Below are 114609 nucleotides of genomic sequence, written 5' to 3'. Positions count from 1 at the left end.
CCTGAAGAATTTATGAAATGGTTTATTTTATATTACTTAATTTACAGTCATACTCATTTTGACGAGCCCTACGACGGCATTGTATATGCGACAAGTGTATCGCTCGGTTTTGCAACGGCGGAAAATGTACTCTATTTGGCAGCACATGGTATAGAGCACGCCTTTATGAGGGCGCTTTTGCCTGTATCGAGCCATGCACTGTTCGGCGTGATTATGGGCTATTATTTCGGCCGGGCCAAGTTCGGCAAACCGCATTTACAAAAGAAAATGCTCAGCCTGGCGTTTTTTATTTCTTTTTTGCTTCATGGATTATTTGACTACATTTTATTTATCGAGCACTCGTGGGTTTATTACATTATTCCATTCATGCTTTTTTTATGGTGGTTTGCTCTCAGAAAAGCAAAGAAAGCTCACCTGTCAACAGAAGTATATCATCGGACAAAAACGTAAAAAGACGCTGTAAGATGCATTCAATCTTACAGCGTCTTTTTATATGAATAAAAGGCTGCTGGGCGTGTCACACTAATCTCATAACAAAACAGGATGGTGAACGATATGCGCAAATGGAAACAAGCGGCCTTTGTCTGTATAGTGTCGATTCTTTTATTTACAGCCCATCACGCCGGTGCGTTTTCCAATCAGGTTATTCAGCGGGGCGCGGAAGGGGATGATGTCATTGAGCTTCAGGCACGGCTTCAGTATACAGGGTATTACCGCGATCAGATCGATGGTGTATTCGGATGGTCCACATACTGGGCACTTCGAAACTTTCAAGAGTCGTTCGGCTTGCCGGTTGATGGACTTGCCGGCACAGCTACAAAAAGAAAGCTTGAGCAAGCCTCTAAGTATGATGAATCATATGTGAAAAGCCAGATACGAAAAGGACGCTCATTTACGTACTATGGAGGAGCGGACACAACCGCGCAGTCCGTCAATTCACCAGCGGGATTCTCGCAAAATGATATTCAATTAATGGCTAATGCGGTTTACGGAGAAGCCCGTGGTGAACCATATGAAGGGCAGGTAGCCGTTGCGGCGGTTATTTTAAACCGAATTTCCAGTGAAAGTTTTCCGAACACTGCGGCCGGCGTCATTTTTGAACCTGGTGCATTCACAGCCGTCGCGGACGGACAAATATGGCTGACACCAAATGAAACGGCAAAACAAGCGGTACTTGATGCAATTAACGGATGGGATCCGACCGGTGAAGCACTCTATTACTTTAACCCGGACACCGCGACAAGCGAATGGATCTGGTCCAGACCGCAAATTAAAAAAATCGGCCAGCATATTTTTTGTGAATAGGAGGGAATCACATGCGTTCATTTATCATTGCGGCTCTTAGTATACTGCTTGTTGTTACGGCCATATGGGGATTTTCTCAGTACCGCCAAAAACAGGAGCTGTTCATTGAAGCTGAAAATGGCTACCAGCAGGCATTTCATGAGCTCGTTTACCAAGTTGATGTCATTCATGACCGGACCGGTGAAGCATTGGCAATGAATTCAAAAGAAAATTTAACCCCGGCATTGACCGATGTATGGAGACTTACATCGGAAGCCCATAATGCGATCAGCCGGCTGCCGCTTGGTTTCATGCCATTTTCTAAAACGGAAGAGTTTTTGGGATCAAGCGGGGATTTTACCTATAAAACAGCCGTCCGGGATTTGGATAATGAGCCGCTTTCCGATAAGGAATATGAACAGCTGAAAACGTTGTACAGCCAGGCAGCTGATATTCAAAAAGAATTGCGAACCGTTCAGATGTCAGTTCTAGACAAAAATTTACGCTGGACGGACATTGCCCACGCAACAGCAGATGGCGATGAGCCGACAGATAATACGGTTATAGATGGATTTAATACGCTTGAAAACAAAGCGACCGAGTTTTCAGAAGCAAATGTGTTTGAAGCGGGACAGACGCAAAAAACAGTATCGGACGATGCATTAAAACGATTAACAGGTGAAAAGATAACAAAAAAAGAAGCGGAGTTGATTGCAAAAGAATATTTCGGCGTTGATCCGGAAGTGACGACCGTGGAAAAAAGCTTAAAAGGGGCGGCAATCCCCTTTTATAATGTATCGGTAATCGGTCGAAAAGGAGAAGAAGCTAGCATGGACGTAACAGAAAAAGGCGGCTATCCACTTACGTTTACCGTGAACAGAACGATCGAAAAGAAGAAAATCAGTCTGCACGATGCCTCCCAAAAAGCGGCTGCTTTTTTGAAAAAGCAGGGGTTTGACAATATGGTCATGACGAATAGTACCCAATATGATCACACCGGCGTCTTTACCTTTACTACGAAGCAGGGGGATACCATCGTTTATCCGGAATCAGTCACGATTAAAACGGCGCTTGACAATGGCGGTATAACAGGTCTTGAGGCGCAAAATTACTGGAAAAATAAGCAGACACGCCAGATCGAAAAACCGGCATTGACACCGGATGAGGCAAAAAAGAAGCTGCATCCAAAGTTAACGGTGATGGAAGAGCAGCTGGCTGTTGTGACAAATGAAATGGGAGATGATGTACTCTGTTATGAATTTTTAGCGGAAAACGGTACTGCGTCCTATCGGATTTTTATTAATGCAAAAGATGGGAAAGAAGAGCGGATTGAAAAGCTTGCTGAAGCAGAAGCCGGTTATTAAAAAAAGAAGGTGATTGCATTCCTTCCGGCTTTCTATTATAATTTTTTCCAGTACACGCCTTAGGATAGAAGGCGTACTTCCCGAAAAAAGTGAGTGATGGGTATGCTTGAAGTCGGCGTGACAATGCTACTGGAAACGTTTGATGCGGCAAGTAAAAAAGAGGAATACCGCTGTAAGGTGACGGACTTGGAAGATGGGAAAATATACATTGATTATCCCATAAATGTGGAAACAAACAAAACTGTTTTTATGCTTGATGGTATGCAGCTGGCGGCTAATTTTATTGATCCGGCCTCATCGGCGGCAGTCTGCATGTTTCGCACGGAAGTATTGGGAAGAGTCAAGAAAAAAATTCCGATGCTTATGCTGCGTGATCCGGGTCAAAATGAATACATTCGCGTGCAGCGCCGAAAGTTTGTACGTGTACAGACCGCTGTTGACGTAGCCGTTCAATTTGATGGAAAACCTTCTTTTGCTACCGTGACAGATGACATCAGTGCCGGCGGGGCAGCGGTCCTCCTGCCGCACAATACTATGGTGGAAGAAGGCGCGGAAGCTTGTTTATATGTCGTCATTCCATCATCTAATGGTGAAAACCAATATCTTGAATTGAAGGCTTCTCTTGTACGCGTCCATTCAAATGATAAAAGTGATCGGCGGACAGCTTCGCTTCAATTTCAGGATATCAGCCATCATGATCAGCAGCTATTGATGCGTTTTTGTTTCGAAAAACAGCTTCAATTGCGAAAAAAAGGTTTAGAATAAGAGCCCAATGCGGGTTCTTTTTTTGTATCCGTACGTATGTGTGATAAAATAAAAAAGACTTTTTTGAAGAGGTGACCCAATGGAAAAACAGATTCAAATTGCGATTGACGGGCCGGCCGCTGCCGGAAAAAGCACAGCGGCGAAACTGGTGGCAGCACGGCTTTCATATATTTATATTGATACAGGTGCGATGTATAGATCCATTACGTATAAAGCCATTCAATCGGGCATAAATCTTGAAGACGGGGAAGCGCTTGGCCGGCTGCTTGCCAAAACAGACATTACATTGAAACAGGGGGAGGACGGGCAGAGTGTCTTCCTGGACGGCGTCGATGTGACGGACGAAATTCGCAAAGATGAAGTCACGAACAATGTTTCTGCTGTTGCGCTCCACGGCGAAGTGCGCCGCGATATGACCATTCGTCAGCAGCAGCTCGCTTCAAAAGGCGGTGTTGTTATGGATGGGCGGGATATTGGAACGAGCGTACTTCCAAATGCAGAATTGAAAATATTTTTGCTGGCCGGTGTTGAAGAGCGGGCAAAAAGACGTCATCAGGAAAATATGAAAAAAGGATTTTCATCAGATTTGGAGAATTTAAAAAGAGAGATTGCTGCGCGCGACCGCATGGATATGGAACGATTGGAATCTCCGCTGAAAAAAGCGAAAGATGCCATTGAAATCGATACAACATTCATGACAATTGAGCAAGTGGTGGAAGAAATTATGAAGAATGTGCAAGAAAGGATCGGATGACGGTGGTTACATTTTATACAGTCGCAAAAACAGTAGTGAAAATCGTATTAACACCTGTCTACCGTATTCAAGTAACCGGTCTGGAACATTTTCCGGAAGAAGGCGGCGTGCTTCTGTGCGCCAACCATATTGACAATCTTGATCCGCCTGTTGTCGGCATCACGTCAAAGCGTCCGGTCCGTTTTATGGCAAAGGAAGAACTTTTTCGGTTGAAATGGTCGGGAAAATTGATGCGTGGATTAAACGCATTTCCGGTAAAGAGGGGTATGAGTGACCGTGAAGCATTGCGGAGCGGACTGAAATTGTTAAAAGAAGGACAAGTGCTCGGACTTTTTCCGGAAGGCACCCGCTCGAAAGACGGCCGCCTTGGAAAAGGACTGGCCGGCGCCGGCTTTTTTGCCCTGCGTACCGAGGCAGCGGTCGTGCCATGTGCGGTCCTTGGGCCTTATAAAATAGGGCGCAAGTTAAAGGTCGTATACGGCCCTCCGATTGATATGCAGCCTCTCAGGGACCGGAAAGCATCCGCTGAAGAAGCGACGGAAACCATTATGAACGCCATCGGCCGATTAATTCAGGAACATTCCGCATGAGCTTCCAACTTGACAAATTCGCGCGTTTGTAAGAAGTTAGAAGAAAGAATTTTTTAAAAATTGACAGCAGTTTTGTATTGAGGAGGATTACATATGACAGAGGATATGAACCAGGTAGAAGTGAACAACTACTCCGTTGGTGATAAAGTGCGCGCCACGGTCGTGAAAGTCGAAGAAAAGCAAGTCCAGGTGGAAATCGCGGACAGCAAGAAAGACGGCATTATTCCGATCAGTGAACTGTCAAGCCTTCACGTAGAAAAAGCATCGGACGTCGTCAAAGAAGGCGACGAGCTTGAACTGCTTGTAACAAAAGAAGAAGATGATCTTTTCGTTTTATCAAAACGCAAAGCGGACGCGGAAACAGCGTGGGAGGATATGCAGCGCCGTTTTGAAGAAGGAGAAATTTTTGAAGCGGAAATTAAAGAAGTCGTCAAAGGCGGCCTTGTTGTCGATCTTGGCATACGCGGCTTTATTCCGGCTTCGCTTGTTGAAGATCACTTCGTTGAAGACTTTGAAGATTATAAAGGAAGAGTCATGAAGCTTAAGATTGTTGAGCTTGAACAAGATAAAAACCGATTGATTTTATCACACCGTGCGGTTCTCGACATTGAAAAAGCAGAAAATAAACAAAAAGTGCTTGAGGATATTCAAGCAGGAGATGTATTAGAAGGAAAAGTACAGCGCTTAACAGATTTCGGCGCATTTGTTGATATTGGCGGTGTGGATGGTCTTGTTCATATCTCACAGCTGTCTCATGAGCACGTTGAAAAGCCGTCCGATGTGTTAACGGAAGGCGAAGAAGTAAAAGTAAAAGTACTTTCGATTGACCGCGACAGTGAGCGGATTTCGTTATCGATTAAAGAAACTCTTCCTGGACCGTGGGAGAATATTGCCGATCGTGCGCCGATTGGATCAGTGCTTGAAGGGACGGTAAAACGCCTCGTGTCATATGGTGCATTTGTTGAAGTGTTCCCGGGCGTAGAAGGACTTGTGCATATTTCTCAAATTTCAAACCGCCACATCGGAACCCCTCATGAAGTTCTGGAAGAAGGACAGAGTGTAAAAGTGAAAGTCCTTGATGCGAATGAAAATGAACATCGCCTTTCACTCACAATGAAGCCATTTGCAGAACAGGAAGAAGAAGAAACGGTGGATTCATATGAACTGCCGGAAGAAAGTTCAGGTTTTCAGATCGGTGATATTCTAGGTGATCAATTAAAAGACTTAAAATAAGATGGTGATGGATAATTGAGCAGAGCGGAACGAAAGATTGACCATATTCATTATGCGCTTTCTACGGGACAAAGCCGCGGAACCGGACTGAACGAGATTCAGTTCGTTCACCGCAGTCTTCCCGGTTCCTCTGTCAATCAAATATCGCTTTCAACCGAAATCGGCGGACTTCAGTGGAGTTCGCCGATTTTTGTGAATGCGATGACTGGCGGAGGCGGCGAGGCAACGGAAAATATAAATCGCCAACTGGCTGAATTAGCGGCTGTATGCGATATTCCGATGGCGGTTGGTTCGCAGATGTCGGCGATTCGTCACCCTGAAGAACGAAGCACCTTTAGCGCAGCTCGAAAAGCGAATCCGAATGGACTGTTGTTTGCCAATATTGGGTCAGAAGCAACGGTGGGGGAAGCGCTTGCCGTCTGCGACATGATAGAGGCAGATGCGCTGCAAATTCATTTAAATGTGATTCAAGAGCTGGCGATGCCGGAAGGAGACCGTGATTTTCAAGGGGCTGTCGAGCGGATCGATGCAATTTGCAGCCGAGTGCCAGTGCCTGTTATTGTGAAAGAAACGGGGTTCGGCATCGGGCGTGAAGCTGCCGAGCTACTAAATGACTTGCCTGTAGCTGCCATTGATACGGGCGGTTTTGGCGGGACGAATTTTGCCGCTATTGAAAATGAGCGGGCTGAAAAGCCGATGGCCTTTTTTAATGGATGGGGAATTCGCACAGCTGCCTCCATCGTCGAAACCGCGGCAGGAGCACCCGGGAAACGGGTTGTGGCATCAGGCGGTCTCCAGCATGCGGAAGATGTCGTGAAATCAATTGCGCTCGGTGCTTCCGCCGCGGGCATGTCAGGCTTTTTGCTGAACATTTTACTGATGGATGGCCTGGAGGCATTAATCGAATTTGTGGAGCAAATAAAAAAAGATATAAGAATGATGATGTGCGCCCTCGGTGCCAAAACGATAGGAGATTTGCATCAGGTGCCGCTTATCATTCATGGTGAAACACATCATTGGCTGCGGGCCCGCGGCTGTGAACCGGATCGTTTTGCGATGCGGCGCCCGCCTTCATTTGATTCATGACGAAAATATTGATAAAATAAATTGTTGATTGAACCCCTTCTCACGGCAGAAGGGTTTTCTTTTGAACAAAATAAAATAAAGAAATAAATGGATGAACCATTGAAGGGAAAGATGAAATGATGAAACGGACTGTGGCTATTGTCGGCAGACCAAACGTCGGCAAGTCGACGATCTTTAACCGCATTGCCGGCGAGCGCATTTCGATTGTCGAAGATGTGCCCGGTGTAACACGTGACCGTATTTACAGCTCGGGTGAATGGCTGACGCATGAATTTAACATCATTGATACAGGAGGGATTGATATCGGTGATGAACCGTTCCTTGAACAAATTCGCCAGCAGGCGGAAATTGCGATTGAAGAAGCAGATGTCATTCTTTTTATTGTAAATGGACGTGAAGGTGTGACATCAGCGGATGAAGAAGTGGCCAAAATTTTGTATCGTTCTAAAAAGCCGGTCGTCCTCGGGGTCAACAAAATTGATAATCCGGATATGCGCAGTGACATTTACGACTTTTATTCCCTCGGTTTTGGCGAACTTTTTCCGATTTCCGGCTCACATGGAATTGGCCTGGGTGATCTTCTTGATGAAGTCGTCTCTCACTTTCCGGCGGGCGAAGATAAACCGTACGAAGATGACGTCATTAAATTTTCATTGATCGGCCGTCCAAATGTCGGCAAGTCGTCACTTGTGAATGCGCTGCTTGGCGAAGAACGTGTCATTGTCAGTGATATTGCCGGAACAACGCGCGATGCAGTTGACTCCCCGTATACGTATAACGGACAAAAATACGTGATTATTGATACAGCCGGCATGCGCAAAAAAGGGAAAGTGTATGAAACAACTGAAAAATACAGCATTTTGCGTGCAATGCGTGCCATTGAACGTTCTGACGTTGTTCTCGTTGTCTTAAATGGAGAAGAAGGCATCCGGGAGCAGGATAAACATATTGCCGGCTATGCGCATGAAGCAGGCCGTGCGATTGTCATTGTTGTGAATAAATGGGATGCGGTTGAAAAAGATGAAAAAACGATGAGTGAATTTGAAGAAAACATCCGCAGCCAGTTTCAGTTTTTGGATTATGCGCCGATCGTGTATTTATCTGCGAAAACAAAAAAACGCATTCACACGCTGATGCCGTATATTGACCGAGCGAGCGAAAGTCATTCTATGCGTGTTCAGTCGAGTGTGCTGAACGATGTCATTGCAGATGCCGTCGCAATGAATCCTGCGCCATCTGATAAAGGAAAACGTCTCCGCGTCTACTATGCCACTCAGGTTGCTGTCAAGCCGCCGACGTTTGTTGTGTTTGTGAACGAGCCGGAACTGATGCACTTTTCGTACATTCGCTTCTTAGAAAATCGCATTCGGGATGCGTTTGAATTCGAAGGAACGCCGATTCGTATTATCGCGCGTGCGAGAAAATAATCAGAAAGGCTGTGTTTGATTTGACTGAGAAAATTGCAGTGCTTGGAGCGGGGAGCTGGGGAACAGCTCTCGCGCTCGTTCTCGCCGACAACGGGCATGATGTCTTTCTATGGGCTAAAAATGAAGAAAGAATGAATGAAATCAACCGTTCTCACACGAACAGCCGCTATTTGCCGGATATTTTGCTGCCGCAAAACATTACGGGTACGACATCACTTCACGAGGCACTGGCCGGCGTCGATGTTGTGGTGCTGGCAGTCCCGACAAAAGCGATCCGGGAAGTCGCGGCGCAAATTGTGTCTACTGTCCAAAAACCCGTTACGGTTGTTCATGTTTCAAAAGGGATTGAACCGGATTCATTGCTGCGCATTTCAGAAATGATCGAGCAGGAAATGCCGGCTGAGGTGCTGCGTCATGTCGTTGTGTTATCGGGTCCTTCTCATGCGGAAGAGGTGAGCCTCCGTCATCCGACGACGGTCACTGTATCATCTAAGTCTCAGGAAGCCGCGCAAAAAACGCAGGATTTATTTATGAATCAGCACTTCCGTGTTTACACGAATCCAGATATTATCGGCGTTGAAATTGGCGGTGCGTTAAAAAATATTATTGCACTGGCAGCGGGGATTTCAGACGGCCTCGGCTACGGGGACAATGCGAAAGCGGCACTTATTACGCGCGGCCTTGCGGAAATTGCCCGTTTAGGGACCAAAATGGGCGCCAATCCGCTGACGTTTTCCGGTCTGGCCGGTATCGGCGATCTCATTGTAACCTGTACGAGCGTGCATTCACGAAACTGGCGAGCGGGAAATATGCTCGGCAAGGGACAGAAGCTCGATGAAGTGCTTGAGAACATGGGCATGGTCGTTGAAGGAGTCCGCACGACGAAAGCCGCGCATCAGCTATCGGCGGAATATGATGTGCAAATGCCGATCACAGACGCGTTGTACCATGTTTTATTTGAACAGCAAGACCCGAAAAAAGCTGTTGATGAATTGATGGCCCGTGTGAAAAAGCATGAGCTGGAAGATTTGATTAACGTACTCGGGATGAAACAGGACGAGTCTATTTAAACGAAAGGAAGAACGGGAATGTCACCATCAATGCTCAAAATGTGGATTTCATTTGCGGGAATGGGGCTGATGATTATCTCCATTTTTTCGATTTATTTAAGCCGCTATAAATTCACCAATGGAATAATCAAAGGGGTGACCGCTCTTTTTGCTTATTTATGCATGATCGTTGGCGGTCTTATTGTGGCGTATGTGGTGTTAAGCGGACCAACCCGCTAGTAAAGGAGATCGTAGAGTGATGAAAAAAAAGAAACGGGCAGCCGCTGTTGCGATCATGATCGCTGCACTGTTTTTAAGCGGCTGTTTATATCCAGATGAAAATCTTAGTCAAAACCAGGTACCATATGAAGACCAGCTGCAGGCTGTACAATCAGCGGTAGACCAGTTTCAGTCGGAGCAGGGCGGCATTTTGCCGATTAAAACAAAAGAAGGAAACCCGCCGATTTACGAAAAATATCCAGTTGACTTCAGAAAGATTTCACCGCAGTATATGGCGGAGCCTCCCGGCAATGCCTTTGAAAGCGGCGGGATTTATCAATATGTACTCGTGGATGTTGAAACAGATCCAACGGTAAAGCTCATCGATCTGCGAATCGCTGAACATATTCAAAGTATCAATATACGTTTGATTGCACATGAGTATCCGCCATTTAAAGATACCGTGGCTGACAATGTGTACTCACTTGACTTTACCGAACTCGGCTACAAAGAGGAACCGTATGTCACAAGCCCGTACTCGCAAAAACAGCTGCCGCTGGTCATGAGCGGTGATGGAACCATTTATATTGATTATGCCGCCGATCTGTATGCAGCTTTACAGGAAACAGAAAACAAACCGGCGCCGGGTGAAGATATCCGCTATTTACTTGTGGAATCGTCGCCGTTCGTCCCTGCTTACTCCCTCCCTTATACAGTAGATGAGCAGGGGGAGCCTATTTTTATGAACGGGAAGTCTGACTGATGGAGTCAGGCTTCTTTTTTTCATAAACCCGCCGTGCTCTTCATACAATGTATTGTCGGCGGCGGACGGGCCGTCAAGTACGGAAGGGGGCCTCTTATGGAAAAGGCAGAGCTCATTAAAGATATAGCGGAAAGAACGGAAGGAGATATTTATTTAGGCGTTGTCGGAGCAGTCCGCACGGGAAAATCTACATTTATAAAACGGTTTATGGAATTGCTCGTGCTGCCTAATATGGACAGTGAATCTGAACGCCGCCGTGCCCAGGACGAATTGCCCCAAAGTGCGTCAGGTAAAACGATTATGACAACGGAGCCGAAATTTGTCCCAAGCCGTGCCGCCGCTGTTCAGGCTGGCGGCGTTCTTGTTAATATTCGGCTCGTCGACTGCGTCGGGTATGTCATTCCGGAAGCGAAAGGGTATGAAGATGAGCACGGTCCACGCATGATTCAGACACCGTGGCATGAAGAACCGATCCCGTTCCATGAAGCGGCGGACATCGGTACGCGCAAAGTGATTGAAGAGCACTCCACAATTGGTGTCGTCATTACAACGGATGGTTCATTTGGCGAAATTAGACGCGAAACATACGTGGAAGCGGAAGAAAAAGCGATTGAAGGACTGAAAGAAGTCGGAAAACCCTTTATCTTGATTATCAATACCGCGCGCCCGGATCATATTGGAACCGCACAGCTGCAGCAGGAATTAAGTGAAAAATATGACATACCGGTCCTGGCAATGTCAGTAGAAGCGATGACGGAAGCGAACGTTCTTCATGTGCTGCAGGAAGCCCTTTTTGAGTTCCCGGTGCATGAAGTCAATGTTCATCTCCCGTCATGGATTATGGCGCTTGAGGAATCACATTGGCTGCGTGACCGCTATAATGAAATGGTGAAAGAAACAGTGAAAGATATCAAACGGCTTCGTGATGTGAACCGTGTTGTCGATCAATTTGGCGGCGGTGAGTACATTGAATCGGCTGTTTTAACCGGTATGGATATGGGCCAGGGGATCGCTGAAATTAATTTGAACGCACCGGACGGATTATATGAAACTATCGTCAATGAAATTATTGGTGAGCCGCTCCGCGGAAAAGAGCATTTACTGGAAATTATGCAGCATTATGCCCGTATCAAAGAAGAGTATGGCCAAGTAGAAGAAGCGGTAAAAATGGTGAAGCAGACCGGTTACGGAGTCGCGGTTCCGTCTTTAGCTGATATGCGTCTGGAAGAACCGGAAATTATTCGCCACGGATCCAGATACGGCGTCCGAATGAAAGCCGTCGCGCCGTCCATCCACATGATTAAAGTGGATGTCGAATCCGAATTTTCCCCGATTATCGGTACAGAAAAACAAAGTGAAGAGCTTGTCCAATATGTGATGAAAGACTTTGAAGATGATCCTTTATCCATTTGGGAAAGCGATATATTCGGGCGGAATTTAAGCTCCATTGTCCGGGACGGCATCCAGTCAAAAGTATCCCTTATGCCGGATCACGCCCGTTACAAATTAAAAGATACGCTTGAAAAAATCATTAATGAAGGTTCGGGCGGAATGATTGCCATTTTACTATAGTATGCGGCCGGGCTCTCGTCATCGGGAGTCTTTTTTGCGTGAAAATGGTGAAAATGAACGATTGAGGAGGATTCTGCTTGATATGCCCGAACACATGTGATACTCTTTTAACAGAATTACGGTAAAACATTGATACAACAATGTTTATCGGGTCCTATCCGGGAGGAGGTGAATGGCATGAATAAAACTGATTTGATCAATGAAGTTGCAGAAGCAGCTGAACTTTCAAAGAAAGACGCGACTAAAGCGGTTGACGCTCTTTTCGATGCCATCCAGAACACATTGGCAAAAGGTGACAAAGTACAATTGATCGGTTTCGGCAACTTCGAAGTACGCGAACGTTCCGCTCGTAAAGGACGCAACCCGCAAACAGGGGAAGAAATCGAAATTGCTGCTAGCAAAGTACCTGCTTTCAAACCGGGTAAAGCGCTTAAAGATGCAGTTAAATAAGTACATAGCCATTCATGGCTGGAAACGGGACTGCTCCACTGGGGGCGGTCCTGTTTTTTGTGAATACTTCTTTTTGCCGGAAAATGAATCGGTATGCTAATATGAATAGCAGTACATGAATAAACGCCTTGAGCATATACAGGAGTGATTGGAATGGCTGGAGTGGATCATGCCAAAATTGAAGAGGCTGTGCGCCTTATTTTAGAAGCGGTGGGAGAAAATCCGGATCGCGAAGGGCTTCGGGAAACACCGAAGCGGGTCGCCAAAATGTATGAAGAAGCTTTTTCCGGCCTTCATACAGATCCGAAAGACTATTTTAAAACGGTTTTTGAAGAACAGTATGAGGAGCTTGTACTGGTAAAAGATATTCCGTTTTATTCTATGTGTGAACATCATCTTGTTCCTTTTTTCGGCCGCGCTCATGTTGCGTACATGCCAAAAAGCGGGAAAGTCACCGGACTAAGCAAACTCGCCCGTGCCGTTGAAACGGTTGCGCGACGTCCGCAGCTGCAGGAACGAATTACGAATGAAGTAGCCGATGCCATTATGGATATGCTTGAGCCGCATGGGGCGATGGTGATTGTCGAAGCGGAACATATGTGCATGGCGATGCGCGGTGTGAAAAAGCCGGGAGCGAAGACGGTCACGACAGCGGCACGCGGGCGCTATGAAAATGATGCGCAGCTTCGGACAGAATTGCTCTCGCTCATTCGTTCGTCATAATGGCCGTTTTATGATATACTGTACTTGTTTTGAGTGAACGGGAAACAAAAAATCAATGAATTGATTCGAGATTGAGGGGTTTTAGTAATGGATGAGTGGCAAAAAGAACAGACAGCACTGGTGGAGGAAATCAGCCGGACATGCGCACAGCCATTTTTGGCGAAAGTGATAGGTGCTCCTCATATTAACCCTTTGCGGGTGTCTGCTTTAATGCTGGCATTTTCCGATCAGGAACGAACAAAACCGCACGTGCAAAAACAAATGACAGCTGCTATACTCATTCAACTGGCCCTTGATACGCACGACCGGATTGCGCCTGACACAGCGGAGATTTCGCAAAAACACCAGTTGATTGTCCTGGCGGGTGATTATTTCAGCGGGATGTATTACCGGACGCTGGCGGAAGCGGGATGTATTCATTATGTACGGCTGCTGGCTGAAGCAGTCAAAAACGTCAACGAAATGAAAACAGCCCTTCACCGGAAAGAGTGCGTGACAGCATCCAATGTATTTCACACAGTGCGAGTGGTGGAATCAGATATTATTCGTGCTGTTTATCACGAAAATGAGGCGGATATTTACCTGATTGAAGCGGTATCGTCATTATTGACAGCAGAACGTTTGCGCAATGAACAAGACAAGCCTTTCTTTGTGTACGATGCCCTGTTTCATGTACTCGGTGATTCATCGCAAGTAGTCCATGAAATAGATCGTCATTTACACGAACTGGAAATGGATATTTTGAAACATATAAAGAAGCTTGACCAACAGGCCGCGGCAGTTGTACAGACAGAATTTGATCGCATATTTGACCGTGAACTTCGATATGCGGAAGAAGGGTGACATTATGGAGCAGTCAAAAGAAGAAAAAGTCCATCATGTGTTTGAAAAAATTTATGGCAACTACGATAAAATGAATTCTATCATAAGCTTTCAGCAGCATAAACGCTGGCGGAAAGAAACGATGAAGATCATGAACGTTCAAAAAGGAGCCGCCGCGCTTGACGTATGCTGCGGCACGGCTGATTGGACGATTGCTCTGGCTGAAGCGGTCGGTAGAGAAGGAACGGTAAAAGGGCTCGATTTCAGTAAAAACATGCTTCAGGCCGGAGAACAAAAAGTAAAGGCTGCACAGCTTGATCAAGTGGAACTCATTCACGGTAACGCAATGGAACTGCCGTTTGAAGACAATACATTTGATTATGTCACCATTGGATTTGGCCTTCGTAATGTACCGGATTATATAAAGGTGCTGAAAGAAATGAACCGTGTCTTAAAACCGGGCGGGATGGCAGTTTGCCTCGAAACAAGCCAGCCGGTGATGCCTGTGTTTAAAGAAGGTTATCTGTTGTATTTTCGATATGTGATGCCGGCAATCGGCCGTTTATTTGCCAAGAGCTATGCCGAGTATTCCTGGCTGCAGGAATCAGCCCGCCATTTTCCGGATATGAAAGAACTGGCCCGGATGTTTCAGCAGGCCGGATTTACGAATGTACGTTTCAAGGCGCATACAGGCGGTGTGGCAGCCACACACTACGGAAATAAACAATAGATTAAGAGCCGGGTGAAGATAAGAATGAATATTAAACTGATCTACTCGCTGATGAAGGCGGATATAGATTTAATTGAAAAAGAACTGGAACGCGCTGTGAAATCTCATTCACCTGTTTTAGAAGACGCATCTGTCCATCTGCTGCAGGCCGGCGGGAAACGAATTCGGCCGGTTTTGCTGCTTCTAGGTGCAAAATTTGGCGAATACGATATTCATCGGGTCAAGTTTGCTGCTGCTGCACTGGAACTTATACATATGGCTTCACTTGTCCACGATGATGTCATTGATGATGCCCTCATCCGCCGCGGGAAAAACACAGTTAAAGCCGAATGGGATAACCGGATTGCCATGTATACAGGCGATTATATTTTTGCTGCAGCACTTGAATGTATGACAAAAATTGAAGACCGTGAAGCACATCGGATTTTGTCGTATACGATGACGGAGCTCTGCATAGGAGAAATTGTGCAAATACAGGATAAATATCGATTTGATCAGCAGTTGCGCGATTATTTACGCCGGATCAAGCGAAAAACGGCGATTTTAATTGCCGCCAGCAGTCAGCTTGGAGCCATTGCGGCGGGAGCACCGGCCCACGTTCACCGAAAATTATACCATTTTGGTTATAATGTTGGCATGTCGTTTCAAATTACGGATGATATCCTCGATTTTACCGCCAGCGAAAAAGAACTGGGCAAACCAGCAGGCGGCGATCTTTTGCAGGGAAATATTACGCTGCCCGTTTTATATGCCATGGAGAATGAAGAATTAAAGACCCGTATTAAAGCTGTTCATGCCCATACGGACAGACAGGAAATCAACGAAATTATCCATCTGTTAAAACAAAGTGATGTCATTGAGCGTTCCCACTTTTTGAGCCGCCGCTATTTAGACCGTGCACTCGCTATACTGGAGGAGCTGCCACCAGGGCGCCACCGAAATTCTCTGCGGGATATTGCCCATTTTATCGGCCGCCGAAAATATTAATTTTTTCCATGAAAGCGTTGTAAATTTACAATGAAAATGATACGATTCATCATGTCCGCATGTAAGCGGTATACATAAAACAGGAGTGGTGAAAAATGGAAAAAACATACTTGATGATTAAACCGGATGGCGTACAGCGCGGGTTAATCGGTGAAATCACTGCACGCTTTGAGAAAAAAGGATTTCGTCTTGTCGGCGCAAAATTAATGCAGGTATCACGTGAGACAGCGGAACAGCATTATGGCGAGCATAAAGAACGCCCTTTCTTCGGCGAACTTGTTGATTTCATTACATCAGGCCCGGTATTTGCAATGGTATGGGAAGGTGAAAATGTCATTGCGACAGCGCGTCAAATGATGGGATCAACAAATCCGAAAGATGCGGCACCGGCAACAATCCGCGGTGATTACGCAGTTAATGTCGGCAAAAATGTCATTCACGGTTCAGATTCTCCCGAAAGTGCTGTTCGTGAAATCGGTATTTTCTTTAAAGAAGAAGAATTGACAGATTACAATAAGTCCGGTTCTGAATGGGTTTATTAATGTATAGCAGCTTTTGGCCTTTTATAAGGTCAAAAGCTTTTTTTATGAAAATAGTACCGCTTCTATTCCGTTAATCAGCTATAATAAAAATAAGACTGGCTGAGCTGTGGAAAGGATGAGGGAAATGGATGATTACGGACATTTTATCCTGTCTGTAAAAAAGAAAACCGGTATTGACCTTTCTTTATACAAAGAAGCGCAAATGAAACGGCGATTAACGTCATTATATGAAAAAAAAGGCTATCAATCGTTTTCGACTTTTTTCGACGCGCTGAACGGCAATCAGGATATGATGAATGAATTTTTAGACCGGATGACCATCAACGTGTCTGAATTTTACCGCAATGCAAAGCGGTGGGACGTGCTGGAGAAAAAAATATTGCCGCGGCTTATGAAAGAAAGCAGCCGATTAAAAGTGTGGAGTGCAGCGTGTTCGACAGGAGAAGAACCGTATACGATTGCGATGGTGCTTTCCAATCTCCTGCCGCTGTCGAAAATTGCGGTGCAGGCGACGGATCTTGATCAAAATGTCATACAAAAAGCAAAAATCGGTTTTTATGCTGAGCGGTCGCTTGCTGAAGTTCCGGCTGAGATGAAAAAAAAATATTTTCATAAAGAGGGTCAGTATTTTCAAGTAGCCGATGACATTAAACGGACCGTTACATTTAAAAAGCAAAATCTGCTGTCGGACCGGTTTGATTCAGGTTATGATTTAATCGTCTGCCGGAATGTGATGATTTATTTTACGGAAGAAGCGAAGGACGAATTGTACCGTAAATTTAATGCGGCACTGCGCCCGGGCGGTGTGTTATTTGTCGGCAGCACCGAGCAGATTTTTAATCCAGAACGGTATGGTTTTGAAGCAGAGGATACTTTTTTTTATAAAAAAGTCTAAAGCCGGCAGTACCGGCTTTTTAAATTTGTCACAAATAAACACGGAATTGTGATAAAATTCTCAAAAACAGCTGTTTCGGCTGTTCCATAAAAAATAAAATATGATATAGTAGTACATAACCGCTTTAACGTACTGAAGGGAGCAGGGAAATGAGATATTTAACAGCAGGGGAATCACACGGGCCGCAGTTGACGGCGATTATTGAAGGGCTTCCGGCCGGAATGGAGCTTCTGGCAGAGGACATTAACACAGATCTGCTGCGACGTCAAAAAGGGCATGGCCGCGGCCGCCGTATGCAAATTGAAAAAGATTTGGTTGCCATAAAATCGGGTGTGCGCCATGGCCAGACGCTTGGTTCTCCGGTTACGCTTGTCGTTGAAAATGACGACTGGAAGCATTGGACGAAGATTATGGGGATCGAGCCGCTGGATGGGGAAGAAGCGGCGGAAGAAATAAAACGCAAAATAACACGACCGCGTCCGGGTCACGCTGATTTAAACGGCGGGATTAAATACGGACACCGCGACATGCGTAATGTGCTTGAACGTTCATCTGCACGTGAAACAACGGTGCGCGTAGCAGCGGGTGCCGCGGCGAAGAAATTGTTAAAACTGCTTGGTATTGAAATAGCTTCGCACGTCATCGAAATCGGCGGCATCCGTGCGGAAAACATCACGTTCGACTCCATTCAGGAACTGCAGAAGCGCAGCGAAGAATCATCTGTCCGCTGCTTAGATGAAGATGCGGCACAGAAAATGATCGAAGCGATTGACAACGCGAAGAAAAACGGTGATTCGATCGGCGGCGTCGTGGAAGTGATCGCGGAAGGCATGCCGATTGGTGTCGGCAGCTACGTTCATTACGACCGAAAGCTCGACGCGAAAGTCGCAGCTGCCATCGTCAGTATTAATGCCTTTAAGGGAGTAGAAATCGGAATCGGTTTTGAAGCAGCCCGTAAATTTGGCAGTGAAGTGCATGATGAAATTGCCTGGAATGAAGAGAAGGGCTTTTACCGGAAAACGAATCGTCTCGGCGGATTTGAAGGCGGTATGACAAATGGCATGCCAATTGTTGTCCGCGGCGTAATGAAGCCGATTCCGACGCTTTACAAGCCGCTTGAGAGCGTCGATATTGATACGAAAGAAACATTTACCGCCAGTATTGAGCGTTCGGACAGCTGTGCGGTGCCGGCGGCGGCAGTCGTTGCTGAAGCTGCTGTTGCGTGGGAGCTGGCGCAGGCCATTTTAGAGCAGTTTAATGGTGACCGGATGGATGCACTTATTCGTCAGGTTGAGGAACATAAACAGTACGCAAAGGGGTTTTGATGAATGAACCGGGTGATGATTGAAACAGCTGCAAAAACATATCCTGTTGTCATCGGTGAAAGAGCAGTCGAAACGATCACTTCATTTTTAGATGAAATGGATAAAAAGCCGACACGCCTGTTTATTATTGCCGATGAATCGGTGCGTGCGCTGCATGGCGTGCGTCTGGAAGCTGCCTTGCCAAGTGATATTCCGGCAGATTGGCATAACGTGCCGGCGGGTGAATCCGCAAAGTCATTTGGCGTGTTTGAACAATGTTTAACGCGGATGCTGGAGTGCTCACTTGACCGCCGCTCGCTCGTCGTTGCCTTTGGCGGCGGCGCATGCGGTGATCTGGCCGGTTTTTGTGCGGCAGCCTATATGCGCGGTATTCCGTTTATTCAAGTACCGACGACGATTCTTGCCCATGACAGTGCAGTCGGCGGCAAAACGGCTGTCAATCATCCGCTCGGCAAAAACATGATCGGCGCTTTTCATCAGCCGGAAGCTGTCATCTTTGACACATTATTTTTACAATCTTTGTCGGAAAAAGAAACGAGAAGCGGTTTTGCGGAAGTCATTAAACATGCGCTCATTGCGGACCCTTCACTTTATGAAGACATTCGTTCAAGTGTGAACAATGCGTCCGATATGTCCGGTTCCTTTCTGGAATATTGTCTGAAACGCGGTATTGAAATAAAGGGATCTATCGTGAAAGAGGATGAGCTTGAAACGGGTGTGAGAGCGTATTTGAACTTCGGGCATACATATGGTCATGCAGTAGAAGCGTTGTCAGGCTATGGCAATGTGGCACACGGAGAAGCGGTCGCATGCGGTATGATTTTTGCTCTTTATGCATCTGCTGCCAAAAATGGACTGTCATTCGATATTCCGGCGTTTGCAAAATGGCTGAAAACAGCCGGTTACCCGGTGGAATCAGGCACAATGTTTTCATTTAATGACATATACGAGGTCATGACACGTGATAAAAAAGCATACGGAGGCACAGTTCGTTTCGTTTTGCTTTCCAAAATTGGCGAACCTTATGTGACGGATATGACGAAAGAAGAATTACAAAAAATCGATGAACAATTTCGGAAGGAGGCTGTCAAGTGGTAAGAGGAATTCGAGGTGCGGTCACGGTTAAACAAAATGACGGTGTGGAAATGGTTCAGGCCACCGAGCGCCTGATTGCTGAAATGATTGAAAAAAACAACATTGAGCCTGAAAATGTGTGCTCGGCCTTTATTTCAGCGACCAACGACCTGGACGCCATGTTTCCGGCACGCGCCCTGCGCGAACTGAAAGGATGGGAAAATGTTCCGGTGATGTGTATGCAGGAACTGGCTGTCCAAGGCGGCTTGGAGAAATGCATTCGCATCATGATGCATGTGAACACTGACGCATCGCAAAAAGAGATTCAGCACGTATATTTAGAAGGCGCAGTCGTTTTGCGCCCTGACTTGCAGCAGTCGACAAACTGAAAGGGGACTTTAATCGTATGAAGTGGAAAGAGCAAATGTTGAATTTAAAAGCATATCAGCCGGGCCGGACAACAGATGAAGTGAAAAAAGCGTATGGCCTGAAGGAAGTCGTCAAGCTTGCATCGAACGAAAATCCGTTTGGTTCATCTGAAAAAGTGAGAGAATGCATTCGATCATATGCTGATTCATTCGCGATTTATCCGGATGGATATACAGGAAGTCTTCGTACCGTACTTGCTGAATTTTTAAACCTTGATGAAAAACAGCTCATTTTCGGCAATGGCTCTGATGAAATCATTTTAATGATTTCCCGTGCGATGCTTGAACCTGGTAAAAATACGGTAATGGCAACACCAACGTTTCCTCAGTACCGTCACAATGCGGTTGTCGAAGGAGCAGAAGTAAGAGAAGTGGAGCTAGTGGACGGCGCACATGACTTGGACAAAATGGCGGATGTGATCGATGAAAACACAGCGATCGTCTGGCTGTGCAGTCCGAACAACCCGACCGGCATTCACATAACAGACAGTCAACTGCGCTCATTTTTAGACCGCGTGCCGGAGGATGTCTTTGTTGTGCTGGATGAAGCGTATTATGAATACGTGACGGCGGATGACTATTATGATGCGCTTGAGATCGTGAAACAATATAAAAACGTGATTGTTCTTCGTACATTTTCAAAAATATATGGCCTTGCGGCATTCCGCGTTGGTTACGGATTTGCGGATGAGTCATTGATTGCACAGCTTGACCCGGTCCGTGAACCGTTTAATGTAAACTCCCTTGGTCAAAAAGCAGCAGCGGCGGCTATCAATGATCAGTCTTTCATTGAAATGTGCCGGACGGAAAACAAAGCGGGGCTCGAACAGTTTTACGCGTTTTGCCGAGAAGAAAACTTGAATTATTATCCATCTGAAGCGAACTTTATTTTGATCGATTTTAAATGCGACAGCAACGAACTGTTTGAATATTTAATGTCGAAAGGATATATCGTCCGCTCAGGTGCTGCCCTGGGCTTCCCGGGGACTGTGCGCGTGACAGTCGGCTCAAAAGAACAAAACGAAGGCGTCATGAAAGCGATGAAAAGCTTTTTAACAGAAACTGTGAAAAGATAGAAGGTGTCACGCCGAAATGAGAGGAAATGTGTTTATCGCCGGCCTCGGCTTGATTGGCGGCTCACTCGCCAAGGCGGTAAAAAAAGCGCACCCGCAAGCACATATTACCGGGTTTGATTTGCGTGAATCAGAGCTCGGACTTGCGGAAGCGCTCAATATTATTGATGAAAAAGCTGCCTCATTTGAAGCAGGTGCAGCGGCGGCGGATTTAATAATGATTGCCGTTCCCGTCCTGCAGACAGAGCGCATGATTGAGCATCTTGCATCACTTCCATTAAAAGAAGGGGTGTTAATTACCGACACCGGCAGTACGAAAAGCCGCATTATGAAGCGGGCACGCGTTTTAGAAGACCGCGGTATCGCGTTTATCGGCGGTCACCCGATGGCAGGATCACATAAGAGCGGTGTTGCTGCCTCCAAAGAACTGTTGTTTGAAAATGCGTTTTATTTGCTGACACCTGGAGGCGCTGCGGAAGAAAAACACGTTGCGATTCTGAAAAAATGGCTCGAGGGCACGCGCGCCAAAATACTGGAAGTAACGGCGGAACAGCACGATGAAATAACCGGTGTAATCAGTCATTTCCCGCATATTATTGCGGCATCACTTGTTCATCAGGCGCGGAAATTTAATCGCGACAACCCGCTGATTGAACGGCTCGCTGCCGGCGGGTTTCGCGATATTACGCGCATTGCCTCCTCTAATCCTGAAATGTGGAAAGACATTTCGCTTCACAATAAAGATATTTTGCTTTCTTTGCTTTCAGACTGGCGTGATGAAATGAATGACGTCCTGTCGATTTTAGAGAGGGAAGACGAGGAAGGATTATACCGCTACTTTGACGATGCAAAAACATTCCGCGACTCACTGCCGGCCCGATCCCAGGGAGCGATTCCGGCTTTTTATGAGTTGTACGTGGATGTGCCTGATTATCCCGGGGTCATCTCTGAATTAACCGGCTATTTGGCTGAAGAACGGATCAGCATTACCAACATCCGCATTATGGAAACACGTGATGATGTATACGGGATTCTCGTCATCAGCTTTCAAAATGAAAAGGACCGCCTGCGGGCGAAAAACTGCATTGAACAAAAAACGACTTACGACTTATTTTTAGCATAAGAGGGGGTAAGAATAGATGAAACTGAATTTCAAACAGCCGTCTCTTGGCGGAAAAATTGAAGTGCCGGGCGATAAATCGATCTCCCACCGTTCGATTATGTTCGGTGCGCTGGCAGAAGGGAAAACAGTCATCCGCCATTTTTTAAAAGGGGAAGACTGTTTAAGCACGATAGACTGCTTCCGTAAACTCGGTGTAAAAATCGAGGAAACAGACGAAGAAATTATCGTGCACGGCGCAGGCTGGGATGGATTAAAAGAGCCGTCATCGATCCTGGACACTGGCAACTCCGGGACAACGACGCGCCTTATGCTCGGTATTCTCGCCGGCCGTCCGTTCCATTCGGTCATGATTGGGGATGAATCGATTGCAAGACGGCCAATGGATCGGGTCACTGTGCCGCTTGCATCAATGGGTGCTGATATTGCCGGCCGGGACAATGGACGTTTTACGCCGCTTTCCATTCGCGGACGAAAGTTACAGACAACCGAGTATAAGCTGCCGGTGGCGAGTGCACAGGTGAAATCCGCTGTCATTTTTGCTGCCCTGCAGGCAGAAGGCGAATCCGTCATTATTGAACCGGAAGCAACACGGGATCATACCGAAAAAATGATTGAACAGTTTGGCGGCACCGTTCGTCGTGAAGAAGACCGTATTATTATTCAAGGCGGTCAATCTTTTAAAGGAACGGATGTATATGTGCCTGGTGACATTTCTTCTGCCGCTTTTTTTATGGTTGCAGCTGCAATTGCACCAAACAGTGAAATCGTTCTTGAAAACACCGGCCTAAACGAAACACGTACAGGAATTATTGATGTATTCAAACAGATGGGTGCCGATATGACAGTTGAAAAAACGTCTTCTGAAGGTGAAGAGATTGGCACGATTACCATTCGTACATCGAATTTAAAAGGAACGGAAATCAGCGGTGCGCTGATTCCGCGTTTGATTGATGAAATTCCGGTCATTGCGCTGCTTGCTACGCAGGCAGAAGGGGATACGATCATTCGCGATGCGGAAGAATTGAAAGTGAAAGAAACGAACCGGATTGATACAGTAGTAGATGAATTGAAAAAGCTCGGTGCGGACATTGAAGCGACAGATGACGGCATGATCATCCGAGGTAAATCGAAGCTTCACGGCGGCTCTGTTTCATCACACGGCGACCACCGAATCGGTATGGTTATGGCGATCGCCTCTTTAATTACGGATGGAGAAGTCGAACTGGACGATCATGAAGCGATCGCCGTTTCTTATCCTGAATTTTTTGAGCATTTGAATCAATTGGTGAAATAACGTCCTCTTCGGGGGACGTTTTTTCCTTTCTGTGAAAAGAAGGAAATGAACTGAAAAAGTAGAATTACCTATACAAGTGAAAAAACGAAAAAGTTGAAGGATTGAATCGGTTTGATTAAAATAAATAAGCAATCAATGAAGTATGATGAAAGAAGAGGCGAATAGGGATGACGAATGCGGAACAAATGATCGCACACCTTGAACAGGGGGACATGGACAAAGCGTCTTCACTGTATGAACAGGTGCTCGCCTCCAGCGATGCGGAAGAACAATTTATGCTGGGTGAGCAATTGCTCCAGCTTGGTTTTTTAGATGAAGCGCAGCAGCTTTTTGAACGGCTGCTTGAAGCATTTCCTGGCGAAGGGGAGCTGTCGCTGCTGCTTGCGGAAACACTGGTCGAAATGGACCGGGAAGAAGAAGCAGTGCTTATTTTAGATGAAATCGATGACACCGATCCGTTTTATACGCGTTCTCTTCTTGTCCAGGCAGATTTATATCAAATGCAGGGATTATATGAAGTGAGCGAGCAGAAATTATTGAAAGCGCAGCGGATAGAGCCGGATGAACCGATTATTAAGCTTGCACTCGGGGAACTATATCTCGAGGAAGGGAAATTTTTGGAGGCGGTGCGGCAATATGAGTTTCTTTTAGAAGCCAATGTAACCGAAATGGCCGGGATATCCATTCATAAGCGTCTGGCTGAAGCATACAGTGCTGGCGGAGCTTTTGAAGAAAGTCTGCCGCACTTTCAGAAAGCGCTAGATACAAAAATGGACCCTGATACGCTGTTTATGTACGGCTTTACTGCCTATCAGGCCGGGCAGTATAAAACGGCTGCGATGAAATTAACGGAAGCTTCGGAACTGGACCCGGACTATCATTCTATTTATCTGCACCTTGCCCGCGCGTATGAAATGGAAGAAGACATTGAGGCAGCCCTGGAAGCGGCCAGATCCGGTATCGCCCGTGACGCGTATCAAAAAGAATTGTATTTACTCGCCGGAAAGCTTGCGCTGAAAAGCGGGCTGGAGGAAGAGGCTGAATCGCATTTGCGCGAATCATTGGCGCTCGATCCTGAATATACTGAAGCAGCCCTTGCGTTAAATACGCTGTTAATGAAAAAGGAAGATTATCCGGGTGTGCTTGAAATCTCGGCCATATTCCGGGAATCAGGCAGTGCGGAACCACTTGTGTTATGGGATGCAGCACGGGCGGCGGAACGTCTGGAAGAATACGATGAAGCGGCTGAATTATATGCGCAGCTCTTTCCGGTTTTAAAAGAAAATACCGAGTTTTTATCAGCATACGGCTACTTTATGCTGGAAGAAGGGAAGCGCAACGAGGCACTCCATGTATTCGAGTTATTGATGAAAGAAGAGCCGGCAAATGACGAGTGGATAGAAGTTGTCGACCGATTAAAAATGGATGTATAATAAATGACAGAGGAGATGATGATGATGGCAGCCCCGGTTTCCGTTCATGAGAAAAAGGACTTTATCCGCTGGTTTTTAAATCATTATCAGCTGAAAAGAAGAGAATCTGTCTGGATATTAAATTATTTAATGAGCCACGATCAATTGATGGAAAATGTACATTTTGTTGACGATGCGCAATACTGTCCACGCGGGATGATTATGTCGGCACACTGTGTAGACAGTGCCCCGTTTCGTTTTTTTAAAGATAACATTATGACGACCGATGCGGAAAAATCGTTCCACGATATTCGCTTAAATAAAGAAGATGATATTTTTATTGAATTGAAATTCCGCGGGGCGCCTCAGTCTCATCAATACGCAGCGGTTCGTGAGGAAAATCCGTTTATGCCGAAGCGGACAAGGCTGACGGAAAAAGAAAAAGAGCTGGCCGAACAATTCTTGAAATGGAGCGTATATGAATTTCAGCGGAAAATGCTCAATGAAAAAATCGATGCGGCGCTTGACCGTGGTGATAAAGAAGAATTTTTGCGGCTGACAGAGCAGCTGCATGATCTCATAAAGCATATTAAAACGTCTGGAGAATAACAGGCGTTTTTCTTTTGTTCCGCTACCGCACTTATGTTTGCAACGAAAGAATAGCGGGTGTATGATGAAAAATGAGGTGAAGAAAATGAACTGGAATGGCAAAGATACCGCTTTATTTTTACAGCAGAAAGAATACATTGATACGGCAATTGTTCCGGTTGTCCCGGCGGATTTCAGCCCGGCGATGACGCAGGCGGCGGAACAATATGAATTTATTCAGCTGCTCGTCACATTTCTTGAAAAACAATTTAAGGGCCGGCTGCTGGTGACACCGCCGTATGCGTATTTGCCGGATCGGGATGAAAAAGTAAACGATGCGGCAGAATGGGCGGAAAGGCTTAAAGCTGCGGGATTTAAGCATATTTTCTTTTTTACGTCGGGCAGTGCATGGAGACAGGAAGAAGAAAAAACGGGTGCTTCAGTTATATGGGTTCCATCTGTTCCGCTCGGCGATATGGAAGATACGGTGAAGTATTCTTTAATAGAGAATCAGGCCAAGCAAATTGTCAATATCATCGTGCAAAAATGGCAGGAAAGTGCGTCATAATTCGAAAAATCGTCACACACTAACATCCTTTTTCATTCCGGATAATATTGACCTGTCCCGCTGGATAGATTATCATAATGATGTCCTAGTTTATGTTTATGCTCATACACGGTCCGTTGTGGACGAAGCTTATTGTATAGAGGGGGGAAAAGAATGAGTAAACAACCTGTATCAAGACGTCAGTTTCTAAACTACACACTAACAGGTGTAGGCGGTTTCATGGCGGCGGGCATGTTGATGCCGATGGTTCGTTTCGCTGTAGACCCAGTGCTGAAAGGGGAAGCGGCAGGCGAGTTTCATCCGACACAGCAAAAAGTATCTGAATTAACAGAAACACCTGTGCGCGTCGACTTCTCTTATGAGCAGACAGATGCATGGTACACATCCGAAGTGACGAGTACAGCCTGGGTATACAAAAATGACAAAGGCGAAATCGTTGCATTGTCACCGGTTTGTAAGCATCTTGGCTGTACAGTGAGCTGGGAAGGGAACGATCATAAAAACCAGTTCTTCTGTCCGTGTCACAATGGTTTGTACGAAAAGAGCGGGAAAAACGTTCCGGGCACACCGCCGTTAAAACCGCTTGATGTGTATCCAACAGCTGAAAAAGACGGATTGCTGCAGCTCGGCAAACCGCAGGCAAACAACGTGTAAAGGAGGCGTAACAAATGCTCAACAAAATTTATGACTGGGTTGATGAACGTCTCGATATTACGCCTTTGTGGCGCGATATTGCCGACCACGAAGTGCCTGAGCACGTAAACCCGGCCCATCATTTTTCGGCATTCGTATATTGCTTTGGCGGTCTGACATTTTTCGTCACTGTCATTCAAATTTTGTCAGGGATGTTCCTGACGATGTACTACGTGCCGGATATTAAAAACGCATGGGAATCTGTTTATTATTTGCAAAATGAAGTAGCTTTTGGTGTCATTGTACGTGGAATGCATCACTGGGGTGCAAGCCTTGTTATTGTTATGATGTTTTTACATACGCTGCGTGTATTCTTCCAGGGAGCATACAAAAAGCCGCGTGAATTGAACTGGGTTGTCGGCGTATTGATTTTCTTCGTCATGCTCGGTCTTGGATTCACAGGTTACCTGCTTCCTTGGGATATGAAAGCACTATTTGCTACAAAAGTAGGGATTGAGATTGCGGCTTCAACACCGCTGATCGGTCACGAACTGAAAGTATTGCTTGCAGGACACCCTGACATTGTTGGTGCGCAAACATTAACCCGTTTCTTTGCGATTCACGTGTTCTTCCTGCCGGCTGCTCTTCTCGGCTTAATGGGAGCTCACTTCTTAATGATCCGCAAACAGGGTATTTCAGGCCCATTGTAAAAAATACTGTGACTTTTATTTTTTGAAAAGAAGGAGGGGGACGCAATGCATCGTGGAAAAGGGATGAAGTTCGTCGGCGACTCACGTGTTCCGGCAGAACGCAAACCTAATATTCCAAAAGATTATTCGGAATATCCGGGTAAAACGGAAGCTTTCTGGCCAAACTTCCTTTTGAAGGAATGGATGGTTGGAGCTGTCTTCCTTATCGGTTACCTTTGCTTGACTATTGCTCATCCATCACCGCTTGAGCGTGTAGCCGATCCGACAGATACAGGCTATTTACCGCTGCCTGACTGGTATTTCTTATTCTTGTATCAATTACTTAAATATACGTACGCATCAGGACCGTATAACGTAATTGGTGCCTTTATTATTCCGGGATTAGCGTTTGGTGCGCTTATGCTTGCACCGTTCATCGACCGTGGAACAAAGCGCCGTCCGACTCAGCGTCCATTTGCAACCGGCTTTATGCTTTTATCAATCGCTTCAATTATCTTCCTTACATGGGAGTCAGTTGTCGCAGTTGACTGGGAAGCAAAAGAAGCCATGGGTAAAATCGTTGAGGAAGCCGAAATCGATACGACTTCTGATGGATTCGTGATTTACGAAGAAAACGGCTGTATTAACTGTCATGGTGACAACCTGGCCGGCGGTTCTGCTGCACCATCATTAATTGGTACAGGCTTGACTGCCGAGGAAGTAGCCGACATTGCTAAAAATGGTAAAGGCACAATGCCTCCGGGAATGTATAAAGGCAATGACGAGGATCTTGGTAAATTAGCCGAATTTATTTCGACGCTTGAAGCGAAATAATTAACAAGAAAGGACTGTCCGAATTGTTCGGCGGTCCTTTTTTTATATGGAGGATTGTCAATGCTGTATTTCCTATTGTTGAATCGTTTCTTTATGTGGGTGCTTTTTTTCGTTAATTTTGTCGGAACGATTTATGGATACGTTTGGTATATGCCTCAATTAAAGCAGACGCCGGCTCTTTTCCTTCCATTTGTGCCGGACAGTCCAACGGCCAGTCTTTTTTTTACCATTGCCCTTTTCGGTTTATTAATGGGCCGATCCTGGGGTTTTATACAGGCGATTGCTGTGATGACGCTGTTTAAATATGGAATTTGGGCCGTTGTGATGAATTTGCTGACGCTAATTGTAACAGGACATCTTTCGTGGCTTGGCTGGATGCTTGTTGCTTCTCATCTGGGAATGGCTCTTCAAGGGGTTCTTTATGCGCCATTTTTCGAGGTGAAAGTGAGTCATCTTGTCATTGCTTCTCTCTGGACGGTTCATAATGAAATCATTGATTACGTATTTATGCAATACCCGGTTTATTCACAGCTTCACTTATACATTCAGGAAATTGGCTATTTTACTTTCTGGCTCAGCGTCGGATCGATTTTCGTTACCTGGTATTTGTGTGTGAGAAGGAATCGGACAATCTGGCGATAACCTATCATCTTTTTCAAACCCATCTGCATATACTATTATGAATGGATGGGGGGAGTGGAGATGGATAAAATCATCGCCTTTATATGGAGTTTCCTTCTCGTATTTGTCCCGGCTGGAGATGCTGAAGGCATGAAGCCTGAGCAAAAAGAACAGCTTCTTCATGTGACGGCACTAACCGGTGGTGTGATTATTTCATCGCTTTTATATACTGGGCGTAAAAAATATAAAGCGGCGAAAAAAGAAGTGCAGGTGAAGCGTAAAAATTGACGTATAGGGGTATATATCGATACAATAAGGATAACAAAATACGACACCATATATGGAGGTAGATGAAATTAAATGATTTGGCTTGTTTATTTTGCGATCATCATCATCGTGCCGATTTGGGCGCAGATTAAGGTCAAAAGTACGTACAAAAAATACTCACGTGTGCCCGTTTCAACTGGTATTACCGGTGCAGAAGCAGCGAGACGTATTCTTGATGATAACGGATTACAGCATGTGAAAGTCCTGGAATCTCATGGCTTTTTAAGTGACCACTACAACCCGATGACGAAATCGGTTCATTTGTCGCCGGATAACTTCCACGGTCATTCGATTGCCGGTGCAGCAGTAGCGGCACATGAAGTCGGTCACGCGATTCAGGATAAAGAAGCGTATGCCTTCCTTCGTTTCCGCCACGCTCTTGTGCCGATCGCGAATATCAGTTCAAATATGTCTTGGATTTTTATCATGATTGGTATTTTTACCACAATGTCCAACATGCTTTTGCTTGGTATTGTGTTAATGGCGGCGGGCGTATTGTTCCAGGTCATTACACTGCCTGTTGAGTTTAATGCTTCAAGCAGAGCGATGGATCAAATCGTTTCAGCAGGCATCATTCGGAATGATGAAGAACGGGAAGCGAGAAAAGTACTGAATGCAGCGGCTATGACTTATGTTGCAGCCGCCGCTGTAGCCGTGCTTGAACTTGTTCGTTTAATTTTGATGTATACAGGCATGCAGCAAAGCGAAGATTAATGAAAAAACACCGGATATCCCGGTGTTTTTTGTTTTATTTGATCGGCTGTTTATTTTCATCAAGTGTGAATCCTTCACCCAATACGTCATGGACGACAGTAACAGAAACAAATGCATGGGGATCGACAGCATTGATAATGTTTTTCAGACGGACAATTTCATTTTTGCCGATGACGCAGTACAGGACATCGCGCGGCTGCTTTGTGTAGGAACCATAGCCTTTTAAAATGGTTACACCGCGTTCCATCCGTTTATTGATTTCGGCGGCAATGTCTTCATGATGATTGGAAATAATCATCGCCCCGCGCGCAGCATAAGCGCCTTCCTGCATAAAATCAATCACGCGTGCACCGGTGAAAACAGCAACAAGTGTATACATCGCTTCACGGTAATCGATGTAAGTTAACAGGGATGCTAAAATGACGCAGGCATCAAATAAAAACATCGTTTTTCCCATGCTGACTTGACGATATTTGTGAAGCAGTCTGGCAATGATATCAACGCCGCCCGTCGTCCCGCCATAGCGAAAGGTAATCCCCAGCCCAACCCCGATGAATACGCCGGCAAAAAGAGCGGCTAAAAATAAATCGTCACGAAGCGGGATGTGAAACTGCCCGCGCTGGAAAATCCATAAAAAAAGCGAGACACTGAACGTGCCGATCAGTGTGTAATAAAAGGACACACGGCCGAGCAGCTTCCAGCCGATAAAAAAGAGCGGAATGTTCAGTACAAGGTTGGAGTAGGACGGATCAATCGCAAATAAGCTGTACAATAAAAGCGTAATGCCGGTAAATCCGCCTTCTGCTAAATTGTTTTGCATGTTAAAATGGACGAGTCCAAATGAAAAAATGGCTGAACCCATTAAAATAAACAGTACATTTTTAGGTCGTATACCGAACATCATTATATCCCTCCTTCCTCTTTATTATAACGGGAAAACAGAAAAAAATTGCGCCGTCCGTCTATAATTAGTAACATATAAGGGTAGAAAGTGGTGAAGCAATTGGATAAATCAATGCGGAAGATGCAAAAAGAAGTCGATGAGTATATCGGACAGTTTAAAGAAGGCTATTTCAGCCCGCTCGCCATGATGGCACGCCTCACGGAAGAACTGGGCGAACTTGCCCGTGAAGTGAACCATCATTACGGTGACAAACCGAAAAAATCAACAGAAGAAGAAAAAACAATAGAAGAAGAGCTCGGGGATGTCTTATTTGTGGCCATTTGTCTTGCAAATTCGCTCGATATTGACTTGCAGACGGCGCATGACCATGTGATGAATAAATTCCAGACGAGAGATAAAGACCGCTGGACGAAAATCAAGGAGGAAGAAAAATGAGCAGTATTCGTGTCATTATTGCGGGCCCGCGCGGCCGTATGGGAACAGAAGCAGTTAAAATGGTGATGGAAACACCGGCATTTGAGCTGGTGGCGGCACTCGACCGGAAGCATGGGGGGGACACGTTATCCGATATCGGATTCGCCGGATCAAATGCACCTATTTATACGGATGTACGGGACTGTTTCGCGGATCATCCAGCTGATGTTCTAATTGATTTAACCACGCCTGAATTTGGCTATGTACATACAAAAACAGCGCTTGAGCACGGCATTCGTCCCGTTGTCGGCACGACGGGATTTACAGATGCACAGCTTGAAGAATTGAAAGAGCTTTCCGAATCAAAAGAATTGGGCTGTATTATTGCACCAAACTTTGCGATCGGTGCGGTATTAATGATGAAATTTTCACAGCTGGCGGCCAAATATTTTCAAGATGTGGAAATTATCGAACTGCATCATGATAAAAAGCTGGATGCGCCGTCCGGTACAGCTGTGAAAACAGCTCAAATGATTAACGATGTACGCGAACCAAAAGAGCAGGGGCATCCGGATGAAAAAGAAACGATGCCGGGTGTGCGCGGAGCGAATATGAATGGGATGCACATTCACAGCGTCCGTCTGCCTGGTTTGATTGCCCATCAGCAAGTCCTGTTCGGAGCAGAAGGCGAATCGCTGACGCTGCGCCATGATTCATTCAACCGCACATCGTTTATGTCCGGTGTAAGAGTATGTGTTGAAACGGTCATGAAAACGAAAACGCTTGTGTACGGTCTTGAAAATATTTTAGATTAATGGAGGCGTCATATGAATATTGCCCTTATTGCACATGATAAGAAAAAAGATGATTTAATTCAGTTTGTCTCGCAGTATAAAGAGGTATTTGGAATGCATACTTTATTTGCAACTGGTACGACGGGCACACGGATTATGGAAGCGACCGGATTATCCGTCCATCGTTTTCAGTCCGGTCCGCTTGGCGGCGATCAAGAAATCGGCGCCCGCATTGCCCGGGGTGAAATGGACTTCGTTTTTTTCTTCCGGGATCCGTTAACTGCACAGCCGCATGAGCCGGATGTGACGGCACTTGTGCGTCTATGTGACGTTTATGCTGTGCCGCTTGCGACAAATCTTGGCACGGCACGCGTTTTAATTAACGGTATTTTAGAAGAGCAGAGCGAGGGAACGGCAGGGGAATAATATGGGGCTGAATATTGGCATTACGTGCTATCCGACAGTCGGCGGCTCGGGTGTGGTGGCGACGGAACTTGGTAAGCTGCTCGCTGAAAAAGGACATACCATTCATTTCATCACGTCTGCGGTTCCGTTTCGTCTAAACCGGATGTATCATAATATTTTTTTTCATCAGGTGGAAGTGAATCAATATTCCGTTTTTCAATATCCGCCGTACGACATCGCGCTCGCGAGTAAAATAGCGGATGTGATCAAACGGGAGAAACTAGATATTTTGCACGTTCATTATGCCATTCCGCATGCGGTTTGTGCGATTTTGGGAAAACAGATGGCGAAATCAAATGTCAAAATTGTGACGACACTGCACGGAACGGATATTACCGTACTCGGTGCAGATTCGGCGCTCACATCGGCCATTAAATTTGGTATTGAACAGTCTGACGCTGTCACCGCAGTTTCGAATTCGCTTGTTCATCAGACAAATGAACTGATTGAACCGGATAAACTTATCGAAACGGTGTATAACTTTATTGATGAACGTGTGTACCGGCCGATTGAGACGGTCCGTCACTTGAAAAAAGAGTTCGGCATCGAAGACGGGGAAAAAGTCGTCATCCATGTTTCCAATTTTCGTCCTGTGAAACGGGTAACGGATGTGATCCAAGTGTTTGCTGAAATTGCCAAGGAGATGCCGGCTAAGCTTCTTCTCGTCGGTGACGGACCGGAAATGACATCCGTCTGCCGCCTTGTGCAGGCACTCGGCCTTGAAGGCCATGTTCTTTATCTTGGCAAACAGGACAATTTGGCAGAACTTTATGCGATCAGTGATTTAAAACTTCTTTTGTCCGAAAAAGAGAGTTTCGGTCTCGTCGCTCTTGAAGCAATGGCATGCGGCGTTCCATGTGTCGGAACGGATGCGGGCGGGATTCCAGAAGTGATAGAAGATGGCCGAAACGGGTTTATCTGTCCGGTTGGCGATATTGAAGCTATCAGTGCTGCCGCTATAAGATTATTAACTGATTCGCAGCTGTATGAAACAATGAAAACGCAGGCGATCGAAACCGTGCGTATACGCTTTCACTCCTCGGATATTGTGGAGCAATATGAACGGGTGTATGATCGTTTGATGGAGGAGGAAGTATATCATGATTGAACAGCCTTTTTTTAAAGAGGCACTTCCTATCCTGCAGGCGCTGGAGACAGCCGGTTATGAAGCATACTTTGTCGGCGGAGCGGTACGCGACTTTATATTAAATCGAACGGTTCACGATGTGGATATTGCGACCTCTGCTCTTCCGGATGAAGTGAAATCCGTTTTTTTGCACACAGTCGATGTTGGCATTGAACATGGTACCGTCCTCGTGCTGCTTGATGGACGCGGTTATGAAGTAACCACTTTCCGTACCGAAGAAGCATACAGTGATTTCAGACGGCCGGACGAGGTGATATTCGTCCGGTCGCTCCGTGATGACTTAAAACGCCGTGATTTTACGATGAACGCCATTGCGATGGCAGCAGACGGACAATTGGTTGATCCATTTGACGGACAGCGCGACTTAAATGACGGAATCATCCGGACAGTTGGTGATGCATCGGAACGGTTTTCAGAAGATGCTCTTCGGATGATGCGCGCGGCGCGATTCATCAGTCAGCTTTCGTTCGAGCTTGATTTGAAAACACTACAGGCCATGATTGATCATGCGCCGCTTTTGTCGCACATTGCGGTCGAACGAAAATTGAATGAGATGGATAAACTGCTGTCCGGTTCCGATAAAGCGGCCGGTCTTTCTCTTCTCATTCAGACAGGTCTTTTTGCTTTTTTGCCCGGCCTTTCCGGACAAAAAGCAGCTCTCGAACAAGTCGCCGTTCTTCCGCTGCAGTCTCTGAATGCGGATCAAATGTGGCTGCTTCTCGCAGATAAGACCGCTGGCAGACACATTACCGATTTTTTACGGGACTGGCGAATGGCCGGGAAGCGTGTGAAACGAATCGAAAAAGGCGTCCGCACTTTGAACCGGGTCCGCGCAGAAGGCTGGCACGACGTCCTTTTATATGAAGCGCAGCTTGAAACAGCGGTGGATTGTGCCGAGGTTGTAGCGGTTCTTGACGGTAAAACGTCTATTTCAAAAGATCTCATTTCCCGCTGGCATGGACTGCCGATCAAAAGCCGTGATGAGCTTGATGTCACAGGGTCTGATTTACTGGCATGGACGGAGAAGCCCCGCGGAATCTGGATAAAAGAGTGTCTGGAACTCACTGAAAAAGCAGTGATAAATCGTGAAATTAAAAACACGAAAGAAAATATAAAGGAGTTTTTGCTGTCGTGCAATCTTCTGTAAAGCATAAATTACTTGAAGCCTTTTCAAGAGCGGATGGTGAATTCGTGTCCGGTCAGGCGCTGGCTGATATTATCGGCTGTTCGCGAACGGCTGTCTGGAAGCATATCGAATCGCTCCGCCAGGAAGGATTTGAACTGGAAGCAGTCCGAAAAAAAGGATACCGCATTACATCAAAGCCGGATAAAGTAAGTGAAAATGAGCTGCTGATCGGACTGGAAACAGTGCGGATTGGCAAGCGGATCGTGTTTAAAGAAAGTGTTGAATCCACTCAAAAAGAAGCGCATAGACTGGCGGAAGAAGCGGCAGAGGGGACGCTTGTCATTGCGGAAGAACAGACAGCGGGGAGGGGCCGAATGACCCGGCCATGGCATTCACCGAAATATACAGGCATTTGGATGAGCGTCATATTAAAGCCGAATTTGCCCCCCTTTAAAGCGCCGCAGTTTACATTAATTACAGCTGTTGCGGTGACGGAAGCGATCCGTGATGCTGCAGGGATCATGCCGGAAATTAAGTGGCCGAATGACCTTTTATTGAACGGTAAAAAAATTACAGGCATTTTAACAGAGCTGCAGGCGGATTCCGATCAAATCCGTTCGATTATTATCGGCATCGGCATGAATGTGAATCAGCGTGAATTTCCGGAAGAACTGGCGAATATTGCAACCTCTATTTTCATTGAAAAAGGGGAAACCGTGCCGCGTGCTAAAATCGTTCAGGCGATCATGAAAAACCTGGAAATCTATTATGATGAATATATGACGAATGGATTTGGATTAATTAAAGAAAAATGGGAATCATATGCAATCTCAATCGGCCGGCATATCATTGCACGTACTGTAACGGGAACGATACGGGGAAGAGCACTGGGTATTACCGATGAGGGTGTGTTGAAATTAGAAGATGAGAACGGGGTCATTCATGATATTTATTCAGCTGATATTGAGATTGACCAATAATTTTTCATAGTCAAAAAAGAAACACGCTGTTATAATGATCTTGAATCGGGCGGTATCAGAAGAGCTGCACCGGTACGACGGATAAAAAACGAAACAAAATATGACGAAAGCTGCCTTGATCCATGCGGACAGGGACAGAGGGTCGAAACATCCAGCCGTATTTGACGGGTCCTTCTGCCTTTGGAGGACCCTTTTATGTTGTTTCGTCTCCTCTGATTTAAAAGGAGGATGATAAAATGAAACGTACAGCGGATTTTTTAAAGATGAAGGGAAAAAGCGAAAAAATTGCCATGATCACAGCTTATGATTTTCCTTCGGCCAAACAGGTACAATCAGCTGGAGCAGATGTTATTCTTGTAGGAGATTCACTTGGTATGACGGTTCTCGGGTATGAATCCACTGTTTCGGTAACGCTTTCAGACATGGTGCATCATACGAAAGCAGTAAAAAGAGGTGCGCCTGATACGTTTATCATTACGGACATGCCCTTTATGACCTACCATGTGAACAGAGAAGAAACGATGAAAGCAGCGCAGGCGTTAATGCAGGAAGCCGGAGCCGATGCGGTAAAAGTGGAAGGCGCCGGCGATATCGTCCAGCGCGTTCAGGAATTAACAGCGGCCGGTGTGCCGGTTTGCGCACACCTTGGCTTAACACCCCAGTCTGTCGGTGTCATGGGCGGCTATAAAGTGCAGGGAAAAACAGCGGAAGCAGCCCAAAAGCTGCTTGATGACGCAAAAGCGATGGAACAGGCGGGCGCATTTATGATCGTACTTGAATGTGTGCCTCATCAAGTGGCGCTCTCGATTACGAAAGCGCTCGCCATTCCGGTCATTGGTATTGGTGCCGGCGCAGGGACAGACGGACAGGTGCTTGTTTACCATGATATCATGCGCTATGGTGTCGGCCGGACTGCGAAATTTGTGAAAAGCTACGCGGATTTTGACGAGGAAGGTATACCGGCTGTACAATCATATGTAAATGAAGTGAAAAAGGGCGTTTTTCCAGCCGTCGAACATACATTTACAATGAACGAAGAAGAACTGGACCGTTTATATGGAGGTGTCCGTTCATGAAGATGATTCATTCTATTACACAGTTAAAAGAAATCGTCCGTGATCAAAAAAAGAGCGGGCATACCATCGGTTTTGTGCCAACGATGGGTTTTTTGCATGAAGGACATTTAACGCTTGCCAAACAGGCACGGGCAGAAAACGATACGGTGATCATGTCCATCTTCGTCAACCCGCTTCAATTCGGTCCGAATGAAGATTTTGAACGATATCCGCGCGATCCAAAACGAGATGCGGAACTTGCTGAGAGTGCCGGCGTCGATTATTTATTTATGCCATCGGTTGATGAAATGTATCCGGATGAGCCCGCCGTTACGTTAACGGTGAATAAGCGGACGGACGCACTGTGCGGTTTAAAGCGGGAAGGGCATTTTGACGGTGTGGCAACGGTTGTCATGAAGCTGTTTCATATGACAGAACCGGACAAAGCCTATTTCGGAAAAAAAGATGCGCAGCAGCTGGCCGTGATTCACGGTCTGGTCGATTCGCTCAACGTTCCGGTCAAAATTGTCGGGGTTGATACGGTTCGGGAAGACGACGGACTCGCCAAAAGCTCACGCAATGTGTATTTACTGCCGGAAGAACGGGAAAAAGCACCGGCGATTTATAAAGCTTTGACACGGATAAAAGAAGCTGTTGACGCTGGTGAAACGAATGTTGAGAAATTAAAGAAACGGGCGGCTGATGATTTACAGGCCCATTCTGGTGCGGAAGTGGAGTACGTGGATATTCTGTCCTATCCAGAGCTGGAACCGATCAATGAAGCATCTGGTACCATCATTGCAGCAGCTGCTGTGCAATACAAAAATGCTCGGTTAATTGATAACGTTATTTTAACAGTGAAAGGAAGAGCATAATGTTTCGTACAATGATGAACGGGAAAATTCACCGTGCGACGGTGACAGAAGCGAATTTAAACTACGTCGGCAGCATTACGATTGATGAGGATTTGCTCGATGCAGCCGGCATGATGGCGAACGAAAAAGTGCAGATTGTGAACAATAATAACGGTGCCCGTCTTGAAACATATATCATTCCAGGGGAGCGCGGCAGCGGCGTCATCTGCTTAAATGGAGCAGCCGCCCGCCTTGTGCAGCCAGGTGATACGGTCATTATTATTTCGTACGTAATGGTGGCTGAAGAAAAAGTAAAAGACCATAAACCGAAAGTGCTCATTATGGATAAACAAAATAAAATTGCGGACATGCTTCATCAGGAGCCGGCCGCAACGATTATGTAATGATGAGACCGCTGTGCGTGCAGCGGTCTTTTTTATGGTAAACTGAGAAGGAATTTATTAAAAGGTGTGTTTGCCGTGAACAATGATTTGCGATTTGTGGTAGCCGACTTTGAAACGACCGGCCATTCCCATGCAAGCGGCGGCCGTATTATGCAGGCGGCGTTTGTGTTAATTGAAGAAGGAAGGATAATAAAACAATACGATACGTATTTAAATCCAAATGTTTCTATTCCGCCTTTTATTCAGGAGCTGACCGGCATTGATGACGAATTGGTACAGGATGCTCCTTCTTTTGCAGCGGAAGCAGATCAGTTCAGCGAATGGATGCGAGATGCGGTCTTTGTCGCGCACAATGCGGCATTTGATGTGACGTTCTTAAACGGAGAATTCACAGAAGCAGGATATCCGGCATTTGACGGGCTGGTCATTGACACCGTGGAACTTGCGAAAATCGTACTCCCGTCTGCTGACAGTTATAAGCTGGCTGATTTGTCCGGTCAATTTGATCTGCATCACGGGCAGCCGCATCGTGCGGACAGTGATGCCTTTGCGACGGCGCAGCTGTTCCTTCGGCTGATGGAGCGTCTGGAACAGCTGCCTCTTGTAACAATCGAACAGCTTGCGAAGCTTTCGATCGGGCTGAAAAGCGATATTCATGTGCTGCTCGCGCGTGTAGCTGCTCAAAAAAAGATGCGCATTGAAACACTGCCGGCGGAATGGACTGTCTACCGGGGGCTTGCTCTTCGAAAAAAAGACAGGCCGTTAAAACGGCATCCGGATGAATCGATCTCGTTTCCGGACAAAGAGGAAGCCAAGTGGGCGTTATTATCCGGTGTACCTGGCATGGAACGGCGTATTGGACAAATGGAAATGATGAATGCGGTTCAGCACTCGCTTGAAAGTGGTGTTCACACGGTCATTGAAGCGGGAACCGGAACCGGAAAATCGCTTGCCTACCTATTGCCCGCTATTTATAAAAGCCGGCAAACAGGCGAACCAGTTGTCATTTCAACGTATACGGTGCTGCTGCAGCATCAGCTTCTGGAACGAGAGCTCAAAAGAGCGAGGACAATAGTTCCATTTGATGTAAAAGCCGCTGTATTGAAAGGAAAGCGGTATTATCTCGATTTATCACGATTTGTGAGGGTGCTCAGGGAAAAAGAGACCAATTATGACCGGACGATCGCGAAAATGCAAATTCTTATCTGGCTTCTTGAAACGACGACAGGAGACGGTGACGAGCTGAATTTGTCTTCTGGCGGGCTGCTATTATGGGAAGAAATAGGCCAGGCGGAAGATTTTATGCCGAAAGCAAAACAGGCGTGGCGCGCACACGATTTTTTTCTATATGCAAAAGAGGTGGCCGCCAATGCGGACATTATTATCACCAATCATTCGTTTTTAATTGCGGATATGAAAACGGATCGGCCGCTGCTTCCGGACAAATGTCATATCATTATCGATGAAGCCCATCAATTTGAAAAAGCGGCGAGAGAGCGGCTTGGGAAAGAACTATCGCTGTCACAGGTCAAATTTATGCTGGGGAAAATGGGTTCTGCTGATGAAAAAAAGCTTCTGTATCATCTGGAGCGAATTGAAAAAAAGCATTTGCCCTTCCAGTCTTCTCATGAGTTGACCCGGCGAATGGCCTCTGTTTTAACGGAAGCTGAGGAATGGTTTACATCGCTTTCGGCATTCTTTGAAGAAAATACGAAGCGGACATCGCAATCAAAAAGGCAGCTTGCGCTGGATGACGGCAAACGTCAGACGGCTGCATGGCAGCAGCTGGAGTGGGGAGCAGAGCGCATTTATAAAGAGCTGTCTTTATTGATTGAAGCGGTATCGAAGAAAATGACTCCGTTTGAACAAATAAGAGAGCAGCTCCGGGCACGCGATGAGTTGTTTGTAGAGGATGCCTTGTCGTTATTGGAACGATTCCGGCAGTGGAATGAACGTCTGTTTGAGCTAATATTCAGGCCGGATGACGGCGATGTGGTTTGGATGGAGGGGGATGTACGGTCGTTGATAAATACGTTGACAATCCGTATGCAGCCTGTCCATGCCGGTGCGCTCATAAACGAATATTTGCTTGAGCGGCATCATGTCATCTTTACATCTGCGACATTGATGGTTGAAAATTCATTTCAATTTTTCGTGAATGAAATCGGACTGACATCGTTTTCCTACCACAAATATGTGATTAAATCGCCGTTTAATTATCCGGATAATTGCCGTGTCGTCATTCCGAATGATGTGCCGGAAGTGAAAGAAGCAGACAGTTCGGCTTATGCCGAAGCGGTGGCGGATTACATTATTGCGGCGGCCGAATCCGCTGGCGGGCGCATGCTCGTCTTATTTACCTCATTTGATATTTTGAAAAAAACGCATGATTATATACGTGAAACGGAATTGCTTCAGGACTATGCGTTGATCGCGCAGGGTATAACGAACGGGAGCGTGAGGCGCTTGACAAAAAATTTCCGCCAGTATGAAAAAGCTATTTTGCTCGGTACAGGTGCATTCTGGGAAGGGATTGACATCCCGGGCGAAGATTTGTCCATTCTTTTCATTGTCCGTCTGCCATTTGCGCCGCCGGATGATCCTTTTGTAGCCGCAAAAAGCCGGCAGCTGCAAGAAGAAGGAAAAAATCCATTTACGGCATATTCACTTCCGCAGGCCATCATCCGCTTCCGGCAAGGGTTCGGCCGGCTTATTCGTACGCAGTCAGACCGTGGAATTGCAGTCGTCTTTGACAGGCGCGTCGTGACGAGCCGTTATGGAAAATCCTTTTTACAGTCCATTTCCGATGTGCCGGCTGTCGAAGAAGATATTTCAGGGACAATAGAGCTTATTGAAAAATGGCTGCCGGATGAAAAATAGTTGTAAAACAGGCGCCCATTCCTGCTATAATGCCAACAGGAGGGATATGTATGGAGTCGAAAATCGAGGTGTTATCGACAGTAACGGTGGAACATAGCGGCGACTTATATAAACTGGTCGATGCGTTAAACCGGACGCTGAAGCGTGAAAATTTAATGTTTGGTCTGGCGCTTGATCCGGAAGATGACTCAAAAGCCGTTTTTACCATTTATAGAACATAAGAAGTGATGAATATGCGAACGAATTTTAAAAAGTGGCTTTTAATAATCGGAATTCCCGTTGTTGTTATTGCGATAATTGTCGGAATCATGTATAATAATGCACAAAAACCGTATGAAAAAGCAAAAGCGACCGCTGTGCAGGAAGCGAAAGAAAAAGCCGCTCTCACGGAAGTGGGAGAGGTGTATGTGTACAATGGGACAAATGCTTATTATGCGGTGACAGGGAAAGACGAAAGCGGCCGCAATACCGCTGTATGGATTGCCCGGGATGGCAAATCTGAACCGGTTGTGAAACCGCTGGATACAGGTGTAACGGAAAAGGAAGCGCGTGCTCTTTTCACGGAGGAAGCGGGTCATGTGGAGATTCTTTCTCTTACACTTGGTATGGAAAAAGAAACCCCTGTCTGGCTGTTTACGTTTAAAAACGAAAATGGCCGTTTGAATTATTACTATTTGTCGTTTGAGGACGGTAAATGGTGGAAAAAAGTCGAAAACATTTAACAGAATGGAGAATTCAAATGGACGTACAATTAGCAGAACGCGTCAAAGCACTGACCCCTTCAACTACACTCGCAATTACAGCGAAAGCAAAAGAGATGAAAGCACAGGGAATCGATGTCATCGGTCTGGGCGCCGGCGAGCCGGACTTTAACACACCGGATCACATTATTGAAGCGGCATATGAGTCGTTAAAAGACGGACAGACAAAATATACACCGGCGGGCGGTCTCGCAGGTCTGAAAGAGGCGATCATCGGTAAATTTAAAGAAGATCAGGGCATTACATATAAACCGAACGAGATTATCGTCACAACGGGCGCGAAACATGCGTTGTACAACCTATTTCAGGTTATTTTAAATGAAGGGGATGAAGTCATCATCCCAACTCCATACTGGGTCAGTTATCCAGAGCAGGTGAAACTGGCTGATGGCGTACCCGTATACGTGGAAGGAAAAGAATCGAATGAATTTAAAATCACTCCGGAACAATTAGAAGAAGTGATTACAGATAAAACGAAAGCGGTGATCATAAACTCGCCTTCGAATCCAACGGGTATGCTCTACACAGCTGATGAGCTGAAAGCATTAGGCGAAGTGGCTCTTCGTAAAAACATCTGGATCGTTTCCGATGAAATTTATGAAAAATTGGTGTATGGCGTCAATAAACACGTATCAATTGCCGAATTGTCTCCGGAACTAAAAGAACAGACGATCATCATTAACGGCGTTTCAAAGTCTCATTCGATGACAGGCTGGCGCATCGGCTATGCAGCGGGCAATGCACAAGTCATTAAAGCGATGACAGACCTTGCGAGCCATTCGACATCAAATCCGACTTCAACAGCTCAATACGGGGCGATTGCAGCGTATACAGGCTCTCAGGAACCGGTAGAAGAAATGAAGAAAGCGTTCCAGGAACGTTTGAATATCATTCATGAGAAGCTGACTTCGATTCCAGGTGTTACATGCTTGAAGCCACAGGGCGCCTTTTATTTGTTCCCGAACGTGACAGAAGCGGCGAAGTTAACAGGCCACGCAAACGTCGATGACTTTGTTACAGCGCTTCTTGAAGAAGCAAATGTCGCGGTGGTACCGGGCAGCGGCTTCGGCTCACCGGCAAATATCCGCCTTTCATATGCAACGTCGCTTGAATTGCTTGAAAAAGCAACAGCACGTATTGCAGATTACGTCGGTACGAATAAAAAAGGGTAATTTTACTAGAAAAGCTGTCCGTACGGGCGGCTTTTCTTTTTATGCGCCACCTAGTATAATATGAACCATTGCCAGTGAAAAAGTGTTTGAGGTGGAGTGTTTATATGAAAGAAAAAGAAATGTTAATTGACTGGATGGAAGATGGGATGACAAGTATTCCAAACGTTCTTCTCAAAAACTATAAACGGCTGCAGTTAAATGAAACAGAGATGATGGTGCTATTGCATATTTATTCGTTTGCCCAAAAAGGCATATCGTTTCCCAGTTTTGAAGACCTGTCAGAACGAATGTCTATCTCTTCTGCGGACTGCGCGGCATACGTGAAAAAAATGATTCAAAAGCAAGTGATCTCGATCGAACAGGGTGAGCAGACCGGATTTGAATTTTACTCATTAAAGCCGCTCTGGAGTAAAATGGCCTTCTTATTTGAATCAGACGCGCGAGGGCAGTCATTTCAGCAGGCGATGACGGACGAAAGAGATTTATACAGCCTGTTTGAAGCAGAATTCGGACGTCCGCTTTCGGCTATTGAATGTGAAACGCTCGCGCTTTGGATTGATCAGGATCAGCACGATCCGTCTGTTATTAAAGCGGCGCTCAGAGAAGCCGTACTGTCAATGAAATTAAATTTTCGTTACATTGACCGCATTTTATTTGAATGGAAAAAACAAGGGATTAAAACGGTGGAACAAGCGCGTGAGCAAGGGCGGAAATTTCGTAAGCCGGCAGGTGCTGAACAGGTGAAGCGCTCAGAAAATGCCGTTCCTTTTTATAACTGGCTTGAGCAGTAAGGAGAGTTTGATATGCTGACTAAAAAAGAAATTCGTCATTGCCTTGATACATTTGCGGATATGTTTCCGGATGCGCATTGCGAGCTGAATCATGCCAACCCTTTTGAACTTGTCATTGCTGTCGCGCTATCTGCCCAATGTACGGACGCCCTTGTAAACAAAGTAACAAAGGGACTATTTCAAAAATACAAAACTCCGGAAGATTATCTTTCTGTTCCTTTGGAAGAACTGGAGCAGGATATTCGCTCCATCGGTCTGTACCGTAATAAAGCGAAAAACATTCAAAAATTGTCACGTATGCTGATTGAAGATTTCAATAGGGAAGTACCCGAGACGCAGGATGAACTGGTGAAGCTGCCCGGCGTCGGCCGTAAAACGGCGAATGTCGTTGCATCTGTTGCGTTCGGTGTACCGGCGATCGCCGTTGATACACATGTGGAACGTGTGTCTAAACGGCTGGGCTTTTGCCGCTGGAAAGACAACGTAACGGAAGTGGAAGAAACGTTAATGAAGAAAATTCCGATGGATGAATGGTCTGTGACGCATCACCGGATGATTTTTTTCGGCCGCTACCATTGTAAGGCGCAGTCGCCAAACTGCCCTGAATGTCCGCTTTTAGATTTATGCCGGGAAGGGAAAAAGAGGATGAAGCGAAAGGCGGGCGCGTGATGAAGAAAGTGACATTGCCGCCGCCGCTTCGTTTCTTTTCAAGTGAAGAGTACGTACCGATTCCGAAAGCGATCGATCAATTTCCATATTTTCTATATGAATTGTCCGCCGAAAAGACGCCTTGGCTTGAAAAAGACCATGGATTAAAAGAAATATTGACTGCTTGGGAAGAGCTGATAGCTGTGATGGAAGAAAAGCATCGGCTGCGTCAAAAAGACGTCAAGGAAGAGATGGATGCGCTGCTGGCTCTTTTTTTCATGGCGTTGTTTTGGACAAATGAATCCCCGGCAGCTCCCGCTTTCTGGGAACAAAAAGAAGCGGAATTGAACGTGAAGCCGATTAATTTCCGCGAGCGGTTTCAGTTTATTGTGGCCCGTCCGTATACTTATGCGGCTTTTCGTCAGCTTACCGAACTGATGAATGAACAGCGGAAAGCAGCGGCAGTGCAAGCCGTCCGAAAACGATAAAAAAGCGTCTTTATGGAGCCAATGCTCCATAAAGACGCTTTTTTATTCATCAGATTCCGGATCTGTGTTTGGTTCTGCAGCAGCAGGGGGCTGTCTGTTGCTGTTACTTTGAGTATTTCCGCTGCTGTTTCCATTATTCGGATTTCCATTCCCATTTCCATTTCCGTTCCCATTGCTGTTTCCATTTCCGTTTCCGATTCCATTGCTGTTTCCATTGCCATCTTCGTTGTCATCGCGCTCATCCGGTACAGGCTCTGGTTCCACTTCCGGTTCCGGTTCGTCCGGTACAGGCTCTGGTTCCACTTCTGGTTCGTCCGGCTCTGCCGGTTGTCCGCCAGGGACCGTAACAGAGGTAGAAGCCGAGTTAATATTTTGTCCATCTACGATCGCTGTCACTGTAATGGTATACGTCTGACCAGGCTGTCCGCCGCTAAAGACGGTAGAAAACCCGCCAATCGACTGTGTTTCCGATCCATTTGATACACTGAATGATGGGCTGCCCTCACCATTGAATGACCAAGAGACGGAAATATTGCCGCCGGCATCCGCAGAAGCACTGAGTCCTGTGATTTCACCGGAGACCGTTTCTTCTTCCTGGGGTTCTTCTTCAACCCGTTCTTCCTCATCTTCAACGACATTTGATGTTCGTTTCGGCTGCTCACCGCGGACAAACAATTCGTATGTCTTGTCGCTGTCTGATACGCCGCTGCCGGCAATACGGGCAGGATTTGATCCTTTAATAATCGGAAGTTCAACCACGCTGTCCGGCTTATCGAAATCGTCCGTTTCAACATTCTTCGATACTTCCGTCATTAACTCTTTAAATAACTCTTTGGCAATTTGCTGGCTTTCTTTTGATAAATACTCGCTTCGATTTTCATAGCCGGTCCAGATGGCGGCCGTGTAATTTGTTGTATAGCCGACAAACCATGAATCCGGCGATGCGCTGGATGGGAAATTGTATCTGGCCAGCTCATCATCCGTGTAGTTGGTTGTTCCTGTTTTACCGGCAACATGAAGCGTCGGTATATTCGCTGCAGTTCCTGTTCCGTAGTCAACGGCATCCTTTAACATATCCGTGACCATATACGCTGTATAATCACTCATAGCCGGTTCGGATTCAATCTCATTTTCCACAACGGTTCCGTCCGGAAGGGTAATTTTCTTTACCGTATGCGGTGTGTTATAAATGCCGCCGTTTCCAAACGCCGCATACGCGCCGGCCATTTGAAGAGGGGAGATGCCTTCATCTCCATCCATAGCGCCAATCGCATAGGACTCAAATTCATTTTCTAAATGAATGCCGAGACCAGCTGCAAATTCATAAGAATCTTCAAATCCGACTTCCTGGAATGTCCGGACAGCGGGTGTGTTTTTCGAACGTACAAGTGCATCCCGCATGGACATCATGCCGGCATAGGAGCCTCCCGCATTTCCAACGGATCCTCCGGTTGAATAGTTGAGAGGGCTGTCTTCAACTTGTTCATATGTCGACCATTTCAAATATTCAATCGCCGGTCCATAATCAAGGATTGGTTTGATCGTAGAACCAGGCTGGCGCTTAATGTCTACTGCGTAGTTAAGGCCGCGCTGCACTTCTTGATTCCGTCCACCGCCGATGGCCCGGATGGCACCGGTTTGTGTATCCGTTAAGGCAATTCCGGCCTGAAAGAATTCACTTGGGTATTGAATATATTCATCACTGTTTAATAGTTTATCCATGAACAGCTGGGCCTCTTTATCAAGCGTTGTTTCAATGGTCAAGCCGTCCGTGTACGCGTTGTAGCCCATTTCTTGCACTTCTTCGATCACAAGGTCAACGTACGAGTCATATTCTTTCTGAACACCCGTTTCGTTCACCTGTTCAGTTAATGAATCTGTGATATTTTGATTTTGTGCATCCGTCATTTCGGCTTTCGTAATTTTATCATGCTGATTCATGAGCGATAAAACGACGTCTTTTCGTTTTTCAGCCCGTTCGGGATTGTTGAATGCATTATAATTATTCGGACTTTGCGGCATACCCGCAAGATATGCGGCTTCCTGCAGCGTCAGATCGCTTAATTCCTTGCCGAAATAATAATCGGACGCGGCTTTAATGCCATTTATGCCATCTGACATATAAACTTTGTTGACGTACATCTCAAAAATTTCTTCTTTCGTGTATGCTTCTTCCAGTTTATACGCAAGCCACGCTTCCTGCGCTTTTCGTTTCAGTGTTTTTTCGTCCGTTAAAAAAGACATTTTTACGACCTGCTGGGTAATGGTGCTGGCTCCCTGCGAGCCGAAGCCGTCCGTGACGTTTTTCAAAACAGCGCCGCCAAGACGGATCGGGTCAATTCCTTTATGTTCAAAAAAGCGGACATCCTCTGTCGCAAGTATGGCATCCCGCACAAGTACCGGAATATCATCATATTCCACGTAGTCGCGCCGCTCTGATCCGACATTTGTCAGGAGGTCGCCGTTCATGTCATTAATTTTTGAGGAGATGGGATCGCTTAGAAGCGCATTATCCAGTTCTGGTGCGTCTTTCACAAAATAAGCGAATAGACCGGCGCCGCCTGCCATTGTTAAAAAGGCAAGAAGGACTCCGGCAAGCAAAATTCGTTTGACAATGGAGCGCTTTTTATTTACGGGTGTTTTTTTCTGCTTGTTTTTTTTCGCTGCACGGGCCGGCTTTTTTCGCTGCTGGCTCCGCTTTTCGGTTCTCGATTTGTATTCATCAGACATCTGTCTTCGTTCCTCACTTTCAAAAAGTTAAAAATACATGCTTTCGACCGCATCCAGATACGGAATGCGGGGTGACAATCCGAGCGGCAGGAAGATGCTGCACGCCGTCAATTCGTCTTTTGTGATCGACTTGCGTCCACCATTCATCATCCGGCACCAGAATGTATACAGCGCCTGAAACGGCAGGAAATAGAGCTCGTCCGTCTGAGAAAAGCGAATGATAACAAATGCGATCCCTCCGTGAGATTCCACTTGTTTCATATGATTGATTTGGTGGTCGTGAAAGTTTTTGAGCGGGAAAGACGAGGCGATTTTCGTTTCTTTCGCTTCGAAATCAATATACTTCCCTTTATATACCCCGTTATAGTCCGTAGTAGACGCCTGCCTGAAATAGGCCTCTTTAATAACAGCAGCACTCCTCGCCGGATAGTCGACGCGGACAATTTGGACAGGGACGGGTTTTTTATGAATGACTGCCATTCCGCAGTTTAAATAATACGCATTGGTCGCGTTAATGTCTTCTTCGAGTGTCATGCCCCGGTTGCTGAATGTCACGTGATCCCGCGGCTGTTCCCTTTTATCACGCAGCGGCACCGGCGTAAATTTTTGTCCATTTGGATAGCGGATGGTCATCAAATCCCCCCTTTTTATTGCACTCATATCATATCATAAGAACGGGCAAATCGCCTGTTTGGAAAGCCTTATTGCATTTTTACAACTTTTTGCCCATCATCATTGAAAAATAGATCAGTATCCATTACTATATTGCATAGCGTATGCAATAAAAAGGGTGGAGATGAACAGGATGACTGAGGAACTGGAAACAGCACGGCTTCAAATGGAGATCAACGAGTTAAAAAAAGAGCTTGCCGAGTATAAACAAATCGTCAAAGATCTATCTGTGCCGATCATTCCGTCTATTGTTCCGGAAACCATTTTAGTGCCGATTACCGGTAAATTATCCCACGAACGTTTTGAGATGATTATCTCAAAGCTATTAACCTCCTGTTACGAACAAGAGGTGGAGACCGTCATTATGGATTTTACGGCTATTTCTAAAAATGAAATTGTCGAAACCGGGATATTGGGGCAGTCGATCGATAATCTTGTCAGCTCCCTCCAGTTGATGGGTGTCGACACATTTCTCGTCGGCTTTACACCTTCATTCACACATGAATTATCGAGAACCGGATTAAAAGTGAATAAGGAATTGAATACATTTTTAACATTCAGAAGCGCTATTCAGTTTTTAATGAAGAAAAAAAACATGTCATTGGTGTGATTTTGTCGCATTTTTTCTTTCTTTGGAGTATCTTCACTTCTTTTGTCAACGCAGCAGGGATTACCCCCGTAAGTGCGAATACGTATAAGCATCACAGAAAAGGGGTGGAGTGGCATGACGAAAGAAGAATGGATGGAACGGCTTGCAGACATTGAACAGCAGACGCTGGAGCTGGAAAAACTGATACAGGTGAAAGTGGCGGCAGAACGGCGGCGGCAGTTTTTTCAGCTGCATGTAAAAAAAGAACGCATTCAAAACAGATTGTCGCTCGTGGAGGAAGGGGAGCGCTTTTTATGCGGCAAACCGGATACACCTCCTTTTATCGGAAAGTTTAAACCGGCGGCAGGGTCATTGTAACAGAAACGGGGTATTGAGCAGTGCATCTTACAGACAAGACAAAAACGCTTCAGTCGCTTGTGAAGAAAGCAAAATTAATATATGAAGAACGGAGAGAATCAAAAGAGGAAGCCGATTTTTTTGGTGTGGTGAAGCCGTTTGCGGATGAAATGGACAAAACGGCAGAAGAATGGGAAAAGGCGGCCCTTGAATGGCTGAAATCGAATCCGCAAAAATATGTGCATGGGGCGCAAATTATACAGGCTGCAGATAATGCAAGGCGTGTCGGTGCGCATGCTCATTTTTTTGACACTGGCAAAGTGAAATTTATTCAGTCAGCTGATTCCGCGTTATATGTGCTGGAATCACTTAGCAAAATATTGAACAGAGACTGAGCGCCCATAGCGTTCTTTTTTTTGCTTTTAAAAAGAGCACCCGTTCGTTAAAATGAAAGCGGGGTGATACTTTTGATTCCAAAGAAAAAAACAATGCCGGAAGTACTTCGTTGACTGAAGGATGAACAGGCCGTGGCAGAAAATATTGTCCACTGGCATACAATCGATGAAAAGCCGCCATCTTCTGTACCGCTGCCGGAGGATCTTCATCCGTCATTAGCGGAAGCACTGAAAAAGCGGGGCATTCATTCATTATATACGCATCAAAAGACAGCTTATGAAACGGCGATGGCAGGGAAAAGCTTTACTGCTGTCACACCGACCGCTTCAGGAAAAACGCTTTTCTATAACTTGCCAGTCCTGCAGACGGTGCTGCAAAATCCGGACGCACGGGCGCTTTATTTATTTCCGACGAAAGCACTTGCGCAGGATCAAAAAAGTGAATTAAATGAGCTGCACATATACCGCGGCGTTTTTGGCAGTCATACGGCGAATGTGTTAAGAAGATTGCAGCGTATTTGCCGTTTTTACGGAAGTAATCCCATCTTTATCTGCACGTCGGCAACCATCGCAAATCCGGTGGAACTGGCCGAAGAAATGACCGGTAAGAAGATCACGCTGATTGATAATAACGGGGCACCGGCCGGCCGGAAGCATTTTCTATTTTACAATCCGCCTGTCGTCAACAAAACGATGAACGTAAGGCACAGTGCAACGCTTGAAGTTCACCGGTTGGCGGGAGAAATGCTGAAAAACCGCATTCAAACGATTGTGTTTGCGAGAAGCCGCGTACGTGTGGAAATCATTTTGACATATTTAAAAGAACTGGTGAAATCAGAGCTTGGACCGAAATCGATCCGCGGCTACCGGGGAGGTTATTTACCGGTGGAAAGACGGGAGATTGAACGTGGTCTTCGTAGTGGAAGAGCGCGTGTTAAAAGAGCTGAACGGCAAATTTCACTGGATGAGCGACCAGTTCCCTGCTCATAACATCAGCCTTCGTTCTGCTTCGCAGGAAAATGTCGTCATCATTGATTTGTCTGAAACCGCCAATCGGAAAGTAATTGGTGAAATGGACCGGTTCAGCGCGATGACATTGCCGCATGAAGAAGCAATTTATTTGCATCAGGGTATTCAATATCAAGTGGAAGAACTGGACTGGGAAGAGAAAAAAGCGTACGTACGTGAAGTCGATGTTGATTATTTTACTGACGCGAATTTAGCCGTGCAGCTGCAGGTACTGGAAGAAGATCAGGAAATGGCTTCGGGCTTTTCTTCTTATCATTATGGGGATGTGGCGTTCCATGCAATGGCCACGATCTTTAAGAAAATTAAATTTGAAACGCATGATAATATTGGGTCTGGACCAATTCACCTTCCGGAAGTGGAAATTCATACGAATGCTGTGTGGATGACCGTCAATGAAGGACTGCACGACTGGACAGAGGACAGGATTGAGCAGGGATTGATCGGTGCGGCGAATGTCCTTCAGTCCGTGGCACCTCTTTATACGATCATTACGCCGGCGGAATCGGTCTAGCGGAGCATCTTTATAAAAACATGACAGCGGTGATTGATGCGGCTATCGATATCATTGACGACTGTCCGTGTGAAAATGGCTGTCCGTCCTGCACTGGCACGGATGTATTTGCGGAGCATGTGAAAAGAGATGCAAAAAAAGTACTTCGTTTATTTTCAGGTGAAACATCATGAGCATGGCGAAAAAGCTGCAGCGAATGAAAAAGCATATCGTGCGTGACGAGACTGCAGCGCCGGTTAAACATCCTCAAGAAAAAAATCCGCCACTGGGATGTATGGGAAAAAGCCGGTGCTAAGCTGTTTCATTTGGAAGAAGAGTTTTGCATCACGCGTGAAACACACTACTCACTGGACTTTAAGCACGGCCACTATACGTTTCGAGATGCCGAAGAAACGATCAAACAATGGGCAGCATTTGACGGTGACCACCCGCTGTCGGCGAAAGGTTTTTCACCGTCTGATTTGGTTTTTTTTCGACATCGAAACGACTGGACTCAGCAGGACGGGCAGTGTTATTTTTCTGCTCGGTACAGCCCGTTTAATCGGAAATCAAGTGACAGTAAAGCAATATTTTCTCCCGGCGTTGCCGGCATTCGGTCATTTCGATTTGTATCATGCATCACGCCGCTTGTTCAAGCATACAATGAAATCGGTCAAGCTCGTCAACGTGGGAAAAGAGCTCCTCGGTCTTGAGCGAGTCGATGATGTGCCCGGACACCTCGCACCTATTATTTATTTTGACTATGTCGACCGAGGGGATCCAGAAGGTGTGCTGCAGGTGATGAAGCATAATGAGCGGGACATTCTCAGCTTACTGACACTGTACACCCATATTAGCCGTCTTGTGTTAGATGAATCGTTCCGGAACGATGATCGTACGGCACTTGAAGTGGCGAAATGGTTTGAGTCATCAGGCAACCATGCCGCTGCTCAAAATGCGTTGAAGCAGCCTGCAGGTCATAGTGAAAGTGAGGTTGCCCTTGAAGCAGCCTACAGACTGGCCCTTCAGTGGAAGTGGGAAAAAGCGTTTGAGGAAGCTGCTGCATTATTTAAGCGCGTCGGGGAGTCAGAATGCACACGGGCCTTTGACGCAGCGATTGAATTGGCCAAGCTGTATGAACACAGATGGAAACAATTTGGAGATGCGATTGAATCTGCGGAGCAGGCACTTTTATTAACAGATGATGCCGTGAAAAAAAGGAGGTCATTCACCGTTTAGCGAGATTAAAAAGAAAAATGTCGATTATTCACGAAAAATAATGTCATCTTGTTGTCAACTTTCTGAAAACAAAGTAAAATAATTAATGGAAATTGAAAAGAGAGAAACTATAACATGGGGTGAATGACAGGTTGTATCGTGCAATTTTTTTTCTATTTTTCGTGTTTGTTGGATTAACGGCGTTTGTATTGACCAATTTAAAAGATAGTTTTTACGCTTTTTTATAAACGGCAAAAAGCCTGTTGGCGTCCTGCTTTCCGATTGACAAACGACCCTGTTTTTGAAACAATTAATGTATGAAAACAGGACTCGACGAAGGTGGTGCAAGGCAATGTTATCAGATCAAATTAAGCTGACAGGTAAAGATATTTTAGAAAAAGAATTTAAAACATCCATGCGCGGGTATAATCCGGATGAGGTAGATCAATTTTTAGATCTTGTCATTAAAGATTATGATGTTTTCCAGCAGGCGATTGAAGAATTGCAGCAGGAAAACCTGCGGCTGAAAAAAGAAAACAGTTCCATAGCTTCCCAAAAGCAGCAGTCTGAGCCGCCGATTCGCGCGCAGCAGCCGGCAGCAGGGTCGACAAACTTCGATATATTGAAGCGTCTGTCGAATTTAGAGCGGCATGTTTTTGGGGATCGTCTTCACAACGAATAAATACTCGTTGCGTAATAGTCGTTCATCTTTTATAATAAGGAATGGAAAACGAATAGCGTTCGGGTAATCGCTGCAATACAGGTTATTGCAGAGGAAAGTCCATGCTCGCACAGTGCTGAGATGCCTGTAGTGATCGCGCCTGGCGAAACCATAAGCCAGGGCAGCAGCAATGCTGACGGCAAGGAAAACACCTACGTCTTCTGGATATGGTGTGACTACTTTGAAAGTGCCACAGTGACGGAGCTTTGTCAGAAATGACAAAGGTGGAACGAGGTAAACCCCGTGAGCGAGCAACCCAAATTTTGGTAGGGGCACTTTCCGGACGGAAATGAACGAATGGAAAGGCAGAAGCATCCGCTTTCTGCAGATAGATGATTGCCGCCCGAGTACGAGGCCAAACCCCGGCCGTTTGCAGTACAAAGGAACAAAACATGGCTTACAGAACGTTATTCAGGGTTCTTTCTAATTTATAATATGAAATATAGCTCCCCTTTATAGGGGGGCTTTTGTTCTATTTGACAAAATATGGAGGGATGAACGCTTTGTATGAAAGAGCCAGATGTGATCAGTTCAGCAAATAACATTAATAAACTTGTTTATAACTATATTCAGGAAGGCGTCATGATTACAGATACATATGGCTATATTTTGTCTGTGAATCCGGCATTTCAGGTTGTAACCGGCTATAGTGAAGAAGAAGTGATTGGCAAGAGGCCGAATCTGCTGCGTTCAGGCGTTCATGATGAAGCTTTTTATGATGAACTATGGAAATCCATCCGGGAAACAGGCATGTGGCACGGTGAAATATGGAACAGAAGAAAAAATGGTGAAATCTTTCCGGAATGGCTGACCATTTTAGCTTCAAAGAATGAACGAGGAAATGTTGAACATTACGTTGGGGTGTTTACAGATATTACTGACCAAAAAATAGCGGAAGAAGAACTAAGGAAACTGGCTCACAGTGATCCGCTGACAGGGATGGCCAATCGTTATCATTACAACGTCCGCATGGAATCGCTGCTTGAAACATCGAAGAAGTATAATCAAAAATTAGCGGTTATGTTTCTTGATTTGGACCGGTTTAAACAGATCAATGATACATTTGGTCATGAAGCCGGTGACCAGCTTCTCATTAAAGTATCCGCGCGTATTAAAAAACTGCTTCGAAATAAAGATTTAATCGCCCGCCTTGGTGGAGATGAGTTTGTGATTACCTTAACGAACATTCACCACCCGAGGGAAGCATTTACTCTTGCCGAAAACATTATCAACACATTGTCTGCTCCATTTATCATTGCGGGTCATGAATTGTATATTTCAACAAGTATTGGCATAAGCTTTTTTTCGGAAGATGGGACGGATGCTGATACGTTATTACGCAGTGCAGATAAAGCGATGTATGATTCAAAAAAGGCCGGACGGAATCGTTTTTCAGCCTATCATAAAGATATGGAGGGGCAGAATAAGGAACTGATGACGATGGAAACAGAATTGCGAAAGGCGATTGAACGAAATGAATTTATGGTTGAGTATCAGCCGCAAATCAATCCAAAATCGAGTGCCGTTTCCGGAGCAGAGGCACTTTTACGATGGAATAATCAGCATTTCGGCAATGTTTCGCCAGTTGACTTTGTACCTGTGGCAGAAGAAACCGGCTTAATTATTCCCATTGGCCATTGGATATTGAGACAAGTGTGCCGTGATTTGAAAAAGCTCGATATGCTCGGGTTTTCCGAATTAACGCTTGCAGTCAACGTGTCTCCTTTACAATTTTCGCAGGATAATTTTGTGGACTCTGTCCGTCAAATTATTTATGAGGAAAATGTGCCGGCCCGCCTAATTGATCTTGAATTGACGGAAAGTACGGTTATGCCGGACGCCAAAACATCGGTACGGAGGCTGACTGAATTAAAAAATATGGGCTTCAAACTGTCCATCGATGACTTTGGTACAGGTTATTCCTCACTCAGCTATTTAAATCGCTTTCCAATTGATCATTTGAAAATTGACCGGAATTTTATTCATGCGCTTGACCACTATAATGATGATGCATCTATTGTGAAAGCGATTATTACAATGGCACACAGGCTTCATTTAAAAGTCGTAGCAGAAGGGGTAGAGAAGAAGCGCCAATATCAATTTTTAACGGATGAATCTTGTGATTATATACAAGGATATTATTTTTCTAAACCACTGCCATTTAATGAATTGATTGATTTTCTTTATATGGATTTAACAAAAGACTAAGAATGAAAAGAGGATGTTATGACCTATACATTAATTGCAACAGCTGCCATGGGTCTAGAAGCACTGGTCGCAAAAGAAGTGAAAGAACTCGGGTATGCACCGCGCACAGAGAATGGAAAGGTTTATTTTGAAGGAGATGCTGCAGCTATTGCCCGCTGCAACATGTGGCTCCGGACAGCAGACCGCGTAAAAGTCGTTGCTGCTGAATTTTATGCAAAGACGTTCGATGAGCTGTTTGAGAAAACAAAAGCCATTGAATGGGAGCAGTTTTTGCCGAAAGACGCCTCATTTCCTGTGCAGGGGAAATCAGTAAAATCCACATTGTTCAGCGTATCTGACTGCCAGGCGATCGTCAAAAAAGCGATGGCGGAGCGTTTAAAGCGTGCCTACAAAATGGAAACGTGGCTGCCGGAAACAGGTGCTCATTTTCCAATTGAAGTTGCACTGTTAAAAGATAAAGCAACAATTACCATTGATGCGAGCGGTGCCGGCCTGCATAAGCGCGGCTATAGGACAGCGCAGGGGGAAGCCCCTTTAAAAGAAACACTGGCAGCAGCTCTTGTGCAGTTGACCAATTGGTATCCGGACAAACCGTTCGTTGATCCGTTTTGCGGTTCCGGTACAATTCCTATTGAAGCAGCGTTAATCGGACAAAATATTGCGCCGGGATTTAACCGTGACTTCGTGTCTGAGAATTGGGCGTGGGTTGGCCGTAACGTGTGGGACGACGCGCGTATGGAAGCGGAAGATAAAGCGAATTATGATCAGCCGCTGGATATTGAAGGACTGGATTTGGATTCAAACATGGTCAGGATTGCCAAAAGCAATGCGTTTGAGGCGGGGCTCGGTGATTTAATTAACTTCCGAGTTGGAAATGCGGCACAGTTTAGGACGGATAAAGAATTTGGCGTCATCGTTGGCAATCCGCCATATGGTGAGCGTCTCAGCGACCGTCCGGCGGTCGAAAAGTTATACGCGGATCTTGGCAGGACCTTTGCGCCCCTTGAAACGTGGTCGATATATATGCTCACGTCCCATGAAGGCTTTGAGGAAGCATATGGCCGTCCTGCGACAAAAAAACGGAAATTGTTTAACGGTTTTATTCGCTGCGACTACTACCAATACTGGGGCAAACGCCCGCCGCGCCGATCTGAATAAAGGAAGAGCACACATGCCGGCAATGAAAAATGCTTTCGAAGCAGCTGCTTCGAAGGCTTTTTTTTGTCTATTCAGCACGGCCTTGTTCGCCCGAATCATCTATAACATGCAAAACTTAAATTTTGTAGAATAAAAAAAGGAATATTTAGTATTAAAGATATAGTAAAAAGTGCTGACAAATGGTATTTTTTGCAGTAAAATGAAAAGAAAACGGAGGATCGAAAATGGAAAATGCCCAGCAAGATAAAAATGCTGTCATTACAGAAATATTAAATTGCGCAATTGAATCCATTCGAACGGTGATACCCGTCGAAGCACAGGTGGGCCGTCCTTCGTTATTAAATGGATCGTTTCAGCATCATGCGATTGGTGTTTTTATCGGGATTACCGGTGATTTGCCCGGCCGCCTTATTTTAGATGGATCTCAGGATGCGTTTGCGAACCTCGGTACGAAAATGTTTGGCATGCCGATTGAAGGAGAAATGGTCGAATCTTTTGCCGGAGAAGTAGTCAATATGATTGCAGGGAATATGGGTTCCGCCTTGTTTGCCAAAGGAATTGAAATTGACATTACACCTCCGACGATTATAGTGGGGGATTCGAAAATTTCTGGATTTACTCAGGCCATTGAGCTCCCGGTATCGTTTCAGGAAGCGGGTGAATATAGGCTCGTGTTGAACATTGAGTAAGGTGCCCAATCCGGCATCTTTTTTTTATTGTCAAAAAAGAGAAAGGGTGATACTATATAATTAAAGATGAAAATCATTATCAATTATGAAAGAGGGCGTTAGGAATGATCTGGTTATTTGTGTCGGCGACTGTTGCCGTGTATGCTGGAGTAATGAAATATGTGCTGGATCGCACGGCCAATGATGCAGGAGCGCCTTCGTTAAAAAGATAAACGATATAAAGGATACAATGAAACGAGTGCATACTGCGTTTCATTGTATCCTTTTTTATTTCTGAAAAATCGTTTACAATAATGAAAAAAGGTGTCTACATCGAAGGGATGGAAAAGGTTATGGGAACATCGACAGCACGACGCACGATGGAAACAATTCGTGCACGCACCGCACATTTATACAAACAATTTATACATAATGAAGACACAGAACGGGCGGAAAAAGCCGCACTCTTTTTGCGCAAACTGCATGACAATGAATTTATCGTTGCATTCTGCGGCCATTTTTCGGCAGGAAAGTCAACAATGATTAATGAATTAACGGGGGAAGCATTACTGCCGTCAAGTCCGATTCCGACGAGTGCCAATCTCGTCAAAATTAAACCCGCGAAAGAAGATTTTGCGAAAATTCATTATCATAATGGCCGGCCGCTCATATTTAAGGCCCCGTATGACATTGCACATATTAAAAAATTTGCCAAAGACGGCGATGATGTCGCATCGATTGAAATCGGGCACGCGTCGTCTCAATTGCCTGCTGAAGTGACGGTCATGGATACACCAGGTGTTGATTCAACAGATGACGCGCACCGCATTTCAACGGAATCCGCGCTCCATTTAGCCGATATGGTTTTTTACGTGATGGATTACAACCATGTGCAGTCAGAACTCAACTTTATTTACACGAAAGAGCTGCTGTCTCACGGTGTGAAGCTGTATTTAATCATTAATCAGATTGATAAGCATAAAGAAGAAGAGCTGTCGCTTGATTCGTTCCGCCAGTCCGTGTATGACTCGTTTGCAACATGGAATGTAGAGCCGGAAGCGTTTTTCTTTACAAGTCTCCGGAAGCGGGATTTACCGTACAATGATTTTGACGAAGTGAAGCAGCTCATCCATGACAGTATGGCGAACCGGGAATCATTATCCGAACAGTCAGCGGAAACGATGATGAACCGGCTCGTCCATGAGCATCTTGAATGGATGTCAGAGCAGCAAAAAGAAGAGAAGGCGGCTTTTGAAGCGATTGTTTCAGAAGCGGGAACGATTTCTATTGAAGAGAAAGAATCGGCTTTGCGCGGAGAGCTTGAAAAACGGGATGCGGCGTTTTGGCTGAAGCAATATGATCAAAAGCGGGATGATGTGTTAAAAAATGCGATTTTAATGCCGGCCTCCACACGTGAGCTTGCCCGCAGTTACTTAGAGTCGACACGCCCCGAGTTTAAAGTGGGGATGCTGTTTGCGAAAAAGAAAACAGAAGAAGAGCGTGAGAACCGGCTGGCTGTATTGACTGCTGATTTGAAAAAGCAGACGGAAGCGCAGCTTGAATGGCATGTGCGGCAGGTGACGGCTTCCTGGCTGAAAGAAAGCGGGCTGGATGATCCGTCACTGGCATTAAAAGCAGAAGAGCTGTCCGTTCCGGTCGATGCGTCTGTCATTACGGAAGCGGTTAAGCCGGGAGCCGGCGTGACAGGAGACGCAGTGCTGAATTACTCTGAAGCTGTCGCCGGCCTGATAAAAAAACGCGCCCGTGCCGTATCGGACGGATGGAAAACAGAAGCGGCACCTGTTTTGACAGAACAGTTTGAAATGGAATATAAGAAGCTGGCCGCTGATTACAGAATATGGAAAGAGCGTCTCGCAGCAAAAGAAAAACTTGAAGCGCTGGATCGTGAACGCATGACACGGGAGACGGAACTGAATGAAACTATCATCGCAGAGGATCCTGACATGCCATCCATCATGGGCGAACTCATTGAAAAATGGCGGGCAGAGGCTGAACATGCGTCAGTTTATACCGGTCAGGAAGATATGAAAGAAGTGCGAAAAGAAGAACGGTCTGTTGAAGAAGCGGCTGCTGTGGAAGCAGTGCCGGCTGGAGATGCGGAAAAAACCGTCAAAAAACTGCGCCATCTGGCGGCCCGTCTTGATGGTGTACCCGGCTTTGCGCGATTTATTGACGGTGCCGTTCAAAAAGCGGAGCGGCTTGAAAACAGAACGTATACGATTGCCCTATTCGGTGCCTTTTCAGCCGGAAAGTCATCATTTGCCAATGCGCTGTTAGGCGAAAAAGTCTTGCCTGTTTCCCCAAATCCGACAACAGCTGCCGTAAACCGTATTCACCCAGTGGCGGATGGAAAAGAGCATCGGACAGCAGATGTTCATTTAAAGACCGGTTTCATGATGCTTGCCGATGTTAATGCGTCACTTGGTTTATTTGACCGGCATGCAGCCTCTTTGGATGACGCATACAATCTTGTGCCGGACGTGCTTGCGGCGAACGAAGGAGAAGGGAAAGAAAAAATTCATCTATCGTTTCTGCGTGCTTTTCGTGCCGGCTATGATGATTATAAAGGGCAGTCAGGCGAAACAATGAACGTCGATTTGGATACGTTCAAGCAATATGTCGCAGACGAGCGGAAAAGCTGCTTTGTCGATTCGATTGATTTATACTACGACTGTGATTTTACCCGTCTTGGCATTACGCTGGTGGACACGCCTGGAGCAGACTCCATTAACGCCCGCCACACAGGGGTTGCGTTTGAGTATATTAAAAATTCCGATGTGATTTTGTTTGTGACATATTACAACCATGCGTTTTCAAAAGCGGACCGCGAATTTTTGATTCAGCTGGGCCGTGTTAAAGATGCGTTTGAGCTGGATAAAATGTTCTTTATCATTAACGCGATTGACTTGGCGGCTGACGAAGAGGAACTAAATGAAGTGAAGACATACGTGCAAGATCAATTGCTTCAATACGGCATCCGTTTTCCGCGTCTGTATGGCGTATCGAGTATGCTCGCCGTAGAAGAAGCCTCGCGCGGCGAGTGGGATCACCCGCAATCCGGCATGGAGCAGTTTAAAGAGCCGTTCCGCACCTTTTTATCAAATGATCTTGCATCGATGGCGGTGCAGTCAGCGGAAGCGGAAGTGGAACGAGGTGTGCTTCAGCTTGAAAAGTTAATCGAAACGGCGAAAGACAACCGGGATAACCGCGCGCAAAAGAAACAGGAACTGACAGATAAATGGAGCCGGATGAAGAGAGCCATTGATTCCGAACATACAGATGTCGAGAAAAAGCGGATGACGCAAGAGCTGGATGAACTTGTGTACTACATTAAACAGCGAGTGTTTTATCGGTTCTCAGACTTTTTCAAAGAATCCTTTAACCCGGCCGTGTTGAACGGACAGGGAGACGTAAAACAGCAGCTCCAAAAAGCGCTCAACGAACTGCTGGAGTCTGTCGGCTATGATTTGGCTCAAGAAATGCGGGCGACATCGATCCGCGTTGAAAATCACGGTGTGAAGCTGCTTCAGGAAAAGCAGGCGCGCCTCATCAATAAAGCCGCGATGATTGAGCCAGAATTGCTTTTGTCATCCCCGGAAGCACCAAAGCTTATCATACCGGAATTTGACACAGCCTTTACGGACGCCCCGCGTGAACCATTTGCCAAGCCGCTTTCACTGTTCAAAAATGCCCGTGCTTTCTTTGAAAAAAATGAAAAGCAAGTAATGATGCAAGAGCTGCAGACGATGATCGAAGCGTTGGCGGATGTGTATTTAGCCGATCAAAAAGAAACATTGCAGTCGAATGCCTTCCGGTTAATAGATGAAGGGATGGAAAGGGTGAAAGAAGCGGCTTCTCTTGATGTCAACGAACAGTTTACGGCCTGGATGGATGTTCTTGAACATAGCGAAAATATTGAGGCGTGGGAGCTGATTCTCCGTGACATCCAATCCGCCTCCTAACACGCGCTTCCACGCATGCGCAACGTGCCGCCATTTTGAAGCGGTCAAGACAGCGGGAAAAATGTACTATAAATGCCGCCGGCTCGGGTTCGACACGAATCCGGGCTACCGGTTTCATTGCTGGAACCCGAAAGACAATGTGAGAAAATTAATGGAAAAGGAGCAACGCCGATGATCGTTTCGACAGAAGGGCTTCATGATCGCCTTGAAGATAAAAATATTGTTCTTTTTGACTGCCGTTTCAATTTGATGAATCCTGCTGAAGGCGCTGCATTATATGAACAGAATCATATACCAGGTGCTTATTATGCACACCTCGACCATCATTTATCAGGAGAAAAAGGGAATGGGGGAGGACGGCATCCGCTGCCGGACATGAACGAATTTCAATCGTTTCTGGAAAGCTGCGGTGTGTCCAATGATTCAACTGTCGTGGCCTATGATGATGGTGTGTCCATGTTTGCCGGCCGACTATGGTGGCTGCTGAAATACGCGGGACACGATGATGTCCATATTCTTGACAGCGGGTTCGCCGGCTGGCTGGAAAAAGGATATGCTGTGACAGTTGAAAAACCTGTGCGCCGCTCCGCTTCATTTTCATTGAACATTCAGGAAGACATGCGGGCATCAATAGAGGAAGTCATTCAGGCGTCTAAAAGCGGCTCAGCCCTGTTAATCGATTCCCGCGCACCGGAACGGTATCTCGGTGAAACAGAGCCGCTCGACCGTGTGCCGGGCCATATTCCCGGCGCAATCAACCGCTTTTTTGCCGAAGGACTGAACGGTACAGCGTGGAAATCAGCGGAAGAGCAGCAGGCACGCTTTGAAAAAATCGACAAAGACGCCCCTGTGATCGTGTACTGCGGTTCAGGTGTTTCCGCCGCGCCGAACGTCATCGCCATGCAAATGGCCGGCTTCACAAATGTAAAGCTGTATCCGGGCAGCTACAGTGAATGGTCGAGCGATGAAACACGTCCGGTGGAAACAGAAAAGCGTGATATAAAAGGGAACGGTTAAAAACGTATTGGAATTAGACAAATCCAAGAAAAATGGCTATTCCTTATGAACCGATGGCTGGATTATAGCTCATTTAGGCCGATTTGTTGATTTGACAGCCAGTTTATACAACATGAGGGCCGGATTCATCAAGAATCCGGCCAAAAGAGGAAGAAAACCGGCCCAAAATCAAAAAATCCGGCTATAGAAGGGAAAAAGGGATGTCTCGATGATTTTTTTGAGACATCCCTTTTTTGCCATTCCATTATGTTTCCTTAATTATAATTTGTTTTCATTAAACGCAATGAGTTGAGGACAACGATCAATGTCGAGCCCACATCCGCGAAGATCGCCATCCACAAGGTCAGCCAGCCTGGAATGATAAAGAGCAGCGCTAATAGTTTTAACCCAAAGGCAAATGCGATGTTTTGTTTAATTACGTTGAGCGTTTTCCGGCTTAAAGCAATCGTGTATGGCAGCTTTTCTAAATCGTCAGCCATTAAAGCAATATCCGCCGTTTCTAAAGCTGTATCCGTACCGGCCCCGCCCATTGCGATACCGACTGTCGCGCTCGCGAGTGCCGGGGCATCATTGATTCCATCCCCGATCATGGCCACTTTTCCATGCTGTTCCCGCAACGATTTGACAGCTGCAAGCTTATCTTCAGGCAATAACTCCGCTCTCACTTCACTTACATGCAGCTGGCTGCCGATTACGTTTCCTGCCGCCTGATGATCACCCGTTAACATGACGGTTTTTTCGATGCCGAGTTTTTGCAGCTTTTGAATAATGGACAAGCTGCTTTTTCTGACCTGGTCTGCGACGGATAAGCCGCCTTTTATTTCATCTTTTGTGCCGATCAGCATAACGGTTTTTCCCTGCGCTTGAAGGCCGGCAATTTGTTTCTGAACGTCCTGCGGTATCGACATCATTTCTTGAAATAAAATGGGGCTTCCAATAAAATACTCCGTTCCATTTAAAACCGCTTTCGCCCCTTTTCCGGTAAAGGACTGAAAATTATCTGCTGTATATTTATCCGCTTTTTCTTTATCCGCTTTTCGTAAAACAGCAGAAGCTAACGGATGGTGAGAGAAAGTTTCAATGGCCGCAGAGATAGCCAAAATATCGTGTTCACTGCTATCAGAAAAAGAAACGACGTTGGTTACTTCTGGTTTTCCTTCTGTCAGCGTGCCGGTTTTGTCAAACGCGACGACTTTCAAACGGCCCGTTTCTTCCAAATGGATGCCGCCTTTGATCAAAACCCCGTTTTTGGCTGCATTTCCGATTGCGGTAACAATCGCCACCGGTGTCGAAATGACCAGTGCACAAGGACAGCCAACGACAAGGACGGCTAAACCGCGGTAAATCCACTCTGACCATTCTCCGCCCATAAAAAGGGGAGGGATGATGGCAGTCAAAAGCGCGATAACCATGATCGCAGGTGTATAGTATTTGGCAAATTGATCGACAAATTGTTGTGAAGGAGCCCGTTCAGCCTGTGCTTCTTCCACTAAATGAATGATTTTGGCAATGGTTGTATCTTCTGCCAGCTTCGTTACGCAAACTTCTAAAAAGCCTTCTTCATTTAAAGATCCGGCAAACACTTCATCCCCGGTTTGTTTATGAACAGGAATCGATTCACCCGTGATAGCCGCCTGGTTAACAGCAGATTGGCCTTTTATGATTTCACCATCCATCGCTATTTTTTGACCGGGTTTAATCATCATTATGTCGCCGACTTGAATATCCTCTACGTCTACTTCATATTCATTGTTCCCGCGTTTAATGATCGCTGTATTCGGGGCTATATCCATTAAAGAACGAATCGACTGACGGGCTTTGTCCATTGAATAGCCTTCTAATGCTTCACTCAAGGCAAAGAGAAAGACGACAACAGCCCCTTCTCCCCACTCGCCGATGATGGCCGCTCCAATAATTGCCACGGTCATGAGCGTTTTCATATCAAATTCAAGTTTGCTCAAGTTCTTCAATCCAACTTTAAACAGGTTATAACCGCCAATTAAGATGGAAAGACCGAATAAGGTGATTGTAGCTGGACTGTCTTCACCGATGGAAAAGACAGCCATATAACCGAAAATGAGAAAAAACAAAGAGACGATGGTGTGTTTATTTTCACGTTTTTGCCAAAAAGGGATCTTTTCTTCCTTGAATTTTTGACGTTCCGGAAAAACTTTGATGCCGTCGAATGCGCCGGCTACTTCTAACTGCTCGACCGAAGCTTCACCAACAATGGCTATTTTGGATGCACCAAAATTTAACTGGACATCTTCAACCGTTTGGATGTCCCGGATATTTTTTTCAAACTTCGCTGCACAATTGGCACAGGACAGCCCTTGAAGGCGATAGACGTTTTTCGTTTCACTCATCGTTCTCCATCCTCTCTGGAATGTTCAAGTGCAATGCTTACTAACTGATGGACGTGATCATCTTTGACTGAATAGTAAACGAGTTTGCCTTCTTTCCGGTATTTAGCGAGACCCATGTTTCGAAGGAGACGCAAATGATGAGACGCAGTGGCTGTTGTGGAACCAATAAGTTGCGCCACATCACAGACACACAGCTCTTTCTTAAGCGTTAAAGCGTACACAATTTTCAAACGTGTGGCATCGGATAATGCTTTGAAAAGCAATTCAACACCGGCAACTTCATTGATTTTTGGCTGCACCCGTTCCACGACGTCTTCGTTAAAACAAGGGGTTTCACAAGTATCGTCAGCTTGTTTGCGTTTTGAATTTTCTGCCACTCGACTCACCTTCATTCAAATATTTGTTTGATTGTATACGTTTAGTGTATGTTGAGTTCGAAAAATTGTCAATTGAACAATCAAATGAATATTTGATTAATAGGCGGATCTTGGTACAATAGTGGTGAGGTGTTCATATGTATCAGACTGTCATTATCGGTGCCGGACAGGCGGGACTGGCGATGGGGCATTACCTGAAGCAATTCAATCAATCGTTTATCATTTTAGACAAAAATCATGAAATTGGGGATGAGTGGAGAAAACGATATGATTCTTTAGTGTTGTTTACACCGAGAATGTACAGTTCTTTACCCGGCCTCCCACTGGAAGGGGATCCGCACAATTTTCCGGCAAAAGATGAAATCGCTCAATACTTAAAGCTGTATGCGGTGGCGTTTCAGCTTCCGGTTCAGCTGCAGACTGAAGTGACGCGTGTCTGGAAGGAACATAACCGTTTTCATGTTCAAACGAATGATCAAGAGTATGAGGCGGAGAATGTGGTGATCGCATCCGGTCCTTTCCAGACGCCAAATATTCCGGGCTTTGCCCGGTACTTATCGCCGCATATTCTGCAGCTGCATTCTTCCCAATACAAGAACCCGGCTGATCTAGTAGAGGGAAATGTATTAGTCGTAGGCGGCGGCAACAGCGGAGCCCAAATTGCTGTGGAATTGTCCAATGAACGGGAAACGTACTTGTCGGTCAGTCAAAAAATGACGTTTTTCCCGATGAAAATCGGAAATAAAAGCATCTTTTGGTGGTTTGACAAGGCTGGCATATATAAGGCTCCGCGGGATTCGTGGATTGGGAAAAAGATACAGGCGGGCGGAGATCCTATTTTCGGAACGGAATTAAAAGATGCATTGGCAAGCGGGGCAGTGATTCAAAAGAGCAGAGCTGTAGATGGAGAAAGCACAATGATACGGTTTCAGGATCATTCTGCGCTTGAAGTCCAAAACATTATCTGGTCAACCGGTTTTACTGCCGACTACAGTTGGCTGGAAGTGAAAGGGGCTCTGAATGATGAGAGGCGGCCCGTTCATCAAAGAGGGGTTACACAAATAGAGGGTTTATATTTTTTAGGCCTGCCGTGGCAGTACCGGCGTGGTTCCGCACTTCTTCAAGGGGTGGGGCATGATGCAAAATACATTGCCGAACATATACAAAAAAGTGGAGGTACTTTATGAAAAACAGTAAAAAAATGGTGATTGGAACACTTATTCTTTTCGCTGTGATTGCCGGCCTGGTGTTGTTATTGAACAGGGCAGATGAAACAGCGCAGGAAACCGGACAGACAATGAACAGCAAAGGGCATCCTCCTATTGAGGGACAGCCGACTCTGGGCGATGCGGAGGCACCTGTTTCGATTGTCGAGTTTGGCGATTACAAGTGCCCATCATGCAAACAGTGGGGGGAAACGGTCTATCCTCAATTGATTGAAGATTATGTTAACCCAGGGAAAGCAACTTTCTCCTATATTAATGTGCTGTTTCATGGGAATGAATCTATCTTGGCATCGTTAGCCTCTGAATCCGTCTTCGAACAAGACCCTGAAAATTTCTGGTCTTTCCATAAAGCGGTGTTCGATGCGCAGCCGGCAACGCAGGAACACGATAAACAGTGGGTGACAGTAGAAAAACTGAAAGAAATCGCAGCGGAAACAGCCCCGAATGTTGATCTAGCGCAGCTGGAAGCGGATTTAAATGAAGAAGGAACATCCGCAGCGGCAGAAGTGAGCAAAGATGACGGTTTAGTAAAAGAATATAATGTTCCATTTACGCCTACCATCATCATTGACGGGGTTATGCTCGAAGATCCGTTTGATTATGAAAAAATCGTCTCTCTTATAGAAGAAGGGTCAGCGGACAATGAGTAGATCTTTTATTCAAAAGTACGCCTTATACGCAGCATGGGTCGTTTCCGTTACCGCTGTGCTTGGCAGCCTTTATTTCAGTCAGATCAAAGGGCTTGTTCCATGCGAGCTATGCTGGATTCAGAGAATCTTTATGTATCCTTTGGCCATTATTTTAGGCATTGCGGCATTTTATAACGATGTTCATTTAAAGAAATATGTACTTCCGCTGTCTCTAATTGGCGGGGCGGTCTCTTTCTATCATTACCTTGTGCAAAAGGTGCCGGGTTTTGCGGCAGTGAAGCCATGTGTTCAGGGTGTTCCATGTAATGTGCAGTACATTAATTGGTTCGGCTTTGTGACGATTCCGTTTTTGGCACTAACAGCGTTTACGCTGATCAGCATCTTCATGATATTTTTGTTTCTGAAAACCGGAAAAGAGAAAGGTGAATAAACTAGTTTAAAGCGGGTTTCTTTGATTTTTCGCGGCGGACAATGGACAGAAGGAGCGTGAAGGAATATGGGGCATTCTCACACACATGGTCATCATCACGGAAGCAGCAATAAATCTGCTTTAAAATGGGCGTTTTTCCTGATTTTTTCCTACATGATTGTGGAAGTGATTGGTGGTCTGGTGACAAATAGTCTGGCGCTGCTTTCGGACGCGGGGCACATGTTAAGTGACGCAGCGGCATTAGGTCTGAGCTATATTGCTTTAACTTTTGGACAAAGAGCCGCTTCCAACAAAAAAACATTCGGGTATAAACGCTTTGAAATCTTGGCGGCGTTTATAAACGGAATGACATTGATTGCCATCTCCATGTATATCTTTTTTGAAGCTTACCAACGGTTGATGAATCCTCCTGAAGTTGTCAGTACGGGGATGTTAATCATCTCTTCTTTGGGGCTGCTCGTGAATATTGCGGCCGCCTTTATTTTAATGAGAGGCGACAAGGATGAAAATTTAAATGTGAGAAGTGCCTTTTTACATGTTATGGGGGATATGCTTGGTTCCGTCGGGGCGATTGCGGCCGCCTTGCTCATCATGTTTTTCGGCTGGAATCTGGCGGATCCAATTGCCAGCATTATTGTGGCTGTTTTAATTATTATCAGCGGATACAGGGTCACAAAAGATTCATTCCATATTTTGATGGAAGGCGCGCCGTTAAATCTGGACACTCAAGAAGTGAAAAACACATTGCTGTCTCTGCGTGAGGTGAAGGACGTTCATGATTTCCACGTTTGGTCGATTACATCCGATTTTCCGGCTCTCAGCTGTCATTTAGTTGTCCATGCGGATGTTAATGACCAATTGGTTTTATCAAAAGCGAAAAAGCTGCTGCATGATGAATATCATTTGCATCATGTAACCATTCAAATTGATAAAGATGGCGCTGAAACTTGTTCATCAGGAACTCATTGCAATTAATAATAAGCATTGAATGTAGGGTGGATGAAAGGGACTAGTTTTTAAGACTGCTAGTCCCTTTATCAGAGGCAAAAAGGTTTTCTGCATCAAAAATAAGTTCATCGGCTGTGGCATATGGCTGATCGAGCTGAAGCATCCTTCGAATCACATTTCTTGCCCCTTCAGAAAGCACCAGTTCTTCTTCCCAGCTTTTTTCTTTTTTTGATTGAGGCTCATATTGGGAATACAAGAGAAAAAGAACAAAATGACCGAGGGCAAAAAAATCGCTTTTGACCGATATTTCCCGAAATAGTTTGTTTTCTTCTTTTTCTTTAGGACAGGCTTCATCTTGATCTTCCAGCGATCTTGCTAATCCAAAGTCAATCACATAAATTTGGTTCCCGTTCCACAAAATATTCGGGATGCGCAAATCTCTATGAACGACGTTTTGCTGATGGAAGTATTGAATGACGTCAAGCACATTCAATAAAATAGAAAAAGTTTCTTTTTCGTTATATGTCTTTTCTTTATTAAAAATCAGCTCTTCAAAATTAGCTGCTTCAATGTATTCCATGACAAGAAACCGGTGATGTTCATCTGGAAAAAAATCGACAAAACAAGGGATGGAAGGATGATCGAATGTTTTTAAAAAGTCCGCTTCCCGCTGAAAAGACGCGAGATTGACAGGGTCTTTCCTTTTTCTTTTCCTTAGCTGTTTCAGAAGAACGGATCGGCCTGTTTTAATGTCCGTTGCTTTGTAAGTGATGCCGTAACTGCCTTTACCGATAAACCGGTTAATCCTATATCGGTTTTGAATCAGTTTATTTTTTTTCAGCGGGCGTTCAAAGAGTTCCGAAAGAATCTTTTTTACCCCCATCAGCTGCTGTATGAGCTATAGGATTTTCGCTTTTTCTTATAATAGTGATGTCCATATTTTGATGGGTGATGAGAATGTTTTTTATGCCGGTAATCGCTGCTTGAATACCGGTGATAAGATTTTTGATTCAGCAATCGCTTAATGATTTTTTTAAACATATGAACCCTTCTCTCTTCTTTTTTCTTATCTACGTTAAAAAAAACCATTGGTTTCATTTTTTTATGTGAATGATGCTTTACGCATATTTCATTTTGAGTTCCAATTCATTGAATTCGGCCATTACCCTCTCTTTTAAAATCTTCACCTGCAGGTCATCAAAAAGAAACGCATTTAATTCGTCCATTTGGCAGATGATGGCCGATAATTCTTTGCTGATGAATGCCAGGTTTTTTCCTTCAATGAGCTTGTTCTTATACCGATTGAATCGCGGGTCCAGCACGTCCATTTGTTCGTAAATATGCTCGATCGATCCATAAAGCTGTATTAATGGCAATGCGGATTTTTCTCCGATGCCAGGGCAGCCGGGAATGTTGTCGCTTTTATCACCAAGAAGCGCCTTCACATCGATCCATTGTTCGGGTGTAATACAGTAGTCATCCTGAAAATGCTGTAATGAATAAACAGAATCCCCCTTTTTACCGCCAATGATTTGCGAAATATTTGAACTTAAAAGTTGAAACAAATCCTTATCGTTGCTGTAAATGTAACAATGACCATATTGATTCTTGCACCATTTCTTCGCTAATGTGCCAATGACATCATCAGCTTCGTAGGCAGGAACCGATATTTGTTGAATACCGATGCCTTCCAGCACCTCTTTGCACGTTTCAAATTGCTGGATTAACGGGTCGGGTAAATCAGAGCGGGTGGCTTTATAAAAGTCATGTTTTAATCTTCTGGTTGTTTCATCCTTTTTGACATCCCACACAACAGCCAGATGGGTCATCTTATATTGAGAAATAAGGTGAAAGGTCTTTTGAAAAAATATTCGCAAAGCGTTTGTATACACGCCTTTACTGCTTTTCGTCAGCTGTTCCGGTTCTTTGCCGTAAGATGTGGCAAAGTAGCCGCGGCTTAATAAATTAAATCCGTCTATTAATAGTAACGTTTGGTTGTCCACGTTTTATTATCTCCTTCTTTTAACAATGAAGTGCCTTCGGCGGCTGTCATCGCGTCGCTGTTTTTGCATGACCATTATATCATCATCCCGGCAAGAACAGGTGCTTCCTTTTATCCTTCAAAGAATAGAATAAATCCATGCTTTGTTTGGCTCTTTTTAGTTCAAAACAGCTAGAAAAAAACTGGCAGTAAACGTTAGGACATGCCATAATAAAGAAAAACACTTGAAAATTCAGGAAGCTTGGGACGGAAAAGGGGGGAGCATATGAATGAAGTTTTTACATATAGGGGTCATTATTATGCTGACCGCTCTGCCGGTTGTCCTAGATGTGTGGATTATTCAGGGCCGCCACGTGCCGCTCATATGGTCCTTGTTCATTGTCCCGTTATTGATGATTATTCATAAACGGCCAACATGGAAAACGGCCATTTTATCGGGCGGATTGTTTATGACGTTTATATATACAACTGAAATTATAATCGGTCATTGGTCGGCGGCGGAATCCGTTTATTTAATCGGCGGAACAGTCGTCAATGGTGCTATTTTTTTAACGGCTGCGTACTATAGGTTAAAGTACGAGGAAGCGCTTGCCGAAATCAAAAAACTAACGCATGTCGATGCGCTGACAGGTTTGCATAATCGCCGGTTTTTTGAAGAATCTATAAACAAGTCGATGTTGCTAAGCCGGCAAAAGGATGTGTCTATTTTGCTTATTTTGCTGGATTTGGACCATTTTAAAAAAGTGAATGATACACATGGTCATGTGTGCGGAGATTTGATTTTGAAAAAAACAGCGGAAACGATACAGCGGAATATTCAGGAAACGGATGCGGTTGTCAGGCTTGGTGGAGAAGAGTTTGCGGTCTTATGTATCCATTCATCCATAGCAGATGGGCGGGCGCTCGCTGAACGAATTATTGGCAGCGTGGAGAAACTGGATATTGAATATAATGGACAAAAAGTGCCGGTCACGATCAGTGCCGGCATGTCGCGGTATGATGGTGAGCCGCTTGAAGACTTTATTGATAAAACAGATAAGGCCTTGTATGAAGCAAAACGGACGGGACGAAACCGCCTTGTTGTCGTTTAACGGTTTGCCCTGATCGCTTTTTTCGCTTCCTGGTCGGCTTTATTTTGCTTTGACGGAATCCATTTCACGAAAAATAGCGGGAATTCATCTGCTAATGTTAAAATGTTTGCAAGCAGCGGTTTGTATCGGTCTTTATGTATGTATTGTTTTTCAATGGCGGCGACAACGGTCTGGGAGTCACTGCGGAGCGAAACCGTTGCAGCGCCCATTTCCTTGCACAATTCGAGCGCTTTAATCACGGCCGTAAATTCGGCTTCGTGTGTATCGCATTCTCCGAGCGGAATCGAATATCGCTCTGTTTTACCATCATGACGAATGACAATTCCGGCACCAGCCAACCCCGGGTCACCCGTGGATGCGCCGTCTGTATACACTTCAAACATAGAACTACCCCCCCCAATCTTATATTCATTTTAAAGGGAGGAGGTTTATAAATGCAAATGACAATCCGCTTTTTATATAGCTTTAAAGGCGTTCAAATGACTTTTGAATCGGAGCCTGTTGACCGGCAAATTGTGCTGAAAACAGCGGATGACCTGTTTAAAACAGGACGCGCGAAGGAAGTATCGATTTTCGATGAACTCGGGAATGAATGGACGCTGAAAGAATTTAAAAAACTTAATGAGAAAATGGATGAAGAGCCTGAAAAAATTACCGTGTTGTTTGACGGCAGTTTCGATGTGGCAACAGGACAGGCGGGAGCCGGAACGGCAATTTATTATTCAAAAGGCGGCAAAAAGTACCGCATACGCGAAAATGCGCCGATGGATATGCTTGAGTCCAATAACGAGGCGGAATACGCAGCACTCGCATTCGCAATAAACAAACTGGAAGATATCGGTGTGCGAAACCAGCCGGTCACGATATCAGGGGACTCGCTTACGGTTTTAAATCAGCTGCGCGGAGAGTGGCCATGCTATGAAGAAAGTCATGCGCGCTTTCTGACCCGCATTGAAGAAAAATTAAGGGAAATGCGAATCAAGCCGCTTTACAAACCGATTGATAGAAGGCACAATAAAGAGGCTGACCAGCTTGCCCGGCAGGCTCTTGATGGTGTAGACATACACAGTCATGCCGAAATCGGGACGTAATCGAAAGGTGGAACGTGACGTTGAGCCGAACTGAGCTATTGAATGAAGTGGAAGACCTGTTGAATATGTATTGCAAAGACTGCCTCGTTAAAGCCGCACTGCGGAAAGAAAAAGGCAAGATTGCTGCTCATAAATTTTGTATTTCGGAATGCACAGTTGGAGAAAAGTTAAAGCAGTATGGAGATAAGTTATCATAAGCCGGACCTGTTCCGGCTTTTTCCTTGTCCGCACTGCGCTCTTATAGTAGAATTTTAATGATGAGTAATGTCAGGGGGTATCCACATGCCGACACCGAGTATGGAGGATTACATAGAACAGATTTATTTGCTGATTGAAACGAAAGGCTATGCGCGTGTATCGGATATTGCCGAGGCGCTGTCTGTCCATCCTTCATCTGTGACGAAAATGGTGCAGAAGCTTGATAAAGATGAATACCTTGTGTATGAGCGGTACCGCGGACTCGTATTAACGGCGAAGGGTCAGAAAGTCGGCCGGCGTTTAGTTGAACGTCACGATCTGCTCGAACGGTTTTTGTCGGTGATCGGGGTGAAGGAAGAGTATATTTATAATGATGTTGAAGGAATCGAACATCATTTAAGCTGGGATTCCATTAACCGCATTGCGGATTTGATGGAATTTTTTGAGGAAGATCCGGCACGAATGACCGCACTGAAAGAAGTGCAAATGCGAAATAAAGAGTAATCCGTCCGCGGTACGGGCGGTTTTTTTTACAAATGGAGGAGGAGTCAATCATGAGAATTTTAAAAATGGAACCGACGCCGAGCCCGAATACGATGAAAATCATTTTGGATGAAGAACTGGCTGCCGGGAAAAGCACAAATTATAAACCGGATTCAGCAGACGGAGCACCGGATGTAATTAAAGCGATACTAGGCATTGAAGGTGTTAAAGGCGTGTATCACGTCGCGGATTTTATCGCGCTTGAACGGAACGGCCGCTACGACTGGAAGGAGATTCTGCCAAAAGTGCGGGCGGCGTTTGGTGAAGGAGACGGCCAATCAGAAGTGGGAAAACCAGAGCTTGACCATTTTGGGGAAGTCGAAACGTTTATCCAAATGTACAAAGGTGTACCGCTTCAGCTGAAGCTTGTGTCAGCGGACGAAGAGAAACGGGTGGCACTTCCGGATTACTGTCAGGCCGCTTTTGCACAATTGACAAAAGACGGGGACAATTACATCTTAGAACGTAAATGGCAGGAATTCGGTGTCCGCTACGGTGAATTGGATGAGATTGCACCGGAATTATTAGAAGAAGTGATGGCGGCCTATCCGAAAGAACGTATTGATCGTATAATTGAAGCAGACAGAAAAGGCGGGCCCCTTATTCAGCATAAGGAACACGGCGTAAAACCGGATGTGAACGAATGGCTCTCTGAATCCGACTGGCGGAAACGCTATCAAAGCTTAGAGCAAATGCCTGATCCGGAATTATCTGATATGGCTCTTTTGGAGGCCGCATTAAATGATGAAAAAGCGGCAATACGCCGATTGGCTGTTGTGTATGCCGGTATGATTGAAGATACGCGTATATTGCCGGTACTTTATAAAGCACTGAAGGACCCGGCGGTAACAGTTCGCCGGACAGCCGGTGACTGTCTATCCGACCTTGACTTTGCCGAAGCAGTCCCGGAAATGATTCACGCTTTAAAGGATAAAAGCAAAATTGTCCGCTGGCGGGCGGCCATGTTTTTATATGAAACAGCGGACGAATCCGCTCTGCCTGCATTGAAAGAAGCGGCCGATGATCCGGAGTTTGAAGTGAAAATGCAGGTGCTCATGGCTATAGAACGAATTGAAGGCGGAGAAGAAGCAAAAGGTTCTGTCTGGAAGCAAATGACGGAATCCCGTAAATAATAAGGAGGAATAAAGAATGAATGCATATGAAGAATACATGAAACAAATGGTCGTGCCAATGCGTGAGGAACTGAGGAATGCCGGTTTTATGGAATTGACAACGGAAGACGAAGTGAATGAATTTATGGAAAACGCAGAAGGAACAACGCTTGTCGTCATTAATTCTGTGTGTGGCTGTGCAGCCGGTTTGGCCCGTCCGGCCGCTGTTCAGGCATCTATGAACGAACATGCGCCGGACCGTCTGGTAACGGTTTTTGCCGGACAGGATCGTGAAGCAACAGCGGCGATGCGCGCCTGGATGCCGGAATTTGAACCGTCTTCGCCGTCTATGGCGCTGTTAAAAGGTAATAAAGTCGTTCATTTTATACCGCGTCATGAAATTGAAGGACACGACCTCGGTTCGATTATCGGCAATTTAACAGCGGCGTTTGATGCTCATTGCCAGTGATTGTTACGACATCACAGCGTGCAGGTGGCAATGTGAAAAAAAGAGCGGCACAACAAGCGGAATCATTTCGTGTGCCGTATGTGGAACGCGGAAAGCAGTCGGTCGCAAAGCTGGCTGCTTTTTACGAATGTCCAGTGCTGCTTGTAACGGAAGAGCGAATGGAATTATATGATTTATCTGGACGTTCCCCGTTCTTTTTTCATCCCGGGTCCGCGATGTTTCGCGTGAAGCGGCTTATGAACGACGAACCGGACGCGTTCGTCGAGGCATGCGGACTGGAGCCTGGCATGTCTTTTTTAGACTGCACGATGGGACCGGCGGTAGACAGTATGACGGCCTCGTACGCAGTCGGTGTAAAAGGACGTGTAGAGTCGATTGAAGCAAGCGAAGCGGTGGCGCGGATCGTGGAAGAGGGACTGGGGAAATGGACGGAAGGACCGGCGGATTTAATCGAAGCGATGCGCCGTATCCATGTGAAGACGGCGGATTATCATACGTATTTACAAACGGTTCCGGATGATTCGTTTGATGTCGTGTATTTTGATCCGATGTTTGAAGAAACGATTGATTCAGACGGCATCGCACCGCTTCGTTCGTTTGCGTCATATGCCGATTTGACGATGGACGCGGTGAATGAAGCGAAACGGATTGCTCGGAAGCGCGTCGTCCTGAAAGATCATTTCCGCTCGCAGCGGTTTGCCGCCTTTGGCTTTCAGCAGCACATTCGGAAAACAGCGAAATTTCATTTTGGAACGATAGAAAGTGGTGACTTTTTTTGAGTGCGAGTGAACAGCAGTACCTTGATCTATGCCGGGATATTTTACAAAATGGCAATCGAAAAGAAGACCGGACCGGAACAGGGACCATTTCCGTATTTGGCCGGCAGATGCGGTTTGATTTAGCCGATGGCTTTCCCCTTTTAACAACAAAGCGCGTGCCGTTTAAATTGATCGCTTCTGAAATGCTCTGGTTTATTAAAGGCGATACGAATATTCGTTATTTGCTTCAGCATAACAACAACATTTGGAATGAGTGGGCCTTTAAACGATGGGTGGAAAGTCCGGATTATGCTGGGCCGGATATGACCGATTTTGGCCGCCGGGCATTGGAAGATGAGTCATTTGCGGCGCAGTACAACCAGCAGATGGAATCGTTTAAACAGCGTGTTCTTCAGGACGAATCGTTTGCGGCGAAATATGGTGAACTTGGTGATGTGTATGGCCGTCAGTGGCGCGGATGGAAGACATCACGCGGGGAAACGATCGATCAGCTTGCTGATGTGATCAGCATGATAAAAAAAACACCGGACTCCCGCCGTTTAATTGTCTCTGCCTGGAACCCGGAAGATGTGCCGTCAATGGCTTTGCCGCCGTGTCACACAATGTTTCAGTTTTATGTGGCAGATGGAAAATTATCGTGTCAGCTTTATCAGCGCAGCGGGGATGTTTTCCTCGGAATTCCATTTAACATCGCCGGCTATGCGCTATTGACACATTTAATTGCGAACGAGTGCGGCCTTGAACCGGGGGAGTTTGTGCATACAATCGGCGATGCACACATTTATACGAACCATTTGGAGCAGGTGGAAACGCAGCTGGAACGAGAGCCAAAATCACTGCCTCAACTTGAGTTAACCAAACAAAAACCATTATTTGAGATGGAATTAACAGATATGACGTTAACAGGTTATGAACCGCATCCGACGATTAAAGCACCAGTGGCGGTTTAACAGAAGGAGTGATTCGGTGATTTCATTTATTTGGGCACAGGATGAAAATGGATTGATCGGCAAAGACAACAGCCTGCCATGGCATTTGCCGGAAGACTTGAAATTTTTTAAGAACACGACGCTGGGGCATCCGATTGTCATGGGACGGAAAACATACGAATCCATCGGCCGTCCGCTGCCGGGGCGGGAAAATGTTATTTTAACAGGTGACCGATCTTATGAAGCGGAGGGCTGCACGATCGTTCATTCGGCCGATGACGTTCTGGCAAGATCAGAGGAAGTATTTGTGACCGGCGGGGCGGCTGTGTTCAAGGCCTTTTTGCCGCACGTGGACCGGTTATATGTCACGCGCATTCATCATATATTTGAAGGGGATACGTATTTTGATGCGATCCCATGGGATGAATTTGAAATGGAAAGCTGTGTGCCGGGATTAAAAGATGACAAAAATCCGTATGACTATGAATTTTGCGTTTATAAAAAGGTGAAAAGATGATTCGCTTAGCGGTCTTTTTCATTTATTTATTTATTTCTCTCACCGCTCTTATCCCGGTCATGGTGCGAAATAAACAGCTCGATACTTCGCTGCCGGCGGAAGAGCGTGACCGGAAAGTTCATCCGGCTGTGAAGAAATGGAATCGCTCTGTTATTAAAATGGCCGGGGCAAACGTACACGTTTCAGGTGAAGAACATGTGCCGCAAGGGCCCGTCATGCTTGTCAGCAATCATGAAGGGGATTTTGATGTGCCAGCGATGCTTGGTTATTTGGATAAGCCGTTTGGATTTGTCGCCAAAACGGAAATGAAAAAAATCCCGCTTTTGAGTACGTGGATGGAACTGATTCACTGCCTATTTATTAACCGGAACGACCGCCGCGATGCGATAAAAATGCTTCGCGACGGGGCTTTGATCTTGGAAAAAGGCCATTCGCTGTTTATTTTCCCGGAAGGTACGCGCAACAAAGGCGGCGAGTTAAAGCCGTTTAAAACAGGCGCGTTCCGAATGGCGAAAGATGCAGCTGTTCCAATCGTGCCCGTGGCCATTAAAGGGAGCGCGGATGTGTTCGAAAAAAATGGCCGAAAAAAACTGACACCGGCGCGCATTCATGTTGTTGTTCTGCCGCCGGTTATGCCGGATCAGCATGTTCAGGCTGATTTAAAACAGACAGCGGCATCGGTACAGCAAACAATTGAATCACAGCTGGCGAAAATGCCGTAACCGGAAGCTCTCCGGTTTTTTTTTATGCGAAAAAGGCTTGCTTTTCTGTTATTATTCAAAGATAATAAAAACAACTTTAACACATAAAAGCGGTTATGCAAAAAAGAGGGGGAATTTTGATGAATAAATGGACAAAAGGCTGGCTGATTTCAGGTGCTGCAGCGATGATGTTGGCAGGCTGCGGCGGCGGAGAAGAAGAAACAAATGAACAAAGCGGCGGCACGGACGGCGGCGAAACGTACAACATCGGCGTAACACAGATTGTGGAACATCCATCGCTCGATAATGCGTACGAAGGCTTTAAAAAAGGGCTGGAAGAAGCCGGCATTACAGCGGAATATAATGAGCAAATCGCACAAGGCGATCAAAATAATAACCAGACCATCGCAAACAACTTCGTGAGTGACGGCGTTGATTTAATCTTTGCCAACTCCACTCCAAGTGCAACAGCGGCGCTAAACGCAACGAAAGACATCCCGATCGTTTTTACATCGGTGACGGATCCGGTGGCGGCCGGTCTTGTGAAAGATACAGAGAAACCAGGGGGCAATGTGACGGGTACAGTGGACTTGCATCCGGATGCGATCACAAATACGGTCAAATTTATGGCTGAGCAGTTTGAAGGCAAAAATGTCGGCGTCATTTACAATGCCGGTGAGCAAAACTCTGTTGCACAGGCGGAAGCAGTTGAAAAAGTGCTGACGGACAATGGCTTGAAAATGGTACCGGTCACCGTTTCAACATCATCTGAAGTGAAACAGGCAGCCGAATCATTAATCGGAAAAGTGGATATGTTCTACATCTTTACAGATAATACGGTTGTATCCGCCCTTGAATCGGTTATTCAAGTCGCAAACGATGAAGATCTGCCGCTGTTCGTCGGTGAAAAAGATTCCGTTGCCCGCGGCGGCTTTGCGGCATACGGTTTTAATTACGATGACATCGGCTATGAAGCAGGAAAAATGGCGGCACAAATTTTAAAAGGTGAAAAAGAAGCAGGTGAACTTCCTGTGCTGCCGCCGCAGGATTTGAAGCTTGTTATTAATGAAACAGCCGCAAAAGAAATGAACATTGAGATTAAAGAAGAGTGGAAAGAAGAAGCTGAGTTTGTAAAATAACGAAAGAGTGCGCCTTCAACCGGGCGCTCTTTTCTTGCACAGGAGGATTTTATTATGATGACAGCGATGTTTGGCGCCGTGGAATCCGGTGTCATTTACGCGATCATGGCACTCGGCGTGTATGTATCATTCCGCGTGCTTGATTTTCCCGATTTGACCGTGGATGGCAGTTTCGTTACAGGCGGAGCGGTCGCATCCATTATGATTACGGCGGGCTACGATCCGTTTATTTCAACGATTGCGGCCCTTTTTGCCGGATTTTTGGCGGGTTGTATGACGGGCATTTTGCATACGAAAGGCGGTATTAATCCGCTTCTTTCCGGGATTTTGATGATGATCGCCTTGTATTCTATTAATCTCCGCATTATGGGCAAGCCGAATGTGCCGCTTTTGGCGGAAGAAACGGTCATGACGAAAATTGAATCATGGTTTACGTCTGCATGGAGCGTGTTATTGTTTATGCTTGTGTTGACACTGATTATTAAACTGATTATCGATTTATTTTTGAAAACAGAAATCGGCCTCAGCCTGCGCGCGGTTGGCGACAACGAAGGAATGGTGCGCAGTTTCTCCGCCAACACCGGCTGGATGAAAGTCCTTGGTCTCGGTTTGTCAAATGCGCTTGTTGCTTTTTCCGGCGCGTTAATTGCCCAATATAACGGCTTCAGCGATGTTGGCATGGGGATCGGGATGATCGTGATCGGGCTTGCTTCGGTTATTATCGGAGAAGCCGTCATTGGTGATTCCAAGATTGCCCGTGCGACGCTGGCGGTTGTTGTGGGCGCCATTTTATACCGGATTATTGTCACGCTGGCGCTTCGCATTGAGTTTTTAGACACGGGTGATATGAAGCTGATTACAGCGATTATCGTGATTATCGCGCTTATCATGCCAAAGGTACTGGATAAACAAAAAGAAGCGGCCCGAAAGAAAAAACGGCTGGCGCAGCTGAATGCGGATGGAGGTGGCCCTGTTGCTTGAAATGAATCAAATCTTTAAAGTGTTTTACGAGGGGACACCGGATGAAAAAATAGCGCTGAACAAAGTGAATTTGTCGATGAAGCAAGGCGATTTTGTCACGGTCATCGGCAGTAACGGCGCGGGTAAATCGACGCTGATGAACGTTATTTCAGGAAAACTTGTGCCGGATATGGGGACGGTTATGATCGACGGCGTGAACATGACCTCGCTGGCTGAACATAAACGGGCAGTGAAAATTGGCCGCGTGTTTCAGGACCCGATGGCCGGTACCGCACCGACAATGACCATCGAAGAAAATTTGGCGCTCGCCTACAATCGGACAAAGAAGCGGACGTTGAGTTTCGGGGTGACCAAAAAACGGCGTGATTTTTACAGGGAAAAGCTTGAAATGCTTCACCTTGGTTTGGAGGACCGCCTGCAGGCGAAAGTCGGCCTTCTATCAGGTGGAGAGCGGCAGGCCCTGTCATTATTAATGGCGACATTTACCGATCCGAAAATTTTGCTGCTGGATGAGCATACAGCTGCCCTCGACCCGTCGCGGGCGGAGTTGATCACGAATTTAACGAAAGAAATTGTGGCGAAGCTCGGGCTTACAACTCTGATGGTGACACACAATATGCAGCAGGCGCTTGATCTTGGCAACCGCTTGATTATGATGGATAAAGGGCAAATTATTTTCTCGGCTAATGAAGAAGAAAAAGCGGATTTAACGGTTGAAAAGCTGCTCGCTGAATTTCAGAAAATTAAAGGCGGCGCCGGACTCAGCGACCGCTCGCTATTATCATAAAGATGAAGAAGGCTTTTGTCTTCTTCTTTTTTTGTGCAAACACGTTAATACGGTAGGAAGAACGGCTAAAGAATAGTAAAATGAATGAAGAAATTGTTGAATGGCAGGAAAGAAGGGATTAAACATGAGCAAAATTAAAATAGTCACCGATTCGGCGCTGGATATGACGAGCGATGAATTAAAAGAGCGGGGCATTACGATGGTGCCGCTGACTGTTTTGGTGGACGGTAAAACGTATTTGGACAGCGTCGAAATTTCAGCAGAAGAATTTTTGGTGAAAATGGATCAGGCCAAAGACATGCCGAAAACATCACAGCCGCCGGTAGGAAAGTTTTTGGAAGTATATGATGAACTCGGAAGGGATGGCAGTCAAATCATCTCAATCCATATGACAGGCGCCATGAGCGGTACGTTTCAATCCGCGAAGCAGGCGGCGGAAATGTCAAAATCGGATGTCACCGTTGTCGATTCACGCTACATTTCAAAAGCGCTGTCTTACCAGGTTCTTGAAGCATGGAAGATGGCGGAAGCCGGCCATACGGTGGAAGAAATTGTGACGCGGCTCGATGAAGTGCGTGCCGAAACAAAGCTCTACATTATGGTTGACACGCTGGAAAACTTAATTAAGGGCGGACGCATCGGCAAAGCGCAGGGCTTTATTGGATCACTGCTCAACATTAAGCCGATTGCCAATTTAGACACAGGCGCGCTGTCACCGGTGACAAAGGTGAGAAGCCACGCAAAAGGGATTAAATTTTTCGTCGATCAAATCAGCGAAGAATTAAAAGGGCGTGAACTTGTCAGCTTTTCCATTTGTCATGCAGGACGAAACAGTCATGAATTTTCGCAGAATTTAAGTGCTAAAATAACGGAGATGACGGGATTCAAAGATATCGATATTTGCATTACGGCACCGATCATTTCCGCTCATGCCGGTCCGGGCGCAGTCGGAATTATGTATCAGGCGAAATAAAGGAGAAGACACACGGGATGCGTTTTTGTCCGGTGTCTTTTTTTGGAGAAACAGGCAGGTCCAAAATAAAAAAACCGGATCAGTGTTATGATCCGGTTAGGCGCCTGGCAGCGGCGTTGGTGTTGGTTCAGCGTAGCCTTCGCTGTAATTGTCGTCAATAAATGTACGAATTTCCTGTACAGATTTGCCTTCTTCGGTCATGATGGCCGTATGAGCCGCGATTTCGAGACAAACGCCGCAGCGTGTACCGTGATCGTCCCAAACAATCTCTTCTTCACTCATTTCGGCAACGAAGCAGCTCAAATTGCTTGTGTGTCCGGCTGTTTCCCCGCATCCGCAGTAACAGGGCATTTGTTCAATAACGTCCGCATGTTTCGCGGCAGCTGAATAAATGGCCCGCATATTTTCATCTTTATCATCTAAAAATGAAGGCAATTCATTAATGGAAGCAGTCGTTTCCTGTAAATCGCCATTCGGTGCTGTATGAGTATGGCCTTCATGTGTATCGGCTGCATTTTCATTTCCGCAGGCAGCCGCAAAGGGAATCATCATCGTCAGGATGATGGCCGATAATGGTTTTTTCAAGACGAAAAAGCTCCTTTCAAATAGAAGTAATGATGTGTCACATGCTATAATCATATATTGAAAACATATCACTTTCAACCTGGATGGGAACGTGATACGATTTTATTACGAAAAATGAGGTGACCGCGTTGAAACGAATGATAGCGGGTCTCTTCTTGACAGCTTTTCTGGCGGGGTGCGGAAGTGAAGCAGAAGAAGCGGCCGCGCCGGTTCCGCAAAATATTCACGTTGTATCAATCGGTGATTCCCTTACAGAAGGAGTGGGCGACAGCACAGCGTCAGGCGGCTATGTGCCGTATTTGGAGCAGCAGCTGGAATCGCTTGATGAAATTGATGACGCTTCGTTTGTTAATTTTGGCAAAAAAGGTAACAGAACGGATCAATTATTGAAACGGCTTCAAATAGAGAACGTTAAAGCGGAAATTGCCAAAGCGGATATCGTCATGATCACAATTGGCGGAAATGATGTCGTCAAAGTCGTGAAAGAAAACTGGTCTGATTTGACGATTGAACATTTTGAGCAGGAAGAGACAGGATATGGGGAACGGCTTCATGCCATATTAACCGAAATACGGAACCAAAACAATGATGCGGGTATTGTGCTCGTCGGCATATACAATCCGTTCGGCAAAATCTTTATCGAAACGGAAGATGATGATGAAATCGTCCGTTCTTGGAATGAAACAGGAAAAACGGTTGCATCGGAGTTTGACCAAACGGCGTTTGTCAGCATTGAGAATATATTTTCAGAAGGAAGTGACGGTCTTTTTTTCGAAGATCAGTTTCATCCGAACGACCTCGGGTATGAACAAATAGCGGGCCGTATTTTCGACACGATAAACGGCGCAGCGCTTGAAAAATTGACCAATCAAAAAATTGTTTTTGTGAATGAGGGATCAAATTGACGAAATGGAAAGTGGCCTTTTTTTTATTGCTGTTCGCGGTGATCGCAGCCGCAGGCATTCTTGCGGCCATGCTTTTATTGCCGTCCGGCGCAGAAAAACCGGTCATGAAGGAAGTGGAAGGGGAAACTGCTTTTCACGTCACATCGACCAAAGCGGAATTAAATAAACTCGTTTCATATTATTTGGAAAAAGAAGCCGGGAGTGCACCGTTTGACTATGACGTCTACATCGGCAATGAAGTCGAACTGTACGGCTCGATTCCGGTATTTTCAACCGATATTGACTACCATATGACATTTGAACCGGAAGCGCTTGAAAACGGCAACATCATTTTGCGGCAGAAAGGGCTTCGCGTCGGGCTGCTTGAAGTGCCGGCTTCATACGTGCTGAAAACGGCAGAAAACTCCGGTGCGTTTCCGGACTGGGTGCGGGCTGTGCCGAATGAAGAGCTGATTTATGTATCACTTGCTGACATGGAACTTGACAATGGCATGCGGGTGAAAGCAGAATCGTTTAACTTGGAAGAAGACGACATTCAATTCGCTGTTCTTCTCCCTGAAAAGGCAGCACAATAGGAGGAATAATCATGGAAAAAGCCATTTTTGCGGGCGGGTGTTTCTGGTGTATGGTCAAGCCGTTCGAAGAGCAGCCCGGCATTGTGTCCGTCATCTCCGGCTATACAGCGGGACATACGGAAAACCCGACGTACGAAGAAGTGTGCTCTGGTACAACCGGTCACATTGAAGCGGTCGAAATCACGTTTGATCCGGCGGAGTTCCCGTACGAAAAACTGCTTGATGTATACTGGATGCAAATTGATCCGACAGACGGCGGCGGCCAGTTTTACGATAGAGGCCGTTCGTACATGCCGGCGATTTTTTATACAACGGACGAGCAAAAAGCCCTCGCGGAAAAGTCGAGACAAAAACTCGATGAAAGCGGGCGGTTCAAACAGCCGATTGCCGTTCAAATTTTGCCGGCCGAACCGTTTTATGCAGCGGAAGAGTACCATCAGCAATATTACTTGAAAAACCGAGCCCATTATGAATCGTATCAAACAGGCTCCGGGCGTGCCGGCTTCATTCAAAAACATTGGGGGGATGTAAAATGAACAAAGAAGAATTACGAAATAAATTAACACCGATGCAGTTTGCCGTTACACAGGAAAATGGCACTGAACCGCCTTTTCATAATGAGTTCTGGAACGAGTTTGCGGAGGGCATTTACGTCGACATCATTTCCGGCAAGCCGTTATTTTCATCGACGGATAAATACGATGCCGGCTGCGGATGGCCGAGCTTTACGAAGCCGATTTACGAGGAAGAAGTGCTGGAGAAACAAGATTACTCCCACGGCATGATCCGCACGGAAGTACGCAGTAAAACAGCGGATGCCCATTTAGGCCACGTTTTCCCGGACGGACCGCCGGAAGCGGGGGGATTACGCTACTGCATTAATTCTGCATCACTCCGCTTTATCCGGAAAGAAGATCTGGAAGCGGAAGGGTATGGTGAATTCAAAGACCTTTTTTAAGGTCTCAGCCTGATGGAATTTGATTCTGACTTTGTCTATACTCTAAGACCTTTTTAAGGTCTTTTTTTTGGAGGATTAAAAATGCATAAATCGTTTTATCATTATTTAATGAAGTATCGGGAAGAACCGCCGCGTGATAAGATTGCGGCCTTTGCGAACCATGCGTTTGCGGATCATTCCTTTCCGAAAAGTGCGGATGAGTATGATTCGTTAAGCCGCTATTTAGAAATGGATGTGGATTACTTGCCTTCAATGTCCGTATTTGATGATGCCTGGGAAAAATATAGACAGGATGAACTAAATAGTTGAAACTTTTTTCTGACATGCAGCGTACATGGAATCACAACCAATAATGGGAGGGATTCAGGATGGCATTATTTAATAAAGTTTTGGCCAGCATTGGAATCGGCAGCGCGAAAGTGGATACAAAGCTTGAAAAAACGGTCTACACAGCGGGCGAGATCATGCGCGGTGTAGTTGAGGTAAAAGGCGGCAATATTGAACAGCAAATCGATTCGATCTATTTGAGCGTGATGACAACCTATGTGCGGGAAACAGATGATAAAAAGGTCACTGATCACGCGGCCGTTTTTAAGCGGAAGTTAAATGAGCCGTTCACGATCGGTGCCGGTGAGACACGGGAATTTCCGATTGATCTGGAGCTTCCGCATGAAACGCCGATTACGCAGGGAAAAACTCGTGTGTGGGTGGAAACGGGTCTGGATATTAAACAGGCTGTTGATCCGGGTGATAAAGATTACATTGAAGTGCGCGCGACGCCGATTGCGGAAGCGGTACTGGAAGCCGTGCGATCGCTGGGCTTCCGTCTCCGTGAAGTGGAGTGCCAGCAGCCGTCACGGCACGCACGCGGCAAATATCCGTTCGTCCAGGAGTTTGAATTTGTGCCGGTAAGCGGTGATTATAAAGGAAAGCTCGATGAGTTGGAAGTGACATTTATTGAGCAGGCAGCACATGAAGTAACGCTATTAATGCAGGTGGACAGACGAGCCCGTGGCCTCGGCGGCTTTTTATCGGAAGCGATGGGCACGGATGAAACGAATGTCCGTCTTCGCATCGGCAAGCATGATCTTCCAGCGATTGAGTCAAAATTGAATGAAACGATCAGCCGATTCGCCTGACGGTTGCAGTGTCCATCGAAAAAGAATAAAATAACGGATGGATATTGGTTGAATTGGAGGAATAGATATGAGTGTACACATCGGCGCAAAAGCAGGCGAGATTGCTGAGACGGTTTTGCTTCCAGGTGATCCGCTCCGTGCCAAATACATTGCGGAAACATTTTTGGAAAATCCAACCTGCTATAACGAAGTGCGCGGCATGCTCGGATTTACAGGTACGTATAAAGGAAAGAAAGTCTCCGTACAGGGAACCGGAATGGGTGTACCATCGATTTCGATATACATTAACGAATTAATGCAAAGCTACAATGTGCAAAACTTGATACGAGTCGGCACGTGCGGTGCGATTCAAAAAGATGTGAACGTGCGCGACGTCATTTTAGCGATGACATCCTCAACGGATTCAAGCATGAACCGCCAGACGTTTAACGGCATTGATTATGCGCCGGCCGCAAACTGGGAGCTGTTGAAAGCCGCCTATGATGCCGGAACGCAAAAAGGCTTGCAGCTGAAAGTCGGAAGCGTCTTTACAGCGGATCAATTTTATAACGATAATGCCGACCACGCAAAATGGGCGCAGTACGGCATTTTAGCCATTGAAATGGAAACGGCGGCACTATATACACTCGCAGCAAAATATGGGCGACGTGCGCTGGCTGTGCTGACAGTCAGTGACCACATTGTGACTGGTGAAGAAACGACATCAGAAGAACGTCAGACGACGTTTAATGACATGATCGAAGTGGCTCTTGAATCGGCGGTTCAGCCGTAATGAAAAAGTCTGCTTTTTGGCTGATGACGGCAGCCGTCCTGCTTGGCGGCTGTTCATCAGCGGAAGAACCGGTCGCGGATAAAACACCGCCGGTTAAAGAACAAATACAAGAAGAATCAGGTCCGGTTCTTGAGGCATCTTATTTTAATGAGGTGAAAGAGATCGAAGGGATACAGGTCATTCAAAATCCGGAAAATCCAATGGTTTTGGTGAATAAGGCGTTTGCATTGCCGTCAGACTATATCCCGCCAGATCTTGTGCGCCCGAATGTGGCGTACTCTTTTGGCGATCAAGACATTGAAAAAAGCTATATGCGAAAAGAAGCAGCGGCTGCGCTTGAGCAGCTGTTTGCCGGCGCAAAAGAAGACGGACTCTTTTTATTTGCTGTCTCCGGCTACCGTTCCTATGAGCGGCAGGAAGAAATATTAGCGGCCGGTGCAGCGGCGGATGGCGAAGCAAAAGCACTTGGATCGATTGCGCCGCCCGGTATGAGTGAACATCAATCCGGCCTTGCAATGGATATTTCATCTGAAAGCAACGGCTTTGAATTGAATCAGGAGTTTGAAGCGACTGCAGAAGGCAAATGGCTGAAAGAACACGCCCATGAATATGGATTTATTTTACGTTATCCGAAAGGGAAAGAAGAGATTACCCGCTATATATATGAGCCATGGCATTTCCGCTACGTAGGTAAGGAAGCTGCTGCGATCATTGCAGAAAATGACTGGACGCTTGAAGAATATTTTGACAACGTAAAACCGGCGGAATAAACGCCGGTTTTTTGTTTGGTCACGGAAAAGAGGACTTGGCCACGCTCAAGTCAACATGGTCAGGAAAAAGTGGATTTAGCTGCGCTCCAAACCATTTCGTCACGTTTTCTGTGCTTTACAAAGTGAGGAGAAGTGGATGCAGGAAGCTTACTTCACACTCGCTGAGGTTTTTATTTTCAAACAACCATAAAAACTGGTAGAATGAGAAGATAAGTGTACATAGCAATAGAAAGCGGGGAACAGCATGGAAGAGGAAAAGCCGGAACAGGGGCATTACATCAAGATAAAACGATTCCAATTTATTATGATGGTCTTTGCGCTCGTGTTCGTGACGGCGGCGGTGACAACAATAACGCTCGCTTTCGGAGATGAGAAAGCGGTCGAGGTAGGTGCACCGGCCCGGCCCGAGTTTAATAAATTGTATGAAGCGTATGACAAAATTGAAGAAAGTTATTATGAGGATGTTGATCAGGATGCACTCGTCAACGGGGCAATTAACGGGATGATTGATGCGCTTGAAGACCCGTATTCCGATTACATGAATGTCGAAGAAGCATCGCAGTTTCACGAAGGTGTTTCGAGCTCATTCCAAGGCATCGGTGCGGAAATTCAAGAGCAGGACGGATTCATTATGATCGTTTCGCCCATTAAAGGCTCACCGGCTGAAAAAGCGGGATTAAAGCCGAACGACATGATTTTGTCAGTTGACGGCAAAAGCATTCAAGGCATGAGCGCATCAGAAGCGGTGCTGCTAATCCGGGGTGAAAAGGGCACGAAGGTCACCCTTGAAGTACAAAAAGCGGGTTCCGAAAAAGCGCAGAAAATCACGATTGTACGCGATGAAATTCCAATCGAGACCGTTTATGCCGAGCTCGATGAAAATAAAATCGCCCATATTCAAATCACCAGTTTTTCTGAACATACGGCCGAAGAATTAAACACGGCGCTTGCAGAAATGGAAGCGAAAGGAATGAAAGGCATTGTCCTTGACCTTCGACAAAATCCGGGCGGTCTGCTGGATCAAGCGATTGAAATGGCGAATTTATTTGTCCCTGAAGGCAAAAACATTTTGCAGGTCGAGAGCAGCAATGGAGAGGTGCAGGTGTTTAAAGCGGAAGGCGGCGAGAAAATCACGCTTCCGACGGCCGTTTTAATTGACAGCGGCAGTGCGAGTGCATCAGAAATTTTAGCCGCTGCGCTGAATGAATCAGCCGGCATTCCGCTCATTGGTGAAAAGTCATTCGGAAAAGGAACCGTTCAGTCCGCGGAAGATTTCAGCGATAAGTCAAACTTAAAATTGACAACAGCGAAATGGCTTACCCCGGACGGAACATGGATTCATGAAAAAGGCATTGAACCGGATACGGCTGTTAAGCTGCCGGATTATGCGAGCCTTTCGTACATTAATCCGGAATCCGAATTGAAACTCGAAACGCTGTCTGATGAAGTCAAAACAGCGGAGCAAATGCTGACGGCGCTCGGTTATAATCCGGGTAAGGCAGACGGCTACTTTGATGAAAATACGCAAAACGCTGTCGTAGAATTTCAGCAGGCATCCGATATCGAAGTGACCGGTGTACTAACGGGTGCTACAACAACGAAACTCATGGAGCAGCTGCGTATGAAACTGCAGGAAAACGATTCGCAGCTGAACAAAGCCATCGAGTCTTTAATGCCAAAATTAAAGTAAGTGATAAGGCTGTTCCGGCGCTGACTGGAGCAGCCTTTTTTTCATTGCGGGAGCTAAGAGCAGACAGGTGTGCTGTCCGCTTTGTAAGAATGTCCCTTCTCCAATTAAAAATCCCCCCCTTTTAGCAGTCCTCTCATCAAATAGAATCAGAACTTTCGTTTGTGTCTGTTCAAATGACGCATTTCGTCATAAAATGATAAACGGGGCAAAAGGAGGGTGTTTTGTGGAGGATTGGCATGGGGCCTATACAAGGCTCTGGAAAGGCCGGACGTTTGAAAATGTCTGGGAAGCGATGGAAAATGAACTGCTTGATAAAATGAACCATCCGAGGCTGAGAAAAAAAGCCGAAGTAAAATTTTTCGAAGCGGTCCGGCGGGTGAATGAGTCCGATCTTTCGGATGCCGAAAAGCTGCAGCTGATTTCAGCATACATAACCTGTTTGGAGAATTTGAAACAAAAAGATTGAAATAATACCCTATGCAGTATAGAATATAAGGAACGATTGAAGGAGGAATGAAGGATGTCTTATCTCATCATCGCAGCATTTGTATTGGCAGCTGCGTTGCTGATTGGATATAAGCGGTACTGGCCGGTGAATGTGAAACGCATTTCTCCTGACGAGGCGGCCGGCCATCCGGTCATTGATGTACGGGACTGGCAGGAAGCGAATCATCTGCCGCTGAACGGAGCTGTTCATATTCCGTGCGGGTATCTACCGCGCCGTGCCGGTGAATACGGCGGGCAGGAAGTGTATATTGCGGCAGCGACAGCAGTGGAGCGCAATTTTGCTGTTCGTCTGTTGAAGAAATATGGAATTCAGGTAAAAGGGTTTATTTGCATGAATGAAACATGTTAAGCCGGCACAAATATGCCGGCTTTTATATTTGCATTCGGATTGACGGGTGATTAACATAAGAGGAAGAGGATATGGTAAGAAGGAGGCACCCGGATGGCAAAAACGGCACTGATTACAGGTGGTTCAAAAGGAGTGGGACGAAAAACGGCGGAATTACTCGCTTCGGCAGGCTGTAATGTGATTGTGAATTACCGGTCTGACCAGGAATGTGCTGAACAGTTTGTACGGAAAATGGCTGCTGCCTGGGGCGTAAAAGCGCTGGCCGCGGCCGGGGATGTGTCTAAAAAGGAAGACTGTGAACAGCTTGCATCAACCGCCTTGCAGACATTTGGACGGGTGGATATTCTTGTTCACAACGCGGGACCATACATAGATGAACGAAAACCGATGGCGGATTATGAGTGGGATGAATGGAATACGCTGATCAGCGGAAATATGACGGCTGTGTTTTATTTGACCAAATTATTGCTGCCGGCAATGAAAGAAAACCGCTGGGGAAGAATTATTACATTTGGATTTGACCGGGTGGAGACAGCGCCGGGATGGGTCGATCGTTCCGCGTTTGCAGCGGCGAAAACAGGCCTTGCATCATTGACGAAAACGATCGCGCTGGAAGAAGCAGCGAGCGGAGTGACGGCCAATATGGTGTGTCCGGGCGATATAGCCGGAAGCTGGAAAGAACGCGGCATGGCGGATGCGGCCGGTGTCAATTCTCCCCGCGTGCCGGTGGGACGCCCGGGCACCGGGGAAGACATCGCGCGTGTTGTCACGTTTTTAGCATCCGAAGATTCATCATTTATTACAGGAGCGGTCATTCCTGTCACAGGAGGACAGGATGTACTTGGAAAGCATTTTCGTAAATAAAATGTTTCTTTACTTTTTTTTTTGTGCGGCGTAAAATAAATCCATTCTTTGATTGAAAGAAGGACCAGCGATGAAAAAAATGCGCCTTGAACCGGCCGCTTTCCTGCTTTTACTTTATTTAAGTGCGATTCTGGTTGGAACGGTTTTATTAAAACTGCCCGTCTCTGAAACGGCCCCGCTTTCCTGGGTGGATGCGTTGTTCACTGCGACATCCGCCTTTACAGTGACAGGGCTTGCCGTTGTGGATACAGGTACTGAGTTTACGATATACGGAGAACTCGTTATTTTGCTGCTCATTCAAATGGGCGGTCTCGGGATTATGTCCTTTGCGGTCATCATTTTCGTGCTGCTTGGCAAGCGGATCGGCATAAAGCAGCGGCTCATCATGCAGCAGGCGCTCGGGCAGATTCACTTTGGAGGCGTCGTAAAGCTTGTCCGAAATCTGCTGTTTTTTTCGCTTGCGATTGAACTGATTGCGGCGTGTTTTATGGCACTTATATGGGTGCCGGAATACGGGTTTATGAAAGGGATGTATTACAGTATATTTCATGCGGTGTCCGCGTTTAATAATGCGGGATTCGGACTCTGGCCTGATAATATGATGCAATATGCAGGAAGCGGGATTATTACGATCGGGATTACCTCGCTGATTATTCTCGGCGGTCTCGGGTTTACGGTGCTGATTGATGTATATGAACACCGCTCATTCCGGAAATTCTCGCTGCATACAAAAATTATGGTGACGGCAACCGTGGCACTGAATGTATTTGCCTTTTTCATGTTCTTTGTGCTGGAGCATTCCAATACGGGAACGATTGGCGGAAAGCCGCTTTCGGAGCAGCTGTGGGCTTCCTGGTTCCAAGGAGTCACGACGCGGACAGCCGGGTTTAACTCAGTGGATATCGGGGCGCTCGGCAGTGCCACAGCATTCTTTATGATGATGCTTATGTTTATCGGCGCCGGGAGCGGTTCAACAGCCGGCGGCATTAAATTAACCACCTTTATCGTGATGGGAGCCGCCATGATCTCGTATGTTCAAGGAAAAAAAGATATCCATTTATTCCGCCGCACCATTCGGCCTGAATATGTGATACGTGTTCTGTCGATTACAATGATTGCTTTCTTTACCGTGATTGCCGGAACATTTGCACTTAATGTAACAGAGGATAAACCTTTTTTGTCCTTAATGTTTGAAGCGGTCTCTGCTTTTGCGACGGTCGGACTGTCGATGAATTTAACGCCTACGCTGTCCGATCCGGGCAAGTTGATTCTGGTTATCTTAATGATTACCGGTAAAGTAGGCCCGCTGTCGATTGCCTACATGCTCGCGAAAAAACACGAACCGCACATTAAGTATCCATCTGAAGACGTGTTGACGGGATGACCCTTCCTTTTCAGGAGGGGTTTTTTGTTGGCGTGATGAGAAGAGCGGGACAAAAAATAAAAAAAGCAGCACCCGTTTAAACGCAGTGCTGCTTAAAGAGAGATCAACGATTTCGCGATCGCAGGTGACCGGCTTCCCTGGAGGTGATAGCCCCGATTCCATTTGCCACGTCGTCTGCAATTTCCTTCTGCACCTTGGCGGCATCTGTCCCGGCATACCCGGGCTTCATAATGGATTCTGCACCGAACTCCTGGTCATAGAGACTTGCAGGCTGCGGGCGTTTAACGGGTCGATAAATGCGTTTTAGCATGGCTCAATCTCCTTTTTGGAATAATGGAAACCATTTATAACATTTGTTATTTCGCTTTTTTTATTCTATTTTATCGAATGCTGCGTTTCGTTTTTGAACATATTTCAGGCGTACGGACAAGGTGACAGCACCGCACGTCAGTCCGGTGATCAGCCCGATCCAGTAGCCGTACGGTCCGAAATCGGTCCATCTGGAGAGTGCCCAGCCGAGAGGAAGACCGATTACCCAGTAGCTGATCATCGTCATGAGAAAGGTGACATTCACATCTTTATATCCCCGCAGCGCTCCTTGAACCGGTGCCTGAATGGCGTCAGACAGCTGAAACAGTGCCGCAAACAGCAGGAATCCGGCCGTCAGCTCCAGCACTTCCGGATCTGTGGAGTACAAAGACGCCACCTGATCGCGAAAAAAGTAAATGAACGCCGTACATAATAAGGAGATGCCGATAGCCATTGATACACCGATGAAACTGTACGTGCGCGCGTCACGCCAGCGCCTTGCACCCGCTTCAAACCCGATCACAATGGTCAGCGCCATCGACACGCTCAACGGAATCATGTACGTAAGCGAGGCGAAATTCAGAGCCGCCTGATGCGCTGCGATCACGTTTGTATTATATTCACTCATGAACAAGGTGACAGCGGAAAAAACGCTTGTTTCAAAAAAGATCGACAGCCCGATCGGCAAGCCCAATAACAAAATTTCTTTCCATTTCGCAATGGATGCACGAGGCAGCGCATAAAATAACCGGTACGTCGAAAAGGGTTCATGGCGATGAATGATCCAGACGGCTAAAAAGAAAATAAGCCAGAATGTAATCGCTGACGCATAACCGGAACCGACACCGCCAAGCTCCGGAAAACCGAATTTTCCATAAATCAGCACGTAATTAAACGCCACATTAAGCGGCAGTGCCAAAAGTGTAATGACCATCGAAGTCCGTGTCATGCCGAGCGCGTCAATAAAGCCGCGCAAAACCGCCGTCAAAAACAGCGGAATAATGCCGAATGAGAGGCCGATCACATATTCAAACGCAATTCGGCGTACATTTTCCTCAAGATTCATCGCCCCTAAAATCGGCTCCAAAAACAGCCACCCCAGCACATACGTGACGGCCGCAATCAAAAGGGAAACATAGACCCCCTGCATGACGGAAAACGAAACCTTTTCTCGTTCACCGCCGCCGATCAAATGACCGACAATCGGCGTAATCGACATTAAAATGCCGCTTAAACCGGTAAATACCGGCATCCAGAGCGACGACCCGACCGCTACGCCGGCGAGATCCTGCGCGCTGTAGCGGCCCGACATAATCGTATCAAAAAAGGTCATGGAAAACATGGCCACTTGAGTCACTAAAATCGGCCCTAATATCGATAAAAACTGCCTTATTTTGGCCCCTGTTGTCACCGTTTCGATCATCTTTCTCACTCCTCACAAACCATTAGTATACCACATATAAAAGAATAAAAATAAAACTTATTAGTAGAAAAAAGGATGCAAAAAGGGGATGACAGCCGGCTAGATGGTGCGACCTTCAGCAAAAAGAGGCCCACGCTTATGTAGAGTGGGGCTTTTTTCGCGTTGACGAAACACCATGAGAGCAGCCATGTGAAAAGAACAAAAAAGATTTCGATGACATACTATTCCATATCATTCAAATTTTCGTCTCGATATGATAAAATAGATTCAGATGAAATCAAAAAATTTATTTTTGAGGTGCGAATCTATGGATCAGTTTACGGGACCGACTTTTACAAAAGACGATTTAAAGCGCATCATTCGACAAATGCCTGTGCCAATGTATATTTCCAGCGGGGTTTACGGCATTTGAGTCGCTTCATAAAACGAAAGAAGGAAAGATCGTTCCCGTTTCTGTTCACGTGCGGATTATCGAAACAGAGGACGGAGAGCTTGTCAATCTTGTACAATATCATGACATTAGCCAAAAACAAGAAGCAGAGCGCCTTCTTGAAAAAATGCACCAGCAGCTGAAGTCGCTGTTTCAGTTTAATCCGGACTTTATCTTTATGCTGAATGTACAAGGCTTTTTTACGAATGTGAATCCGGCAGCCGTACCGGTCGATCTTTGAAAACAACATTGACGCCGTGCTGACATTTGATTTAAAAGGGCGTTTTCAATACATCAACCCGGCGACAGAACAAATAATGGGCTACACGTCAGACGAGCTGATCGGCAAGCCGTTTTTGTCCCATATCGTCCCGGAGCGCCAGGCGTACACGATTGCCCGGTTTTCAAAAGTGATGGAAGGCAAAGCGGTGCAGTATGAGACGGCGATGTACACAAAATCAAAAGACATTGTGGAACTGCATGTGACGATCATTCCGATTATGGTAAACGGCACGGTTGCAGGCATTCACTGCATTGGCAAAGATATCACCGAAAAAAAGCATTTTGAAGAAAAACTGAATGAAATGGCCTTTCATGATTATTTGACCAAATTGCCGAACCAGCATTATTTCCACCAGTATTTGCAGAAGCTCATTGATTCGTCCAAACGGGAGAATGCCGCGTTTGCGCTGTTTTTTCTTGATTTGGACCGGTTTAAGTCGGTGAACGACGCATTTGGGCATGATTTTGGGGATTTGCTTCTGGTAGAAACAGCGAATCGGCTCGCCATGCACCTTCCCGTCTCGGCCCGGGTGTTCCGTTATGGCGGGGATGAATTGATCATTATACTAGAAGGAGCTGGGGAAGAGGAAGCAGGCCAGGCAGTCCAGCAAGTGCTCATGTATTCAAAGAGCCGTTTGTGCTGAATGACATCGAGATGACGGCATCGACCAGCATCGGCATCAGCCTGTTTCCGCAGGACGGGGATGACCGCGACACGCTGATTAAAAAAGCAGACCACGCGATGTATTTTGCGAAGCAGGACGGCAAGCAGCAGTACCAGTTTTACCAGTCAGCCACCGGGAATGTGCATGACCAGTTTTTTAAAATGGAGCAGCTCCTGAAAAACGCCATCCGGAATGGGGAGCTGTCGCTTGTCTACCAGCCGCAGGTGAATATGAAAACGAAACAGGTGCACGGTGTGGAGGCGCTGCTTCGCTGGCACAATGAAGAAATGGGCTTTGTCTCCCCGGCTGAATTTATTCCGATTGCTGAAGAAAGCGGATTGATTGTCGAAATTGGGGAATGGGTGATCCGCACGGCCTGCCTGCAAATGAAAGAGTGGCAGGAAAAAGGCATGCGGCCTGTACCAGTGTCCGTCAACGTGTCGATTCGGCAATTTTACCGTACGGACTTTGTGGATACGCTCCAGAACATCATCAAGGAAACCGGGATCGATCCACATTTTCTGGAGCTGGAAATTACCAAATCAATTGCTTCTAACGCCGGTGTGGTCATTTCCATTTTGCAGCAGCTGAAACAGCTTGCGTCCATGTCTCTATTGACGATTTCGGCACAGGCTACAGCTCATTGCAGTATTTAAAAGAATTCCCGATTGACTGCCTGAAAATTGACCAGTCGTTCGTCCGAGATATGGCGGATGAAGGGAAAGGGCGGGATATTGTGTCAACAATCGTCACGCTCGCCCATAACCTTGATTTAATTACGATTGCAGAAGGAACCGAAACAGCGCAACAGCTCACGTGCCTGGAGAAACAAGGCTGCGACGTGGCGCAAGGATACTACTTCAGCAAGCCGCTCCCTGCTGAAGAGTGCCTGGAATGGGTCCGCCAGTGGGAACAAAAGGCAGAAGGAAAATAAAGGAATAAGTGTTTGGCAAGTTATCGGAATATAGATACTATATAAGTAAAGGTGGTGGGCAAATGAGGAAAAGGAGCAAGGTCAAAATGGAATGATGAAACGGTCTCATTCTGCAGGATCTTCTTTAAACAGACAATCGTTACAGCGCATGGAACAAATGAATCAAAAGCTTGCTGCCGGGATTGATATAAATAAACTGCTCCTCAATAAAGAAGTGCTGAAGGTCGACCATAACGGTATTGCCCAAAGTGATTATTCAAATGATGCGCAAAAAAATGGCAGAGGATTGGCTGCGTGACTAATGAAGCCATCTGAAATATACGATATATATTTTCCTTATCCGCCAAGACAGGTGGATGAACAAGGGCGGACCGGCAAGGAACGGCCTGCCCTTATCGTAACGGTGAATGGAGGACAAGCTATTGCGATTTCGATAAAGATCACAAAATCTGCTCCTAATCAATGGTTCCCAGCTTGTATTCCTATTTTGAATTGGAGAATGGCGGGCCTGGAAGTTCCATCATGGGCAGAAATCAGCACGATCAATCCAATAAATAGACATCAGCACATCTTACAAACGACGAGGGGCTATGCATCCAGTCGATTTTAGAAATATTCTTCAGAAATTTAAAGAATTTTTATAGAGTATAGTCGTCTTATTTACATATAAAAAAGAATCACCCTTCGCAAACGACCAAGTTAGCAGGGTGATTCTTTCCGATATTTAGGATCCTCTTCTAATTCCGTTCATTCCATTGCGGTTTGCTTGATTTGTTCGTCCTTTAGCTGTTCATACAGCTTTTTTTAACCCTTGAATCAGGTCGGATCGAATCAGCGTATATCTCTAACTGGTCAAAAATATGACTGAATTGCTTTGTCCATGTGCATCCCTCGTTACTATGAAATCATTTCTTATCAGAACTTCGCCTTCTTCTCGATCTCCTGCGCCACCACAAACGCCAAATCCTCATTGCCAAACAAGGACAAAACGCCGAGCAGCGTGTCATCCGGCACCTCGCCCGCCTCTTCTTTCGGCACCGTCAGCGCAATCCCGTCCTTCAGCGCCTGGTTCTCGCCCTGGTCCGGATACGCCCGCTTGTACACGTCCGCCGGATCGAGATCATGGTTCACACACCATTGCGCAAACACCAAAATCATCATGTTTTCTTCTTTTTCATAACTCTCCGCAATCCGCTTTGAAAGCTCCTCAGACATCCAATCCCGCCTTTTCTCATTCTTCGTTTCATTGTAGCGCGAACGGGCCGTTTGGTAAAATAATTGGGCAAAGGAGGATGGAGCCGCATGAAAAATCGCCTGTTTTACGCTGGCTGCCTGCAGTGAAAATACAACAGATGGAAGCTGCGCTGGAATGTCAAGATAAATGGCGTGGAGTACAATGGGGCAGAAGAGTATAGCGAGGACAGCGAAGAGCTTGATGAACAAATCGGAGCCATTAAAAAAAAGACAGAGGCAAGCAAGATGCCTGGTGAAAAAGAATTCAACTTTTTTTCCCACTGGCTCTAAGATGTATTCAGTGAAAGGAACAGATCAATAGATTATGGCAGAAGATCATTCGAATGATAAAATCCTTCTGAAAAGTGTCTCTGCTGAACAGTAAATAAAATAGGAGTTGTATAAAGAGCGGGTAATGATCCATTTTTTAAAAATCGGCTCTTTTTTTGTGCAGAGCTTTTCGCCAAAAAACAACAAATTTTCACAAGTTTTTGGTAAAATAGGATCAATATATGCAAAAGGGAGTGTCATATCATGCCGGTACATAACAAGCTTGTCCGCGACCGTATTTTAGAGGTCATTGAAAAAGCGGGCAAAACGTATACATCACGAATTTTGGATGAAAAAGAATACATAGCAGAAGTAAAAATCAAAATGCATGAAGAATTGGCTGAATATGAAGCCGCACAAAACGACCAGGACGCGGTGGAGGAACTGGCTGATTTGCTGGAGCTGATCCATGCGGCAGCGGCCATTCACGGAGCAACACCGGAACAGCTGGAAAAGGTTCGTCAGGAAAAAGCCGAAAAGCGGGGCGGATTCAATGACCGTATTTATTTAATTGAGGTAGCGGATGACTAAGCTCAAGCTGATAACGTCGCAATTGATCGATGTGCTGAACCGTCTTGCCGAGGAAGCAACGGAAATTGACATTTTAACGTCATTTGTTATGAAGTCTGGCGTGAAAAAATTGGTTCCAGCCCTGCAAAAAGCCGCCGCACGCGGAGCCGAAATCCGGATCGGAACCGGCGACTATTTGCACATCACCCAGCCGGACGCTCTGCAAATGCTGGCAGATGAGTTGCCGGAAGCGGAAATTCGCTTGTTTCAAAGCGGCGGCCGGTCGTTTCATCCGAAAGCATATTTGTTTCGTCTTGGCGAGCAGGGGCACGTTATCATCGGCTCGTCCAATATGTCCGCAAGTGCGCTGACAGGAGGCGTAGAGTGGAACGTTGCGGCTGAAAATGAAATTCTTTTTGACGAGGCATTGAAGGAATTTGAAGCTGTTTTTTACGATGAGCGTACCATTCCGGTCAATCATGAAACCATTGCTGACTACCGGAGCCGTTACGATCAGTTTCATGCCAAGCAGTCGCTTCGTGTGCAATGGACGGAAGCGGAAGAAGTGGAAGTGATGTTTTCGGAAGCGGCAGACCAGGAATCCGTAATAGCCGAGGAACAGCCAGCCTATTTAACACCGCGCCCTGCCCAAAAAGCGGCTCTCAAAGCACTGGAACAGACGATGGACGAGCAGTATGAACGGGCGCTCGTCGTCATGGCAACCGGACTCGGCAAAACATATCTGGCGGCTTTTTTCGCAAAGCATTTTCGGAGGGTGCTATTTGTGGCGCACCGGAACGAAATTTTGGAGCAGGCGAAAAGATCATTTCTGCACGTGCATCCAGAACGGACAGCCGGCATTTTAGACGGCAATTCCAAGGAAAAAGAAGCGGACATGATTTTTGCTTCAGTATTTACGATTGGTTCCAAGCATCACCTGCATTCGTTTCGCCCCGATGAATTTGATTTAATCGTCATTGATGAATTTCATCATGCCGCAAGCCGTTCATACGAAAAAGTGCGTGATTATTTTGTGCCTAAATTTTTCCTCGGTATTACCGCGACGCCGGACCGGATGGACAACAAGGATGTGTATGGCATTTGCGATGGCAATGTGGCGTACCGCATTCATTTTATGGAAGCGATACAAAAACAGTGGCTCGCACCGTTTCATTATTACGGCGTGTACGATGACACCGACTATTCCGCGCTCACGTGGCTGGGGAGCCGCTATGATGAGGAAGAACTGCTGGCGGTGCAGATGCGCGCGGAAATGGCAGAGAAGATTTTGGCCGCCTGGAAAAAGAATAAGCAGACGAGAACAATTGCGTTTTGTTCATCGATCCGGCAGGCCGAGTTTTTAAGCAGCTATTTTAATGAGAACGGATACAAAACAATCGCCCTTCATTCCAGTACAAAAAATGTAACACGCCCGGCAGCGATTTCCATGCTAGAAAAGGGAGAATTAGACGCCATTTTTACTGTTGACTTATTTAATGAAGGCGTCGATATTCCGTCCGTCGATACAATTTTGTTCACGCGCCCGACCGAATCATTAACTGTCTTCACCCAGCAGATCGGGCGGGGCTTGCGGACGGCTCCCGGAAAAACGCACTGCGTCATGATTGATTTAATCGGAAACTACCGGAACGCCGACGTGAAAATGCGTGTATTTGACACCGAGCCGGAACGGAAAAAACGGGACATTGTGCCAGCCATGCCGGCGAACTGTGTCATGGATTTTGATTTGAAAGCAGTGGAGCTGCTGACAGAAATGAGCCGCAAGCGCAACCCGCGCAAAGAGCAGCTTTATTACGCCTACGAAGACTTGAAAAAAGAGCTTGGCCGCCGTCCGTCGTATTTGGAACTTCACCTGCACGGAGCCGCCGACAGCAAAATGGTCAAGGAATTTCACCAGTCGTATCCGGGTTTTTTATACGCGTTGGGCGAATTAAATGAGGCAGAACAGGAAGCCTTCAAGCAGTTTGAGCATTGGTTTGCCGAAGTCGAAAAAACCGGCATGACGAAAAGCTACAAAATGGTCGTTTTGCTTTATATGCTTTCAAAAGGACCGGACCGCTGGCTTGACCCGATCACGCCGCAGGAAGCCGCACCTTTTTTCCATCACTACCTAACCTCAAAAGAATATCGGAAGCGCATCGACTTCTCCGACCGGCAAGGACAAAAGCTCGCGCAGTACAACGAAAAAGCCGTCGCTGATCTCATTGCCAAAATGCCAATGACCAAATGGAGCGGCAGCAGCGGGCTTGTTTCGTTTGACGGGAACGTGTTTCAGGTGAATGTGGATGCTGGCGGGAATGAAATGGTGTATGAGTGGACGAAGGAGATTTGTGAGTTTAGATTGCATGGGTATTTTGAGAGGAAAGAGAATAGGAGGAATTAATATGAATGGTCAGCAACAACAAACAGAGTCAATAAAAAATTTAATTCGTAATATTGAAATTGGAAGCATTGTACTTCCAGAATTTCAAAGAGATTTTGTTTGGGATATTACTAAAACGTATGAGTTATTTGATTCTCTAGTAAGGGGTATTTTTATTGGTTCGATAATTTACGGCAAGCCCTCTTTTGAAATAACGGTTAGAGAAATTGATAAGAGGCCACGAAAAGGACCAGGATCAAGAACACCAATTCCTCCAATTAATTATAGTCAAGAAGAAATCGAAAATAAAACTCAAATTGAGAATTTTCGCCTTATTTTGGATGGACAACAAAGGGCAACTTCTATTTACAGAGCATTAAAAGGTATAGACACAGTTTGGTTAATTATAAAAAACGAAGATGAAGTTGAGGAAGAAATACAGGAAAAAGAATTTAGAAATAGATCACTTGAGGAAGTCATTTTTGAATTTTCAGGTCATCCAGATGATAATCGCCTTTCTATTAATTTAGCTGATGCCTACTCAATGGCTATTAATAGCGATTTATTTGAAGAAGATATTCGTAAAAATGGAAAATCGGAATCAGGTCGATCTGGCCAAGTATACGGATTGGCGGTCGCGGGTGCGGACGGTGATTTATGATCATTCGTCGGATGCAGAGAGATTTAATGGAAAAAAGCTGGATTTGGTTGCGTGTGTGGATGAAAAAGGGGAAGGAAGATGGAAACTGCGTTAAAAAGAGCCGGACTCTTTTTTATAAACGTACAATAGTTTTTATTAATGAGTGGAAGATGATAAAATGAATGCATACAGAACGTATGTTTTATTAAATCCATTTGAATGGAGCTGCCTGCGATGAATTATGGTATACTTTTGGCAAATAAAAGTGTCGTGATGGAGAAGTGGCAGCCACGGTTTTTGAAGCGGATTTCACTGGATCGGCTGATGGATTTGAAAGTGGACTATGCATTTAAAGCGCTGTTTGGAAGTGAGAAGAATAAACGGATCACGATTGTTTTTTTGAATGCGGTTTTGCAGAAAAGCGGCAGGGAACCGATTGATGATCTGGCGTTTATGAATGTGGAGGCGGGTGGTGAACACGTCGATGATAAACAGTCCCGTTTGGATATTTTAGCGAAAACGGAAAAAGGGGAGTGGCTGAACATTGAAATCCAGCTGGCTAATCAGTATGACATGGTGAAGCGGACATTATTTTACTGGTCCAGCGTGTATCGGGCACAGCTGAAAAAAGGGATGCCGTATACGTCGCTGCAGCCGGTGATCACCATTAATATTTTGAATTTTGAGTTATTTACGGAAACGAAAATGTTTGTATGGTAACTTACATTTTATAAGAGTGCATCTCTTTTTTGCAGGGTTTTATGCCAAATTATGCCGAATCAACAGGCGTGTGATCAAGTATTAAAAAGAGTCGAAGAGATGGCCAATGACGATCTATCGCATTATTTGATTTACCAGGTGTTAAATGTCCCTCTGGAAGAAGGGGAATTGATTGATATTTATCAAAACAAAGGACGGTTTCTTTATAAATATGCGGGTTCTTTTTTGGAGGATGCAGCTATTCTTTGTTTTGAGTATAAATTTGGGGAAAAGGCTGAAAAGAAGGTTAAAATTCCAAATACGATCGGACAGCGTCCAAAAACGTTTGAAATCGATTGTTTAGTAGACGATCAAGCGTATGAAATTAAGTGGCGCGATGCCACAACGGACGGAGATCATATCACGAAAGAGCATACACGGATGCAAGTGATAAAAAATGCCGGTTATACTCCGAACCGAATTATGTTTTATTATCCGAACCGCGCACAGGCAATACGAATTCAAAAGACGCTTGAAACGCTTTATAAAGGGGCGGACGGTCAATATTATTATGGGGATGCGGCATGGGCTTTTATTTATGATCAAACAGGTGTTGATTTAAAGTCTATCTTAGAGCGGATTGCAAAAGAAAATTCGAATGAATGGGGGCCGATATAAATGACACTTATAGCAGGGGACTGTCTGGAAAAACTGACACAAATCCCGGACAATAGTGTCGATCTCGTTTATATGGATCCTCCTTTTTTTACACAAAAAAAAGCAGCGGCTAAAAACAAGAGATAATATGAAGGAATATGCTTTCGATGACTGCTGGGATTCGATTGCAACCTACATAGATTATATAAAGGTTCGGTTGTTGGAATGTAAGCGTGTATTAAAAGAAACAGGTTCAATCTTTTTGCATTGTGATAAAACAGCTTCGCATTATTTGAGGGTGGCACTTGATGATGTGTTTGGCATGGAACAGTTTCAAAGTGAAATTATTTGGCATTATAAAAGGTGGTCAAATTCAAAAGTTGGATTATTGAATAACCATCAAGCCATTTATTTTTACAGTAAGACAAAAACATTTAAATTTAACACGATTTATACGGATTATTCAGCTACGACAAATGTCGATCAAATTTTGCAAGACCGTGTTCGTGACAAGCATGCGAAATCTGTTTATAAAAAAGATGAAAATGGAAAAGTGGTTCTAGGAAAAGCAAAAAAGGGGGTTCCGTTATCGGATGTTTGGACAATCCCTTTTTTAAACCCAAAAGCAAAAGAACGAACGGGTTATCCAACACAAAAGCCTATTTTATTACTTGAGCAGATTATTAAATTAGTGACGGATCCGGGAGATCTTGTTCTTGACCCATTTTGTGGGAGCGGGACGACATTAGTGGCGGCTGAGTTATTGGATAGAAAGCATATCGGGATTGATTTGTCGGAAGAGGCCATTGAATTGTCAAGAAAAAGGCTGGAAAATCCAGTGAAAACCCATTCGCATTTGCTGGAAAAAGGCGAAAAACAATACTTGACGAAAACAGAAAAGGAATTAGCCGTTTTAACGAGTTTAAATGCCATTCCCGTGCAGAGAAATAAAGGGGTTGATGGTATTTTGCCTGAGCATTACAAGGGAAAGCCGGTACCCATCAAAATTCAGAAAGAGAATGAAACGTTCGAGGAAGCAAAAAAACATTTGTTTCAAGCGAGTGAAAAGAGAGGATGTTTACTAAAAGTGCTTGTTCGAACGAGGTGCGATGGAACTCTTTTTGAATGGAAAGAAGCAATGGATGAAGATGAACATCTTATTGTTTTGGATAGTTACGATTATGTCCTTCATAATTGGCTGGCTGCTGCAGATGAGTCTGAATCAAATAAGGAATAAATAGGGTGTCTGTTTTCCACCGCTTTAATGCGGCGGGGGACAGGCACTTTTTTGGGTTAAATGCCGCTCACTTGTAATATATATGAATAGGAACAAGAGGAGGGTAATCTTTTGTTATTGGAGCAGATGGCAAGTTTAAAAGGTTCGGTTTTTTTCTTTCAAATGGTCGGATTTTTCCTGGAGAGCCTATTGTTTTTTCTCGTTCTTTTCATATTAATAGGTGTAGTGAAAGAAGCAAAATACGCAAAAAAATTGCAGGCGGCGGGGACCGGGATGAACATGATTTCGTTGTTTTGGATATTCTTTGGTCCGTATTCATTTGTTTCACATGCAGTCAGTATATGCGTGTTTTTTATGGGAATGATCATCATGGCGATTGCGTTAATAGAAGAATTCGTAACGGAAAGAGTAAGAAACCGTGAGCCTCTTTCAGAAAAAAAGACGAAGGAATTCAGCCGGTAAATGAAGGATGATATTTGGGGAGAATAAGTAAAACCAGCTGTGTGTGCGGCTGGTTTTTTATTTGTTTAACTACTAATCAGCCAGTAAGATTCATTTGTCATAATGGAAAAAAATTCATTAATTATTACAAAGATGACCGAATTTGTAATTAGAACGTAAAACTATGTAATGTTTTGTTTTGGTAAAATCAGAATTACAAGAAAAGACAGAGAATTAGAGAAAAGAATCCGGGAGGTCTATGGTGAGTAGTTGCAAAAAAGTCTTCATTTCATTTATGGCAGCAATTTTGTTGTTAACGCTTTCTCCAATCACATCATTTAAAACAGAAGCATCTTCCATTGGGGAGTCCATTATCACATATGGAAAAAAATTCATGGGTGTGAAGTATGTCTTTGGAGGCACTACACCGAGCGGATTTGATTGTTCCGGATTCGTACAGTACATTTTTAAAAACGCAGCGGGCATTTCATTGCCGCGGACGACAGATGAGCAATATAAAGTGGGAACAGCTGTAGCAAAAAGCGACCTCCAGCCAGGCGATCTCATTTTTTACGCCAATACATATAAGCCGGGCATTTCACATGTTGGTGTATATGCGGGCGGAAACATGGTCCTGAACGCAACATCCAGCCAGGGGATTGATCTGGTTTCGATGAATCATTCGTATTGGGGACCAAAATATGCGGGTGCGAAACGCGTCATTCAAGAAAAGACACCAAATTGGTTTACCGATGTAGCCAAATCAGCGAGTACATACACAGCGATTAAAACGTTGTCGGATCAAAAAGTCATTACCGGATTCAATGATTATACATTCCGTCCCGATGATAAAGTGACGCGCGGGCAGGCAGCGGCGATCATTAACCGTATATTGAACTTACAGCCGAAAGTCACCAGCCCATTCGCGGATGTACCAGTATCCAATGCGTTCGCTCATGACATTGCCGCCATGCGTGAAGCGGGTATTATCAGCGGATTCGATGACAATACATTCCGTCCGAACGACGAAATGACACGGAACGAAATGGCGTTGATTATCCAGCGTGCCTTTAACTTATCCGTTCCGCAAACGTCAGCGGCGGGTGCCATCTTCACGGACGTCAGCTCAAGCCATTGGGCATATGATGGAATTTTATCCTTGTCGTCCATTGATAAAACAGGTCTTTTTACGGGCAATATGTTCAACGGCTCGCAAAATGCCACACGAGAAGCATTCACGGTTGCGATTTATAACGCTATGAATGCAAAATAAGAACGAACAAAAGCACCCGGGTCTTTAAAGCCGGGTGCTTTTTCATGGTTTCATTATGTACGTTCAACATGCAGTTCAATCAAATTCCCGTCCGGGTCAGCGACAAAGATTTGCGCGAAGCCGCTCGTGCTGTTTGGTTTTTCAAGAGTATCGATGTTGTTTTTTTTCAGCCACTGAAGCGTTTCGTCATAATCTTTCACACGAAGGGCGAAATGGCCTTCACGGCTGCTTAATCGTTTGTCGGCTCGAATCGTTCCGGATTCCGGAATCACGAGCAGGTGTATTTGCTGCTGGCCGACGGCAAACCAGGCCCCGTCAAAATCAAAGGGCGGACGTTCGAGCTCTTTAAGACAAAGAATGTCACGATAAAACCGTTTGGCTTTTTCAATATCGGTCACGTTAATCCCGACATGATGCAGTTCTTCATATGTAATCAACAAGAAAACCCCCTTTTATTCATCATACCATACGTTTAAATTTGGATCTTATTTGCGGGGCGCCGTTTCGTTCTTTAAAAAAGAATAGTTTTGACAAAGATAAGGAGCTGTCTCAAACGTTCATTGAGACAGCTCCTTTCTTCATCTTCATTTCAATAGCCGTTTTTCCTGCTCAATGGCCGGATTTTTCATGAATCCAGCCATTGTTCCATACTTATATGACGCTTCCTGGAATTTTTTAGTGGGCATCAGGAAATACATTTTGAACCATACCGCTAAATTCCTCGACCAGTCCTTTTACAGGTTCGCGTGCATTAATTTTTTCTCTGTAATCCGCTATCCGATCGACAAAATCAGGATTCGCTGACACATATACGTTTTGAATGCTTGAATCTTCCGCCTTTACTTCCGCTGCAATTTTGTCTTCTACTTCATTCGTTACTTCTTCATTTGCCGCATCACGCAAGACGACAGCGACATACGCATTGTCATCTGTCACAATGACGTTTGCCGTTTCGACCTCATCCAATTGAACGATTCGATCCGCCGCATCATCCGCCACATCTAACCGCGATTCACTGTCGGTCTCGTTCGCATCCCGGTCTTGGTTGTTGTCCGGCTCATAATTGACATTTTCTGCGGGAGTCTGATCATCATTATTTATGGCTTCGTCTCGATTTGTATTACAGCCTGCAAGCGCAAAAAGGGTCAAGCCGATAATTGTAAAGCGAACTAATTTTTTCAATGTTTTTCCTCCTTTAAAGTGATTCCACCTAATAAAATAACCAGCGTTTGATTTTTCATACATCCCCAAGCTCACTTACAAAAAAAACGTCTTTTCTCTCCGGTTCAATTAGACAATGTTCATTCGGCGTATGAAACATCTCTTTTCCGGGCATAACGAAAGGAACGAAACAATCATTTACAAAAAAACGGAAAGGATGGCTGAGAAAGAATGACAATAAAACTGGTGAAAATTGTGCGTACCAGCCCGGTTTATAATAAGTGGTTTGAACAAAATTTAAACGAAACATTTCATGTGCTGGACGATGGCCGGGAGGAGTACAATGTCATCTGGCCGGCTTTTGAGCGGCGGAACAAGCGCAGTATTCCAAAGGATTTATGCGAAGAGGTGGACGGTGAACTGGCAGATGTCCGGCAAAATCCTGTTGCGCGTCATTATTTAGGCGAGTGGGCCCGGCCTCTTGACGGCGAATAATGAATGAAAACCGCTGTGGAATTTGGCGGCCAGTGATGTGGTTGTCGGAAAAAGACGAAGGAAAGTTATAGCAATGCGCCTCCTTTCTGTCAGATAATAAAGGCATAAAGGGGGCAGATGATGTGGAAGATTTTCAAGTGGTTGTGGAAATGGTGAATGGTGATAAACGTGTATATCAATTTCATCATACAGATGAACAGGAAATCATTCAGGAAATTGAAAACAGTTCTGTATGGCTGGAAATCCCACACCATTACGAAACGCATTATATTCAGACTGATAAAATAAAAAAAATCAATATTATGCCAATATATTGTGAAGACGGCGGCCGGGAAAATCGGATCTTACGTCTCTCATAAAAATTGTAGTATTCTCCCCTCAACGATTACAGGTTGAGGGGTTTTTTACGGATAAAAGTGGTGATGAAAAAAACAAAATGGGGAAATCTAAATGAGGATTAAAAAAAGGAGGTTTTCCGTGTGCATCATTGGATTTGTTTTCCATCTTCGCTGATTGCGTGCTTCTTTCTTTTTTCCTCTGTTGTTTCAGCTAAAGAGCAGCCTTCGAGAGAAGAACGATTGGAAGCCAGAATGAGCTATTATTTAAAATACGAAAGCTTGACGTTACCATGGTTTTATTTGGCGGCTGTCGACCAATTTGAGCGAAACATTCAACAAGTGCGCCCGGATATTCCTGAAAAAGACGGCGTCATGGCCATTCAATTCCCGGATGAGAAATGGACCGGCATGCTGAATCCAAACAAAAAAGATACCTCCCCGGAATCCATTCTGTTTTTTGGGGGATTAGGAAGGGATGGAAATCAGGATGGGCTGGCCGATCCGAATGATGATGACGATGTTTTGTATACGATGGCTGTCTTTTTAAGCGGGTATGGACATACGGAAAAAGATTTTAAAAAAGCCTTAAAGGATTATTACGGGCGGAAAGAAACTGTTAATCAAATCATGACGATCGCGAATATTTACAAAGAGTATGAAACGCTCGATCTTGATAACCACGCTTTCCCAATTCCAATTGAACATAACTTCAGTTACCGCGGCACCTGGGGCGCAAGCAGAGGCTGGGGAGGACACCGGATGCATGAAGGAACGGATTTGTTTGCTTCTTACGGTGTTCCCATCCGCGCCACCTCTTACGGCATCGTGGAGGTCATGGGATGGAATAAATTTGGCGGCTGGCGGATCGGGATCCGCGATATTCACAATGTATATCATTACTTCGCCCACCTGGCGTATTTTACAAAAGACTTAAAAAAAGGCGATATGGTTGATCCGGGAACCGTTATTGGCTATGTTGGAAGTTCAGGATACGGGAAAAAGGGAACATCCGGCCGATTTCCTCCGCATCTTCACTACGGCATGTATAAATATAACGGGCGGATAGAATGGGCATTTGATCCATATCCTTCTCTCAAGGCATGGGAAAAAGAAGAACGTGATGAACGCTAAGGGTGTATTCTGAAAAATGTAATTTCAGCTTTTGGGGATGTCCTCAAACATTCATCGAGACATCCCTTTCTTCTTTTGAAAGCTGGATTTTAACTGAATCCGGACGTCCATACGCCATCAGCAAATGATGGGACTTAAAAACCAGCCTCCAGCTGTCCGAATCATATATCACCGACACAGTTCATAAGATGAAAGGAGAATGGGAACGAAAGCGGGGCTGGAAAGGTGAAAATTCATGTGGTGATAAGAGGCGATACGTTATCGGGAATCGCCCGTCAATACGGAATCCATACAACTCGACTTGTGGAGGTAAATGGTCTGGAACAGCCTGATAAGCTGGTGATTGGGCAGGCGCTGCTGATTCCTGAACCGTATATTAGGCATTTTGTAAGGCAGGGAGAGACGCTCAGACAGATTGCCAATCAATACGGGACAACGGTGCAGGAAATCATTCAGACGAACCGGATCGCACATCCAGACAGCATTTATCCCGGGCAGGTTTTATATATCCCAGTGATTTTTCATACGGTCAGGGCCGGGGATTCACTTTATGCGATTGCTTTACGTTATGGAACGACTGTGCAGGCAATTGTACAGGCAAACCGTCTGACAACGCCGTCTCTTCTTTATATAGGACAGCGTCTGAGGATTCCAGCAGATCCAAAGCCTGTTATTGATGTCAATGCATTTTCGTACACATTTGGACAAACCGGCGCCAATCAGGTGCGTGAAGTAGCTTATGACCTGACATATGCCAGTCCATTCGGATATAGAATGAAGGAAGACGCCAGCCTTGAACCAATCGATGATTTTCCGACAGTACAAGTCGCCCGGTCCACGAATGTTGTACCCATGATGGCGATCACCAATTTTTCAAGTACGGAGGCGGGAACCGAATTGGCTCACTTCATTCTTTCCAGCCCAGACTTAGTGGAAACATTATTAACCAACATCATCCACACCATGAAAAGAAGAGGATATGACGGACTCAATATCGATTTCGAAAATGTGGCACCAGCCGATCGGGAATTTTACAATCGTTTTCTCCACCGGGCAGTAGACCGGCTTCATCCGGAAGGGTTTTTTGTCTCCTCTTCTCTTGCGCCAAAGACAAGCGGAGATCAAAAAGGGATGTTAGTGGAGGCGCATGATTATCCGGCGCACGGCCGGATTCTCGATTTTGTGGTTCTGATGACGTATGAATGGGGGTATCGAAAAGGCCCGCCTCAGGCAATTTCACCGATTGACCAAATAAAACGCGTTCTTGACTATGCGGTGACCGTTATTCCGGGAGATAAAATCTTACTGGGCTTTCAAATCTATGCACGTGACTGGATCGTTCCGCATAAAGAAGGACAGGAAGCAGAGACATTTGACATGCAGGAAGCGATGAGGCGTGCGGCTCAATATCGCGCGGAAATAAAATATAACCAGAAAAGCCAGTCTCCGTATTACACGTATGTCGATAATCGCGGCCGCTCTCATGAAGTCTGGTTTGAAGATGCCCGCAGTGCCAGGGCTAAATTTAATTTGGTCAAATCGTATAAACTGAGAGGGCTCAGTTATTGGGTGCTTGGCTACCCGTTTCCTCAAAACTGGGCACTCCTCGGCGATACGTTCATTGTCCGAAAACGATAAGAGGCATTTCAGAAGAGGCTGTTCCATAAGCGGCTGACAGCGGTAGAGGGACTTATTTACCGAAATCTCGGCCAGCGAAATAATCAGGAGATGTCTTGATGAATGTTTGAGAGGTCTTCTTCTGCAATCTTGGACGCTGCTGCATACAGTTAAAAAAGAACAACTTTTGACTAATAGGAGGAACTTCATGGAAATTGTAGTGAGGCCGGGAGATTCTTTATGGTCCTACAGTCAGTTGTTTCATATAGATCTGCAGCTCATAAGGGACTCCAATCGGGAGATTCAATCGGATCGGCTGAGCATCGGACAGAAGGTACAGATCCCTGGGTACGTGATTCAACATGTGCAGCTGCGGGCCGGAGACTCATTATGGAATATTGCCCAATCACGTCAAATCCCGGTGAGTGCGATTTTGCAGGTGAATCCCGGAATGACGCCTGACCGGGTGCAGGCAGGACAGATGATACGTGTTCCGCGGCGGATTACGTGGCGAATTGTCAATGGAAAGCGATATTATGACTATAGTCAAATGATGAACGATATGCGGCGTTTACAAACGGTCTATCCCTTTTTACGTGTTGCTTCTATTGGCCAGTCTGTTATGGGAAAAGACATAGACGAAGTCCTGATTGGAAACGGCGGCAAGCGTGTGCATTATAACGGATCTTTTCATGCGAATGAATGGATCACCACATCGGTCATTATGACATTTTTAAACGATTATGCATTAGCACTGACAAATCAGACGTCCCTGCGCGGTTTAGCGGCGTATCGTTTATACGAGCAAACGATGTGGTCGATCGTGCCGATGGTAAATCCGGATGGTGTCGATCTTGTGATAAATGGCCTTCCTGCAGAGGAGCCGTGGAATGACAGTGTCGTTTCACTAAACAATGGGAATACGGACTTTTCAGGATGGAAAGCGAATATCAGAGGTGTCGATTTGAACGATCAATTTCCGGCAAAGTGGGAGGAAGAACGGGCAAACCATCCGAACCGCCCCGGACCGAGAGACTATGGGGGGGAACGGCCATTGTCTGAACCTGAATCGATTGCAATGGCAGAGCTGACGAAAAAAAGGGATTTTTCGAGAGTGCTGGCGTTCCACACGCAGGGAAAAGTTGTTTATTGGGGATTTGAAAACATGGAACCGCCGGAATCCGCTCTCATTTCCAAAGAATTTGGAAGGGTCAGCGGCTATGTACCGGTCCGCACCATTGAAAGCTATGCCGGATATAAAGACTGGTTTATCCAGGACTGGCGCAGACCGGGCTTTACCATTGAACTTGGTGAAGGAACGAATCCCCTTCCTATTACGCAATTTGATGAAATATATGAAGAATCCCTTGGTATTTTTTTGGCGGGACTTTATATGTAAGGGAATCGTTGTGTTCCACAAACAGGACTATAATTTCGCTGCTGTTTTAAATAAATGAATTTGATTTAATGCTTTTCCTGTGCCGATCGCTACACAGTCAAGCGGGTTTGCAGCAATGAAAACAGGGATTCTTGTTTCTGCATGTAACACGTTGTCCAAATTTTTCAGCAAAGCGCCGCCGCCGGTTAAGACAATGCCCCGGTGCATAATATCAGCCGCAAGCTCCGGCGGCGTTGTTTCGAGTGTTTTAATAACGGTGTCGACAATATCCTCTACTTTATCCTTTAAAGCAAGTGAAATCTCCTCACCCGGAATTTCAATAATTTTTGGCAGGCCGGTCAGCATATCCCGGCCCCGAATGTCAAGGGGAGGAGTGTGGTCTGTTTCTCCGTAAGAGCCGATTTCCATTTTGGCAGTCTCCGCTGTGCGGTCGCCAATCAACAAATTATACTGTTTCCGAACGTAATGTATAATCGCACGATCCATCTCATCTCCTGCGATACGAATGGAATGACTGGTCACGATGCCGCCGAGAGAAATGACCGCCACTTCCGTAGTACCGCCTCCTATATCCACAATCATGCTTCCGGTCGGTTCCCATACAGGCAAATCGGCTCCAATGGCCGCCGCTAATGATTCCTCGATCGGATAGGCTTCCCGTGCGCCCGCTTCTTTCGTCGCATCAATGACAGCGCGCCGTTCAACCGGCGTAATGCCGGAAGGGACACAAACCATCACGTTCGGCTTGCTTCCAAAGGCGGCTTTATGCTGTGCTTCTTTTATAAAATACTTCATCATTGCGGTGGTCGTATCGTAATCCGCAATGACGCCGTCTTTCATCGGGCGGAGTGCCTGAACATTTTCAGGCGTCCGCCCAATCATCTCTTTCGCTGCATTTCCAACAGCAATAATACGGTTTGAATCTTTTGCTACCGCGACAACCGACGGCTCCCGCACAGTGATGCCTTTTCCTTTTACATAGACAACGGTATTCGCCGTTCCTAAGTCAATTCCAAGATCCCTCACACCAATTTTAAACATAACCGTTTCTCCTTTATGAAGGCTTTATTGCGAGCGCAATTATTATATGTATGCGGACCAGGCCGTTTTTATGAAACAAAATTCAACCTTTTTTAACATAACCCGTTCATCGTTTTTCATGCGTATCATACAATGCCAATTCCTTTCTTCTTCTGCAAAGGTTTTGGTATGATGGAAGCAAATTGAACATTGAAGAGTCAGGAGGCAGCATAATGGGCATTCGAACCATTGAATTTTTAGAACAAGAAGCATACGAAATGGAGAATGACTTTTTTAAAGCGGTCGTTCTTCCCGGTGAAGGAAGCAATCTCATTTCCGTTTTTGATAAAACAAAGCAGGTGGAATTGCTGCGGGTTCCAAAAACGAAAGAGGAACACGCCAGCCGAAAAATGTTATACGGCACACCCGTCTTATTTCCGCCGAATCGGATAGAGGATGCTGTTTTTCGATTCCGTGACCGTACGTATGAGCTGGAAATGAACCGGGCGAAAGAGAATGTACATATTCACGGGTGGGTGCATGATAAAAAGTGGACCGTCAGTGGAGTGGATCAGGAGCAGAACATATTGACGACAATATTTCAATCCAGCGCTCATCCGGACATTTTAAAACAGTTCCCGCATTCATTTGTCCTCGAAATGACCATTCAGCTGCTGGATTCGGGAATCACCCAAACATTAAAAGTTATCAATGAAAGCGAGGAAACGATGCCGGTTGGCGTGGGGTATCATACGACCTTTCAATTTCCGATTGAAGAATCGACGCTGCACATGGATGTGGATACGTACTGGGAATTAAATGAACGGCATTTGCCGACCGGCAAGCTGTTACTCGTTCCATATAAAACAGAACTAAAAAAGGGAATGAAGCTAACAGGGCTTGCGTTAGATGATGTTTATCCGGTGACCGATGACCGAAAAGCCGTTATCGAGCATCCGGACCGCGGCATTAAAGTCACGTATGAAGCGGTAAAAGGATTTAAACACTGGGTTTTATTCACAGCCGGCGGGAATGAGGATATGCTGGCGGTTGAGCCGTATTCATGGGTGACAAATGCGCCGAACCTTGATCTGCCGGAAGAGGTCACGGGACTTTGCGGATTAAAACCGGGACAGGAAAAAGTGTTTATAACGACACTTTCCGTCGAATATTTTTAACATTCTGGACAGTGAGAAAAGACCGGATGCGGCAGCACCCGGTCTATTAATCATTTATTTTAAGACTCGTTTTGCGCCAACATATGCATTTTTCCAATATTTTGTGTTCAAGGAGATGTGCTGGCTTCCTTTGTTGTCAGAAAAGGTGTGAAGATAAGGGCTGCTGTTAAGATGAAAATAGTGCACCCAATCCATAATAATCTTGGTAAACGTTACGCGCCTGCCATCATGTTTTCCATCCTTCATTTTTCTTTCAATTTGTTTTGGGACATAAAACAACCTGCTAAGGACGCGGCTATATAGTCTAGGTGAGAAACGGAGCTTACATTCACATCCATTTTCATTTTTTGAAGGAAACAATTACCATTGAATCAAGTGGACAAATAAAGTACTATACTCATACGAGCTGCGTTGTTCGTAAAAAATAAGTAAGTTTTAACCTTTAAGCTGTAATCGGGAGTTTTAAATAAAATCGGGAATGACAGGCCTCTGTCTATATGACAAGGAGGACAGGCAGGAACGTTTTTGCGGACACCCACTTTGAGGAGTGGTGGTTTAAAACTTTCTTAATCTAATCAATACGGCAATAGCGGCTTATCTCATTTTTTATTCTTCATTCTTCATGCTCGTTTTTTATGTAACTATTCAAAACAGTAAAGAGCTAAAGGTAGGAAGTGTATGGTTATTTTATGAGAAGTCTATTGACTTTTTGTTTTGGAAAGGGTTATATTATTAACCATTATGAAAAAGTGATGATTTAAGAGACGTAGATTTTGAAAAAACATTTGACATCTATGTTTAATAAATAATATAGTGTATATCTGTCAGTGATGACGGTTAATGAAATTGATCTTTGAAAACTGAACAAAATCAATAAAAACGTCAACGTTTAAAAGAAAAGCGAAGGGCGCTTCTTTATCAGCGAAACGTGCTGGAAGACT

At 45.6% G+C, this 114609-nt stretch carries 130 protein-coding genes, 2 other RNA genes and 1 pseudogene (1 of these 133 only partly in view); 118 read left to right on the top strand and 15 right to left on the bottom strand.

The window, feature by feature from the left end:
• The 35 genes from prsW to BTO30_RS04465 all read left to right on the top strand — a co-directional run.
• Positions 1-450 carry the 3' portion of a glutamic-type intramembrane protease PrsW gene (gene prsW / locus BTO30_RS04635; protein WP_075397549.1) on the top strand. Its footprint begins 219 nt before the window's first position, so only the last 450 of its 669 coding nucleotides appear in the window; its start codon lies beyond the left edge, outside the window; its stop codon occupies positions 448-450.
• A 105-nt stretch (positions 451-555) separates the two neighbouring features.
• Entirely contained in the window at positions 556-1305 is a 750-nt protein-coding gene (gene sleB / locus BTO30_RS04630) for a spore cortex-lytic enzyme (RefSeq protein WP_075397548.1), read from the top strand.
• A gap of 11 nt (positions 1306-1316) precedes the next feature.
• Positions 1317-2648, top strand: a complete 1332-nt coding sequence (gene ypeB / locus BTO30_RS04625; protein WP_075397547.1) for a germination protein YpeB — start codon at positions 1317-1319, stop codon at positions 2646-2648.
• A 102-nt stretch (positions 2649-2750) separates the two neighbouring features.
• Positions 2751-3413 (top strand): flagellar brake protein, encoded by a 663-nt coding sequence (locus tag BTO30_RS04620; protein ID WP_075397808.1) that lies wholly within the window; start codon positions 2751-2753, stop codon positions 3411-3413.
• Between the two features lie 79 nt (positions 3414-3492).
• Positions 3493-4167 carry a (d)CMP kinase gene (gene cmk, locus BTO30_RS04615; RefSeq protein ID WP_075397546.1) on the top strand — a complete coding sequence of 225 codons (675 nt, stop codon included), beginning with the start codon at positions 3493-3495 and terminating at the stop codon, positions 4165-4167.
• Positions 4164-4757, top strand: a complete 594-nt coding sequence (locus tag BTO30_RS04610) for a lysophospholipid acyltransferase family protein (RefSeq protein WP_075397545.1) — start codon at positions 4164-4166, stop codon at positions 4755-4757. Before cmk ends, BTO30_RS04610 begins: the two co-directional genes overlap by 4 nt.
• Before the next feature lie 93 nt (positions 4758-4850).
• Positions 4851-5990, top strand: coding sequence for a 30S ribosomal protein S1 (gene rpsA, locus BTO30_RS04605; RefSeq protein WP_075397544.1), 1140 nt, complete (start codon positions 4851-4853; stop codon positions 5988-5990).
• Positions 5991-6005: 15 nt separating this feature from the next.
• Positions 6006-7076, top strand: a complete 1071-nt coding sequence (gene fni / locus BTO30_RS04600) for a type 2 isopentenyl-diphosphate Delta-isomerase (protein ID WP_075397543.1) — start codon at positions 6006-6008, stop codon at positions 7074-7076.
• Positions 7077-7192: 116 nt separating this feature from the next.
• On the top strand, positions 7193-8503 hold the full coding sequence (gene der, locus BTO30_RS04595) for a ribosome biogenesis GTPase Der (protein WP_075397542.1): 1311 nt from the start codon (positions 7193-7195) through the stop codon (positions 8501-8503).
• Between the two features lie 20 nt (positions 8504-8523).
• Positions 8524-9573, top strand: coding sequence for an NAD(P)H-dependent glycerol-3-phosphate dehydrogenase (locus BTO30_RS04590; protein WP_075397541.1), 1050 nt, complete (start codon positions 8524-8526; stop codon positions 9571-9573).
• 18 nt (positions 9574-9591) lie between these two features.
• Positions 9592-9792, top strand: coding sequence for a DUF2768 domain-containing protein (locus BTO30_RS04585; protein ID WP_075397540.1), 201 nt, complete (start codon positions 9592-9594; stop codon positions 9790-9792).
• Positions 9793-9811: 19 nt separating this feature from the next.
• Positions 9812-10534, top strand: coding sequence for a hypothetical protein (locus BTO30_RS04580; RefSeq protein ID WP_075397539.1), 723 nt, complete (start codon positions 9812-9814; stop codon positions 10532-10534).
• 96 nt (positions 10535-10630) lie between these two features.
• Positions 10631-12106, top strand: coding sequence for a stage IV sporulation protein A (gene spoIVA, locus BTO30_RS04575; protein WP_075397538.1), 1476 nt, complete (start codon positions 10631-10633; stop codon positions 12104-12106).
• A 177-nt stretch (positions 12107-12283) separates the two neighbouring features.
• Complete coding sequence (locus tag BTO30_RS04570) at positions 12284-12556, top strand: HU family DNA-binding protein (RefSeq protein ID WP_075397537.1); 273 nt, start codon at positions 12284-12286, stop codon at positions 12554-12556.
• Positions 12557-12709: 153 nt separating this feature from the next.
• Positions 12710-13279: a GTP cyclohydrolase I FolE gene (folE, locus tag BTO30_RS04565; protein WP_075397536.1), complete on the top strand. Its 570-nt coding sequence runs from the start codon at positions 12710-12712 to the stop codon at positions 13277-13279.
• 87 nt (positions 13280-13366) lie between these two features.
• Entirely contained in the window at positions 13367-14122 is a 756-nt protein-coding gene (locus BTO30_RS04560) for a heptaprenyl diphosphate synthase component 1 (RefSeq protein ID WP_075397535.1), read from the top strand.
• A gap of 4 nt (positions 14123-14126) precedes the next feature.
• A complete protein-coding gene (locus BTO30_RS04555; protein ID WP_075397534.1) occupies positions 14127-14831 on the top strand; it encodes a demethylmenaquinone methyltransferase in 705 nt (234 codons plus the stop codon).
• Between the two features lie 24 nt (positions 14832-14855).
• The gene (gene hepT / locus BTO30_RS04550) at positions 14856-15818 is read left to right on the top strand and encodes a heptaprenyl diphosphate synthase component II (RefSeq protein WP_075397533.1); all 963 of its coding nucleotides are present in this window, start codon (positions 14856-14858) and stop codon (positions 15816-15818) included.
• Between the two features lie 95 nt (positions 15819-15913).
• Complete coding sequence (gene ndk / locus BTO30_RS04545) at positions 15914-16360, top strand: nucleoside-diphosphate kinase (protein WP_075397532.1); 447 nt, start codon at positions 15914-15916, stop codon at positions 16358-16360.
• A gap of 124 nt (positions 16361-16484) precedes the next feature.
• Positions 16485-17255, top strand: coding sequence for a CheR family methyltransferase (locus BTO30_RS04540; protein ID WP_075397531.1), 771 nt, complete (start codon positions 16485-16487; stop codon positions 17253-17255).
• 149 nt (positions 17256-17404) lie between these two features.
• A complete protein-coding gene (gene aroC, locus BTO30_RS04535; protein WP_075397530.1) occupies positions 17405-18580 on the top strand; it encodes a chorismate synthase in 1176 nt (391 codons plus the stop codon).
• A gap of 3 nt (positions 18581-18583) precedes the next feature.
• Complete coding sequence (gene aroB, locus BTO30_RS04530; protein ID WP_075397529.1) at positions 18584-19678, top strand: 3-dehydroquinate synthase; 1095 nt, start codon at positions 18584-18586, stop codon at positions 19676-19678.
• The gene (gene aroH, locus BTO30_RS04525) at positions 19672-20043 is read left to right on the top strand and encodes a chorismate mutase (protein ID WP_075397528.1); all 372 of its coding nucleotides are present in this window, start codon (positions 19672-19674) and stop codon (positions 20041-20043) included. Before aroB ends, aroH begins: the two co-directional genes overlap by 7 nt.
• A 17-nt stretch (positions 20044-20060) precedes the next feature.
• Positions 20061-21158 (top strand): histidinol-phosphate transaminase, encoded by a 1098-nt coding sequence (gene hisC / locus BTO30_RS04520; protein WP_075397527.1) that lies wholly within the window; start codon positions 20061-20063, stop codon positions 21156-21158.
• Positions 21159-21174: 16 nt separating this feature from the next.
• A complete protein-coding gene (locus BTO30_RS04515) occupies positions 21175-22278 on the top strand; it encodes a prephenate dehydrogenase (RefSeq protein WP_075397526.1) in 1104 nt (367 codons plus the stop codon).
• A gap of 16 nt (positions 22279-22294) precedes the next feature.
• Complete coding sequence (gene aroA / locus BTO30_RS04510; protein ID WP_075397525.1) at positions 22295-23572, top strand: 3-phosphoshikimate 1-carboxyvinyltransferase; 1278 nt, start codon at positions 22295-22297, stop codon at positions 23570-23572.
• A 167-nt stretch (positions 23573-23739) separates the two neighbouring features.
• Positions 23740-25005: a tetratricopeptide repeat protein gene (locus tag BTO30_RS04505; RefSeq protein WP_075397524.1), complete on the top strand. Its 1266-nt coding sequence runs from the start codon at positions 23740-23742 to the stop codon at positions 25003-25005.
• Positions 25006-25029: 24 nt separating this feature from the next.
• Positions 25030-25593, top strand: coding sequence for a ReoY family proteolytic degradation factor (locus BTO30_RS04500; RefSeq protein ID WP_075397523.1), 564 nt, complete (start codon positions 25030-25032; stop codon positions 25591-25593).
• Between the two features lie 85 nt (positions 25594-25678).
• Complete coding sequence (locus BTO30_RS04495; protein WP_075397807.1) at positions 25679-26140, top strand: YpiF family protein; 462 nt, start codon at positions 25679-25681, stop codon at positions 26138-26140.
• Between the two features lie 153 nt (positions 26141-26293).
• Positions 26294-26794 carry a Rieske (2Fe-2S) protein gene (locus tag BTO30_RS04490; protein WP_075397522.1) on the top strand — a complete coding sequence of 167 codons (501 nt, stop codon included), beginning with the start codon at positions 26294-26296 and terminating at the stop codon, positions 26792-26794.
• Between the two features lie 14 nt (positions 26795-26808).
• Positions 26809-27483 (top strand): menaquinol-cytochrome c reductase cytochrome b subunit, encoded by a 675-nt coding sequence (gene qcrB, locus BTO30_RS04485; protein ID WP_075397521.1) that lies wholly within the window; start codon positions 26809-26811, stop codon positions 27481-27483.
• 45 nt (positions 27484-27528) lie between these two features.
• Entirely contained in the window at positions 27529-28296 is a 768-nt protein-coding gene (locus BTO30_RS04480; protein WP_075397520.1) for a menaquinol-cytochrome c reductase cytochrome b/c subunit, read from the top strand.
• Positions 28297-28350: 54 nt separating this feature from the next.
• A complete protein-coding gene (gene lhaT, locus BTO30_RS04475; protein WP_483863406.1) occupies positions 28351-28938 on the top strand; it encodes a lipoprotein heptaprenylglyceryl N-acetyltransferase LhaT in 588 nt (195 codons plus the stop codon).
• A 60-nt stretch (positions 28939-28998) separates the two neighbouring features.
• A complete protein-coding gene (locus BTO30_RS04470) occupies positions 28999-29205 on the top strand; it encodes a sporulation protein YpjB (protein ID WP_075397518.1) in 207 nt (68 codons plus the stop codon).
• A gap of 72 nt (positions 29206-29277) precedes the next feature.
• Positions 29278-29958 carry a zinc metallopeptidase gene (locus tag BTO30_RS04465; RefSeq protein ID WP_075397517.1) on the top strand — a complete coding sequence of 227 codons (681 nt, stop codon included), beginning with the start codon at positions 29278-29280 and terminating at the stop codon, positions 29956-29958.
• 34 nt (positions 29959-29992) lie between these two features.
• Here BTO30_RS04465 and BTO30_RS04460 read toward each other — a convergent pair whose 3' ends face one another.
• A complete protein-coding gene (locus BTO30_RS04460) occupies positions 29993-30862 on the bottom strand; it encodes a YitT family protein (RefSeq protein ID WP_075397516.1) in 870 nt (289 codons plus the stop codon).
• A gap of 111 nt (positions 30863-30973) precedes the next feature.
• Between BTO30_RS04460 and BTO30_RS04455 the strand changes: the two genes are divergently transcribed.
• From BTO30_RS04455 to BTO30_RS04380, 16 genes are all read left to right on the top strand, one after another.
• A complete protein-coding gene (locus BTO30_RS04455; protein WP_075397806.1) occupies positions 30974-31297 on the top strand; it encodes a nucleotide pyrophosphohydrolase in 324 nt (107 codons plus the stop codon).
• Positions 31294-32091: a 4-hydroxy-tetrahydrodipicolinate reductase gene (gene dapB / locus BTO30_RS04450; protein ID WP_075397515.1), complete on the top strand. Its 798-nt coding sequence runs from the start codon at positions 31294-31296 to the stop codon at positions 32089-32091. The genes BTO30_RS04455 and dapB overlap by 4 nt, the downstream gene beginning before the upstream one ends.
• A 12-nt stretch (positions 32092-32103) precedes the next feature.
• Positions 32104-32496 carry a methylglyoxal synthase gene (gene mgsA, locus BTO30_RS04445; RefSeq protein ID WP_075397514.1) on the top strand — a complete coding sequence of 131 codons (393 nt, stop codon included), beginning with the start codon at positions 32104-32106 and terminating at the stop codon, positions 32494-32496.
• A gap of 1 nt (position 32497) precedes the next feature.
• Complete coding sequence (bshA, locus tag BTO30_RS04440; protein ID WP_075397513.1) at positions 32498-33643, top strand: N-acetyl-alpha-D-glucosaminyl L-malate synthase BshA; 1146 nt, start codon at positions 32498-32500, stop codon at positions 33641-33643.
• Complete coding sequence (locus tag BTO30_RS04435) at positions 33636-34829, top strand: CCA tRNA nucleotidyltransferase (RefSeq protein WP_083632296.1); 1194 nt, start codon at positions 33636-33638, stop codon at positions 34827-34829. Before bshA ends, BTO30_RS04435 begins: the two co-directional genes overlap by 8 nt.
• Entirely contained in the window at positions 34814-35788 is a 975-nt protein-coding gene (locus BTO30_RS04430) for a biotin--[acetyl-CoA-carboxylase] ligase (RefSeq protein ID WP_075397512.1), read from the top strand. Before BTO30_RS04435 ends, BTO30_RS04430 begins: the two co-directional genes overlap by 16 nt.
• 236 nt (positions 35789-36024) lie before the next feature.
• The gene (gene panB / locus BTO30_RS04425; RefSeq protein ID WP_075397511.1) at positions 36025-36864 is read left to right on the top strand and encodes a 3-methyl-2-oxobutanoate hydroxymethyltransferase; all 840 of its coding nucleotides are present in this window, start codon (positions 36025-36027) and stop codon (positions 36862-36864) included.
• Positions 36861-37718, top strand: coding sequence for a pantoate--beta-alanine ligase (panC, locus tag BTO30_RS04420; protein ID WP_075397510.1), 858 nt, complete (start codon positions 36861-36863; stop codon positions 37716-37718). Before panB ends, panC begins: the two co-directional genes overlap by 4 nt.
• Positions 37718-38101, top strand: a complete 384-nt coding sequence (gene panD, locus BTO30_RS04415; RefSeq protein WP_075397509.1) for an aspartate 1-decarboxylase — start codon at positions 37718-37720, stop codon at positions 38099-38101. The genes panC and panD overlap by 1 nt, the downstream gene beginning before the upstream one ends.
• Positions 38102-38176: 75 nt before the next feature.
• Complete coding sequence (gene dinG / locus BTO30_RS04410) at positions 38177-40981, top strand: ATP-dependent DNA helicase DinG (protein WP_075397508.1); 2805 nt, start codon at positions 38177-38179, stop codon at positions 40979-40981.
• A 50-nt stretch (positions 40982-41031) separates the two neighbouring features.
• Positions 41032-41202 (top strand): YpmA family protein, encoded by a 171-nt coding sequence (locus BTO30_RS04405; RefSeq protein WP_075397507.1) that lies wholly within the window; start codon positions 41032-41034, stop codon positions 41200-41202.
• Between the two features lie 12 nt (positions 41203-41214).
• The gene (locus BTO30_RS04400) at positions 41215-41703 is read left to right on the top strand and encodes a cell wall elongation regulator TseB-like domain-containing protein (RefSeq protein ID WP_075397506.1); all 489 of its coding nucleotides are present in this window, start codon (positions 41215-41217) and stop codon (positions 41701-41703) included.
• Positions 41704-41720: 17 nt separating this feature from the next.
• On the top strand, positions 41721-42914 hold the full coding sequence (locus tag BTO30_RS04395) for a pyridoxal phosphate-dependent aminotransferase (protein WP_075397804.1): 1194 nt from the start codon (positions 41721-41723) through the stop codon (positions 42912-42914).
• A 104-nt stretch (positions 42915-43018) separates the two neighbouring features.
• Positions 43019-43705, top strand: a complete 687-nt coding sequence (locus tag BTO30_RS04390) for a DnaD domain-containing protein (RefSeq protein ID WP_075397505.1) — start codon at positions 43019-43021, stop codon at positions 43703-43705.
• A 12-nt stretch (positions 43706-43717) separates the two neighbouring features.
• Positions 43718-44374 (top strand): endonuclease III, encoded by a 657-nt coding sequence (nth, locus tag BTO30_RS04385; RefSeq protein ID WP_075397504.1) that lies wholly within the window; start codon positions 43718-43720, stop codon positions 44372-44374.
• The gene (locus tag BTO30_RS04380) at positions 44374-44841 is read left to right on the top strand and encodes a YpoC family protein (RefSeq protein ID WP_075397503.1); all 468 of its coding nucleotides are present in this window, start codon (positions 44374-44376) and stop codon (positions 44839-44841) included. Before nth ends, BTO30_RS04380 begins: the two co-directional genes overlap by 1 nt.
• A 42-nt stretch (positions 44842-44883) precedes the next feature.
• Here BTO30_RS04380 and BTO30_RS04375 read toward each other — a convergent pair whose 3' ends face one another.
• Both BTO30_RS04375 and recU read right to left on the bottom strand, forming a co-directional pair.
• A complete protein-coding gene (locus tag BTO30_RS04375) occupies positions 44884-47571 on the bottom strand; it encodes a transglycosylase domain-containing protein (protein WP_075397502.1) in 2688 nt (895 codons plus the stop codon).
• A 27-nt stretch (positions 47572-47598) separates the two neighbouring features.
• Positions 47599-48204 (bottom strand): Holliday junction resolvase RecU, encoded by a 606-nt coding sequence (recU, locus tag BTO30_RS04370; protein WP_075397501.1) that lies wholly within the window; start codon positions 48202-48204, stop codon positions 47599-47601.
• 172 nt (positions 48205-48376) lie between these two features.
• Here recU and BTO30_RS04365 point away from each other — a divergent pair, with 172 nt between their 5' ends.
• The 14 genes and pseudogenes from BTO30_RS04365 to BTO30_RS04305 all read left to right on the top strand — a co-directional run bounded on the left by BTO30_RS04365 (position 48377) and on the right by BTO30_RS04305 (position 62076).
• The gene (locus BTO30_RS04365) at positions 48377-48853 is read left to right on the top strand and encodes an STAS domain-containing protein (RefSeq protein ID WP_158023563.1); all 477 of its coding nucleotides are present in this window, start codon (positions 48377-48379) and stop codon (positions 48851-48853) included.
• Positions 48854-48967: 114 nt separating this feature from the next.
• Positions 48968-49210 (top strand): hypothetical protein, encoded by a 243-nt coding sequence (locus BTO30_RS04360; RefSeq protein ID WP_075397500.1) that lies wholly within the window; start codon positions 48968-48970, stop codon positions 49208-49210.
• Positions 49211-49230: 20 nt separating this feature from the next.
• Positions 49231-49584 (top strand): DUF1798 family protein, encoded by a 354-nt coding sequence (locus BTO30_RS04355; protein WP_075397499.1) that lies wholly within the window; start codon positions 49231-49233, stop codon positions 49582-49584.
• Between the two features lie 114 nt (positions 49585-49698).
• Positions 49699-51297, top strand: a pseudogene (locus BTO30_RS04350) (DEAD/DEAH box helicase).
• Complete coding sequence (locus BTO30_RS17840) at positions 51294-51419, top strand: hypothetical protein (RefSeq protein WP_281248583.1); 126 nt, start codon at positions 51294-51296, stop codon at positions 51417-51419. Before BTO30_RS04350 ends, BTO30_RS17840 begins: the two are co-directional and overlap by 4 nt.
• Positions 51420-51544: 125 nt before the next feature.
• The gene (locus tag BTO30_RS04345) at positions 51545-52342 is read left to right on the top strand and encodes a ribonuclease H-like domain-containing protein (protein ID WP_075397498.1); all 798 of its coding nucleotides are present in this window, start codon (positions 51545-51547) and stop codon (positions 52340-52342) included.
• Positions 52343-52673: 331 nt separating this feature from the next.
• Positions 52674-53003, top strand: a complete 330-nt coding sequence (gene gpsB, locus BTO30_RS04340) for a cell division regulator GpsB (RefSeq protein WP_075397497.1) — start codon at positions 52674-52676, stop codon at positions 53001-53003.
• Positions 53004-53058: 55 nt separating this feature from the next.
• An RNA gene (gene rnpB, locus BTO30_RS04335) (RNase P RNA component class B) lies at positions 53059-53447 on the top strand.
• 102 nt (positions 53448-53549) lie between these two features.
• A complete protein-coding gene (locus tag BTO30_RS04330; RefSeq protein WP_075397496.1) occupies positions 53550-55250 on the top strand; it encodes a putative bifunctional diguanylate cyclase/phosphodiesterase in 1701 nt (566 codons plus the stop codon).
• Between the two features lie 18 nt (positions 55251-55268).
• Positions 55269-56408, top strand: a complete 1140-nt coding sequence (locus tag BTO30_RS04325; RefSeq protein ID WP_075397495.1) for a THUMP domain-containing class I SAM-dependent RNA methyltransferase — start codon at positions 55269-55271, stop codon at positions 56406-56408.
• A gap of 224 nt (positions 56409-56632) precedes the next feature.
• Positions 56633-57097 carry a chemotaxis protein CheX gene (locus tag BTO30_RS04320; protein WP_075397494.1) on the top strand — a complete coding sequence of 155 codons (465 nt, stop codon included), beginning with the start codon at positions 56633-56635 and terminating at the stop codon, positions 57095-57097.
• Between the two features lie 332 nt (positions 57098-57429).
• Positions 57430-61059: a dynamin family protein gene (locus BTO30_RS04315; RefSeq protein ID WP_083632292.1), complete on the top strand. Its 3630-nt coding sequence runs from the start codon at positions 57430-57432 to the stop codon at positions 61057-61059.
• Positions 61037-61234: a hypothetical protein gene (locus tag BTO30_RS04310; protein WP_075397492.1), complete on the top strand. Its 198-nt coding sequence runs from the start codon at positions 61037-61039 to the stop codon at positions 61232-61234. Before BTO30_RS04315 ends, BTO30_RS04310 begins: the two co-directional genes overlap by 23 nt.
• A complete protein-coding gene (locus tag BTO30_RS04305; RefSeq protein WP_075397491.1) occupies positions 61231-62076 on the top strand; it encodes a sulfurtransferase in 846 nt (281 codons plus the stop codon). The genes BTO30_RS04310 and BTO30_RS04305 overlap by 4 nt, the downstream gene beginning before the upstream one ends.
• Before the next feature lie 254 nt (positions 62077-62330).
• On the opposite strand, the gene BTO30_RS04300 is transcribed toward BTO30_RS04305, so the two are convergent.
• Both BTO30_RS04300 and BTO30_RS04295 read right to left on the bottom strand, forming a co-directional pair.
• A complete protein-coding gene (locus BTO30_RS04300) occupies positions 62331-64442 on the bottom strand; it encodes a heavy metal translocating P-type ATPase (protein ID WP_075397490.1) in 2112 nt (703 codons plus the stop codon).
• Positions 64439-64819 carry an ArsR/SmtB family transcription factor gene (locus BTO30_RS04295; protein ID WP_281248582.1) on the bottom strand — a complete coding sequence of 127 codons (381 nt, stop codon included), beginning with the start codon at positions 64817-64819 and terminating at the stop codon, positions 64439-64441. Before BTO30_RS04295 ends, BTO30_RS04300 begins: the two co-directional genes overlap by 4 nt.
• A 137-nt stretch (positions 64820-64956) precedes the next feature.
• On the opposite strand from BTO30_RS04295, the gene BTO30_RS04290 reads away from it, so the two are divergent.
• The 4 genes from BTO30_RS04290 (at position 64957) to BTO30_RS04275 (ending at position 68100) form a co-directional block, all read left to right on the top strand.
• Positions 64957-66006 (top strand): flavin-containing monooxygenase, encoded by a 1050-nt coding sequence (locus tag BTO30_RS04290; protein ID WP_075397488.1) that lies wholly within the window; start codon positions 64957-64959, stop codon positions 66004-66006.
• Positions 66003-66695, top strand: a complete 693-nt coding sequence (locus tag BTO30_RS04285; RefSeq protein WP_075397487.1) for a DsbA family protein — start codon at positions 66003-66005, stop codon at positions 66693-66695. Before BTO30_RS04290 ends, BTO30_RS04285 begins: the two co-directional genes overlap by 4 nt.
• Positions 66688-67125, top strand: coding sequence for a disulfide oxidoreductase (locus BTO30_RS04280; protein ID WP_075397486.1), 438 nt, complete (start codon positions 66688-66690; stop codon positions 67123-67125). Before BTO30_RS04285 ends, BTO30_RS04280 begins: the two co-directional genes overlap by 8 nt.
• 66 nt (positions 67126-67191) lie before the next feature.
• On the top strand, positions 67192-68100 hold the full coding sequence (locus BTO30_RS04275) for a cation diffusion facilitator family transporter (protein ID WP_075397485.1): 909 nt from the start codon (positions 67192-67194) through the stop codon (positions 68098-68100).
• 34 nt (positions 68101-68134) lie between these two features.
• On the opposite strand, the gene BTO30_RS04270 is transcribed toward BTO30_RS04275, so the two are convergent.
• On the bottom strand, positions 68135-68956 hold the full coding sequence (locus tag BTO30_RS04270) for a serine/threonine protein kinase (RefSeq protein WP_075397484.1): 822 nt from the start codon (positions 68954-68956) through the stop codon (positions 68135-68137).
• Positions 68957-69191: 235 nt separating this feature from the next.
• Positions 69192-70076 (bottom strand): 5'-3' exonuclease, encoded by an 885-nt coding sequence (locus BTO30_RS04265; protein WP_075397483.1) that lies wholly within the window; start codon positions 70074-70076, stop codon positions 69192-69194.
• Between the two features lie 268 nt (positions 70077-70344).
• On the opposite strand from BTO30_RS04265, the gene BTO30_RS04260 reads away from it, so the two are divergent.
• Entirely contained in the window at positions 70345-71166 is an 822-nt protein-coding gene (locus BTO30_RS04260; protein ID WP_075397482.1) for a GGDEF domain-containing protein, read from the top strand.
• Here BTO30_RS04260 and BTO30_RS04255 read toward each other — a convergent pair.
• Positions 71163-71549 (bottom strand): ribonuclease HI family protein, encoded by a 387-nt coding sequence (locus BTO30_RS04255; RefSeq protein ID WP_075397481.1) that lies wholly within the window; start codon positions 71547-71549, stop codon positions 71163-71165. The two genes, BTO30_RS04260 and BTO30_RS04255, sit on opposite strands and share 4 nt — an antisense overlap.
• Before the next feature lie 51 nt (positions 71550-71600).
• On the opposite strand from BTO30_RS04255, the gene BTO30_RS04250 reads away from it, so the two are divergent.
• The 13 genes from BTO30_RS04250 to BTO30_RS04190 all read left to right on the top strand — a co-directional run bounded on the left by BTO30_RS04250 (position 71601) and on the right by BTO30_RS04190 (position 81385).
• Positions 71601-72257, top strand: coding sequence for a reverse transcriptase-like protein (locus BTO30_RS04250; RefSeq protein ID WP_075397480.1), 657 nt, complete (start codon positions 71601-71603; stop codon positions 72255-72257).
• Between the two features lie 20 nt (positions 72258-72277).
• Positions 72278-72454, top strand: coding sequence for a zinc-finger domain-containing protein (locus BTO30_RS04245; protein ID WP_075397479.1), 177 nt, complete (start codon positions 72278-72280; stop codon positions 72452-72454).
• 85 nt (positions 72455-72539) lie between these two features.
• Positions 72540-72959 (top strand): transcriptional regulator MntR, encoded by a 420-nt coding sequence (mntR, locus tag BTO30_RS04240; RefSeq protein WP_075397478.1) that lies wholly within the window; start codon positions 72540-72542, stop codon positions 72957-72959.
• 50 nt (positions 72960-73009) lie between these two features.
• On the top strand, positions 73010-74131 hold the full coding sequence (locus tag BTO30_RS04235; protein ID WP_075397477.1) for a conserved virulence factor C family protein: 1122 nt from the start codon (positions 73010-73012) through the stop codon (positions 74129-74131).
• 16 nt (positions 74132-74147) lie between these two features.
• Entirely contained in the window at positions 74148-74579 is a 432-nt protein-coding gene (locus BTO30_RS04230) for a BrxA/BrxB family bacilliredoxin (protein WP_075397476.1), read from the top strand.
• Positions 74580-74611: 32 nt separating this feature from the next.
• On the top strand, positions 74612-75358 hold the full coding sequence (locus tag BTO30_RS04225; RefSeq protein ID WP_245796327.1) for a class I SAM-dependent methyltransferase: 747 nt from the start codon (positions 74612-74614) through the stop codon (positions 75356-75358).
• Positions 75355-76308: a thymidylate synthase gene (locus BTO30_RS04220; RefSeq protein ID WP_075397474.1), complete on the top strand. Its 954-nt coding sequence runs from the start codon at positions 75355-75357 to the stop codon at positions 76306-76308. The genes BTO30_RS04225 and BTO30_RS04220 overlap by 4 nt, the downstream gene beginning before the upstream one ends.
• Before the next feature lie 16 nt (positions 76309-76324).
• Positions 76325-76804 (top strand): dihydrofolate reductase, encoded by a 480-nt coding sequence (locus tag BTO30_RS04215; protein WP_075397473.1) that lies wholly within the window; start codon positions 76325-76327, stop codon positions 76802-76804.
• Positions 76801-77526, top strand: coding sequence for a lysophospholipid acyltransferase family protein (locus BTO30_RS04210; RefSeq protein WP_075397472.1), 726 nt, complete (start codon positions 76801-76803; stop codon positions 77524-77526). Before BTO30_RS04215 ends, BTO30_RS04210 begins: the two co-directional genes overlap by 4 nt.
• Before the next feature lie 119 nt (positions 77527-77645).
• Positions 77646-78644, top strand: a complete 999-nt coding sequence (locus tag BTO30_RS04205; protein WP_075397471.1) for an ABC transporter substrate-binding protein — start codon at positions 77646-77648, stop codon at positions 78642-78644.
• Between the two features lie 54 nt (positions 78645-78698).
• On the top strand, positions 78699-79625 hold the full coding sequence (locus BTO30_RS04200) for an ABC transporter permease (protein ID WP_075397470.1): 927 nt from the start codon (positions 78699-78701) through the stop codon (positions 79623-79625).
• Positions 79618-80412 carry an ABC transporter ATP-binding protein gene (locus BTO30_RS04195; RefSeq protein WP_075397469.1) on the top strand — a complete coding sequence of 265 codons (795 nt, stop codon included), beginning with the start codon at positions 79618-79620 and terminating at the stop codon, positions 80410-80412. The genes BTO30_RS04200 and BTO30_RS04195 overlap by 8 nt, the downstream gene beginning before the upstream one ends.
• A gap of 124 nt (positions 80413-80536) precedes the next feature.
• Positions 80537-81385 (top strand): DegV family protein, encoded by an 849-nt coding sequence (locus BTO30_RS04190; RefSeq protein WP_075397468.1) that lies wholly within the window; start codon positions 80537-80539, stop codon positions 81383-81385.
• A 96-nt stretch (positions 81386-81481) separates the two neighbouring features.
• On the opposite strand, the gene BTO30_RS04185 is transcribed toward BTO30_RS04190, so the two are convergent.
• Positions 81482-81970, bottom strand: a complete 489-nt coding sequence (locus BTO30_RS04185; RefSeq protein ID WP_075397467.1) for a PCYCGC motif-containing (lipo)protein — start codon at positions 81968-81970, stop codon at positions 81482-81484.
• A gap of 137 nt (positions 81971-82107) precedes the next feature.
• On the opposite strand from BTO30_RS04185, the gene BTO30_RS04180 reads away from it, so the two are divergent.
• The 13 genes from BTO30_RS04180 (at position 82108) to BTO30_RS04120 (ending at position 91883) form a co-directional block, all read left to right on the top strand.
• A complete protein-coding gene (locus BTO30_RS04180; RefSeq protein ID WP_245796347.1) occupies positions 82108-82875 on the top strand; it encodes a GDSL-type esterase/lipase family protein in 768 nt (255 codons plus the stop codon).
• Positions 82872-83450 (top strand): YpmS family protein, encoded by a 579-nt coding sequence (locus tag BTO30_RS04175; protein ID WP_075397465.1) that lies wholly within the window; start codon positions 82872-82874, stop codon positions 83448-83450. Before BTO30_RS04180 ends, BTO30_RS04175 begins: the two co-directional genes overlap by 4 nt.
• Positions 83451-83461: 11 nt before the next feature.
• Positions 83462-83986, top strand: coding sequence for a peptide-methionine (S)-S-oxide reductase MsrA (gene msrA / locus BTO30_RS04170; protein ID WP_143331911.1), 525 nt, complete (start codon positions 83462-83464; stop codon positions 83984-83986).
• Positions 83983-84408 carry a peptide-methionine (R)-S-oxide reductase MsrB gene (gene msrB / locus BTO30_RS04165; protein ID WP_075397463.1) on the top strand — a complete coding sequence of 142 codons (426 nt, stop codon included), beginning with the start codon at positions 83983-83985 and terminating at the stop codon, positions 84406-84408. The genes msrA and msrB overlap by 4 nt, the downstream gene beginning before the upstream one ends.
• Before the next feature lie 81 nt (positions 84409-84489).
• Entirely contained in the window at positions 84490-84717 is a 228-nt protein-coding gene (locus BTO30_RS04160; protein ID WP_075397462.1) for a YozE family protein, read from the top strand.
• A gap of 59 nt (positions 84718-84776) precedes the next feature.
• Positions 84777-85547: a sporulation protein gene (locus tag BTO30_RS04155; protein ID WP_075397461.1), complete on the top strand. Its 771-nt coding sequence runs from the start codon at positions 84777-84779 to the stop codon at positions 85545-85547.
• A gap of 67 nt (positions 85548-85614) precedes the next feature.
• Positions 85615-86319 carry a purine-nucleoside phosphorylase gene (deoD, locus tag BTO30_RS04150; protein WP_075397460.1) on the top strand — a complete coding sequence of 235 codons (705 nt, stop codon included), beginning with the start codon at positions 85615-85617 and terminating at the stop codon, positions 86317-86319.
• Positions 86319-87089: a M15 family metallopeptidase gene (locus BTO30_RS04145; protein WP_075397459.1), complete on the top strand. Its 771-nt coding sequence runs from the start codon at positions 86319-86321 to the stop codon at positions 87087-87089. The genes deoD and BTO30_RS04145 overlap by 1 nt, the downstream gene beginning before the upstream one ends.
• Before the next feature lie 244 nt (positions 87090-87333).
• Positions 87334-88779 carry a lmo1851 family serine protease gene (locus BTO30_RS04140; RefSeq protein WP_075397458.1) on the top strand — a complete coding sequence of 482 codons (1446 nt, stop codon included), beginning with the start codon at positions 87334-87336 and terminating at the stop codon, positions 88777-88779.
• A gap of 223 nt (positions 88780-89002) precedes the next feature.
• Positions 89003-89245 carry a hypothetical protein gene (locus tag BTO30_RS04135; RefSeq protein WP_083632290.1) on the top strand — a complete coding sequence of 81 codons (243 nt, stop codon included), beginning with the start codon at positions 89003-89005 and terminating at the stop codon, positions 89243-89245.
• A 54-nt stretch (positions 89246-89299) separates the two neighbouring features.
• Positions 89300-89635 carry a rhodanese-like domain-containing protein gene (locus BTO30_RS04130; protein ID WP_075397456.1) on the top strand — a complete coding sequence of 112 codons (336 nt, stop codon included), beginning with the start codon at positions 89300-89302 and terminating at the stop codon, positions 89633-89635.
• A 93-nt stretch (positions 89636-89728) separates the two neighbouring features.
• Positions 89729-90499 (top strand): SDR family oxidoreductase, encoded by a 771-nt coding sequence (locus BTO30_RS04125; RefSeq protein ID WP_075397455.1) that lies wholly within the window; start codon positions 89729-89731, stop codon positions 90497-90499.
• A gap of 70 nt (positions 90500-90569) precedes the next feature.
• A complete protein-coding gene (locus tag BTO30_RS04120) occupies positions 90570-91883 on the top strand; it encodes a TrkH family potassium uptake protein (RefSeq protein ID WP_075397454.1) in 1314 nt (437 codons plus the stop codon).
• 103 nt (positions 91884-91986) lie between these two features.
• Here the strand turns inward: BTO30_RS04120 and BTO30_RS04115 are convergent, their stop codons facing one another.
• Together BTO30_RS04115 and BTO30_RS04110 are read right to left on the bottom strand one after the other, a co-directional pair.
• Positions 91987-92193, bottom strand: coding sequence for a hypothetical protein (locus tag BTO30_RS04115; protein WP_075397453.1), 207 nt, complete (start codon positions 92191-92193; stop codon positions 91987-91989).
• 60 nt (positions 92194-92253) lie between these two features.
• Positions 92254-93615 carry an MATE family efflux transporter gene (locus tag BTO30_RS04110; protein WP_075397452.1) on the bottom strand — a complete coding sequence of 454 codons (1362 nt, stop codon included), beginning with the start codon at positions 93613-93615 and terminating at the stop codon, positions 92254-92256.
• 371 nt (positions 93616-93986) lie between these two features.
• Here BTO30_RS04110 and BTO30_RS04105 point away from each other — a divergent pair, with 371 nt between their 5' ends.
• The 6 genes from BTO30_RS04105 to BTO30_RS04080 all read left to right on the top strand — a co-directional run bounded on the left by BTO30_RS04105 (position 93987) and on the right by BTO30_RS04080 (position 96536).
• Entirely contained in the window at positions 93987-94286 is a 300-nt protein-coding gene (locus BTO30_RS04105) for a PAS domain S-box protein (RefSeq protein ID WP_143331910.1), read from the top strand.
• Positions 94258-94971: a diguanylate cyclase domain-containing protein gene (locus BTO30_RS04100; protein ID WP_083632289.1), complete on the top strand. Its 714-nt coding sequence runs from the start codon at positions 94258-94260 to the stop codon at positions 94969-94971. Before BTO30_RS04105 ends, BTO30_RS04100 begins: the two co-directional genes overlap by 29 nt.
• Positions 94965-95648: a GGDEF domain-containing phosphodiesterase gene (locus BTO30_RS17835; protein ID WP_075397449.1), complete on the top strand. Its 684-nt coding sequence runs from the start codon at positions 94965-94967 to the stop codon at positions 95646-95648. The genes BTO30_RS04100 and BTO30_RS17835 overlap by 7 nt, the downstream gene beginning before the upstream one ends.
• Positions 95636-95926, top strand: a complete 291-nt coding sequence (locus tag BTO30_RS17830) for an EAL domain-containing protein (RefSeq protein ID WP_075397448.1) — start codon at positions 95636-95638, stop codon at positions 95924-95926. Before BTO30_RS17835 ends, BTO30_RS17830 begins: the two co-directional genes overlap by 13 nt.
• Before the next feature lie 91 nt (positions 95927-96017).
• Complete coding sequence (locus tag BTO30_RS04085; protein ID WP_075397447.1) at positions 96018-96224, top strand: hypothetical protein; 207 nt, start codon at positions 96018-96020, stop codon at positions 96222-96224.
• 3 nt (positions 96225-96227) lie between these two features.
• On the top strand, positions 96228-96536 hold the full coding sequence (locus tag BTO30_RS04080) for a hypothetical protein (protein ID WP_075397446.1): 309 nt from the start codon (positions 96228-96230) through the stop codon (positions 96534-96536).
• A gap of 305 nt (positions 96537-96841) precedes the next feature.
• Here BTO30_RS04080 and BTO30_RS04075 read toward each other — a convergent pair whose 3' ends face one another.
• Positions 96842-97141 (bottom strand): hypothetical protein, encoded by a 300-nt coding sequence (locus BTO30_RS04075; protein ID WP_075397445.1) that lies wholly within the window; start codon positions 97139-97141, stop codon positions 96842-96844.
• A gap of 552 nt (positions 97142-97693) precedes the next feature.
• Here BTO30_RS04075 and BTO30_RS04070 point away from each other — a divergent pair.
• The 9 genes from BTO30_RS04070 (at position 97694) to BTO30_RS04035 (ending at position 105329) form a co-directional block, all read left to right on the top strand.
• Positions 97694-98020: a nucleoside triphosphate pyrophosphohydrolase gene (locus BTO30_RS04070; RefSeq protein ID WP_075397444.1), complete on the top strand. Its 327-nt coding sequence runs from the start codon at positions 97694-97696 to the stop codon at positions 98018-98020.
• Positions 98013-100403 (top strand): DEAD/DEAH box helicase family protein, encoded by a 2391-nt coding sequence (locus BTO30_RS04065; protein ID WP_075397443.1) that lies wholly within the window; start codon positions 98013-98015, stop codon positions 100401-100403. Before BTO30_RS04070 ends, BTO30_RS04065 begins: the two co-directional genes overlap by 8 nt.
• A gap of 1 nt (position 100404) precedes the next feature.
• Positions 100405-101043 carry a DUF262 domain-containing protein gene (locus BTO30_RS04060; protein WP_075397442.1) on the top strand — a complete coding sequence of 213 codons (639 nt, stop codon included), beginning with the start codon at positions 100405-100407 and terminating at the stop codon, positions 101041-101043.
• A gap of 213 nt (positions 101044-101256) precedes the next feature.
• Entirely contained in the window at positions 101257-101742 is a 486-nt protein-coding gene (locus BTO30_RS04055; protein ID WP_075397441.1) for an Rpn family recombination-promoting nuclease/putative transposase, read from the top strand.
• Positions 101743-101793: 51 nt separating this feature from the next.
• A complete protein-coding gene (locus BTO30_RS04050; RefSeq protein ID WP_075397440.1) occupies positions 101794-102399 on the top strand; it encodes an ApaLI family restriction endonuclease in 606 nt (201 codons plus the stop codon).
• Positions 102400-102525: a hypothetical protein gene (locus tag BTO30_RS17825; protein WP_281248581.1), complete on the top strand. Its 126-nt coding sequence runs from the start codon at positions 102400-102402 to the stop codon at positions 102523-102525.
• Position 102526: 1 nt separating this feature from the next.
• Complete coding sequence (locus tag BTO30_RS04045) at positions 102527-103615, top strand: DNA-methyltransferase (RefSeq protein ID WP_211272819.1); 1089 nt, start codon at positions 102527-102529, stop codon at positions 103613-103615.
• 111 nt (positions 103616-103726) lie between these two features.
• A complete protein-coding gene (locus tag BTO30_RS04040) occupies positions 103727-104077 on the top strand; it encodes a hypothetical protein (protein WP_075397439.1) in 351 nt (116 codons plus the stop codon).
• 241 nt (positions 104078-104318) lie between these two features.
• Positions 104319-105329, top strand: a complete 1011-nt coding sequence (locus BTO30_RS04035) for a C40 family peptidase (RefSeq protein ID WP_083632286.1) — start codon at positions 104319-104321, stop codon at positions 105327-105329.
• 53 nt (positions 105330-105382) lie between these two features.
• On the opposite strand, the gene BTO30_RS04030 is transcribed toward BTO30_RS04035, so the two are convergent.
• Positions 105383-105766 (bottom strand): VOC family protein, encoded by a 384-nt coding sequence (locus tag BTO30_RS04030; RefSeq protein WP_075397437.1) that lies wholly within the window; start codon positions 105764-105766, stop codon positions 105383-105385.
• Positions 105767-106004: 238 nt separating this feature from the next.
• Positions 106005-106511: a YhcN/YlaJ family sporulation lipoprotein gene (locus BTO30_RS04025; protein ID WP_075397436.1), complete on the bottom strand. Its 507-nt coding sequence runs from the start codon at positions 106509-106511 to the stop codon at positions 106005-106007.
• Positions 106512-106721: 210 nt separating this feature from the next.
• On the opposite strand from BTO30_RS04025, the gene BTO30_RS04020 reads away from it, so the two are divergent.
• The 5 genes from BTO30_RS04020 to BTO30_RS04000 all read left to right on the top strand — a co-directional run bounded on the left by BTO30_RS04020 (position 106722) and on the right by BTO30_RS04000 (position 111470).
• Entirely contained in the window at positions 106722-106985 is a 264-nt protein-coding gene (locus BTO30_RS04020; RefSeq protein WP_075397435.1) for a hypothetical protein, read from the top strand.
• A gap of 122 nt (positions 106986-107107) precedes the next feature.
• Entirely contained in the window at positions 107108-107344 is a 237-nt protein-coding gene (locus tag BTO30_RS04015; protein ID WP_075397434.1) for a hypothetical protein, read from the top strand.
• 120 nt (positions 107345-107464) lie between these two features.
• Positions 107465-108454 (top strand): M23 family metallopeptidase, encoded by a 990-nt coding sequence (locus tag BTO30_RS04010; protein WP_075397433.1) that lies wholly within the window; start codon positions 107465-107467, stop codon positions 108452-108454.
• Positions 108455-108679: 225 nt separating this feature from the next.
• Positions 108680-110092, top strand: a complete 1413-nt coding sequence (locus tag BTO30_RS04005) for a LysM peptidoglycan-binding domain-containing protein (RefSeq protein WP_075397432.1) — start codon at positions 108680-108682, stop codon at positions 110090-110092.
• 187 nt (positions 110093-110279) lie between these two features.
• The gene (locus BTO30_RS04000; RefSeq protein WP_075397431.1) at positions 110280-111470 is read left to right on the top strand and encodes a M14 family metallopeptidase; all 1191 of its coding nucleotides are present in this window, start codon (positions 110280-110282) and stop codon (positions 111468-111470) included.
• 27 nt (positions 111471-111497) lie between these two features.
• Here BTO30_RS04000 and BTO30_RS03995 read toward each other — a convergent pair whose 3' ends face one another.
• Positions 111498-112511, bottom strand: a complete 1014-nt coding sequence (locus BTO30_RS03995; RefSeq protein ID WP_075397430.1) for a rod shape-determining protein — start codon at positions 112509-112511, stop codon at positions 111498-111500.
• Between the two features lie 212 nt (positions 112512-112723).
• Here BTO30_RS03995 and BTO30_RS03990 point away from each other — a divergent pair, with 212 nt between their 5' ends.
• Together BTO30_RS03990 and ssrS are read left to right on the top strand one after the other, a co-directional pair.
• Complete coding sequence (locus BTO30_RS03990; RefSeq protein ID WP_075397429.1) at positions 112724-113668, top strand: aldose 1-epimerase; 945 nt, start codon at positions 112724-112726, stop codon at positions 113666-113668.
• Positions 113669-114068: 400 nt separating this feature from the next.
• Positions 114069-114268: non-coding RNA, 6S RNA (gene ssrS / locus BTO30_RS03980), on the top strand.
• Positions 114269-114609 lie beyond the last annotated feature (341 nt).

Source organism: Domibacillus antri, assembly GCF_001936625.1.
Taxonomy (GTDB): domain Bacteria; phylum Bacillota; class Bacilli; order Bacillales; family Domibacillaceae; genus Domibacillus; species Domibacillus antri.
This window is presented reverse-complemented; position numbering and strand designations above follow the sequence as displayed.

Excerpts from the sequence above, each read along its gene's own strand:
- BTO30_RS04230 (WP_075397476.1), top strand. The coding sequence starts at position 74,148 with ATGAATGCATATGAAGAATACATGAAACAAATGGTCGTGCCAATGCGT.
- BTO30_RS04460 (WP_075397516.1), bottom strand. The coding sequence starts at position 30,862 with ATGATGTTCGGTATACGACCTAAAAATGTACTGTTTATTTTAATGGGT.
- hisC (WP_075397527.1), top strand. The coding sequence starts at position 20,061 with ATGAAGTGGAAAGAGCAAATGTTGAATTTAAAAGCATATCAGCCGGGC.
- BTO30_RS04360 (WP_075397500.1), top strand. The coding sequence starts at position 48,968 with ATGACGAAAGAAGAATGGATGGAACGGCTTGCAGACATTGAACAGCAG.
- recU (WP_075397501.1), bottom strand. The coding sequence starts at position 48,204 with ATGACCATCCGCTATCCAAATGGACAAAAATTTACGCCGGTGCCGCTG.
- panC (WP_075397510.1), top strand. The coding sequence starts at position 36,861 with ATGAAGATGATTCATTCTATTACACAGTTAAAAGAAATCGTCCGTGAT.
- BTO30_RS04080 (WP_075397446.1), top strand. The coding sequence starts at position 96,228 with ATGAAGCCATCTGAAATATACGATATATATTTTCCTTATCCGCCAAGA.
- ypeB (WP_075397547.1), top strand. The coding sequence starts at position 1,317 with ATGCGTTCATTTATCATTGCGGCTCTTAGTATACTGCTTGTTGTTACG.
- BTO30_RS04500 (WP_075397523.1), top strand. The coding sequence starts at position 25,030 with ATGGCAGCCCCGGTTTCCGTTCATGAGAAAAAGGACTTTATCCGCTGG.
- BTO30_RS04210 (WP_075397472.1), top strand. The coding sequence starts at position 76,801 with ATGATTCGCTTAGCGGTCTTTTTCATTTATTTATTTATTTCTCTCACC.
- panD (WP_075397509.1), top strand. The coding sequence starts at position 37,718 with ATGTTTCGTACAATGATGAACGGGAAAATTCACCGTGCGACGGTGACA.
- BTO30_RS04120 (WP_075397454.1), top strand. The coding sequence starts at position 90,570 with ATGAAAAAAATGCGCCTTGAACCGGCCGCTTTCCTGCTTTTACTTTAT.
- aroA (WP_075397525.1), top strand. The coding sequence starts at position 22,295 with ATGAAACTGAATTTCAAACAGCCGTCTCTTGGCGGAAAAATTGAAGTG.
- BTO30_RS04060 (WP_075397442.1), top strand. The coding sequence starts at position 100,405 with ATGAATGGTCAGCAACAACAAACAGAGTCAATAAAAAATTTAATTCGT.
- msrA (WP_143331911.1), top strand. The coding sequence starts at position 83,462 with ATGGAAAAAGCCATTTTTGCGGGCGGGTGTTTCTGGTGTATGGTCAAG.
- BTO30_RS04275 (WP_075397485.1), top strand. The coding sequence starts at position 67,192 with ATGGGGCATTCTCACACACATGGTCATCATCACGGAAGCAGCAATAAA.
- BTO30_RS04320 (WP_075397494.1), top strand. The coding sequence starts at position 56,633 with ATGGAAAATGCCCAGCAAGATAAAAATGCTGTCATTACAGAAATATTA.
- spoIVA (WP_075397538.1), top strand. The coding sequence starts at position 10,631 with ATGGAAAAGGCAGAGCTCATTAAAGATATAGCGGAAAGAACGGAAGGA.
- BTO30_RS04050 (WP_075397440.1), top strand. The coding sequence starts at position 101,794 with ATGCCGAATCAACAGGCGTGTGATCAAGTATTAAAAAGAGTCGAAGAG.
- msrB (WP_075397463.1), top strand. The coding sequence starts at position 83,983 with ATGAACAAAGAAGAATTACGAAATAAATTAACACCGATGCAGTTTGCC.
- BTO30_RS04160 (WP_075397462.1), top strand. The coding sequence starts at position 84,490 with ATGCATAAATCGTTTTATCATTATTTAATGAAGTATCGGGAAGAACCG.
- BTO30_RS04045 (WP_211272819.1), top strand. The coding sequence starts at position 102,527 with ATGAAGGAATATGCTTTCGATGACTGCTGGGATTCGATTGCAACCTAC.
- BTO30_RS04065 (WP_075397443.1), top strand. The coding sequence starts at position 98,013 with ATGACTAAGCTCAAGCTGATAACGTCGCAATTGATCGATGTGCTGAAC.
- BTO30_RS04620 (WP_075397808.1), top strand. The coding sequence starts at position 2,751 with ATGCTTGAAGTCGGCGTGACAATGCTACTGGAAACGTTTGATGCGGCA.
- der (WP_075397542.1), top strand. The coding sequence starts at position 7,193 with ATGATGAAACGGACTGTGGCTATTGTCGGCAGACCAAACGTCGGCAAG.
- BTO30_RS04260 (WP_075397482.1), top strand. The coding sequence starts at position 70,345 with ATGAAGTTTTTACATATAGGGGTCATTATTATGCTGACCGCTCTGCCG.
- BTO30_RS04305 (WP_075397491.1), top strand. The coding sequence starts at position 61,231 with ATGATCGTTTCGACAGAAGGGCTTCATGATCGCCTTGAAGATAAAAAT.
- BTO30_RS04130 (WP_075397456.1), top strand. The coding sequence starts at position 89,300 with ATGTCTTATCTCATCATCGCAGCATTTGTATTGGCAGCTGCGTTGCTG.
- BTO30_RS04115 (WP_075397453.1), bottom strand. The coding sequence starts at position 92,193 with ATGCTAAAACGCATTTATCGACCCGTTAAACGCCCGCAGCCTGCAAGT.
- BTO30_RS04285 (WP_075397487.1), top strand. The coding sequence starts at position 66,003 with ATGAAAAACAGTAAAAAAATGGTGATTGGAACACTTATTCTTTTCGCT.
- aroB (WP_075397529.1), top strand. The coding sequence starts at position 18,584 with ATGAACCGGGTGATGATTGAAACAGCTGCAAAAACATATCCTGTTGTC.
- BTO30_RS04560 (WP_075397535.1), top strand. The coding sequence starts at position 13,367 with ATGGATGAGTGGCAAAAAGAACAGACAGCACTGGTGGAGGAAATCAGC.
- BTO30_RS04300 (WP_075397490.1), bottom strand. The coding sequence starts at position 64,442 with ATGAGTGAAACGAAAAACGTCTATCGCCTTCAAGGGCTGTCCTGTGCC.
- BTO30_RS04085 (WP_075397447.1), top strand. The coding sequence starts at position 96,018 with ATGATGAAACGGTCTCATTCTGCAGGATCTTCTTTAAACAGACAATCG.
- BTO30_RS04375 (WP_075397502.1), bottom strand. The coding sequence starts at position 47,571 with ATGTCTGATGAATACAAATCGAGAACCGAAAAGCGGAGCCAGCAGCGA.
- BTO30_RS04255 (WP_075397481.1), bottom strand. The coding sequence starts at position 71,549 with ATGTTTGAAGTGTATACAGACGGCGCATCCACGGGTGACCCGGGGTTG.
- BTO30_RS04480 (WP_075397520.1), top strand. The coding sequence starts at position 27,529 with ATGCATCGTGGAAAAGGGATGAAGTTCGTCGGCGACTCACGTGTTCCG.
- BTO30_RS04390 (WP_075397505.1), top strand. The coding sequence starts at position 43,019 with ATGAAAGAAAAAGAAATGTTAATTGACTGGATGGAAGATGGGATGACA.
- BTO30_RS04405 (WP_075397507.1), top strand. The coding sequence starts at position 41,032 with ATGGAGTCGAAAATCGAGGTGTTATCGACAGTAACGGTGGAACATAGC.
- BTO30_RS04465 (WP_075397517.1), top strand. The coding sequence starts at position 29,278 with ATGATTTGGCTTGTTTATTTTGCGATCATCATCATCGTGCCGATTTGG.
- BTO30_RS04180 (WP_245796347.1), top strand. The coding sequence starts at position 82,108 with ATGATAGCGGGTCTCTTCTTGACAGCTTTTCTGGCGGGGTGCGGAAGT.
- rpsA (WP_075397544.1), top strand. The coding sequence starts at position 4,851 with ATGACAGAGGATATGAACCAGGTAGAAGTGAACAACTACTCCGTTGGT.
- ndk (WP_075397532.1), top strand. The coding sequence starts at position 15,914 with ATGGAAAAAACATACTTGATGATTAAACCGGATGGCGTACAGCGCGGG.
- BTO30_RS04290 (WP_075397488.1), top strand. The coding sequence starts at position 64,957 with ATGTATCAGACTGTCATTATCGGTGCCGGACAGGCGGGACTGGCGATG.
- BTO30_RS04190 (WP_075397468.1), top strand. The coding sequence starts at position 80,537 with ATGAGCAAAATTAAAATAGTCACCGATTCGGCGCTGGATATGACGAGC.
- BTO30_RS04555 (WP_075397534.1), top strand. The coding sequence starts at position 14,127 with ATGGAGCAGTCAAAAGAAGAAAAAGTCCATCATGTGTTTGAAAAAATT.
- bshA (WP_075397513.1), top strand. The coding sequence starts at position 32,498 with ATGGGGCTGAATATTGGCATTACGTGCTATCCGACAGTCGGCGGCTCG.
- BTO30_RS04205 (WP_075397471.1), top strand. The coding sequence starts at position 77,646 with ATGAATAAATGGACAAAAGGCTGGCTGATTTCAGGTGCTGCAGCGATG.
- BTO30_RS04435 (WP_083632296.1), top strand. The coding sequence starts at position 33,636 with ATGATTGAACAGCCTTTTTTTAAAGAGGCACTTCCTATCCTGCAGGCG.
- BTO30_RS04490 (WP_075397522.1), top strand. The coding sequence starts at position 26,294 with ATGAGTAAACAACCTGTATCAAGACGTCAGTTTCTAAACTACACACTA.
- BTO30_RS04455 (WP_075397806.1), top strand. The coding sequence starts at position 30,974 with ATGCGGAAGATGCAAAAAGAAGTCGATGAGTATATCGGACAGTTTAAA.
- BTO30_RS04505 (WP_075397524.1), top strand. The coding sequence starts at position 23,740 with ATGACGAATGCGGAACAAATGATCGCACACCTTGAACAGGGGGACATG.
- folE (WP_075397536.1), top strand. The coding sequence starts at position 12,710 with ATGGCTGGAGTGGATCATGCCAAAATTGAAGAGGCTGTGCGCCTTATT.
- aroC (WP_075397530.1), top strand. The coding sequence starts at position 17,405 with ATGAGATATTTAACAGCAGGGGAATCACACGGGCCGCAGTTGACGGCG.
- BTO30_RS04000 (WP_075397431.1), top strand. The coding sequence starts at position 110,280 with ATGGAAATTGTAGTGAGGCCGGGAGATTCTTTATGGTCCTACAGTCAG.
- mntR (WP_075397478.1), top strand. The coding sequence starts at position 72,540 with ATGCCGACACCGAGTATGGAGGATTACATAGAACAGATTTATTTGCTG.
- BTO30_RS03990 (WP_075397429.1), top strand. The coding sequence starts at position 112,724 with ATGGGCATTCGAACCATTGAATTTTTAGAACAAGAAGCATACGAAATG.
- panB (WP_075397511.1), top strand. The coding sequence starts at position 36,025 with ATGAAACGTACAGCGGATTTTTTAAAGATGAAGGGAAAAAGCGAAAAA.
- BTO30_RS04585 (WP_075397540.1), top strand. The coding sequence starts at position 9,592 with ATGTCACCATCAATGCTCAAAATGTGGATTTCATTTGCGGGAATGGGG.
- cmk (WP_075397546.1), top strand. The coding sequence starts at position 3,493 with ATGGAAAAACAGATTCAAATTGCGATTGACGGGCCGGCCGCTGCCGGA.
- BTO30_RS04570 (WP_075397537.1), top strand. The coding sequence starts at position 12,284 with ATGAATAAAACTGATTTGATCAATGAAGTTGCAGAAGCAGCTGAACTT.
- BTO30_RS04515 (WP_075397526.1), top strand. The coding sequence starts at position 21,175 with ATGAGAGGAAATGTGTTTATCGCCGGCCTCGGCTTGATTGGCGGCTCA.
- BTO30_RS04070 (WP_075397444.1), top strand. The coding sequence starts at position 97,694 with ATGCCGGTACATAACAAGCTTGTCCGCGACCGTATTTTAGAGGTCATT.
- BTO30_RS04470 (WP_075397518.1), top strand. The coding sequence starts at position 28,999 with ATGGATAAAATCATCGCCTTTATATGGAGTTTCCTTCTCGTATTTGTC.
- BTO30_RS04200 (WP_075397470.1), top strand. The coding sequence starts at position 78,699 with ATGATGACAGCGATGTTTGGCGCCGTGGAATCCGGTGTCATTTACGCG.
- BTO30_RS04020 (WP_075397435.1), top strand. The coding sequence starts at position 106,722 with ATGACAATAAAACTGGTGAAAATTGTGCGTACCAGCCCGGTTTATAAT.
- BTO30_RS04330 (WP_075397496.1), top strand. The coding sequence starts at position 53,550 with ATGAAAGAGCCAGATGTGATCAGTTCAGCAAATAACATTAATAAACTT.
- BTO30_RS04235 (WP_075397477.1), top strand. The coding sequence starts at position 73,010 with ATGAGAATTTTAAAAATGGAACCGACGCCGAGCCCGAATACGATGAAA.
- BTO30_RS17825 (WP_281248581.1), top strand. The coding sequence starts at position 102,400 with ATGACACTTATAGCAGGGGACTGTCTGGAAAAACTGACACAAATCCCG.
- mgsA (WP_075397514.1), top strand. The coding sequence starts at position 32,104 with ATGAATATTGCCCTTATTGCACATGATAAGAAAAAAGATGATTTAATT.
- BTO30_RS03995 (WP_075397430.1), bottom strand. The coding sequence starts at position 112,511 with ATGTTTAAAATTGGTGTGAGGGATCTTGGAATTGACTTAGGAACGGCG.
- BTO30_RS04580 (WP_075397539.1), top strand. The coding sequence starts at position 9,812 with ATGAAAAAAAAGAAACGGGCAGCCGCTGTTGCGATCATGATCGCTGCA.
- BTO30_RS04075 (WP_075397445.1), bottom strand. The coding sequence starts at position 97,141 with ATGTCTGAGGAGCTTTCAAAGCGGATTGCGGAGAGTTATGAAAAAGAA.
- BTO30_RS04140 (WP_075397458.1), top strand. The coding sequence starts at position 87,334 with ATGGAAGAGGAAAAGCCGGAACAGGGGCATTACATCAAGATAAAACGA.
- BTO30_RS04055 (WP_075397441.1), top strand. The coding sequence starts at position 101,257 with ATGAATTATGGTATACTTTTGGCAAATAAAAGTGTCGTGATGGAGAAG.
- qcrB (WP_075397521.1), top strand. The coding sequence starts at position 26,809 with ATGCTCAACAAAATTTATGACTGGGTTGATGAACGTCTCGATATTACG.
- BTO30_RS04315 (WP_083632292.1), top strand. The coding sequence starts at position 57,430 with ATGGGAACATCGACAGCACGACGCACGATGGAAACAATTCGTGCACGC.
- BTO30_RS04110 (WP_075397452.1), bottom strand. The coding sequence starts at position 93,615 with ATGATCGAAACGGTGACAACAGGGGCCAAAATAAGGCAGTTTTTATCG.
- sleB (WP_075397548.1), top strand. The coding sequence starts at position 556 with ATGCGCAAATGGAAACAAGCGGCCTTTGTCTGTATAGTGTCGATTCTT.
- BTO30_RS04365 (WP_158023563.1), top strand. The coding sequence starts at position 48,377 with ATGACTGAGGAACTGGAAACAGCACGGCTTCAAATGGAGATCAACGAG.
- BTO30_RS04155 (WP_075397461.1), top strand. The coding sequence starts at position 84,777 with ATGGCATTATTTAATAAAGTTTTGGCCAGCATTGGAATCGGCAGCGCG.
- BTO30_RS04380 (WP_075397503.1), top strand. The coding sequence starts at position 44,374 with ATGAAGAAAGTGACATTGCCGCCGCCGCTTCGTTTCTTTTCAAGTGAA.
- BTO30_RS04540 (WP_075397531.1), top strand. The coding sequence starts at position 16,485 with ATGGATGATTACGGACATTTTATCCTGTCTGTAAAAAAGAAAACCGGT.
- BTO30_RS04395 (WP_075397804.1), top strand. The coding sequence starts at position 41,721 with ATGGACGTACAATTAGCAGAACGCGTCAAAGCACTGACCCCTTCAACT.
- BTO30_RS04325 (WP_075397495.1), top strand. The coding sequence starts at position 55,269 with ATGACCTATACATTAATTGCAACAGCTGCCATGGGTCTAGAAGCACTG.
- BTO30_RS17840 (WP_281248583.1), top strand. The coding sequence starts at position 51,294 with ATGAGCATGGCGAAAAAGCTGCAGCGAATGAAAAAGCATATCGTGCGT.
- deoD (WP_075397460.1), top strand. The coding sequence starts at position 85,615 with ATGAGTGTACACATCGGCGCAAAAGCAGGCGAGATTGCTGAGACGGTT.
- BTO30_RS04145 (WP_075397459.1), top strand. The coding sequence starts at position 86,319 with ATGAAAAAGTCTGCTTTTTGGCTGATGACGGCAGCCGTCCTGCTTGGC.
- nth (WP_075397504.1), top strand. The coding sequence starts at position 43,718 with ATGCTGACTAAAAAAGAAATTCGTCATTGCCTTGATACATTTGCGGAT.
- BTO30_RS04495 (WP_075397807.1), top strand. The coding sequence starts at position 25,679 with ATGAACTGGAATGGCAAAGATACCGCTTTATTTTTACAGCAGAAAGAA.
- BTO30_RS04250 (WP_075397480.1), top strand. The coding sequence starts at position 71,601 with ATGCAAATGACAATCCGCTTTTTATATAGCTTTAAAGGCGTTCAAATG.
- BTO30_RS04610 (WP_075397545.1), top strand. The coding sequence starts at position 4,164 with ATGACGGTGGTTACATTTTATACAGTCGCAAAAACAGTAGTGAAAATC.
- gpsB (WP_075397497.1), top strand. The coding sequence starts at position 52,674 with ATGTTATCAGATCAAATTAAGCTGACAGGTAAAGATATTTTAGAAAAA.
- dapB (WP_075397515.1), top strand. The coding sequence starts at position 31,294 with ATGAGCAGTATTCGTGTCATTATTGCGGGCCCGCGCGGCCGTATGGGA.
- BTO30_RS04125 (WP_075397455.1), top strand. The coding sequence starts at position 89,729 with ATGGCAAAAACGGCACTGATTACAGGTGGTTCAAAAGGAGTGGGACGA.
- BTO30_RS04280 (WP_075397486.1), top strand. The coding sequence starts at position 66,688 with ATGAGTAGATCTTTTATTCAAAAGTACGCCTTATACGCAGCATGGGTC.
- hepT (WP_075397533.1), top strand. The coding sequence starts at position 14,856 with ATGAATATTAAACTGATCTACTCGCTGATGAAGGCGGATATAGATTTA.
- BTO30_RS04400 (WP_075397506.1), top strand. The coding sequence starts at position 41,215 with ATGCGAACGAATTTTAAAAAGTGGCTTTTAATAATCGGAATTCCCGTT.
- BTO30_RS04270 (WP_075397484.1), bottom strand. The coding sequence starts at position 68,956 with ATGGGGGTAAAAAAGATTCTTTCGGAACTCTTTGAACGCCCGCTGAAA.